This is a genomic window from Kribbella sp. CA-247076 (genome assembly GCF_050942445.1).
Taxonomy (GTDB): Bacteria; Actinomycetota; Actinomycetes; order Propionibacteriales; family Kribbellaceae; genus Kribbella.
Window position 1 is genome coordinate 3,708,521 of the sequence record NZ_CP192051.1, and the last position, 109,511, is coordinate 3,818,031.

111 protein-coding genes (1 of these 111 cut by a window edge) are annotated in these 109,511 nt (G+C 70.0%); 60 read left to right on the forward strand and 51 right to left on the reverse strand.

The annotated features are described in order from the left end of the window. Positions 1–54 precede the first annotated feature (54 nt). The gene (locus ACQPYZ_RS17600; protein ID WP_433169488.1) at positions 55–618 is read left to right on the forward strand and encodes a dihydrofolate reductase family protein; all 564 of its coding nucleotides are present in this window, start codon (positions 55–57) and stop codon (positions 616–618) included. 42 nt (positions 619–660) lie between these two features. On the opposite strand, the gene ACQPYZ_RS17605 is transcribed toward ACQPYZ_RS17600, so the two are convergent. Beyond that, positions 661–1,695 carry an RNA polymerase subunit sigma-70 gene (locus ACQPYZ_RS17605; protein WP_433169490.1) on the reverse strand — a complete coding sequence of 345 codons (1,035 nt, stop codon included), beginning with the start codon at positions 1,693–1,695 and terminating at the stop codon, positions 661–663. Positions 1,696–1,799: 104 nt separating this feature from the next. On the opposite strand from ACQPYZ_RS17605, the gene ACQPYZ_RS17610 reads away from it, so the two are divergent. Next, entirely contained in the window at positions 1,800–2,444 is a 645-nt protein-coding gene (locus tag ACQPYZ_RS17610; RefSeq protein ID WP_433169492.1) for an HAD family hydrolase, read from the forward strand. A 135-nt stretch (positions 2,445–2,579) separates the two neighbouring features. Here ACQPYZ_RS17610 and ACQPYZ_RS17615 read toward each other — a convergent pair whose 3' ends face one another. Next, positions 2,580–3,872 (reverse strand): hypothetical protein, encoded by a 1,293-nt coding sequence (locus tag ACQPYZ_RS17615; RefSeq protein WP_433169494.1) that lies wholly within the window; start codon positions 3,870–3,872, stop codon positions 2,580–2,582. A 131-nt stretch (positions 3,873–4,003) separates the two neighbouring features. On the opposite strand from ACQPYZ_RS17615, the gene ACQPYZ_RS17620 reads away from it, so the two are divergent. After that, positions 4,004–4,792 (forward strand): carbonic anhydrase, encoded by a 789-nt coding sequence (locus ACQPYZ_RS17620; RefSeq protein WP_433169496.1) that lies wholly within the window; start codon positions 4,004–4,006, stop codon positions 4,790–4,792. Between the two features lie 21 nt (positions 4,793–4,813). Here the strand turns inward: ACQPYZ_RS17620 and ACQPYZ_RS17625 are convergent, their stop codons facing one another. After that, positions 4,814–5,443 (reverse strand): TetR/AcrR family transcriptional regulator, encoded by a 630-nt coding sequence (locus ACQPYZ_RS17625; protein ID WP_433169498.1) that lies wholly within the window; start codon positions 5,441–5,443, stop codon positions 4,814–4,816. A gap of 60 nt (positions 5,444–5,503) precedes the next feature. Between ACQPYZ_RS17625 and ACQPYZ_RS17630 the strand changes: the two genes are divergently transcribed. Next, positions 5,504–5,803, forward strand: coding sequence for a hypothetical protein (locus tag ACQPYZ_RS17630; RefSeq protein WP_433169500.1), 300 nt, complete (start codon positions 5,504–5,506; stop codon positions 5,801–5,803). Between the two features lie 54 nt (positions 5,804–5,857). On the opposite strand, the gene ACQPYZ_RS17635 is transcribed toward ACQPYZ_RS17630, so the two are convergent. The 8 genes from ACQPYZ_RS17635 to ACQPYZ_RS17670 all read right to left on the reverse strand — a co-directional run bounded on the left by ACQPYZ_RS17635 (position 5,858) and on the right by ACQPYZ_RS17670 (position 16,923). Then, positions 5,858–7,723, reverse strand: coding sequence for a beta-L-arabinofuranosidase domain-containing protein (locus ACQPYZ_RS17635; protein ID WP_433169502.1), 1,866 nt, complete (start codon positions 7,721–7,723; stop codon positions 5,858–5,860). Between the two features lie 56 nt (positions 7,724–7,779). Further along, on the reverse strand, positions 7,780–8,277 hold the full coding sequence (locus ACQPYZ_RS17640) for a beta-class carbonic anhydrase (RefSeq protein WP_433169504.1): 498 nt from the start codon (positions 8,275–8,277) through the stop codon (positions 7,780–7,782). Continuing rightward, positions 8,274–9,215, reverse strand: coding sequence for a sucrase ferredoxin (locus ACQPYZ_RS17645; protein ID WP_433169506.1), 942 nt, complete (start codon positions 9,213–9,215; stop codon positions 8,274–8,276). Before ACQPYZ_RS17645 ends, ACQPYZ_RS17640 begins: the two co-directional genes overlap by 4 nt. A 46-nt stretch (positions 9,216–9,261) precedes the next feature. Beyond that, complete coding sequence (locus tag ACQPYZ_RS17650; protein ID WP_433169508.1) at positions 9,262–10,935, reverse strand: MFS transporter; 1,674 nt, start codon at positions 10,933–10,935, stop codon at positions 9,262–9,264. After that, entirely contained in the window at positions 10,932–11,642 is a 711-nt protein-coding gene (locus ACQPYZ_RS17655) for an LppX_LprAFG lipoprotein (RefSeq protein ID WP_433169510.1), read from the reverse strand. Before ACQPYZ_RS17655 ends, ACQPYZ_RS17650 begins: the two co-directional genes overlap by 4 nt. A 4-nt stretch (positions 11,643–11,646) precedes the next feature. Next, a complete protein-coding gene (locus ACQPYZ_RS17660; protein ID WP_433169512.1) occupies positions 11,647–14,097 on the reverse strand; it encodes a DNA gyrase/topoisomerase IV subunit A in 2,451 nt (816 codons plus the stop codon). Between the two features lie 133 nt (positions 14,098–14,230). Next, entirely contained in the window at positions 14,231–16,156 is a 1,926-nt protein-coding gene (locus ACQPYZ_RS17665) for an FtsX-like permease family protein (RefSeq protein WP_433169514.1), read from the reverse strand. Continuing rightward, the gene (locus ACQPYZ_RS17670) at positions 16,156–16,923 is read right to left on the reverse strand and encodes an ABC transporter ATP-binding protein (RefSeq protein WP_433169516.1); all 768 of its coding nucleotides are present in this window, start codon (positions 16,921–16,923) and stop codon (positions 16,156–16,158) included. The genes ACQPYZ_RS17665 and ACQPYZ_RS17670 overlap by 1 nt, the downstream gene beginning before the upstream one ends. Before the next feature lie 109 nt (positions 16,924–17,032). On the opposite strand from ACQPYZ_RS17670, the gene ACQPYZ_RS17675 reads away from it, so the two are divergent. The 4 genes from ACQPYZ_RS17675 to ACQPYZ_RS17690 are packed head-to-tail and all read left to right on the forward strand — an operon-like array spanning position 17,033 to position 19,803. Beyond that, positions 17,033–18,307: a sensor histidine kinase gene (locus ACQPYZ_RS17675; RefSeq protein ID WP_433169518.1), complete on the forward strand. Its 1,275-nt coding sequence runs from the start codon at positions 17,033–17,035 to the stop codon at positions 18,305–18,307. After that, on the forward strand, positions 18,289–18,942 hold the full coding sequence (locus ACQPYZ_RS17680; protein ID WP_433169520.1) for a LuxR C-terminal-related transcriptional regulator: 654 nt from the start codon (positions 18,289–18,291) through the stop codon (positions 18,940–18,942). Before ACQPYZ_RS17675 ends, ACQPYZ_RS17680 begins: the two co-directional genes overlap by 19 nt. Before the next feature lie 14 nt (positions 18,943–18,956). Beyond that, positions 18,957–19,358: a CoA-binding protein gene (locus ACQPYZ_RS17685; protein WP_433169522.1), complete on the forward strand. Its 402-nt coding sequence runs from the start codon at positions 18,957–18,959 to the stop codon at positions 19,356–19,358. Between the two features lie 22 nt (positions 19,359–19,380). Continuing rightward, complete coding sequence (locus ACQPYZ_RS17690) at positions 19,381–19,803, forward strand: TIGR03667 family PPOX class F420-dependent oxidoreductase (RefSeq protein WP_433169524.1); 423 nt, start codon at positions 19,381–19,383, stop codon at positions 19,801–19,803. A gap of 3 nt (positions 19,804–19,806) precedes the next feature. Here the strand turns inward: ACQPYZ_RS17690 and ACQPYZ_RS17695 are convergent, their stop codons facing one another. From ACQPYZ_RS17695 to ACQPYZ_RS17710, 4 genes are read right to left on the reverse strand one after another with little or no spacing between them, the layout of a single operon-like run. Next, positions 19,807–20,055 carry a DUF2630 family protein gene (locus ACQPYZ_RS17695; protein ID WP_433169526.1) on the reverse strand — a complete coding sequence of 83 codons (249 nt, stop codon included), beginning with the start codon at positions 20,053–20,055 and terminating at the stop codon, positions 19,807–19,809. Further along, entirely contained in the window at positions 20,052–20,819 is a 768-nt protein-coding gene (locus ACQPYZ_RS17700) for an ABC transporter permease (protein ID WP_433169528.1), read from the reverse strand. The genes ACQPYZ_RS17695 and ACQPYZ_RS17700 overlap by 4 nt, the downstream gene beginning before the upstream one ends. A 43-nt stretch (positions 20,820–20,862) precedes the next feature. Then, a complete protein-coding gene (locus ACQPYZ_RS17705) occupies positions 20,863–22,572 on the reverse strand; it encodes an AMP-binding protein (protein ID WP_433169530.1) in 1,710 nt (569 codons plus the stop codon). Between the two features lie 10 nt (positions 22,573–22,582). Next, positions 22,583–23,635 carry an SLC13 family permease gene (locus ACQPYZ_RS17710; protein WP_433169532.1) on the reverse strand — a complete coding sequence of 351 codons (1,053 nt, stop codon included), beginning with the start codon at positions 23,633–23,635 and terminating at the stop codon, positions 22,583–22,585. 35 nt (positions 23,636–23,670) lie between these two features. Here ACQPYZ_RS17710 and ACQPYZ_RS17715 point away from each other — a divergent pair, with 35 nt between their 5' ends. Further along, positions 23,671–26,373 (forward strand): GNAT family N-acetyltransferase, encoded by a 2,703-nt coding sequence (locus tag ACQPYZ_RS17715; RefSeq protein ID WP_433169534.1) that lies wholly within the window; start codon positions 23,671–23,673, stop codon positions 26,371–26,373. A gap of 47 nt (positions 26,374–26,420) precedes the next feature. On the opposite strand, the gene ACQPYZ_RS17720 is transcribed toward ACQPYZ_RS17715, so the two are convergent. Next, positions 26,421–26,927, reverse strand: a complete 507-nt coding sequence (locus tag ACQPYZ_RS17720; protein ID WP_433169536.1) for a DUF2087 domain-containing protein — start codon at positions 26,925–26,927, stop codon at positions 26,421–26,423. 72 nt (positions 26,928–26,999) lie between these two features. On the opposite strand from ACQPYZ_RS17720, the gene ACQPYZ_RS17725 reads away from it, so the two are divergent. From ACQPYZ_RS17725 to ACQPYZ_RS17750, 6 genes are all read left to right on the forward strand, one after another. After that, the gene (locus ACQPYZ_RS17725) at positions 27,000–27,596 is read left to right on the forward strand and encodes a hypothetical protein (protein ID WP_433169538.1); all 597 of its coding nucleotides are present in this window, start codon (positions 27,000–27,002) and stop codon (positions 27,594–27,596) included. After that, entirely contained in the window at positions 27,593–28,657 is a 1,065-nt protein-coding gene (locus tag ACQPYZ_RS17730; protein ID WP_433169540.1) for a P1 family peptidase, read from the forward strand. Before ACQPYZ_RS17725 ends, ACQPYZ_RS17730 begins: the two co-directional genes overlap by 4 nt. Positions 28,658–28,765: 108 nt before the next feature. After that, positions 28,766–29,464, forward strand: a complete 699-nt coding sequence (locus ACQPYZ_RS17735) for an ABC transporter ATP-binding protein (protein ID WP_433169541.1) — start codon at positions 28,766–28,768, stop codon at positions 29,462–29,464. A gap of 124 nt (positions 29,465–29,588) precedes the next feature. Then, entirely contained in the window at positions 29,589–31,229 is a 1,641-nt protein-coding gene (locus tag ACQPYZ_RS17740) for an FtsX-like permease family protein (protein ID WP_433169543.1), read from the forward strand. 57 nt (positions 31,230–31,286) lie between these two features. Beyond that, positions 31,287–31,898, forward strand: a complete 612-nt coding sequence (locus ACQPYZ_RS17745) for a DUF5998 family protein (RefSeq protein WP_433169545.1) — start codon at positions 31,287–31,289, stop codon at positions 31,896–31,898. Between the two features lie 5 nt (positions 31,899–31,903). Continuing rightward, the gene (locus ACQPYZ_RS17750; protein ID WP_433169547.1) at positions 31,904–33,034 is read left to right on the forward strand and encodes an alkaline phosphatase family protein; all 1,131 of its coding nucleotides are present in this window, start codon (positions 31,904–31,906) and stop codon (positions 33,032–33,034) included. On the opposite strand, the gene ACQPYZ_RS17755 is transcribed toward ACQPYZ_RS17750, so the two are convergent. After that, positions 33,031–34,674: a S8 family peptidase gene (locus tag ACQPYZ_RS17755; RefSeq protein WP_433169549.1), complete on the reverse strand. Its 1,644-nt coding sequence runs from the start codon at positions 34,672–34,674 to the stop codon at positions 33,031–33,033. The genes ACQPYZ_RS17750 and ACQPYZ_RS17755 overlap by 4 nt on opposite strands. Before the next feature lie 121 nt (positions 34,675–34,795). Here ACQPYZ_RS17755 and ACQPYZ_RS17760 point away from each other — a divergent pair, with 121 nt between their 5' ends. Then, positions 34,796–35,449 (forward strand): thymidine kinase, encoded by a 654-nt coding sequence (locus ACQPYZ_RS17760; protein ID WP_433169551.1) that lies wholly within the window; start codon positions 34,796–34,798, stop codon positions 35,447–35,449. Next, positions 35,446–36,267, forward strand: a complete 822-nt coding sequence (locus ACQPYZ_RS17765) for a sulfurtransferase (RefSeq protein ID WP_433169553.1) — start codon at positions 35,446–35,448, stop codon at positions 36,265–36,267. The genes ACQPYZ_RS17760 and ACQPYZ_RS17765 overlap by 4 nt, the downstream gene beginning before the upstream one ends. Position 36,268: 1 nt before the next feature. On the opposite strand, the gene ACQPYZ_RS17770 is transcribed toward ACQPYZ_RS17765, so the two are convergent. Further along, the gene (locus tag ACQPYZ_RS17770) at positions 36,269–37,000 is read right to left on the reverse strand and encodes an SDR family NAD(P)-dependent oxidoreductase (protein ID WP_433169555.1); all 732 of its coding nucleotides are present in this window, start codon (positions 36,998–37,000) and stop codon (positions 36,269–36,271) included. A 157-nt stretch (positions 37,001–37,157) separates the two neighbouring features. Here ACQPYZ_RS17770 and ACQPYZ_RS17775 point away from each other — a divergent pair, with 157 nt between their 5' ends. Further along, the gene (locus tag ACQPYZ_RS17775) at positions 37,158–38,213 is read left to right on the forward strand and encodes a DUF4185 domain-containing protein (protein ID WP_433169557.1); all 1,056 of its coding nucleotides are present in this window, start codon (positions 37,158–37,160) and stop codon (positions 38,211–38,213) included. Positions 38,214–38,337: 124 nt separating this feature from the next. Here the strand turns inward: ACQPYZ_RS17775 and ACQPYZ_RS17780 are convergent, their stop codons facing one another. From ACQPYZ_RS17780 to ACQPYZ_RS17790, 3 genes are all read right to left on the reverse strand, one after another. Next, positions 38,338–38,739, reverse strand: a complete 402-nt coding sequence (locus ACQPYZ_RS17780) for a VOC family protein (protein ID WP_433169559.1) — start codon at positions 38,737–38,739, stop codon at positions 38,338–38,340. Positions 38,740–38,999: 260 nt separating this feature from the next. Beyond that, entirely contained in the window at positions 39,000–39,806 is an 807-nt protein-coding gene (locus ACQPYZ_RS17785; protein ID WP_433169707.1) for an alpha/beta fold hydrolase, read from the reverse strand. Positions 39,807–40,010: 204 nt separating this feature from the next. Next, on the reverse strand, positions 40,011–40,604 hold the full coding sequence (locus ACQPYZ_RS17790; protein ID WP_433169561.1) for a PadR family transcriptional regulator: 594 nt from the start codon (positions 40,602–40,604) through the stop codon (positions 40,011–40,013). A gap of 168 nt (positions 40,605–40,772) precedes the next feature. Here ACQPYZ_RS17790 and ACQPYZ_RS17795 point away from each other — a divergent pair, with 168 nt between their 5' ends. Next, on the forward strand, positions 40,773–40,973 hold the full coding sequence (locus ACQPYZ_RS17795; protein ID WP_433169563.1) for a hypothetical protein: 201 nt from the start codon (positions 40,773–40,775) through the stop codon (positions 40,971–40,973). Here ACQPYZ_RS17795 and ACQPYZ_RS17800 read toward each other — a convergent pair. Further along, complete coding sequence (locus ACQPYZ_RS17800) at positions 40,970–41,437, reverse strand: N-acetyltransferase family protein (protein ID WP_433169564.1); 468 nt, start codon at positions 41,435–41,437, stop codon at positions 40,970–40,972. The genes ACQPYZ_RS17795 and ACQPYZ_RS17800 overlap by 4 nt on opposite strands. A 160-nt stretch (positions 41,438–41,597) precedes the next feature. On the opposite strand from ACQPYZ_RS17800, the gene ACQPYZ_RS17805 reads away from it, so the two are divergent. From ACQPYZ_RS17805 to ACQPYZ_RS17835, 7 genes are all read left to right on the forward strand, one after another. Next, complete coding sequence (locus tag ACQPYZ_RS17805; RefSeq protein WP_433169566.1) at positions 41,598–42,977, forward strand: ABC transporter substrate-binding protein; 1,380 nt, start codon at positions 41,598–41,600, stop codon at positions 42,975–42,977. 2 nt (positions 42,978–42,979) lie between these two features. Further along, the gene (locus ACQPYZ_RS17810; protein WP_433169708.1) at positions 42,980–43,906 is read left to right on the forward strand and encodes a carbohydrate ABC transporter permease; all 927 of its coding nucleotides are present in this window, start codon (positions 42,980–42,982) and stop codon (positions 43,904–43,906) included. Continuing rightward, a complete protein-coding gene (locus ACQPYZ_RS17815; protein ID WP_433169568.1) occupies positions 43,903–44,784 on the forward strand; it encodes a carbohydrate ABC transporter permease in 882 nt (293 codons plus the stop codon). Before ACQPYZ_RS17810 ends, ACQPYZ_RS17815 begins: the two co-directional genes overlap by 4 nt. After that, on the forward strand, positions 44,781–45,656 hold the full coding sequence (locus tag ACQPYZ_RS17820) for an NAD-dependent epimerase/dehydratase family protein (RefSeq protein ID WP_433169569.1): 876 nt from the start codon (positions 44,781–44,783) through the stop codon (positions 45,654–45,656). The genes ACQPYZ_RS17815 and ACQPYZ_RS17820 overlap by 4 nt, the downstream gene beginning before the upstream one ends. Then, positions 45,657–46,910: an enolase C-terminal domain-like protein gene (locus tag ACQPYZ_RS17825; RefSeq protein ID WP_433169571.1), complete on the forward strand. Its 1,254-nt coding sequence runs from the start codon at positions 45,657–45,659 to the stop codon at positions 46,908–46,910. It begins immediately after the preceding gene. Positions 46,911–46,984: 74 nt separating this feature from the next. After that, positions 46,985–48,238, forward strand: a complete 1,254-nt coding sequence (locus ACQPYZ_RS17830; RefSeq protein ID WP_433169573.1) for an ROK family transcriptional regulator — start codon at positions 46,985–46,987, stop codon at positions 48,236–48,238. Beyond that, the gene (locus tag ACQPYZ_RS17835) at positions 48,235–48,792 is read left to right on the forward strand and encodes a GNAT family N-acetyltransferase (RefSeq protein ID WP_433169575.1); all 558 of its coding nucleotides are present in this window, start codon (positions 48,235–48,237) and stop codon (positions 48,790–48,792) included. The genes ACQPYZ_RS17830 and ACQPYZ_RS17835 overlap by 4 nt, the downstream gene beginning before the upstream one ends. On the opposite strand, the gene ACQPYZ_RS17840 is transcribed toward ACQPYZ_RS17835, so the two are convergent. Further along, positions 48,789–49,481, reverse strand: coding sequence for an NAD(P)-dependent oxidoreductase (locus ACQPYZ_RS17840; RefSeq protein ID WP_433169577.1), 693 nt, complete (start codon positions 49,479–49,481; stop codon positions 48,789–48,791). The genes ACQPYZ_RS17835 and ACQPYZ_RS17840 overlap by 4 nt on opposite strands. 73 nt (positions 49,482–49,554) lie before the next feature. Between ACQPYZ_RS17840 and ACQPYZ_RS17845 the strand changes: the two genes are divergently transcribed. Beyond that, positions 49,555–50,238, forward strand: coding sequence for a TetR/AcrR family transcriptional regulator (locus tag ACQPYZ_RS17845; RefSeq protein ID WP_433169579.1), 684 nt, complete (start codon positions 49,555–49,557; stop codon positions 50,236–50,238). Here ACQPYZ_RS17845 and ACQPYZ_RS17850 read toward each other — a convergent pair. From ACQPYZ_RS17850 to ACQPYZ_RS17860, 3 genes are all read right to left on the reverse strand, one after another. After that, positions 50,235–51,326 carry a Gfo/Idh/MocA family protein gene (locus ACQPYZ_RS17850; RefSeq protein WP_433169581.1) on the reverse strand — a complete coding sequence of 364 codons (1,092 nt, stop codon included), beginning with the start codon at positions 51,324–51,326 and terminating at the stop codon, positions 50,235–50,237. The genes ACQPYZ_RS17845 and ACQPYZ_RS17850 overlap by 4 nt on opposite strands. A gap of 7 nt (positions 51,327–51,333) precedes the next feature. Further along, positions 51,334–55,149, reverse strand: a complete 3,816-nt coding sequence (locus ACQPYZ_RS17855; protein WP_433169583.1) for a discoidin domain-containing protein — start codon at positions 55,147–55,149, stop codon at positions 51,334–51,336. Positions 55,150–55,231: 82 nt separating this feature from the next. Beyond that, positions 55,232–56,068 carry an NAD(P)H-binding protein gene (locus ACQPYZ_RS17860; protein WP_433169585.1) on the reverse strand — a complete coding sequence of 279 codons (837 nt, stop codon included), beginning with the start codon at positions 56,066–56,068 and terminating at the stop codon, positions 55,232–55,234. Positions 56,069–56,156: 88 nt separating this feature from the next. Here ACQPYZ_RS17860 and ACQPYZ_RS17865 point away from each other — a divergent pair, with 88 nt between their 5' ends. Then, entirely contained in the window at positions 56,157–56,540 is a 384-nt protein-coding gene (locus ACQPYZ_RS17865; RefSeq protein ID WP_433169587.1) for a winged helix-turn-helix transcriptional regulator, read from the forward strand. A gap of 68 nt (positions 56,541–56,608) precedes the next feature. On the opposite strand, the gene ACQPYZ_RS17870 is transcribed toward ACQPYZ_RS17865, so the two are convergent. After that, positions 56,609–57,019, reverse strand: coding sequence for a hypothetical protein (locus ACQPYZ_RS17870; RefSeq protein WP_433169589.1), 411 nt, complete (start codon positions 57,017–57,019; stop codon positions 56,609–56,611). Positions 57,020–57,250: 231 nt separating this feature from the next. Here ACQPYZ_RS17870 and ACQPYZ_RS17875 point away from each other — a divergent pair, with 231 nt between their 5' ends. The 4 genes from ACQPYZ_RS17875 (at position 57,251) to ACQPYZ_RS17890 (ending at position 61,344) form a co-directional block, all read left to right on the forward strand. Next, positions 57,251–58,207: a BtrH N-terminal domain-containing protein gene (locus ACQPYZ_RS17875; protein ID WP_433169591.1), complete on the forward strand. Its 957-nt coding sequence runs from the start codon at positions 57,251–57,253 to the stop codon at positions 58,205–58,207. Positions 58,208–58,287: 80 nt separating this feature from the next. Next, positions 58,288–58,821 carry a PadR family transcriptional regulator gene (locus tag ACQPYZ_RS17880; RefSeq protein WP_433169593.1) on the forward strand — a complete coding sequence of 178 codons (534 nt, stop codon included), beginning with the start codon at positions 58,288–58,290 and terminating at the stop codon, positions 58,819–58,821. Next, the gene (locus tag ACQPYZ_RS17885) at positions 58,818–59,558 is read left to right on the forward strand and encodes an ABC transporter ATP-binding protein (RefSeq protein ID WP_433169595.1); all 741 of its coding nucleotides are present in this window, start codon (positions 58,818–58,820) and stop codon (positions 59,556–59,558) included. The genes ACQPYZ_RS17880 and ACQPYZ_RS17885 overlap by 4 nt, the downstream gene beginning before the upstream one ends. A 4-nt stretch (positions 59,559–59,562) precedes the next feature. Next, entirely contained in the window at positions 59,563–61,344 is a 1,782-nt protein-coding gene (locus ACQPYZ_RS17890) for an FtsX-like permease family protein (protein WP_433169597.1), read from the forward strand. Here ACQPYZ_RS17890 and sepH read toward each other — a convergent pair. Together sepH and pepN are read right to left on the reverse strand one after the other, a co-directional pair. Further along, positions 61,341–62,780 (reverse strand): septation protein SepH, encoded by a 1,440-nt coding sequence (sepH, locus tag ACQPYZ_RS17895; RefSeq protein ID WP_433169599.1) that lies wholly within the window; start codon positions 62,778–62,780, stop codon positions 61,341–61,343. The genes ACQPYZ_RS17890 and sepH overlap by 4 nt on opposite strands. Positions 62,781–62,969: 189 nt before the next feature. Continuing rightward, complete coding sequence (gene pepN / locus ACQPYZ_RS17900; RefSeq protein ID WP_433156922.1) at positions 62,970–65,426, reverse strand: aminopeptidase N; 2,457 nt, start codon at positions 65,424–65,426, stop codon at positions 62,970–62,972. Positions 65,427–65,460: 34 nt separating this feature from the next. Between pepN and ACQPYZ_RS17905 the strand changes: the two genes are divergently transcribed. From ACQPYZ_RS17905 to ACQPYZ_RS17915, 3 genes are all read left to right on the forward strand, one after another. Further along, positions 65,461–66,405 carry an aldo/keto reductase gene (locus ACQPYZ_RS17905; RefSeq protein WP_433156925.1) on the forward strand — a complete coding sequence of 315 codons (945 nt, stop codon included), beginning with the start codon at positions 65,461–65,463 and terminating at the stop codon, positions 66,403–66,405. Continuing rightward, entirely contained in the window at positions 66,402–67,163 is a 762-nt protein-coding gene (locus ACQPYZ_RS17910; protein ID WP_433156928.1) for a YaaA family protein, read from the forward strand. Before ACQPYZ_RS17905 ends, ACQPYZ_RS17910 begins: the two co-directional genes overlap by 4 nt. Positions 67,164–67,271: 108 nt before the next feature. Next, positions 67,272–67,901 carry an HNH endonuclease family protein gene (locus ACQPYZ_RS17915; protein ID WP_433156931.1) on the forward strand — a complete coding sequence of 210 codons (630 nt, stop codon included), beginning with the start codon at positions 67,272–67,274 and terminating at the stop codon, positions 67,899–67,901. A 1-nt stretch (position 67,902) separates the two neighbouring features. Here the strand turns inward: ACQPYZ_RS17915 and ACQPYZ_RS17920 are convergent, their stop codons facing one another. Further along, positions 67,903–68,850, reverse strand: coding sequence for a LuxR C-terminal-related transcriptional regulator (locus tag ACQPYZ_RS17920; protein ID WP_433156934.1), 948 nt, complete (start codon positions 68,848–68,850; stop codon positions 67,903–67,905). A gap of 191 nt (positions 68,851–69,041) precedes the next feature. Next, the gene (locus tag ACQPYZ_RS17925; RefSeq protein ID WP_433156937.1) at positions 69,042–69,995 is read right to left on the reverse strand and encodes a DUF389 domain-containing protein; all 954 of its coding nucleotides are present in this window, start codon (positions 69,993–69,995) and stop codon (positions 69,042–69,044) included. Between the two features lie 123 nt (positions 69,996–70,118). Between ACQPYZ_RS17925 and ACQPYZ_RS17930 the strand changes: the two genes are divergently transcribed. Then, a complete protein-coding gene (locus ACQPYZ_RS17930) occupies positions 70,119–71,537 on the forward strand; it encodes an APC family permease (protein ID WP_433156940.1) in 1,419 nt (472 codons plus the stop codon). Here ACQPYZ_RS17930 and ACQPYZ_RS17935 read toward each other — a convergent pair. Continuing rightward, positions 71,479–72,678, reverse strand: coding sequence for a Cmx/CmrA family chloramphenicol efflux MFS transporter (locus ACQPYZ_RS17935; RefSeq protein ID WP_433156943.1), 1,200 nt, complete (start codon positions 72,676–72,678; stop codon positions 71,479–71,481). The two genes, ACQPYZ_RS17930 and ACQPYZ_RS17935, sit on opposite strands and share 59 nt — an antisense overlap. Positions 72,679–72,795: 117 nt before the next feature. On the opposite strand from ACQPYZ_RS17935, the gene ACQPYZ_RS17940 reads away from it, so the two are divergent. Further along, positions 72,796–73,410 (forward strand): rhomboid family intramembrane serine protease, encoded by a 615-nt coding sequence (locus tag ACQPYZ_RS17940; RefSeq protein ID WP_433156946.1) that lies wholly within the window; start codon positions 72,796–72,798, stop codon positions 73,408–73,410. 17 nt (positions 73,411–73,427) lie between these two features. Here ACQPYZ_RS17940 and ACQPYZ_RS17945 read toward each other — a convergent pair whose 3' ends face one another. Then, positions 73,428–74,378 (reverse strand): threonine/serine dehydratase, encoded by a 951-nt coding sequence (locus ACQPYZ_RS17945; protein WP_433156949.1) that lies wholly within the window; start codon positions 74,376–74,378, stop codon positions 73,428–73,430. A 25-nt stretch (positions 74,379–74,403) separates the two neighbouring features. Here ACQPYZ_RS17945 and ACQPYZ_RS17950 point away from each other — a divergent pair, with 25 nt between their 5' ends. From ACQPYZ_RS17950 to ACQPYZ_RS17960, 3 genes are read left to right on the forward strand one after another with little or no spacing between them, the layout of a single operon-like run. Continuing rightward, entirely contained in the window at positions 74,404–76,284 is a 1,881-nt protein-coding gene (locus tag ACQPYZ_RS17950) for a propionyl-CoA synthetase (RefSeq protein WP_433156952.1), read from the forward strand. Between the two features lie 55 nt (positions 76,285–76,339). Next, the gene (locus tag ACQPYZ_RS17955) at positions 76,340–76,990 is read left to right on the forward strand and encodes an SDR family oxidoreductase (RefSeq protein WP_433156955.1); all 651 of its coding nucleotides are present in this window, start codon (positions 76,340–76,342) and stop codon (positions 76,988–76,990) included. 30 nt (positions 76,991–77,020) lie between these two features. After that, complete coding sequence (locus ACQPYZ_RS17960; protein WP_433156958.1) at positions 77,021–77,455, forward strand: OsmC family protein; 435 nt, start codon at positions 77,021–77,023, stop codon at positions 77,453–77,455. 1 nt (position 77,456) lies between these two features. On the opposite strand, the gene ACQPYZ_RS17965 is transcribed toward ACQPYZ_RS17960, so the two are convergent. Both ACQPYZ_RS17965 and ACQPYZ_RS17970 read right to left on the reverse strand, forming a co-directional pair. Further along, positions 77,457–78,233: an SDR family oxidoreductase gene (locus tag ACQPYZ_RS17965; RefSeq protein ID WP_433156961.1), complete on the reverse strand. Its 777-nt coding sequence runs from the start codon at positions 78,231–78,233 to the stop codon at positions 77,457–77,459. Positions 78,234–78,262: 29 nt separating this feature from the next. Then, a complete protein-coding gene (locus tag ACQPYZ_RS17970) occupies positions 78,263–78,727 on the reverse strand; it encodes an Lrp/AsnC family transcriptional regulator (protein WP_433156963.1) in 465 nt (154 codons plus the stop codon). 94 nt (positions 78,728–78,821) lie between these two features. Between ACQPYZ_RS17970 and ACQPYZ_RS17975 the strand changes: the two genes are divergently transcribed. Together ACQPYZ_RS17975 and ACQPYZ_RS17980 are read left to right on the forward strand one after the other, a co-directional pair. Next, complete coding sequence (locus tag ACQPYZ_RS17975) at positions 78,822–79,670, forward strand: LLM class flavin-dependent oxidoreductase (protein WP_433156966.1); 849 nt, start codon at positions 78,822–78,824, stop codon at positions 79,668–79,670. Next, entirely contained in the window at positions 79,667–80,092 is a 426-nt protein-coding gene (locus tag ACQPYZ_RS17980) for a nucleoside deaminase (RefSeq protein WP_433156969.1), read from the forward strand. Before ACQPYZ_RS17975 ends, ACQPYZ_RS17980 begins: the two co-directional genes overlap by 4 nt. 18 nt (positions 80,093–80,110) lie before the next feature. Here ACQPYZ_RS17980 and ACQPYZ_RS17985 read toward each other — a convergent pair whose 3' ends face one another. After that, complete coding sequence (locus tag ACQPYZ_RS17985) at positions 80,111–80,977, reverse strand: LppU/SCO3897 family protein (RefSeq protein ID WP_433156971.1); 867 nt, start codon at positions 80,975–80,977, stop codon at positions 80,111–80,113. A 99-nt stretch (positions 80,978–81,076) separates the two neighbouring features. Between ACQPYZ_RS17985 and ACQPYZ_RS17990 the strand changes: the two genes are divergently transcribed. After that, on the forward strand, positions 81,077–81,511 hold the full coding sequence (locus tag ACQPYZ_RS17990) for a GNAT family N-acetyltransferase (RefSeq protein ID WP_433156974.1): 435 nt from the start codon (positions 81,077–81,079) through the stop codon (positions 81,509–81,511). On the opposite strand, the gene ACQPYZ_RS17995 is transcribed toward ACQPYZ_RS17990, so the two are convergent. Continuing rightward, positions 81,493–82,440 (reverse strand): helix-turn-helix transcriptional regulator, encoded by a 948-nt coding sequence (locus tag ACQPYZ_RS17995; RefSeq protein WP_433156977.1) that lies wholly within the window; start codon positions 82,438–82,440, stop codon positions 81,493–81,495. The genes ACQPYZ_RS17990 and ACQPYZ_RS17995 overlap by 19 nt on opposite strands. 122 nt (positions 82,441–82,562) lie before the next feature. Here ACQPYZ_RS17995 and ACQPYZ_RS18000 point away from each other — a divergent pair, with 122 nt between their 5' ends. The 7 genes from ACQPYZ_RS18000 to ACQPYZ_RS18030 all read left to right on the forward strand — a co-directional run bounded on the left by ACQPYZ_RS18000 (position 82,563) and on the right by ACQPYZ_RS18030 (position 88,132). Beyond that, positions 82,563–83,120, forward strand: coding sequence for an RNA polymerase sigma factor (locus ACQPYZ_RS18000; RefSeq protein WP_433156980.1), 558 nt, complete (start codon positions 82,563–82,565; stop codon positions 83,118–83,120). Beyond that, positions 83,120–83,935: a zf-HC2 domain-containing protein gene (locus ACQPYZ_RS18005; protein ID WP_433156983.1), complete on the forward strand. Its 816-nt coding sequence runs from the start codon at positions 83,120–83,122 to the stop codon at positions 83,933–83,935. The genes ACQPYZ_RS18000 and ACQPYZ_RS18005 overlap by 1 nt, the downstream gene beginning before the upstream one ends. Next, positions 83,932–84,801, forward strand: a complete 870-nt coding sequence (locus ACQPYZ_RS18010) for an ATP-binding cassette domain-containing protein (protein ID WP_433156985.1) — start codon at positions 83,932–83,934, stop codon at positions 84,799–84,801. Before ACQPYZ_RS18005 ends, ACQPYZ_RS18010 begins: the two co-directional genes overlap by 4 nt. After that, positions 84,798–85,673 carry a hypothetical protein gene (locus tag ACQPYZ_RS18015; RefSeq protein ID WP_433156987.1) on the forward strand — a complete coding sequence of 292 codons (876 nt, stop codon included), beginning with the start codon at positions 84,798–84,800 and terminating at the stop codon, positions 85,671–85,673. The genes ACQPYZ_RS18010 and ACQPYZ_RS18015 overlap by 4 nt, the downstream gene beginning before the upstream one ends. Further along, the gene (locus ACQPYZ_RS18020; RefSeq protein ID WP_433156990.1) at positions 85,670–87,217 is read left to right on the forward strand and encodes a helix-turn-helix transcriptional regulator; all 1,548 of its coding nucleotides are present in this window, start codon (positions 85,670–85,672) and stop codon (positions 87,215–87,217) included. Before ACQPYZ_RS18015 ends, ACQPYZ_RS18020 begins: the two co-directional genes overlap by 4 nt. Then, positions 87,214–87,513, forward strand: a complete 300-nt coding sequence (locus tag ACQPYZ_RS18025; protein ID WP_433156992.1) for a DUF1905 domain-containing protein — start codon at positions 87,214–87,216, stop codon at positions 87,511–87,513. Before ACQPYZ_RS18020 ends, ACQPYZ_RS18025 begins: the two co-directional genes overlap by 4 nt. A 61-nt stretch (positions 87,514–87,574) precedes the next feature. After that, positions 87,575–88,132, forward strand: coding sequence for a cysteine hydrolase family protein (locus ACQPYZ_RS18030; RefSeq protein WP_433156994.1), 558 nt, complete (start codon positions 87,575–87,577; stop codon positions 88,130–88,132). A 16-nt stretch (positions 88,133–88,148) separates the two neighbouring features. Here ACQPYZ_RS18030 and ACQPYZ_RS18035 read toward each other — a convergent pair whose 3' ends face one another. Then, positions 88,149–89,012, reverse strand: a complete 864-nt coding sequence (locus tag ACQPYZ_RS18035; RefSeq protein WP_433156997.1) for a LysR family transcriptional regulator — start codon at positions 89,010–89,012, stop codon at positions 88,149–88,151. 75 nt (positions 89,013–89,087) lie between these two features. Here ACQPYZ_RS18035 and ACQPYZ_RS18040 point away from each other — a divergent pair, with 75 nt between their 5' ends. Next, positions 89,088–89,591, forward strand: a complete 504-nt coding sequence (locus tag ACQPYZ_RS18040) for a hypothetical protein (protein WP_433157000.1) — start codon at positions 89,088–89,090, stop codon at positions 89,589–89,591. Between the two features lie 197 nt (positions 89,592–89,788). On the opposite strand, the gene ACQPYZ_RS18045 is transcribed toward ACQPYZ_RS18040, so the two are convergent. From ACQPYZ_RS18045 to ACQPYZ_RS18060, 4 genes are all read right to left on the reverse strand, one after another. Next, entirely contained in the window at positions 89,789–90,712 is a 924-nt protein-coding gene (locus ACQPYZ_RS18045) for an aldo/keto reductase (protein ID WP_433169710.1), read from the reverse strand. Positions 90,713–90,951: 239 nt separating this feature from the next. Beyond that, positions 90,952–91,671: a VOC family protein gene (locus ACQPYZ_RS18050; RefSeq protein ID WP_433157003.1), complete on the reverse strand. Its 720-nt coding sequence runs from the start codon at positions 91,669–91,671 to the stop codon at positions 90,952–90,954. A 60-nt stretch (positions 91,672–91,731) separates the two neighbouring features. Further along, positions 91,732–92,469 (reverse strand): class I SAM-dependent methyltransferase, encoded by a 738-nt coding sequence (locus ACQPYZ_RS18055; protein ID WP_433157006.1) that lies wholly within the window; start codon positions 92,467–92,469, stop codon positions 91,732–91,734. 30 nt (positions 92,470–92,499) lie between these two features. Then, the gene (locus ACQPYZ_RS18060; protein ID WP_433157009.1) at positions 92,500–93,072 is read right to left on the reverse strand and encodes a GNAT family N-acetyltransferase; all 573 of its coding nucleotides are present in this window, start codon (positions 93,070–93,072) and stop codon (positions 92,500–92,502) included. A gap of 209 nt (positions 93,073–93,281) precedes the next feature. Here ACQPYZ_RS18060 and ACQPYZ_RS18065 point away from each other — a divergent pair, with 209 nt between their 5' ends. Both ACQPYZ_RS18065 and ACQPYZ_RS18070 read left to right on the forward strand, forming a co-directional pair. Then, a complete protein-coding gene (locus ACQPYZ_RS18065) occupies positions 93,282–94,064 on the forward strand; it encodes a class I SAM-dependent methyltransferase (RefSeq protein ID WP_433157012.1) in 783 nt (260 codons plus the stop codon). A gap of 426 nt (positions 94,065–94,490) precedes the next feature. After that, positions 94,491–95,273 carry a phosphotransferase family protein gene (locus ACQPYZ_RS18070; RefSeq protein WP_433157015.1) on the forward strand — a complete coding sequence of 261 codons (783 nt, stop codon included), beginning with the start codon at positions 94,491–94,493 and terminating at the stop codon, positions 95,271–95,273. Positions 95,274–95,457: 184 nt separating this feature from the next. On the opposite strand, the gene ACQPYZ_RS18075 is transcribed toward ACQPYZ_RS18070, so the two are convergent. Beyond that, on the reverse strand, positions 95,458–96,078 hold the full coding sequence (locus ACQPYZ_RS18075; RefSeq protein WP_433157018.1) for an SAM-dependent methyltransferase: 621 nt from the start codon (positions 96,076–96,078) through the stop codon (positions 95,458–95,460). Positions 96,079–96,119: 41 nt separating this feature from the next. Here ACQPYZ_RS18075 and ACQPYZ_RS18080 point away from each other — a divergent pair, with 41 nt between their 5' ends. From ACQPYZ_RS18080 to ACQPYZ_RS18090, 3 genes are all read left to right on the forward strand, one after another. After that, positions 96,120–96,491 (forward strand): hypothetical protein, encoded by a 372-nt coding sequence (locus tag ACQPYZ_RS18080; protein WP_433157021.1) that lies wholly within the window; start codon positions 96,120–96,122, stop codon positions 96,489–96,491. Positions 96,492–96,691: 200 nt separating this feature from the next. Beyond that, positions 96,692–97,813, forward strand: coding sequence for a phosphotransferase enzyme family protein (locus ACQPYZ_RS18085; protein WP_433157024.1), 1,122 nt, complete (start codon positions 96,692–96,694; stop codon positions 97,811–97,813). Positions 97,814–97,948: 135 nt separating this feature from the next. Next, positions 97,949–98,353 carry an NUDIX hydrolase gene (locus tag ACQPYZ_RS18090; RefSeq protein ID WP_433157027.1) on the forward strand — a complete coding sequence of 135 codons (405 nt, stop codon included), beginning with the start codon at positions 97,949–97,951 and terminating at the stop codon, positions 98,351–98,353. Positions 98,354–98,739: 386 nt separating this feature from the next. On the opposite strand, the gene ACQPYZ_RS18095 is transcribed toward ACQPYZ_RS18090, so the two are convergent. Beyond that, positions 98,740–99,714, reverse strand: a complete 975-nt coding sequence (locus ACQPYZ_RS18095; protein ID WP_433157030.1) for a hypothetical protein — start codon at positions 99,712–99,714, stop codon at positions 98,740–98,742. A 49-nt stretch (positions 99,715–99,763) separates the two neighbouring features. Then, positions 99,764–100,036: a hypothetical protein gene (locus ACQPYZ_RS18100; protein ID WP_433157032.1), complete on the reverse strand. Its 273-nt coding sequence runs from the start codon at positions 100,034–100,036 to the stop codon at positions 99,764–99,766. A gap of 145 nt (positions 100,037–100,181) precedes the next feature. On the opposite strand from ACQPYZ_RS18100, the gene ACQPYZ_RS18105 reads away from it, so the two are divergent. Together ACQPYZ_RS18105 and ACQPYZ_RS18110 are read left to right on the forward strand one after the other, a co-directional pair. Beyond that, positions 100,182–101,066: a metalloregulator ArsR/SmtB family transcription factor gene (locus ACQPYZ_RS18105; protein WP_433157035.1), complete on the forward strand. Its 885-nt coding sequence runs from the start codon at positions 100,182–100,184 to the stop codon at positions 101,064–101,066. Next, positions 101,063–101,665 carry a dihydrofolate reductase family protein gene (locus ACQPYZ_RS18110; RefSeq protein ID WP_433157038.1) on the forward strand — a complete coding sequence of 201 codons (603 nt, stop codon included), beginning with the start codon at positions 101,063–101,065 and terminating at the stop codon, positions 101,663–101,665. The genes ACQPYZ_RS18105 and ACQPYZ_RS18110 overlap by 4 nt, the downstream gene beginning before the upstream one ends. 95 nt (positions 101,666–101,760) lie before the next feature. Here the strand turns inward: ACQPYZ_RS18110 and ACQPYZ_RS18115 are convergent, their stop codons facing one another. Beyond that, positions 101,761–102,222 carry a VOC family protein gene (locus ACQPYZ_RS18115; RefSeq protein WP_433157041.1) on the reverse strand — a complete coding sequence of 154 codons (462 nt, stop codon included), beginning with the start codon at positions 102,220–102,222 and terminating at the stop codon, positions 101,761–101,763. Between the two features lie 93 nt (positions 102,223–102,315). Between ACQPYZ_RS18115 and ACQPYZ_RS18120 the strand changes: the two genes are divergently transcribed. Continuing rightward, a complete protein-coding gene (locus tag ACQPYZ_RS18120; protein ID WP_433157044.1) occupies positions 102,316–103,287 on the forward strand; it encodes a helix-turn-helix transcriptional regulator in 972 nt (323 codons plus the stop codon). Here ACQPYZ_RS18120 and ACQPYZ_RS18125 read toward each other — a convergent pair. The 5 genes from ACQPYZ_RS18125 to ACQPYZ_RS18145 all read right to left on the reverse strand — a co-directional run bounded on the left by ACQPYZ_RS18125 (position 103,284) and on the right by ACQPYZ_RS18145 (position 109,319). Next, complete coding sequence (locus tag ACQPYZ_RS18125) at positions 103,284–105,674, reverse strand: ATP-binding cassette domain-containing protein (protein WP_433157047.1); 2,391 nt, start codon at positions 105,672–105,674, stop codon at positions 103,284–103,286. The genes ACQPYZ_RS18120 and ACQPYZ_RS18125 overlap by 4 nt on opposite strands. A gap of 35 nt (positions 105,675–105,709) precedes the next feature. Next, positions 105,710–106,117 carry a VOC family protein gene (locus ACQPYZ_RS18130; RefSeq protein WP_433157049.1) on the reverse strand — a complete coding sequence of 136 codons (408 nt, stop codon included), beginning with the start codon at positions 106,115–106,117 and terminating at the stop codon, positions 105,710–105,712. 5 nt (positions 106,118–106,122) lie between these two features. Continuing rightward, a complete protein-coding gene (locus ACQPYZ_RS18135) occupies positions 106,123–106,563 on the reverse strand; it encodes a helix-turn-helix transcriptional regulator (protein ID WP_433157052.1) in 441 nt (146 codons plus the stop codon). 27 nt (positions 106,564–106,590) lie between these two features. Next, on the reverse strand, positions 106,591–108,201 hold the full coding sequence (locus ACQPYZ_RS18140) for a hypothetical protein (RefSeq protein ID WP_433157055.1): 1,611 nt from the start codon (positions 108,199–108,201) through the stop codon (positions 106,591–106,593). Positions 108,202–108,320: 119 nt separating this feature from the next. Then, entirely contained in the window at positions 108,321–109,319 is a 999-nt protein-coding gene (locus tag ACQPYZ_RS18145) for a saccharopine dehydrogenase NADP-binding domain-containing protein (protein WP_433157058.1), read from the reverse strand. A 107-nt stretch (positions 109,320–109,426) separates the two neighbouring features. On the opposite strand from ACQPYZ_RS18145, the gene ACQPYZ_RS18150 reads away from it, so the two are divergent. After that, positions 109,427–109,511, forward strand: partial view of a helix-turn-helix domain-containing protein gene (locus tag ACQPYZ_RS18150; RefSeq protein ID WP_433157061.1) — the beginning only. The gene runs 875 nt beyond the window's last position; only the first 85 of its 960 coding nucleotides appear in the window; it begins with the start codon at positions 109,427–109,429; the stop codon falls past the right edge of the window.

Consider the following 109,511-nt stretch of genomic DNA (forward strand, 5'->3'; position numbering starts at 1 on the left):
TTCGCGTGGGGGTCGTCTGTACGTGGGAGATCTACTCACGAGAGGGCTGGTGGGATGCGGAAACTGAGTTTTGGGATGAACGTGAGCTTGGACGGGTACGTCGCCGCGCCGGGTGACGACATCGGGTGGAGTGCGCCGGGCGATGAGTTGTTTCAGTGGTGGTCGGACCGGGTGGGGGCGACCGGTCTGGCGCTGTACGGGCGGAAGCTGTGGGACACGATGAATCCCCACTGGCCGACCGCTGACCAGCAGCCCGGTGTCACGCCGGCGGAGGCCGAGTTCGCGCGCCGGTGGCGGGAGATGCCGAAGGTGGTGTTCTCCTCGACGATCAGCACGGTTGAGGGAAACGCTCGCCTGGTCACCGGCGACGCGGTTGCCGAGATCACCCGGCTCAAGGCCGAGGACGGCGGCCCGATAGACATCGGCGGCGCCACGCTCGCCGCGGCCGCGATGCGGGCCGGGTTGATCGACGAGTACATCCTGGCCACCGCGCCGGTCCTGGTGGGCGGCGGTACGCCGTTCTTCACGGCCCTGGACAACTGGGTGAACCTGACCCTGGTGGAGACCCGGACGTTTCCGGACGGCGTGGTGCTGACCCGCTACGAGACGAGGCGATGAGCACGGACCTGCTGCTCGGCCGTTAAGGCCAGGTCTGGCGTCTCACCCCCGGCTCTCGGGCACTTCGTCCGATGGCAGGGCCGGGGGTATGCCCAGCCATGGTTTGCCGCCGGCGTCGAAGCCGGTGAGCTCGGCGATCTTCCCGTCGACGATGTGCAGGACCGAGATGGCGAACAGCCGGTACGTCGGGTCGTCAGGCGTGCGGAGGTACAGCGCGGCGGCAGGCATGCGGTTGACCGTCGTGGTGATGCCGCGCCAGTCGTCGTACCCGCGCTGGAAGAGCCCACCGGAGACCCAGCCGTCCACCGCGTCCTTGGCTGTGCTCACCGAGGTTCCCGCCTCGGGCAGCATCGCGAAGCGCAGGTCGTCGCGCAGCAGGGACGCCAGGCCGTCCAGGTCGTTGCGCTCATGGGCGTCGATGTACGACTTCACCACCCCGCGCTCGTCGCTCGACAGCTCGTGGGTGGCGGGACTCCGCCAATCGAGGCGGCGGTCGGGCAGTTGCTCGCGCATCGTCGTACGCGCCCGCTGCAGTGCGCTGGTCACCGATGCGACGGTCAGCTCGAGGGCGTCGGCGGCCTTCGACGCCGGCCAGCCGAGGACGTCGCGCAGGACGAACACCGCCCGCTGCCGCGGCGGCAGGTGCTGGACGGCGACGATGAACGCCAGCTCGATCGTCTCCCGGGCCACCACCGATTCCTGCGGGTCCTCGGGGAGCATCCGGTCGGGGTAGGGCTGCAGGTATAGCACCTCGTCGGAGCCGGAGTCCGGCAGCCCGGCGGGCACGGGGGTGCGGTCGTTGCGCTTCTCGAGGAAGTCGAGGCAGGCGTTCGTCGCGATCCGGTACAGCCACGTCCGCAGCGCGGCCTGGCCTTTGAACGACTCCCGCTTGTTCCACGCTCGCAGGAACGTCTCCTGCGTCAGGTCCTGGGCATCCTCGAAGTTCGCGAGCATCCGATAGCAGTGCACTTGCAACTCACGCCGGTGGCGCTCCGTGATGAGCGCGAACCGCGCCGAATCGCCTGAGCGGACCGCGGCGAGAAACGCGTCGGTGCCGTGCGGCCTGGAGTCGGTCATGGTCATCAATCCTTCCACCGGTGCGGGGGCTGAAGAACTGACGACGCGGCGGGCGATTCCTGATCGGTGCAATGCTGAACAGCTCGATCGGCGATGATGCGGGTATGACGTCTCGGCTCGCCTGCTTCGATCTGGACAATACGCTGATCGATCGGGACGGGGCGTTCGTGGCGTGGGCCCGGTGGTGGGTGGGGCGGGCTGGGTTGGGGGAGGACGCCGTCGCCTGGCTGGTTGCTCATGACAACGGCGGGTTCCGCGCGCGGGAAGCCTTGTTCGGTGGCTTTCGGGACGCGTTCGGGGTGCGGTCGTCGGTCGAGGAGTTGGTGGCCGCGTACGACGTGGAGCATCCACCGTTCACCTGGGTCGAGCAGGCGGTCCTGGACGGGATCGCCTCCCTGCGTACGGCGGGTTGGCGGGTGGCCGTGGTCACCAACGGGAACGTCGTCCAGCAGACCGCGAAGCTGGAGCACACCGGGATCGCCGGTGCGGTCGACTACTGCTGCATCTCGCAGGCGGCCGGCGTACGCAAACCCGACGCCCGGATCTTCTCCGTCGCGGCTGAGGGTGCTGGGGTAACGCTGGACGGTGGGTGGATGGTGGGCGATCACCCGTCGTACGACGTCGCGGGTGGGATCAACGCCGGGTTGCGAACGATCAGGATCGGCCGGAACCACCAGGTGGAGACGCCGCGGGCCGACCATCACTTCGACTCGGTGCTCGACGCCTTCCCGGTCATCCTCGCGAGCTGACCTGGAGCGGTCAGGATCCGGGCCGGTGTGCGCTCGTAGTGATCAGTTTGCTGATCACTACGACGCTGGGGGTGATCAGAAAACTGATCACTCCCAGCGCAATGTCGAAGTGTCGACAATGTCGACATTGCCGCGTCAGCTCAATGCGGCCCGCAACGTCGTGTGGGCACCCTGGACGATCGCTTCGCGGTTGGCCTCGTACGTCGGGTCCGTGATCGCCGTCGTGTTCGCCGGGTCGAAGGACAGCACCGGGACGTGCAGGTGGCCGGCCGGCATGGACGGGTCGAGCAGGTCGCGCTGCAGGGTGTTGCGGTACGCGACCTCGTTGGACAGGTAGCCGCCACCCGCGCCCTCGGAGGCGATCGAGCCCTCGGTCGGTCCGTCGGGTCGCCGGACCGGCGCGGTCTGGCCGGCCGGGATCTCCAGGACCGAGGTGTTCACGCGCATCCGGAACGGCGCGACGTCGGCCTGGGCCATCCGCGCGAGCGGCAGGCTCGACGTCAGCCACTCCGGACCGGGCGGCATGCTGGGGGAGACGACCGGCGCGTTCGTTGTGCCGCCGCCCCAGAGGTTGTTGTTGTCGCCGATGGAGCTGACCGACCGGCGCCGGCCGTTGAACACCTCGAGGTCGAAGATGCCCACCCTGCCTTGGCTGGCGGTCATGACCAGATCGGCCCGCTGCGGACCTCGGCGGTAGTGCGGCGCGAGGGCGTTCTCGACCATGTTCTCGTTGAAGTCGGTGTACCGGACCGGGAAGACCACTGTCTGGATCTGGTACGTCGTCCCGTTCACCACCCAGCGCCGTCCGTCCAGCGTGAGCGCGTTGGCACCGGACGGGTTGCCGATCCGGATGTCCGCGTCGAGCGTGAACGGGTCGAACCCGGTGACCAGGATCTTGCGTACGCCGGGCGCGAACCAGGTGCCGGTGATCCCGCGAGAGGTGTACTCGAGTGACCTGATCAGCCCGGCGCGTTCCGCCGTACCGAGGTCGAAGCGGGGTTGCCACTGGCGGAGGGCAAGCGCCATGGAAATGCGGGCCCAGTACAGGCCGCGGTCGTCGGTCGCCGGGAGGGCGCCGGGTGCGGTCTGCGGGTGCTGCGCACGATGGGTCGCCGTACGCCAGAGAGCTTCGCCTTGAATGCGGACGAGAACCGCCGCGGCTCGTGAGCTCGGCGCCGCGCACAGCAGCCGCTTGAAGAGCTCCACGTGCCGGTCGAAACCGGAGCGGTCGAGGATCTCGGCCGGGACCGACGGACCGCCGGCGATGCCGTTGTCGAGGCGCTGCTCCTCGACGGTGCCCTGGACGCCGCTGTCGAGGCAGCCGGTGACCGGGGCGGCGTGCACGGTGGGGGCGCCGGTCAGGGCGGTGGTCAGCGCGATCGCGCCGATGAGCAGGGAGCGTGAGAACGAGCTGGGGCGGAGTCTCATAACGGCTGTCTATCAGATCCCGGCGCCTGCGCCGAGACATTCCGAACACCCCCGGGTATTGCAGACAGTATGCAAGGGGTTACCTTCAGAAGGCGGTGATCGCCCACGCCGCCTTCTGAAGGAGCAGATCGTTGAGCATCACGTCTCGTCGCCGGCCGGTCGCCGGAACGCCCGTCACCTCGCGGCGCCGGTTCCTGACCACCGCCCTGCACACTACTCTCGTCGCCGGAGCCGGCACCGCCGCCCTGACCGCCTGCGCGGACGACGGTACGACGTCGGCCGGCCCGCCGGCGCAGCCCGCCGGCACGAACCCACCGAGTCCGCCACCTGTTGTGGACGGCAACCAAGCGCTGCAGCGGCTGCTGGACGGGAACGCCCGCTTTGTCGCCGACCGCGAGGAGAACCTGGACGAGGGCGTCGCCCGGCGCGTTGCCGTGAGCAAGGGACAGGAGCCGTTCGCGACGGTCATCGGGTGCGTGGACTCCCGGGTGCCGATCGAGCTGGTCTTCGACCAGGGGCTCGGCGACCTGGTCGTCGTACGAAGTGCCGGCGAGGCCCTCGACCACTCGGTGATCGGCAGCCTCGAGTTCGGGGTGGCCGAGTTGCACACGCCGTTGCTGATGGTGCTCGGTCACCAGCGGTGCGGGGCGCTGACCGCCACGATGAAGGCGGTGGACGCCGGTCAGCGTACGGCGGAGGCCGGCGAGATGGGGTACCTCGTGGAGTCGCTGGCTCCGGCGGTCCGGCAGGTCGCGGGCAAGCCGGGGGATCGGCTGACGAACGCGATTCACGCGAACGTCGAGCTGACCCTGGCGAAGCTCCGTCAGTCCCCGGTCATCGGTCCGCTGGAGAAGTCCGGCAAGCTCAAACTCGTCGGTGCGTACTACGAACTCGACACCGGCAAGGTCACCATCAGCTAGCCACCTCACACCGCGGACTGGCTACACGCAGAGCTGGGTCGTGAGGGTTGTGGTGGCCCAGTGGACCCACGTGTCGTGGGACCAGGAGCGGTTGCGGACCAGGAGCAGGTAGAGCTCGGGACTGAGGATCGCGTACAGGAGGTCGGCTGCCTCGTCGGCGGTCAGGTCTTCGCGGGCGCCGGGCTTGGTGACGAGGGCCTCGGCGGCCGCGCGCTGGACGACGTACCGCATGTCCTGGTCCTGCGGCCAGAGCGTGGAGACCTCGGGGTCGTTGGCGACGGCGGCCTCGAGGACGCGCATGATCGGGGAGACCCGCTCCAGGACCGCGCTCGACCCGGGTACGTAGCGGGCCAGGAGCTCCTCGGCGGTCGGGGCGGCGACGGCTTCGGTGAACCAGGGACGGTCCATGGTCGCGATCGGCTCGCTGTCGCCGGCGATGGTGACGTCGACCAGCTCCTTGAGCAGTGCGCGCTTGTTGCCGAAGACGAAGTAGATCGTCTGGACGGCGACACCGGCCTGGTCGGCGACGTCCTGGAGGTTGGTCGCGCCGTACCCGTCCCCGACGAACAGGTCGGTAGCGGCCTGGATGATCCGGCGCCGGGTCTCCTGGGCCTTCTCGGTGCGCTTGTTGAGCCGCTTGACAGGAGTCATGACTAGAGTCTATCTCTAGATTCATTCGCTATAAACAAACTCTAGTGAAAGGTTCTAGTCATGGCGCTCATCGCAGTGACACGGTTCGAGGCGGTCGACTCGGCGACGGTCGAGGAGGTGCGGAGCCGGCACACGGCTCTGGTCGGGGCGGTCCGGGCCGCGCAGGCGGGGCTGACCGAGGCGCGGCTCGGTCAGCTCGACAACGGTCAGTGGGTCGGCGTGTGGCGCTGGGACTCGGCGGACACGCTGAAGGCTGTCCGGGAGCTGGTGCCGTCGATGCCGGAGGTGAAGCAGGCGTTCGAGCTGGTCAAGCAGGACTCGGCCGTCGTCGACGAGATCGCGGTGGTCGACGAGCTCTGACGCGGTGCGTTCCGGACCGGGGTTCGACCTGGCGGCTGACGGGTCCCGGCCGAGTCAGAGGGTTGTGGGGAGCTCGGAGACGCGGAGTTTGGCGGTGCCGTAGGGGACGAAGGTCAGGTCTTCCGTGGGGCCGGTGGTGGTGACCGGGCTGGGTGGGGGTGCGGCGGCTGCGCCGTGTTCCAGCGTCCAGTCCGGCACCAGGCGGCCGGTGACCTGGAGCCGGACGGGCGAGGTTGTAAACGGGTGCCCGTCAGCAGCCGATCGGTGCAGCTCGGCGCTGGCCGGGTCGACGGCGTAGTTCCAGGCGGCGGTCGGGTGGACCTCGTAGGTGGCGTGCGGCTCCTCGCCGGTGAGCTTGATCCACTTCTCCGGCACGGCCAACGAGAACACGAGCGGCCCACGCTGGAAGGAGACCGCACCCAGCGGCCGCTCGACCGCCTGGACGTCAGCCCCGAGGTGAAGCCGCAAGGTCTGGCCACCTGATACCGCGACCTCGTGGACGGAGCCGGGCGCGAGCTCGACCGGTGGCGCGGAGTCGGTGGTCAGCGTCGCGTCCACCGCCCAGCCCGGGATGCGCAGGCGCAGCCGGCCCGATCCGCGGACGCTGATCTCCACGTCGTCCTCGAACGGGTACGACGTGGAGACGTCGACCGCCAGGCCGTCGTACTCGACTGAGCAGGGTGCGTAGGAGAGTGCCGTAAGCGCACCGTCGTCGGACCGCATCCAGAGGTGGGTGGTGAAGCGCGGCCAGCCCTGGTGCCGGTTGGCGGTGCAGCAGCCGAAGTGCGGCTCGAGGCCGAAGAGGTTCGCGTCCGGTCCGTTGTTCGTGTAAACGCGGTCCTCGGTGACGTGGCAGACGACCTGGTTCGCCTGCTGGACGTATTGGTGCGCCCATTCGTCGGCCGACGTACTCGCGGGCAGTGCGTTGAACGCGAGCCGCTCCACCAGGTCGGCGATCGGCTCGACCGCGCCCCAGGACTCGAGGGCGACTTCGAGCGAGGCGAGGTGCTCGACCACCGTGCACGTCTCGGTGCCTTGGCTCGGATGGCGGCCGGCGAGGTGCTCGTCGCAGCTGAACAGTCCGCTCGGCTGGCCGTGGTACTCGTCCAGTGCGGAGATCATCCGCAGCAGCCGGGTCTGCTGGTCGTCGCCGGAGTGCCGCCACCAGACCGGCATCGCCTTCAGGCCCATGGCGATGTTGACGCCGTGGGACGACAGGTAGACGTCGTTCATCCAGTTGCCGTCGTACTGCTCCTTGAGCTCGAGCAGCGTCGCCTCGGTCACCTTCTCGCGGTACGGCAGGTCGTCGGCGTACCCGAACCAGTCGAAGCCCTGCGCCCTGCACTTCACCGCCAGCGGCAGCAGCCAGTCCTCGCCGGTGAGGTCGTGCAGCTGGTTGATCACCCAGACGATGTCCGTCCACCGCGACCGCGCCCATTCCTGCAGCGGCCACTCGTCCAGGTGTACGTCGAGCAGCCGCAGGAACCGCAGCGCGGCCGGGATCACGCGCTCGTCGCCGGTCGCGTCCAGGTGCTGCAGCAGCGCTTTCAGCACGATTATCCTCGGCCAGACGTCATGGTCGGCGTACGTCGCCTCGCCGGACCGCGGACCGAACCAGCCGTCCGGGTGCTGGTGCTCGAGGATGTGGTCGACCCAGCGTCGGACCTTCGCCTTGAGCCGGTCGTCGTCGAGCAGGTAGGCGATCCCGGTGATGCCGTCGAGCCAGTACGGTCCGCGTTCCCAGCCTTCGGCATCACCGCCGATCCAGCCGCTGCGGGCGATGTCCGGCCAGAACTCGTCCAGGTGGCCGGCCATCCCGTCGGCCTGCAGGCGGAGACGTTCGAGCAGCCAGCCGCGCGGGCGGAGGGTCGTCAGCGGCAACGGGCGGAGGGCGGGCGGAAACAGTTCGGTACCCGGCACGGCCGGCAGCTCCTCGGGTCGGGGCGGGACGGGGCGATCCGCGCGGCGGCGGGCGGTCAGACGATCTGGGTGAGGCGGCCGGTGTCGACGTCGTACATGAAGCCGCCGACCAGGATGTCGTCGCCGATCAGCGGGTGCTCGCGCACCGCGGTCACGTCGTGGCGGAGGGCCTCGAGCTGGTCGGGGATGACGTGGATCGGCAGGTACCCGGCCGGCTTGCCGGCGGCCTTCTCCACCTTGGCGCGCAGGTCGTCCTCCGACATCGCCGCCATCGCGCAGCGGGTGTGCGGGATGACCATGATCCGGCGGACGCCGAGCAGTTGGACGCCGAGCACGAGCCCGGACAGGGTCACCTCGGTGACGCGGCCGCCGGCGCTGCGCAGCACCTTCGCGTCCCCCGGCTTCAGGCCGAGCATCTCCAGCGGCGGGATGCGCGAGTCCATGCAGGTGACGACCCCGACCCCGGCGTGCGCGATGCCGTCGAACCCGCCGTAGTGGAAGTCGGCGGCGTAGTCGGCGTTGGCGGCGAGCAGGTCTTCGAATCCGCTGGTCATCGGGCGTCACCCGGCACTGGGGTTCCGGCATGCAGGATGGACATGGCGAACGGCTCCTTTCCACAGGACTCCGGACGAGGTGGATCGGCGGGCGCGCTGGTGACCGGCACGGTCCAGGACCGGCCGTCGCGGTGCGCCACGATCACGGTTCCCAGGTCTTCGCCCACGACTCTGAGGGCGTCCAGCGCGAGCTCTCCGGTGAGCGTGCGGACGGCGATCTCCGCGACCTGGCCCGACTTGGTCCAGGTCGACCGTCCGCGCAACCCGGTCAGCACGGTCTCGCCGCGACGGCCGGCCTCGAGGACCGCGACCGCGCTCGCGGCGGTCAGGTGACCGTGCATCGTGCCCGCCGGCAGCAGCGTAGCGGTCGGGGCGAACCGGTGCCCACCGAGGTGGTTCGCCTCCCACACCTGGCCCGGCGCGACCGCGGACAGCGCCTTGACCAGCGGCCGGCCGAGCACCGCGCAGCACTCGTCCCGCTTCCCGTTCGTGCACACCAGCATCACCGGCTCGTCGATCACCGTCAGCGACGGCAGCGACGCGGTGACCGCGGCCAGGTCACCGCGGCGGACCGCGTCCAGATCGAGCCGGGAGAGCTCGCGCGCGTCGGCGACCCCGGCCCCCAGCAACCAGGTCCGGCCGGGTGTGGTCGAGGCGACGTACACCTGGTGCGGCCGGCCGTCGGGATCCGGGTGCCGGCCGGGGGAGCGGATCAGCCCGAACCGGACGTCCGCCTTCTTGCACGCGGCGTCGAACGTGCCGCCGAACTCCGGATCGAGGTGACTCTGCGTCGGCGCCTTGGCGCCCCACGGGCCCGGCTGCTCGACGACGACCCAGCCACTGGCGACGGCCGCCGTGCCGGGCAGTGGCTCACGCAACTCGCGACAGAACGTCGAGCACAGGCCCGGGCGGCCGGTCGCGTCGAGTCGTGCGGTCACCTCATCACCGTACGGCAGCCGGCACGGGTCTCCGGCACGATGACCATCATCTGTGCACAACGCCACGTTTCCCGAGCAGCAGTACGGCGAGAACGGCGGCCAGGAACGCGCAGCCGGCGGCCCCGGCGAAGATCGCGTGAACTTGTGAAACGGCCGCGTCCCGGAGCGCGTCGACGAACGGGCGGCACGACCCGGGGGACGACGGACACAGCTCGTTCGGCGACGGGACGTCCTCGACGATCGCGAAGTACCGGCGCAGGCCGATCGCGGTGAGCGCGGACACCCCGACGAGCATGCCGACCATCCGTGCGACCACGACGAGCGCGCTGACCAGGCCGTGGGTGTCCGGGGGAGTGGCGCCGAGCATCGCGGTGTTGACCGGCGACAACGCCAACCCGAAACCGAAGCCGCACAGCAGCAGTACGACGGTCGCCGGCCAGTGATCGAGTGCGTCGCGCCCCCAGAACGTCATCGCCACGAACATCGCCCCGGCCAGCGCGAGCCCACCACCCGTGATCAGCCCCAGCCCGTACCGCCGCGTCAGCCACCCGCCCACGACGGCACCGACGGGCAGGGCGATCAGGAACCGCAGCAGCACCAAGGCCGCGGCCAACTGCCCGCCACCCTGGGTCGTCCGGGCGAACACGGGTACGTCGACCAGCGCCGCGATCAACGCACAGCCGACCAGAAAACTGACCACCAGCGAACCCCAGGCCGGCCGCGGTCCGAGCAACCCGTGTGGCACGATCGCCCGTTCCGTACGCCGCTGCCAGCCGGCGAACGCCACCGCGAAGACGGCTGCCCCGACGAGCAACCACGGCCCCGCGGGTGCCATCAACTCGCGCTCGGGATCGGCGGTCGCGAACGCCAGGACGACACCGGCGAGTGCCAGCGCCAGCAGCAGCGCGCCCACGAGATCCACCTGCGCGAGCGTCTCCCGTAGCCGGGCCTTGCGGAGCAGGAGCGCGAACCACAGCAGGAAGAGGACAGCGGTGACGACGCCGATCGGAGTGAGCAGCCGGGAGTCACCGGCGAACGGAATGAACGGGATGCCGAGCGTGACGCCGGTCGCCAGCCGCTCGGGTGCCGTCAACGTCAGCCCCAGCGCGACACACGCCAGGAAGCCGACAGCCGCGGACACTGGCGGTGGCCGCCGGCCGCGGAGCAGGACGGCGAGGACCACTGCGACGACCAGGTTCAGCCAGAAGATGTACCGCCAGTCGGCCACCGCGAGCACCAACGCGCCCAGCAGCGGCCCCAGCACGGACCCGAGCTCCTGTACGGCGCCGACCACACCGAGCGGAAGGCCGCGACGATCGGCCGGCCAGAGGTCGGCGACCAGGGCCAACGTGGCCGGCACCAGCCCACCACCGCCGACACCTTGCAGGAAGCGGCCGAGGACGATCAGCGAGAGGTCGTACGCACCGGCCGTGATCAGCGACCCGACCGCGAACAGCACCAGGGCGCCGACCAGGACCGGGGTCCGGCCGACGACATCCGCGATCCGCCCGATCAGCGGCAGGACCGCGATGTACCCGAGCAGGAACCCGGAGATGATCGGCGCGGCGCGCTGCAACTCGTCCGCGGACAGCCCGGCGCCGGCCATCATGTCCGGCAGCGCCAGGACGACGACGTAGGTGTCGGCCGCTGCGAACGCGACCGCGATCGAGGCGAGCGTGAGCCGGACCCTCGGCCGGCCCACGGACGGGTCGGCGGTCACGGCTTGGTGATCTCGACCTGTTCGCCGTACCGGTCCAGGGTGACGTCGTAGCTGCTGGTGGCGCCGTCGTAGAACGGGCCGGTGATCGTTGCCGACACCAACTGCTTGGAGTCCTTGTCGATCTTGAACGTGCTCGGGAAGTCCTGGTCGGCCGGGGCCTTCGGGAAGATGCCTTGCAGCGACTTGCCCTGGACCGCGCCGGTGACCTCGGTCAGCACCTTGGCGCCGTCGCGGGTCTCACCTTTGATCTTCGGGTCCTTCAGCGTCGGCAGAACCGACGTCAGGCCCTTGTCCGGATCCAGCAGGATCGCCGGGTCCGGGGCGCCGAGGCCGACCAGTTGCTCGGGCGGCAGCTCGACGAACTTCGCCGTGAACGGCAGCTTGGCGTAGACCTTGCTGCCGACCGCGACCACCTCGGCGTCGATCGGCGAGCCGGCCGCCCGCACGGTCAGCTTGCCTTTGAACGCCGGTGCGTGCGTGGCCACGCCGTCGCCGCTGGCCAGGGTCTGCGCGTTCTCCGGCAGGTCCCGCCCGGTGAGCACGATGTGCACGCTGGCGGCCTCGTCGATGGTCTGCTTGGCCGCCGTCAGCAGCGCGACCGGATCGTCACCCGGCTGACCGTTGCCGCCGTCGGCGTCCTTCTTGTCGTCGGTGCAGCCTGCCAGCGCCAGCACCAGCACCGCGCCGAGCGCGAGCAGTCTCTTCATATGGTCAGCCTGCCAAATCAGGAGCGCATGCTGCGATGGGCTGGGCCACGGGTACGCCGGAACCGTCCCGCCGCGGGTCGATCGGAGGCAGGTCCACCGGCGCACCGCTGCTCGCGCTGGCCCGGACCGGGGCGGCGCCGACGAACCCGAGCAGCAGTCCGTCCTCGCCCTTGAGCAGCCGCTGGCAGCGCACCCCGCCGGTGCCGCGGCCCTTGCCTGGGTACTCGCTGAAGGGGGTCACCTTGACCGCGCCGACCTCGGTCCCCGGCAGTGCGGACGACGAGCCCGCGATCGTGACGACCTGCGCCTCACGGCCGGTGTCGACGGCTCCGAAGTACACGACCTTGGCGCCCTTGGCGAGCCGGACGCCGGCCATCCCGCCCGCGGTCCGGCCCTGCGGGCGGACCGCGGAGGCCGGGAAGTGCAGCAGTTGCGCGTCGGAGGTGATGAAGCAGAGCTCCTCGTCGCCGGTGGTCAGCTCGACCGCGCCGACGACCTCGTCGCCGTCGTTCAGCCGGACGATCTCCCAGGCGTCGCGGTTGCTCAGGTGGTCCGGCACGACCCGCTTCACCACGCCGCCCGTCGTCCCGAGCGCGACCCCGATCGAGTCCGGGTCCATCGTGGTCAGCGCGAGCGCCTTCTCACCCGGCTCCAGCGACACGAACTCCGCGACCGGGGCGCCGCCCTGCAGGTTCGGCGCGTTGGCGGTCGTCGGTACGGCGGGGAGGTCGAGGGACTCGAGCCGGATCAGCCGGCCGGCGCTCGTGATCAGGCCGTACTGGCCGCGGGCGGTGCTCTTCACCGCGGACACGATCGCGTCGTGCTTGGCCCGGGTGTCGCCGGTGCCGAACGGCTCGACGCCGTTGGTCCGGGCGAGCAGGCCGGTCGAGCTCATCAGCACCCAGCAGGGGTCGTCGGTGACCTCGAGCGGCACGGCCGCGGTCTTGGTGGCGCCGGACGACTCCAGCAACACGGTGCGGCGCGGGGTGCCGTAGGTCTTGGCGATCTCGGCCAGCTCGTCGGAGACCGTCTTGCGGAGCAGGTTCTCGTCCTCGAGGATCGCGGTCAGCCGCTCGATCTCGCGCTCCAGCTCGCCCTTCTCGGTCTCCAGCTCGAGCTTGGAGTACTTCGTCAGCCGGCGCAGCGGCATGTCCAGGATGTAGTTGGCCTGGATCTCGGTCAGGTCGTAGATCTCCATCAGCCGGCCGCGGGCCTGGGCCGCGTCCTCGCTGCCGCGGATGACCTGGATGACCTCGTCGATGTCGAGGATCGCGACCAGCAGGCCGTCGACGATGTGCAGCCGGTCCTGCGCCTTCTTCCGGCGGAACTCGCTGCGCCGGCGGACGACGTCGTACCGGTGGCCGAGGTAGACCTCGAGGAGCTCCTTCAGGCCGAGCGTGCGGGGCTGGCCGTCGACCAGGCAGACCGCGTTGATCGAGAACGAGTCCTCCAGCGGGGTCAGCTTGTACAGCTGCTCCAGCACGGCCTCGGGGACGAAGCCGTTCTTGACCTCGATCACCAGCTGGGTGCCGTTGGTCCGGTCGGTCAGGTCCTTGACGTCGGCGATGCCCTGCAGCTTCTTCGACTGGACCAGGGTCTTGATCTTCTCGATCACCTTCTCCGGGCCGACCGTGTACGGCAGCTCGGTGACCACGATGCCCTTGCGGCGGGCGGTGACGTTCTCGATCCGGGCGGTGGCGCGCATCTTGAAGCTGCCGCGGCCGGTGGCGTAGGCGTCCTTGATGCCCTCCAGGCCGACGATCTTGCCGCCGGTCGGCAGGTCGGGCCCGGGCACGAACCGCATCAGGTCGTCCAGGTCGGCGCCGGGCGTCTTGATCAGGTGCCGCAGCGCCTGGATCACCTCGACCAGGTTGTGCGGCGCCATGTTGGTCGCCATCCCGACCGCGATCCCGGCGGCGCCGTTGACCAGCAGGTTCGGGAACGCCGCCGGCAGCACCGACGGCTCCTCCTCCTGGCCGTCGTAGTTCGGCCGGAACTCGACCACGTTCTCGTCCAGGCCGGCGGTCATCGCCACCGCGGACGGGGCCATCCGGCACTCGGTGTACCGCATCGCGGCCGGGCCGTCGTCGAGCGAGCCGAAGTTCCCGTGGCCGTCGATCAGCGGCAGCCGCATCGACCACGGCTGCGCGGTCCGGACCAGGGCGTCGTAGATCGCGCCGTCGCCGTGCGGGTGGTACTTACCCATCACCTCACCGACGACGCGGGCCGACTTGACGTGGCCGCGGTCGGGGCGGATGTTGTTCTCCGCCATCGAGAACAGGATCCGCCGCTGGACCGGTTTCAGCCCGTCCCGCGCGTCCGGCAGCGCCCGGGAGTAGATCACCGAGTAGGCGTACTCCAGGAAGCTGGTGCGCATCTCGTCGGAGACGTCGACGTCGAGGATGCGCTCCTCGAAGTCCTCGGGCTCGGCGGTGGTGCTGGAACGGCGTGCCATGCGGGTTCTACTGCTCCTCGATCGAACCGGTACGGCGCCGCGACGGTCCGGCGCCGTGCCCATTGTCCCTGGTCGACAACGAAATGCCCGGCCACGACCCGCCCTCCTGCCGGAGAACCGCCGCCGTTGTGGTCTATTCCACCGCGGCAGACGGCTGCGACCGGCGCAGGATGTACGTCGTCGGGGCCAGGGCGGACCCTACCGCCAGGGTCAGACAGATCCCGGCGATACCCAGCAGCACACCCCACGGCACGGTCACCGGTACGTCGGTCATCCCGGCCGTCATCGCCCGCCGCAGCAGGACGCCGACGGTGACGGTGATCGCCGTACCGAGGCTGAGGGCGACCGCGCCGACCAGGGCGGACTCCCAGAGCACCATCCGGCGGATCTGGGCCGGCGTGGCCCCGAGCAGCCGGGAGGTGACGAACTCGTGCCGCCGCTGCAGACTGCCCATCAGCAGCGTGTTGGCGATCGCGATGGCGCTGTAGAGCGCGGCCGGTCCGAGCAGCAGGATCAGTCCGAACCGGTTGCCGTCGCGGACACCCTGCGCCTGCTCGGCCTCCCATTGGGCCGCTGGTACGGCGTTCTCGAGCGTCCCGAGCAGGTCGGCGCCGGGAGCGGGCTGGACGAAGATCCGCTCCGGCTCGGCGGTCGGCGCGTGCTTGCGGGCGAGGTCGAGCGGCACCAGGAACGACGGGCTCATGCCGAACGCGTCCGGGACGACGGCGACCACCCGGAGCTTGGCCGACGTCTTGTCCAGGAACGTCACCGACACCTCGTCGCCGACCCGGTAGCCCTCGAACCCGCTCATCTCCTTGCCCACAGCAACCGAGTTGCCGGTCAGCTGGGACAGGTCGCCGGCCAGCGGGGTCAGCCGACGGGTCTTGGCCGCGATCGCGGGATCGATGCCCTCGGCGTCCTCGAGCTGCGCGTAGTCCTCGCTGATCCGGACGAACTGCAGCGGCAGACCGGCGTCCGCCACGGCGACGCCGGCGGTGGAGGAAAGATGCGAATCGGTGACTACGACCGGTGCCTGGACCGCGTCGCGAATGGTCGCCTCCGCGCTGTCGGCCGCGAAGCTGAGGCTGAGGACCATCGACCCGGCGATCGCCGAGATGGCCAGGATCGGGGCCGCGAGCGAGGCGCTGCGGCGCGGAGCGGCGATCACGTTGCTGCGCCCGAGCAGCCCCGACACCCGGGTCCAGGTGGTCAGCGGCACGGCCCACAACCGGCTGATCCACGGCACGATCATCGGCGCCAGCAGCGTCAGGGCGATCACCAGCAGCATCGGCGTGAACATCGCCAGCGGGATCGCGCCCTCGCCGCTGGAGGGACGGATCAGCGTCAGCAGGGTGATCGAGCCGGCCAGGAAGATCAGTCCGAAGGCGATCCGCACCGGTCCGATCCGCGGCGGCTCCAGTGCCGCCTCGCGCAACGCGTCGATCGGGCCGACCCGTCCCGCCCGACGGGCCGCCGACCGGGCGCCGAGCATCGCCACGAGCAGCCCGGCGCCGACGGCGATCGCGAGCGGTGCCCAGGGCGAGGCCGGCTCCAGCTTCACCGGCGCGAGCTCGGAGTACGACGCCTTGCTGAGCAGGAGCGGGGTCGCCAACTGAGCGAGCACCGCACCGGTCAGCGACGCCGCCAGGGCGACGACGAACGCTTCGCCGAGGACCATCCGCCGTACCTGCCGCGGGGTCGCGCCGATCAGCCGGAGCAGGCCGAGTTCGCGGCGGCGGGAGGCGACCGCGAAGGCGAACGTGCTGGCGATGACGAAGATCGTGATGAAACCGGCGAGCGTGCCGACCATGCTGAGCACGGTCTGCAACCCGGACACGTCGGCGTCCGACAACGGCACCCGGACCTGTTGCGGCGGGGTGTCGTCGCTGCCCAGGGTCGTCACGGTCAGGCGCGCTGCGGCCGGGCCGTCGTAGGCGATCGTCGCGGCGGTCGCGGTGGCGGCCAGGCCGAGCAGGAAGACACCGACCGCGAGCGCGATGAACGAACCGGCGTACAGCGAGCGGTGCCGGCCGACGGTCTGACGGCTGAGGTGGAACATCACTTCTCCAGCGAGCTCATCGCGGCGGCGATCTGGGCCGGCGTACCGCGGTCGAGGTGGCCCGCGATCAGCCCGTCGGACAGGAACAGGACGCGTTCGGCGTACGCGGCCGCGACCGGGTCGTGGGTCACCATCACCACGGTCTGGCCGGCCCGGTCGGTTGCCTCCCGCAACAGCGTGAGCACCTGCCGGCTGGTCCCGCTGTCGAGCGCGCCGGTCGGTTCGTCGGCGAAGAAGACCGACGGCCGGGTGATCAGTGCCCGGGCGATCGCGACCCGCTGCTGCTGCCCACCGGACAGCTCCGCGGGCCGCCGCTTCGCCTTGCCTTCCAAACCGACCTGACCCAGCACCCGGTGTACGTCGTTCCGGCTCGGGCGGCGACCGGTCAGCCGCAAGGGGAGGGCGACGTTGTCGTACACCGTCAACGAGGGCAGCAGGTTGTAGGCCTGGAAGACGAACCCCATCTCCTTGCGGCGCAGCTTGGTGAGCGCGACCTCGTCGAGTCCGCGGAGGTTCACGCCGCCGAGGACGACGGTGCCCTCGCTCGGCTGGTCGAGGCCGGCCGCGCATTGCAGCAGGGTGGACTTGCCGGAGCCGGACGGACCCATCACCGCGGTGAACGACCCGCGCTCGAAGTGGTACGTCACGCCTCGCAGCGCGTCGACCGCGCCGGCCTTCGACCGGTAGGTCTTGGTGATCCCGTCCAGCAGCAGGGCGGGCGGTTCGGTGGGTACGACGCTCGGGTACGTCGGCGCGGTAGCGGTCATGTCACCAGGCAACCGCGGACCGGCCGCGGAGGCGCTGGCGTACGGAAGAGACCTGGAGTAGCGCGCACGCTACCGTCCACCGGCCGGTGACGGACCTAGGGTTGTCCAGGTGGAGAGACCGACGACGACCTGGTCCGCGATGGCGTCGCCGCGGTTCCTGGTGTCGTCCTGGCCGTGGCGCAGCTACGCGTACCTGCTCACCTCGGTCCCGGTCGGTGTCGTGAGCATCGCCGTACTGTTCGGGTTCGCGGGGGCGAGTGCGGTGCTCAGCCCGATCCTGATCGGGATCCTGTTGATCACGATGTTCCCGCTGATCGGGGTGGTGATCGGCCGGCTCGAGCGGTGGCGGGCGCGACTCGTGCTGGTCGGCGGGATCGACAGTCCGCACGCCGCCATACCCGCGTCGTTGTCGCTCCGGGAGAAGCTGAAGTTCCGGCGCCGGGAGCAGGCGTCGCTGCGGGCGCTCGGGTACGGGTTCGTGCTGGGCGTGTTCGTCTGGCCGTTCAGCGCGGCCGTGGGAGGCGTCAGCGCGGCCGTCCTGGGCATCACCCTGGCTTCTCCGGTGATCGCCGACGGCGACGAGATGGGCATGGGGCCGTGGATCCTCGACAGCGCACAGGAGGGGTTCCTCTTCCTGCTCGGCTTCGGACCGCTCTTCTTCGCCGTCAGCTCCTATCTGCTCGGGGTCCTCGCCGGCGCCGAGGCCGCGCTCGCCAAGGCGATGCTCGGGCCGCGCCAGGCCGAGCTGCAGCGGAACGTGGCCGAGCTCCGCCGGTCCCGGCTCGACCTGGTGGACGCGTTCGAGACCGAGCGCGCCCGGATCGAGCGGCATCTCCACGACGGTGTCCAGCAGCGGCTGGTCGGCCTGACCATGACGTTGGGACTGGCCGAGCTGGACCTGCCGGAGGGCGAGGGCAAGCGGCTGGTCGTGAAGGCGCATTCGGAGGCCGAGGCCGCGCTGGCGGACCTGCGGGAGGCGGTCCGGGGCATCCACCCGCGCGTGCTCGTCGACCACGGGCTCGAAGCCGCTGTACTGGAGGTCGCCGACCGGAGTCCGCTGCCGGTGACCGTGCAGCTGACGCTTCCCGCGCGACTGCCGCCGCCGATCGAGGCAGCGGCGTACTTCGTCGTCAGCGAGGCGCTCGCGAACGTCGCCAAGCACGCCCGCGCGAACACGTGCGACGTGACCGGCTGGGTCGAGCGCGATCGGCTGGTGATCAGCATCACCGACGACGGCATCGGCGGTGCCCGCGCCGGCGCCGGCACCGGACTGACCGGACTGGTGACCCGGTTGGACGCCTTGGGAGGCACACTCGACCTCGACAGCCCACCCGGTGGGCCGACTCGACTGAGGATGGAGTGCCCGTGCCGACTCGGCGACTGAGCATCGTGCTGGCCGAAGACTCGTTGCTGCTGCGCGAGGGTCTGGCCAGCATCCTGGACCGCGCCGGTCATGAGATACGGGACACCGTCGGGGACGCGGACACGCTCCTGGCCGTCGTCCGCAAGGAGCCGCCCGACGTGGTGATCACCGACGTCCGGATGCCGCCCGGTCACAGCGACGAGGGCCTGCGGGCGGCGGCCGCGATCCGCGCCGAGCTGCCGTCGATCGGGATCCTGGTGCTCTCGCAGTACGTCGCCGACGCGTACCTCTCCTCGTTGCTGGAGACAACCACCGGCGGGATCGGCTACCTGCTGAAGGACCGCGTGGGGCACGTCGCGGAGTTCCTCGAGTCGCTCGACCGGGTCGCGGACGGCGGGACCGTGGTCGACCCGGAGGTGGTCCGGCAACTGCTGGCGCGGCGCCGGAACGACGGGCCGTTGTCGGCGCTGACCCCGCGAGAGCTCGAAGTACTCGCGCTGATGGCCGAAGGCCGGGTGAACGCGTCGATCGCGGAGCAGCTGGTGGTCAGCGAGGCCGCCGTCCGCAAGCACGTCGGCAACATCTTCGCCAAGCTGCGGCTGGACGACGGGCTCGACCGCCGGGTCTCAGCGGTGCTGACGTACTTGCGCGGCTGAGAGAGGATCGAGGTATGGACGAGGACATCCGCAAGATCCTGGCCGACTGCGAGACGTGGGCCGTGGTGGGGCTGTCGAACAACACCAGCCGGGCGGCGTACGGCGTCGCGCGGTTCCTGCAGGGCCACGGCAAGCGGATCGTGCCGGTGCATCCGTCGGCCGAGACGGTGCACGGCGAGCAGGGTTACGCCACGCTGGCCGACATCCCGTTCCCGGTCGACTGCGTCGACGTGTTCGTCCGTTCGGAGCTGGCCGGCGACGTCGCGGACCAGGCGGTGGGAATCAACGCGAAGGCGGTGTGGTTCCAACTGGATGTAGTGGATCCGGACGCGTACACGCGGACGACGGCCGCCGGTCTCACCATGGCGATGGACCGCTGCCCGGCGATCGAGTGGGGGCGGCTGGGTCCGTCCTGACCGTCACCACCGAAGGGTTCTGATGCTCACCATCGACACCTCCACGGATTTCGGCACGCGGATCGAGCGTCAGCTCGGCGACGAGACGGTGATCTGGCTGACCACGGTCGGCCGGTCCGGGACGCCGGCGCCGAACCCGGTCTGGTTCCTCTGGCACGACGGCCAGGTGCTGATCGCCAGCCAGCCGGACAAGGCCAAGCTGCACAACATCACCGCGCAGCCGCGGGTCGCGCTCAACTTCAACGCCACCGACACCGGCGGCGACGTCGGGGTGATCTCCGGTACGGCGGCCGTCGACGACGCCCCGCTGAGCGGTGACGAGCTGGCGGCGTACGACGCGAAGTACGCCGAGGACATCGCCGGGCTCGGCATGACGAACGAGCAGTTCCACGCCGACTACTCGGTCGTCGTCCGCATCACCCCGGACAAACTCCGCGGCTTCTGAGCCTCAGTTGAGGTAGCCCTCGACCGTGTCGGCGGAGCGGGCCGTGGCGTCGTCGGGGTTCTCGCCGAACTCGCGCTTGGCGCGGCGCTGGCGGAGCAGGTCCCAGCACTGGTCGAGCTCGACCTCGAGGGCGCGCAGGCGGGCCCGCTCCTCCTCGCGGTCGATCTGGCCGGCGCTGTGCTTGGTGCGCAGCTCGTGCTCCTCGGCGACGAGTTCGTCGATCCGGCTGAAGATGCTGGTGTCATCGCTCATGGGGAAACCGTACGCCCGTCCGGAAGGGCCGACCGGGCCAGGAGCTCGGTGACGGTCAGGATCGCCAGCGTCTCGGCCGCGATCAGGCCGATCAGGACCACGAGCTGCAGCGCGGCGGCCTCGGTCGGTGACGCCCCGCCGAGCACCATGCCGACGAACGCGCCGGGCAGCGACACCAGCCCGACCGTCCGGGTCTGGTCGAGCGCGGGCAGCAGCGCGTCGCCCGCGACCGGACCGACCACCTGCTTGAACGCGTCCGGCGGCAGCAGCCCGATCGACAACCCGGCCTCGAACTCGCCGTACCGGGTGCCGTACTCGTTCAGCACCCGCCGGCCCGCCAGCGTGGTCGCGGTCATCGCGCCGCCGATGATGATGCCGCCCATCGGCAGGATGGTCGCCGGGTTCCGCGGCACCACGCCGGGCAGGAGGAGCAGCAGCAGTACGGCGAACGCGCCGCAGCCGATCGCGGTCGCGCAGTACATCCACTGCCGTGGGATCACCGCCGTCGAGTGGATCCGCCGGGTGCTGGTCGCGGTCGCGACGACGAACATCACCAGCACGAACGCGATCGCGCCGAGCGTGTGCTGCAGGGCGACCCCGACCACCAGGCCGACCGCGGTCAGCTGCAGGACCGCGCGCACCGCGGCGGTGACGATCCCCTTGTCGTGCCGCAGCCCGGCGTACCGGGACGCGCCGACGCCGATCGCGATCAGCAGCGGCAGGACGACGACCGCCGCGAGCCCCAGCCCGGTGTCGAACGACATCCGCCCATTTCAGCACGCACCCCGCTGATCGGAACGGCTCGACTCACCCCTGCTTGAAGTCGGCCTCGTCGTACGCGTGCTCGCCCGGCTCACCTGCCTCCACCTTGGACGCCTCGTCCGCTCGCAGCTCGACCCGGCGGATCTTGCCCGAGATGGTCTTCGGCAGCGTGGCGAACTCGATCCGCCGGATCCGCTTGTACGGCGCGAGGTGGTCCCGGCAGAACTGCAGGATCTCGCCGGCCAGCTCCCGGCTCGGCGCGTGCCCGGCGGCCAGTACGACGTACGCCTTCGGCACCGCGAGCCGGACCGGGTCGGGCGACGGTACGACGGCCGCCTCGGCGACCGCCGGATGCTCGATCAGGACCGACTCCAGCTCGAACGGCGAGATCCGGTAGTCGCTGGCCTTGAACACGTCGTCGGAGCGGCCGACGTAGGTGATGTACCCGTCCTCGTCCCGGCCGGCCACGTCACCGGTGTGGTAGTGCCCGCCGCGCATGACCTCGGCGGTCAGCTCGCGGGCGTCGCGATAGCCCCGCATCAGCGGGACCGGGGCCGGCGCGAGCTCGATGCAGATCTCGCCGTCGTCGCCGATCTCGTCGGTCGACGGGTCGATCAGGGTGATCGTGTACCCGGGCAGCGGGCGGCCCATCGAGCCGGGCTTGACCGGCTGGCCCGGCGTGTTGCCGATCTGCGCGGTCGTCTCGGTCTGCCCGTACCCGTCCCGGATGGTGATACCCCAGGCGTTGCGGACCTGCTCGATCACCTCGGGGTTGAGCGGCTCACCGGCCGAGATGCACTCCCGGATCTGGACCTCGACCGCGGACAGGTCGGCCTGGATGAGCATCCGCCAGACCGTCGGCGGCGCGCAGAACGTCGTCACGCCGTACGTCTGCAGGACCTGCAGCATCTTCTCGGCGTCGAACCGCGTGTAGTTGTAGAGGAAGACGGTCGCGCCCGCGTTCCAGGGCGCGAACACGTTGCTCCAGGAGTGCTTCGCCCAGCCGGGGGAGGAGACGTTCAGGTGGACGTCGCCGGGCTGCAGGCCGATCCAGTACATGGTCGACAGGTGGCCGACCGGGTAGCTGACCTGGGTGTGCTCGACCAGCTTCGGCTGACTCGTCGTGCCGGAGGTGAAGTAGAGCAGCAGCGAGTCGTTCGCGGCCGTGTCCACCTCGGGGACCGGTCCGTCGTACTGCGCCGAGTCGTCGTAGTGCAGCCAGCCGTCCACGGGATCGCCGACGGCGACGCGAAGACAGTGGTCGGCGATCCCGGCGTACCGGCCGGTCTCGGCGCTGCCGGTGACCACGGCCCGGACGCCGCCGCGCTCGATCCGGTCGGCCAGGTCGGCGTCGGTCAGCAGCGTGGTCGCGGGGATCATCACCGCGCCGGCCCGGATGCAGCCGAGCATGATCTCCCACAGCGGGACGGTGTTGCCGAGGACGACCAGCACGCGGTCACCCGGCTTCAGGTCCGCCTCGGTCAGCCAGCCGGCGACCCGCCGGGACCGCTCGGCCAGCTCGGCGTACGTGCGGGTGTTGACCTCGCCGTCCTCCTCGACGATCGTCAGCGCGGCCACCTCGGGCTGCTCGACCGCGAGCGCGTCGAACCAGTCCCGGGCCCAGTTGAACCGGTCGAACGCCGGCCAGCTGAAGTCCCGGTACGCCATCTCGTAGTCCTCCCGGTGAGCGACCAGGAAGTCCCGGGCCGCCCGGAACTCGCGGGTGACGTCCGAAGTGCTCTGCTCCGTCGACATGTCCCGCACATTACCCACCCAGCGCGAGCACCGACCCTGTCACGACGAGTGGCGTGAGAATCAGTCCGCGCCACAGGAACGACCACCAGGAGATGTCGACCCGGGCGGCGTCGCAGCGGTCCCGCCACAGGAGCGTCGCGAGCGACCCCCAGAGGGTGAGCAGGCAACCGCAGTTCACCCCGATCAGCAGGGCCGTCATCCGATGCGGACTGTCGGCGGCGACGGGCTCCATCGCCAGGTACGCCGGGAGGTTGTCGGCCAGATTCGCGCCGAGGGCCGCGGTCGCGCTCAACCGCAGCTCGGAGGTCGTCCCGGCGATCCGGCTGAGGATGGTCTGCAGGCCGTGGTCGGAGAGGAAGCCGACGACCAGGAAGAGTCCGGTCACGGTGACGACCAGCTTGGCCGGGATCAGCGACCACCGCAGTGCGCTCCGCCGCCGGATCGCGAACAGCACGACCAGCACGAGCGCTCCGGCCGTGGCCGGCCAGGCCACCTCGATCCCGGAGACGAACGCCGGCCCGAGCAGCAGGCACACGGCGGCCGATCCCCAGAACAGCACCTTGTCGTCCACGTGCGGTGTCGGCGGTACGTCGTACGTCCGCCGGAGATCGCGGTGGAACAGCACGGCCAGGACGGCGACCGTGATCAGGACCGCCGCGATCGCCGGCCGCCAGCTGAACGCGAGGAAGTGGGCGTCGAGCGCGCGGAACTGGTGCAGCGCGAGCAGGTTGGTCAGGTTCGAGACCGGGAGCAGGAGCGACGCCGTGCCGGCCAGCCAGACGGTGGTGAAGGCGAACAGCTTCGGCGGGATCCCGAGTTGCCGCGCCATCGACAGGACGACCGGGGTCAGCAGCACCGCGCAGGTGTCGAGCGACAGGACGATGGTGAGGCCGGTGGCGAGCACGACGACGAGCAACCAGAGCCGCCACACCCGGCCGCGGGCCAGGTGGGCGGCCTCACGAGCGGCGACGTCGAAAACTTTCGCCTGGTCGGCCAGCTCGGCGATCACGGTGACGGCGATCAGGAAGACCAGCACGGGGGCGATCCGTGCGACCAAATTCATGACCTCCGGGGGGACAGGTTGAGTAGGCTGGCCGGGTGACGCCGCCGGACCAGTATGACGCGCAGCCGCCGGCCGGTTATCCGGCGGAGTTCGAGGCGGACGTCGTCCTGCGGGACGGCGCGACCGCCCATCTGCGGCCGATCACCGCGGACGACGCCGACCTGCTGGTGGCGTTCTACGCGCGGGTGTCCGAGCAGTCGAAGTACTACCGCTTCTTCGCGCCTTATCCGCAGCTGTCCGACCGGGACGTGGCCAGGTTCACCCAGGTCGACTACCACGACCGGCTGGCGCTGATCGTCACCGTCGGCAGCGAGATGATCGGCGTCGGGCGGTACGAGCGGACCGGCCGGCGGACCGCGGAGGTCGCGTTCCTGATCGAGGACGCTCACCAGGGCCGCGGCCTCGGCCAGTTGCTGCTCGAGCACCTCGCCCAGGCGGCCCGGGAGAACGGCATCACCCGGTTCGTCGCCGAGGTGCTGCCGGACAACCGCAAGATGATCACCGTCTTCACCGAGGCCGGCTACAAGGTCATGCGGGAGTTCGAGGACGGCGTGATCATGGTCGAGTTCGACATCGCGCCGACCGACACCTCGTTCGGCGTGATGCAGGCCCGCGAGCAGCGGTCCGAGGCATTGTCGATCGCCCGGCTGCTGACCCCGTCGAGTGTCGCGGTGATCGGTGCGAGCCGGCGGGAGGGGACGATCGGCAACGCGCTGCTGCGCAACCTCCGCGACGGCGGGTTCACCGGCCGGCTGTACGCCGTGAACACCGACACCGACGCGGACGAGATCGAAGGCGTTCCGGCGTACCCGACGATCAGCGACGTGGACGACACGGTCGACCTGGCCGTGGTCGCGGTCCGGGCGGAGATGGTCGCCGACGTCGTCCTGGACTGCGCGGCCAAGGGGGTCCGCGGGCTGGTCGTGGTGTCGAGCGGGTTCGCGGAGATCGGCGACGAGGGCCGCAAGCGGCAGCGGTACCTGACCGGGCTGGCCCGGTCGTACGGGATGCGGGTGATCGGGCCGAACGCGCTCGGCGTGATCAACACCGCCGGCGGCGTGTCGCTGAACGCGACGCTGTCCCCGGTGATGCCGAGCCCGGGCCGGGTGGCGTTCTTCTGCCAGTCCGGTGCGCTCGGGGTGCCGATCCTGGCCGACATGGCCGGGCGTGGCCTGGGCCTGTCGACGTTCGTGTCCGCGGGCAACCGGGCCGATGTCTCGGGCAACGACCTGATGCAGTACTGGTACTCCGACGAGTCGACCGAGGTCGTCCTGCTCTACCTGGAGTCGCTGGGCAACCCGCGCAAGTTCAGCCGGGTGTCGCGGCGGCTGGCCGGCCGCAAGCCGGTGGTCGCGCTCAAGTCCGGCCGGGCCACCCAGGGCGTCCCGCTCGGGCAGATGGTCCGGCGCAGTCAGTTGCCAGCAGCAACGGTCGAGTCGATGTTCCGGCAGAGCGGGCTCATCGGGGTCGACACCACCGGCGAACTGTTCGACGTCGCCCAGCTGCTCGCGCACCAGCCGCTGCCGAAGGGGCGACGGGTGGCGATCGTCAGCAACTCCGACGCGCTGACGCTGCTCGCCCTCGACACGATGGCCGGCTGCGGGCTGGACACGGCGGGGGAGCCGCGCAACCTGAGCCCGGACGCGTCCGCGGAGGAGTTCGGGATTGCGCTGTCCGAGGTGTTCGCGGACGACCGGGTGCACTCGGTCGTAGTCATCTTCACGCCGCCGGTCCAGGCGAACGGCGCCGAGGTCGCGCAGGTGCTCGCCGCGGCCGCGGCCGGCTCGGACAAGCCGGTCGTCTCGACGTTCCTCGCCTCCCGGAGCGTGCCCGAGGAGCTCCGGGTGCCGGACGCCGACGGCGGCGCGGCCCGTGGTTCGATCCCGTCGTTCCTCAACCCGCAGTACGCCGTGGGTGCGCTCGCGAAGGCGACGCAGTACGCCGAGTGGCGGCGCCGGTCGGACAGCAGGATCCCGGACCTGCCGGACGTGGACACCCGCGCGGCCGAGGACTTCGTCGCCGAGTACCTGCAACGGCACCCGAACGGCGCCGACCTGGACGCCGCGGACCGGCAACTGCTGCTCAGCTTCTACGGGCTGTCGGTGCTGCCGGCGTTCCCGGTGCTGAGCGCGGACGAAGCGGTGCAGCGGGCCGCCGATCTCGGGTTCGAGGTGATCCTGAAGGCGACCGCCGAGCAGTGGCGGATGCGGCCGGACCTGGCCGACATCTGGCGGCACATCCACGACGAGGACGACATGCGCGAGGCCTGGGCCGAGATGACCCAGACCTTCGGCGTGGCGTCCGACCCGGGACGCGCGCAGTTCGTCGTCCAGAAGATGGCGCCGCCGGGCGTGCCGGTGGTGATCTCGGCCCTGGAGGACGTGTCGTTCGGGCCGGTGGTGTCGTTCGGACTGTCGGGTGTCGCCACCGACCTGCTGGGCGATCGCTCGTACCGGATGCCGCCGTTGACCACGCGGGACGCCGCGGAGATGGTCCGTGAGGTCCGGGCGGCGCCGCTGCTCTACGGCTACCGCGGGACCGACCCGGTCGACATCTCCGCGATCGAGAATCTGCTGCACCGGGTGTCCCGGCTGACCCTGGACCTCGAGGAGGTCGTCCGGCTCGATCTCCGCTCGGTCCTGGTCGGCGCCGAGGGCGCCACCGTCCTGGACACCGCGATCCGCATCGCCCCCAACGAGAAACCCCGCCAGGACACCCCGGCCCGCCGCCTCACCTGAGCCCGCCGCCTCACCGTGGCCGGCCGCGCCTCACTTTGGCTGCCGGCTCACCTGACGTAGATGCTGTCCGCGCGGGTCAGGAGGCGGGCGTCGACGAGTTCGCGGCGGAGGGCGGCGTGGTCGGGGTGCCAGCGGTTGAGGAGCTCGTTCACCTCGGACTCGGGGTAGCGGCGGCCCGGCTCGAAGCTGGTGACGATGTGCTCCAGCACCACCCGGAACTTCGCCGGCACGGTCGGGAAGTGCGTCAGCCGCCCGTCCCGGATGAACGACCTCAGCACCGCGTCCCGCTCCGGATCCGGATCCAGCGGCACCCACTCCGGCCGGCTCTCGCGCACCGCGTCCTTGAACGCCGCCTCGTCCGCCCGCAGGCCGTCGCGCCCGGCGGTGATCAGCCCGCCCTTGGCCAGTCGCTGCACGGCTTTCGCGACCGTCGGCGCCGGCAACCCGGTGCTCCCGGCAACCTGCTCGGGACTCGTGGCGCCGAGCACGACCGCGGAGTACACCCGCAACCGCGCCGGCTCAGCCAGCAGACCACACAGCAGCTCAGCGTTCATACCTCCCAAACTAAATCTCCCCGCAACCGGATTTCCGCCGCTGGTGAACCGGCGCCGACGGAGGATGTCCGGATGCACATGGGTGCCCATCGCGGCCGCCGGATCATCCTCGCCGACGACCTGGCCGAAGCCGACGTCGCCGAGTGCGCGACCTTGATGAACGCCGAGCAGGTCCGGGCCACCACGGCCTCGGTCGAGATCGGCCTGACGCGCGAGGTGACCTGGCACGTGGCCGGCGGCTACTACCTGCACTTCGGCCGGGAACACCCGATCGGGGTCGGCTTCGTCTTCACCTCCGGACCGACGCGGGACGGCGTCACCGAGCTGACCGCGATGCTCCAGGAGTACTTCGAGCCCCCGAGCGACGGCGCGTTGGTGGCTGCCGTCGACGCCGCCGTCTCGGCCGAGCACCGGCGGACGGCGCTCGTCCGGCTCGGGGTGGGGGCGCCGGAAGGAGAAGTCCCGGGCTGGGCGAGCAGGATCGTGACGGCGATGCGGGCGGACGACGCGCGGGTGCGGGAAGGTGGGCTCTGGGCGGCGGCGCACGTACTCTGGCCGGGCCTGCTTGCGGAGGTCGAGTCGATGAGTACGACGGACGCCGATCCGTTGCTCCGCGACCAGGCCGGCGCCCTTGCCGGGTTCATGCGACAGGAGGGAATCGTTCCGTGACGCCTCTCATGCCAGGCCCGCTGAACTCGATCACCGACGTGCCCGGGGTGCTGGTCGGGCAGGTGGAGCGGGTCGACGCGCCGTACCTGACCGGGACGACGGTCGTCCACGTCCCCGGTACGGCGGTGGCCGGGGTCGACGTGCGTGGGGGAGCGCCCGGGACGCGGGAGACCGATCTGCTGGATCCGGTGAACTCCAACCCGGGGGCGAACGCGGTCGTGCTGACCGGCGGCAGCGCGTACGGACTCGACACCGCGGGCAGCGTGATGCGGTGGCTCGAGGACCGCGGCGAGGGTGTGCGCGTGGGGCCGGGGGAGCGGGACGTCGTACCGATCGTGCCGACCGCGGTGCTGTTCGACCTCGGCCGCGGCGGCGACTTCAGCGCTCGGCCCGCGCCGTCCTGGGGTGCCGACGCGATCGCCGCCGCCACCGACGGTCCTGTTGCCCTCGGCAACCACGGCGCCGGCGCGGGCGCCCGGGCCCGGTCGCTCAAGGGTGGCACCGGCGCGGCCAGCGTCCGGCTGGAGGACGGTACGACGATCGGCGCGCTCGTCATCGTGAACGCGGCCGGCTCGGCCGTGGACGCCGAGGGCCGGTTGTACGGCGCCCGCTACGGCCTCGGGGACGAGTTCGCCCACCTGCGGACGCCGACCGACCGCCCGGCGCTGGTCACCCCGGGCCGCAACCTGATCCCAGGCCCGACCATGAACACCGTGATCGCGGTGGTGGCGACCGACGTACCGCTGGACAAGGCGGCGGCGAAGCGGATGGCGATGGTCGCGCACGACGGGCTGGCGCGGGCGATCGACCCGATCCACACGCTGGTCGACGGCGACAGCATCTTCGCGCTCTCGACCCGCGTCCCCGGCGACGACCGTCCCCGGCTGACCGTCACCGACCCGGCCGCCCTCGCTCAACTCGAGACGGTCTACGCGGCCGGCGCCCGGACGCTGTCCCGCGCGGTCGTGCACGCGATGCTGGCCGCCGAGACCGTCGACACCCCGGCCGGCGAGATCCTGAGCTACCGCGACGCCTACCCGTCAGCCTTCCGGAGCGACTGACGTACGACCCCAGTACTACGCCCCCGCGACGAAGGACATCGGAAGGCGACGTCAAGACCGGTCTGTGGGCCGACGCTCCGTCGAGCGACTCGCGAAAGGCTCAGCGGCATGAGCTTTCAGAGTCCCCAGCAGGTCGTTCTCAGCGGTCACGGCCTGGTCAAGTACTACGGTGACGTGGTCGGCCTGGCCGGCGTGGACGTCGCCGTCCGGTCGGGCGAAGCCCTCGCGGTGATGGGCCCGAGCGGCAACGGCAAGACCACGCTGCTCCACGTCCTGGCCGGCATCCTCACCCCGGACCAGGGCGAGGTCTGGTTGGCCGGCCAACGCGTCGACCAGCTGAACGACGCCGGCCGGACCGTGCTGCGGCGGCGCCGGCTCGGCTTCGTCTTCCAGGACAACCAACTGCTCGCCGAACTGCCGGCCGACGAGAACGTCGCCCTGCCGCTGATGGTCGACGGCGTGAGCCGGCGCGATGCCATCGGCCGCGCGCGGACGATGCTCGCGCAGGTCGGCCTGTCCGCGGAGGCCGGTCGCCGGCCGGGCGAACTGTCCGGCGGTCAGGCGCAGCGGGTCGCGATCGCCCGGGCCCTGGTCGGTGAGCCACAGGCCGTCTTCGCGGACGAACCGACCGGTGCCCTCGACGCGGCGACCGGTGCCCAGGTCATCGACCTGCTCGTCGGCGCGGCCACCCATCGCGGTGCCGCCGTGGTCGTCGTCACCCACGACAACGCCGTCGCCGCCCGGTGCCACCGGGTGCTGCGGATCGTCGACGGCCGGGTGAGCGAGTCGCTGGGAGCGGACCGATGAGCCCGATGACGGTTCTGATGCCACGCCTCCGGCGCGGCGGGTCATGGGGCTTTGACTCCCGGCCTTCCCTCGTCACTCCGGTCGCTTCGCTCCCTCCGCTCCTCAGTCCAGGCCGGGAGGCCCCATGACCGGCCTCGGCCTGCGGTTCGTCCGCCGACCCGGCCCCGGCGGTCGCGCCGCCAACTTGGCCGCGCTCGGCGCGACCGCCGTGGTCGCACTCCTGGTCACCTTTCTGATCGCCGGCTCGCTCGGCCTGTTCCACCGGTCCGACCGGATCGGCTGGCGCAGCGGTGACAAGGCGGACCCGGCCACCGCGATCGGCGCGATCGACCAGGAGGACGACCTCCGGGTCGACGGCCTCCCGATGCTGCGCGTCGACCTCGCCACCCTGCGCCCCAACGAGGTCGCGCCACCGCCCGGCCTCGACCACACCCCCAAGCCGGGTGAGGTCTTCGTCTCGCCGGCCCTCGCGAAACGCTGGGCCGACCTCAGCAAGGAGTACGGCGTCGCCCAGCCGACCGGCGTGATCAGGGACGAAGGGCTCTCGTCGCCCGAGGAACTGGTCCTCATCCGTGGCGTCGCACCCGGTGCCATCGGCGAGCACCCGCAGTACGTGAACAGCTGGCGCGAAGACGTACTGGACAGCCGCATGCTCGGCCTGATGATGGCGGTTGCCCTCGGCATCACCCTGGTCCTGTTCCCGCTCCTCAGCCTGGTCGGTCAGGCAGCCGGGGTGGCCGCCAAACGTCGTGAACACCGGCTGGCCGCGTTGCGGCTCGCGGGTGCGACCAGGAGCCAGGTGCTCGTGCTGAGCGCGGTCGAACAGGCAGTGCTCGGCGTGGCCGGTGCAGTCGTCGGGCTGGTCGGCTACACAGCGCTGACACCGTTGATCGCGCGCATCCCGCTCGGTGGTGGTCGATGGTTCCTCTCGGACATCACCGTCAACTGGTGGACCGTGCTGATCGTCCTGGCCGCCGTTCCCGTGCTGTCGGTGATCAGCGCGCTCATCGGCCTCGGACGGGTCAGCATCACCCCGCTCGGAGTCGTCCGCGGCCAGACCCGCAAGGCGACCAGTGCGTTGCGACTGGTCGTGCTGGTGGTCGGTCCGATCGTCCTCGGGTACTACGGGATGCGAACGGGACTGCTGCCGGTGCTGATCGGGGTCGCTTTCGCTGCGCTCGGCGTACGAATCATCGGGCCGTGGGCAGTCCAGGTGATCGGGCGGATCCTGGCGAACCTGGCCAACGGACCGGTGACGTTGCTGGCCGGGCGGCGGCTGGTGGACGATCCGAAGGGTGCGTTCCGGCCGGTGGCCGCGCTGGTGCTGAGTGGCTTCGTCACCGGCTTCATGTCGGTGTTCATGCCGCCGGGTGACGAGGACCCGACCTTCCAGGATTTGCGGATCGGCGTGGTGCTGCTGCTCGGGCTCGTGTTCCTGACCGTCGCTGCCTCGACCGCGGCCGGAGCGGTCGGTACGGCGCTCGACCAGGCGGCTCCGGCTCGTGCGCTCCGGAGATCCGGTGTGCCGCTGTCCGTGATCGAACGGGCTGCGCGGCTGGCGGCCGTCGTACCGGTCGTCGGTGTCGGCCTGCCTGTGGTCGGATTCGGCGCCTTCTGCGGCCTGGTGCTGAGCGGCGGCCAGGTGATCACCGAAGGCTCCTCGGGCCTGCTGGTGCTGGTCGGGCAGGTGGTCGCCGGACTCGTGCTGGTCGCGGTGGCGGGGGCCGCCGGCGCGCCGGTCCTGCGGAAGGCAAGTGCGAACTGATCGCGGTTGTCCACAAGGGGAAATCGCGCCGGGACCGGGTCGTGCAAGGATGAGGGCATGCGTGACCTGAATGTGCCGGAGCTCGCAGACGTCTCCTCCGCCCTCCGCGAGGCGATCGATCGGTGCGGCTACTACCCCGACGTCGTCACCGACTCGCTCGCGGTGGCGATCGCGGGCGAGCCGATCCGTGCCTTCGTGCTGCAGCACGAGCCGACGTTCGACCGGGACGAGGTCCGGCGGCACATCACCATCCTGGCGCTGACCCCGACCCGGCTGATCGTCGGCCACACCGACGAGCACGCGGCCGACGAGCTGATCCGGGCGCCGTACGCGTCGACCTCGACCGAGGCGATCCCGCTGCACCGGGTGAACGCGGTGGTCGTCAACCGGGTCGTGCCCAACCCGGCCGGCTACGCCTCGGGCAAGTCCGACCCGGCGGTGGCCGGCGGCGGTGAGGTCGTGCTGACGATCGGCTGGGGGATGGTGAACCGGATCGACCTCGAGCCGGCCGTCTGCGCCGACCCGAACTGCGAGGCCGACCACGGCTACACCGGCTCGGTCGCGGCCGACGACATCTCGCTGCGGATCAGCTCCGCCGCGGACGGCCCGGCGGGGATCCAACAGGTGCTCGACTTCGCGCAGGCGCTGTCGTTCGCCACCAGCCGGTAGCGGCCGTGGCCAGGTCCGCGCCGGTCAGCCCGCAGTACGGCGGTGGGGCGCTCGCCGACGTACTGCCCTCGGTGGCGGGCGCGCTCTCGGTTGCCGGGGAGCAGAACGTTCTCGGACTGCCGCCCGCGCCCCGGTACGCCGTCCTGCTGTTCGACGGACTGGGGTGGAATCTGCTCCAGCGGAACGCGGACGTCGCGCCGTACCTGTCGTCGCTGCTGCCGACCGGGCGCAGCCTGACCGCCGGCGTGCCGTCGACGACGGCCGTGAGCCTCACCAGCCTCGGCACCGGTCTGCCGCCGGGTGCGCACGGCATCGTCGGCTACACCTCGATCGTGCCCGAGTCCGGCGCGCTGCTGAACGCCTTGCAGTGGGACGCACCGGTCGATCCGCGACGCTGGCAGCCGCACGGCACGGTCTTCGACCGGATCGCCGCCGCGGGGGTCGCCACGCGCAACGTGAGCAAGGCCCGCTTCGACACCTCCGGTCTCACTGCGGCTGCATTCCGCGGGAGCGCACACCGGGGCGCGGACACGGTCGAGGACCGGCTGGACGCGACCCGGTTCGCCATCCGCGAGGGCAGTTCGTCGCTCGTGTACGTGTACGACTCTCAGCTCGACTACACCGGCCACAACGAGGGTTCGGACTCGCAGCAGTGGCGCAAGGAGCTGGCCGCGGCCGACCTGTTCGCCCAGCAGATCCGGTCCGCCTTGCCCCGCGACGCCGTACTGCTCGTCGTCGCCGACCACGGGATGATCGACGTCGCCCCCGAGGGCCGGGTCGACCTCGACGAAGAGCCCGCGCTGCTGGACGGGATCCGGCTGATAGGCGGTGAGTCCCGCTTCCGCCACCTGTACTGCGTTCCTGGCGCCGAGGCCGACGTGCTCGCGACCTACCGGGCGCGGCTGGGCGCGGACGCGCTGGTGCTGAGCCGCGAGGAGGCCGTCGGGCTGGGCTGGTTCGGTGGCGTCGAAGACCGGGTCGCGCCCCGGCTGGGGGACGTCGTGGTCGCCACGCTCGGGCCGGTGGCGCTGGTCGCGGGCCGGCGCTTCCCGAAGGAGGCCGACCTGATCGGCCTGCACGGCTCGCTCACCGACGACGAGATGGCGATCCCGCTCCTCGTCGATCCCGGGTTCTAGAAACTCCAGACGTTCCAGAAGAAGCTGGTCTGCGAGGTCTTGGCCTCGCCGTCGCGGGCGATCACGGTCACCTTGTAGCGCCCGGAGCCGGGGGTCAGCACGCCGGTGATCCAGCCGCGCTCGGTGTCGATGCTCAGCCCCGGCGGCAGGCCGGACGCCGAGTAGCTGATCTCGCCCGTCCCGCCCGTGCCCTTCATCAGCAACGGGATCGCCGGCGCGCCGCCGAAGCCGAGCTGGTCGGACGGCTTGGTGATCGAGATCGCGCCGTTCGGCTGCGCGGCGGCCACGCCGACCGCCTCGGCCGCGTCCACCATGCCCTCGCCGTAGAACGAGTTGTTCGCCTGCGTCCCGATGCACTCGCCGGAAGCGCCCGGCGGGCAGGCGAGGTCGTTCGCCTGCCGGGCGAGCTCACCCCTGACCTGGGCGGTGGTGAGCTTCGCGTTCACGCTCCGCAGCAGGGCCGCCACGCCGGCGACGTGCGGCGAGGCCATCGACGTACCGCTCATCGACTCGTAGCCGCCGCCGGGAACGGTCGAGTAGACGCCTTCGCCGGGGGCGGCGACGTTGATCTTGTTCTCACCGAAGTTGGAGAAGCGCGACTTCCCGCCGGCCGCGTCGACCGACGCGACCACGACCACGTTCGGGAGCTCGGTCGGCAGCGTCAGACAGTCGTTGGTGACCGTGCGCTGCGCGGGGGTCGAGTCGTTCGGGCTGGAGTCGTCGTCGGTCTTGTTCGCGAGGTCGTAGTCCTCGTTGCCGGCCGCGGCGACGTTCACGACCCCCTTGGAGTCCGAGTACGCGACCGAGCGCCGGATCGCCTCGGCGATGGCGTCCTGGTCCTGGTCGGAAGGGCAGAGGAACAGCCACGGGTCGGTGTAGTAGCTGTTGTTGGTGATCGAGACGCCCTTGTCGGCGGCGAACATGAACGCGCAGACGGTGTTCTCCGGGAAGAACAGCTGGCTGTCGGCCTCGGCGACGCGGATCGAGGACACCTTCACCCCGGGCGCGACCCCGACCATGCCGGTGCCGTTGCGGGCGGCCGCGATCGTGCCGGCCACGTGGGTGCCGTGCTCGCCGACCGGCCGCCACGCACCGGGCCGGGTGTCGGCCTTGCCGTACGCGCACGACGCCGACTTGGCCGCGTCGAAGTTCGGCTTGAGATCCGGGTGCTGGTCGTCGACGCCGGTGTCGAGCACACCGACCGTGATCGTCTTGGCGCCCGGGTTCTTGTCCCAGGCCCGGTTCGCGCCGATCGCGGCCATGTCCTGCCGGTCGGTCTCCGGCGTGCTGCTCGGCACCTCCGGGACCTGCGCGGGGATCGCGGGCGCGCCGACATCGGCCGGCAGGTCCGACGTCCGGGTCGCGCCGGCCTTCTGCACGCCGTCGACGCCCCGCAGCTTGCCGGCGAAGTCGGCCGCGGTCGAGTGCGCGACGATCACGCCGATCGCGTCGTACGTCGCGTAGACGCTGCCGCCGTTCGAGGTGATCGCGCCGGTGACCTTGCCGGTCTGCCGCGGCTCGGTGATCACGAAGTACGCCCGCAGTCCGGCCTCGGCCCGGACCGGAGCGGCGGCCGCCGGCGAAGTGGCGGTCGCGGTCGTCAGGCAGGCCGCGAGGAGCAGGACCAGAGCTTTGCGCACGATCCATTCAAACCGGAGGGAGGCCCAGAACCCAAGCCGACGCCCGCGTTCGGTACCGACCTGGTACGACGCGCCACCCCGGCGTGCGGGGTGGTCCGCCGACTTGGCAGGATGAACGCCCGTGGCTGAGCTGCTCTACTTCACCGGGACCATGGACTGCGGCAAGTCCACCCTCGCCCTGCAGATGGACCACAACCACAAGGCCCGGGGGCGGCGCGGACGGATCTTCACCAGCCACGACCGGGCCGGCGAGGCGGTGCTGTCGTCCCGCCTCGGGCTGGCCGCCCAGGCGATCGAGGTCCGGCCCGAGTTCGACTTCTGGGAGTACGTCGTCGGTGAGCTCACCCACGGTGGCCGGATCGACTACGTGGTCTGCGACGAGGCCCAGTTCTACAGCCCGCCGCAGATCGAGCAGTTGGCGCGACTGGTCGACGAGCTGCAGATCGACGTGTTCGCGTTCGGCATCCTGACCGACTTCCGGGCCACGCTGTTCCCGGGGTCGGCCCGCCTGGTGGAGCTCGCCGACCGGATGGAGCTGCTCCAGGTCGAGGCGTTGTGCTGGTGCGGCGAACGGGCCACGCACAACGCCCGTACGATCGGTGGGGAGATGGTCACCGAGGGCGAGCAGCTGGTCGTCGGCGACATCGTGACCCACGACCACGAGGTCGCGTACGAGGTGCTCTGCCGCCGGCACCACCGTCGCCGGCTCACCCAGGCGCGTGCCCGGGCCACCCTCTCACCCGAAGTCCTGCCGTTCGGAGGAAGCGCGTCATGAGCCCACTGATCACGGTCGCGGAGCTGCGCGGCCTGGCGGAGCGTCCGGTGCTGATCGACGTCACCTGGAGCCTCGCGGGCCCGCCCGGGCGGGAGGCATACGACGCCGGCCACCTCCCCGGCGCGTACTTCGTCGACCTGGACACCGAGCTCGCCGGACCACCGGGCCCCGGCGGCCGACACCCGTTGCCGGCAGCAACCACAGTGACCGCGGCGCTGCGGCGCGCCGGCGTCGGCCCGGGGACGCCGGTGGTCGTCTACGACGCCGCCGACTCGACGGCCGCCGCCCGGGCGTGGTGGATCTTCCGGTACTTCGGGGTCCGCGACGTCCGCGTGCTCGACGGCGGGTTCGCGGCCTGGCAGGCGGCCGGGGGAGAGGTGACGACCGACGTACCGGCGGACCGGGACGGCACGTTCATCGCGACCGCCGGCCACCTCCCGTTGCTGGACGCCCACGGCGCGGCCGAGGTGGCCGGGGCCGGGGTGCTGCTGGACGCGCGGGCCCCCGAGCGGTTCGCAGGTGCGGTCGAGCCGATGGACCCGGTCGCCGGCCACATCCCGGGTGCGGTGAACGCGCCGACCGCGGCCAACGTGGACGAGACCGGACAGTTCCTCCCGGCTGGCGAGCTGCGGGAACGCTTCGGGAAGCTCGGCGTCGACGACTCGACCCAGGTCGGCGTGTACTGCGGCTCCGGCGTCACCGCTGCCCACGAGGCCCTCGCCCTCGAGCTCAGCGGCATCCCGGCCGCCGTCTACATCGGCTCCTGGTCGGACTGGATCACCGACCCCAGCCGACCCGTGGCCACCGGCAACGACTGAGTCACCACCCGATCGGCCCCAGCCGATCCTCGAAGGTGCCGGTCGGTCCGTCCGCGCCGAGCGTCGCCATCCGGATCATCGAGTCGGTGCCCTCGGTCACCGTCAGCTGACCCTTGTGGTTGTTCATGTCGGTGGCCGCGAACGTGTGCTTCTCGGTCTCGCCGGGTGTCACGGCGTTGAACTTGATGCCCGGCAGCGCCTGCGCGTACCGGACGGTGATCATGTTGATCGCGGCCTTCGACGAGCTGTAGGCGAGTTCGTGCATCGCGGCCGCCGGCTGACCCGGGTCGAGGATCACGCTGAACGCGCCGCCGGCGCTGGTCACGTTCACCACGCGCGGGTTCTCGGCCGCCTGCAGCAGCGGCAGGAACGCCTGGGTGACCCGCACCGGCCCGTAGACGTTGACGTCGTACACCGGGTGCAACTCGCCGGCGGTCGCCTCGCCGGGGTGGACGACGTGCCCCGGCGCACCGGCGTTGTTGATCAGTACGTCGAGCCGGTCGGTGTGCCCGCGGACGAGTTCCAGTGCGCCGGCGACCGACTCGTCCGACGTGACGTCGAGTGGGACCAGGACGACGTCCACACCCTCGGCGGCCAGCTTCTCCGACGCGGCCTCGCCCCGGGCCTGGTCGCGGGCGCCGAGAAACACCTTCCAGCCCAGCTCGCCGAGCCGGCGCGCCCCTTCGTAGCCGAGGCCCTTGTTGGCTCCGGTGATCAGCACGGTGGTCTTCATCATGTCCTCCTGACAGGTGACGATTCGTCCACCAGACGCCGCCCGCTGCCCGGCCGTGACGTCGCCGGAGTGTGAAACGGCTCTCTGTCTTGACTTCCCCGCCGCCATCCGGGACCGTGGTCAGAAATCGATTTCCATCCGCCCCTGGGAGTCACTCATGAAGCGATCCACGTTCCTCCGCGCGGCCCTCGGCGCCGGCGTGGTGGCCGCCGTACCCGGTCTGCCGGCGATGGCGAAACCTCAGGCCGTGCTGACGAACAAGGTGGCCGACCTGACCGGGCCGGGGTTGACCGACCGGTTCCGGATGGCCGCGACCGACCTCGGAATCCCGGCGCGGACCCCCGACGGCCGGATGCTGTTCGTGTTCGGCGACACCTTCGAGGAGCCGCGCGTCGGTGGCGGCTGGTGGCGGTCGCCGGTGGCGTTGTGGTCGACCACGACCGACCTGAACAGCGGGGTCCGGTGGTCCGGTGCCGTCGGCGGCGCGGCCGCGCAGCAGTTGTGGGAGTACGAGCACGACAACCCGGTGTTCTCGACCGTCCTGCCGTCGGACGTGATCACCATCGGCGGGTCGATGTACCTGCACGTGATGGTGAACAAGGGTCTCGGCAACGTCGTGTGGACCGAGATCTGGCGCAGCGACAACTCGGGCGCGAGCTGGTACCACACCGGCGCGAAGTTCGACCCGAACATCGACGGCGGGATGTTCCAGTGCCTGACCTGGGGCGAGGGCAACGACGGGTACGTCTACGTCTACTCGACCGGCTTCCAGCGCAACAAGCCGATCATCCTGAAGCGGGTCCGCAGCAACCAGATCGCCAACCCGGCGGCGTACGAGCCGTGGGGCTACCGCGACGGCGTCTGGGCCTGGGGCAACCCGGCGACGCCGATCCTGCCCGGCAGCTTCGGCGAGCTCTGCCTGCGGCCGCTCGGCGGGAAGTGGGTGCTCACCTGGTTCAACGCCGGCGACTACCGGATCGACGGCATCATCATGGACACGCCGACGTCCAACCTGCACACGGCGTACCGGCAGACCCTGATCTACGGCGGCACCTGGGGCAACGAGAACGACAACCACGTGGCCCAGCTGTACGGCGGCTACATCATCCCGGGCTCGACGCTGAGCGACCTGCACCTGTCGGTCAGCCAGTGGAAGACCGACGCCGGCTGGCCCTACCGCGCCATGCAGTTCCGCATCCGCAACTTCGGCTAGCGTCCGCCGCTCGTCGTCCACCGCTCGCCGAGTGTAGGAAGATTGCACGCGGCAAACGTCTACCTCACGCATTCTCATCACACTCGATGCGTTCGCGGCAGTTGGGGTGCCGGTAGGGATTGTGTCACCAGCCGCAAACGAGGAGCTCGGGTTGCTCAGCCTTCGCTGGTGGCTTGGCGCCGGAGTGTCCGAAGACCGCGACGTAGAAGTCGCGCGCGGGCCCGGGTTCCGCGGTGACCAGGTCGTTGCGGAGCAGTGCGTTCGGCTCGTTGACGATCTCGCAGCCGATGTGGGGACCGGCCTGCCACAGTCCACACTGCGCACCGGTGGTGTCCTTGATGATCGCCGTCCGGCCCTGGTCCAGCACGTCCATCGGACCGGTGATGATCGAGCCGCCCGCGTCCCGCGCTCGGGCGGCCGCGGCGTCACAGTCATCCGTCGCGAAGAAGACGTTCCACCAGAAGTCCGTGGCGTCGGGATCGGGTTCGGCCTGATGGCCGCGACGGGTCTGCCCCGTAGCAAGCACTGGGTGTAGTGGCCGAACTCCGCCGGTCCCACATCGAACTCCCAACCGAACAGCGCGCCGTAGAAGGTCATCGCGCGGTCGAGATCCGGGATGCCCAGGTCGATCCAGGTCGGTGTGCCGGCCGGCCGCGGGGTGGTCAGCTCGCTCATCGTCTCTCCTTGTCGTGTCCGCATGTTGTCCCGCATGACCCCGGAACCTTCCCGGGGTGAGTCCGTGCGCTGGCGAAGCGACCCACGGTCACGACCTGATCAGTCGACGGGTTACTGGTTGAAGAACGTCTTCAGTACACCGGCCATGAGTTCGGGGGCGACGACGTGTCCCTGCCCGTCGAGCGTCTGTCGTTCGGTCTGGGGGATGGCAGCGGTTATCGCTTTCGCGGCGCGGTCGAAGAAGTCGGTCGGGAGGCCTGCAAACTGGGGCTCGGTGGCCGGACCCTCGGTGGTCACCAGGACCGACTGAGTGATGCGGGCAAGTCGGTTCGTGGGGATCTTGTAGCCATTGAGGACCGCGGCGTCCTTGACGAGCGTGTGGGCGAGCGCGACGGACGAGGCCCACATCGGGTGCTGTTTGCCAGCCGCGATGTCCACGTCGGGTCCGCCGGTAAGCCTCATGAACAGTTCCAGGAGCTCCTCGTCCCGGCCGGCTTTGTATGCCTCGTGGGTGTCCGCGAGGTACTGGTTGAACCTCGGCCACTGGTCGTCCCCGATCACGTACGGCGTATCCCACACCGCGATCTTGTCGATCGCCGAACCTGCCGCTGCTGCCTCCAGCACGAGGGCGCCGCCAGATGAGGCGCCGTACACGTGAGCTGAGCCGCCGGCTGTCGCAATCAGCGCGTCGAGGTCTTCCAGCTCCCGCGCCACGGCGTACGGCGGTGTATTGCCGCTGGCGCCCCGGCCGCGTCGTGCGTAGTTGTAGACCGTGAAATGGTCGGCAAGGAGCCGGGCCAGCGGCGCGTTCTCAGCGCCGTCGTCTAGGGTGCCGCCGACGAGGATCACCGCCGGGCCAGTGCCTTTCCGGTCGTAGGCGATCCTCGTACCGTCGGCGGACGTCACACGAAGTGTCATCTCGTTCACTGCTTCTCTCCATCTCGATGCGTGGTCGTCACCGGCGGAGCATGTCGACCAGGATTGAGTTACGTGGGCTGCCCCCTCCGTCACTCGCACTTCGGGCCGGTTCCTTCTCTCGGTGTTGCGAACGGATTGGTTGCGGCTAGTCAAATTTGATTACTTGGCCAAAGTACACGAGGAGGAGCGTCTAGTAAAGTTTGATTAGGAGCGCATCTTGAGGTGATCGGGGACCGTTCGCCACGAACCCGGATCATCGGCCATGGTGTAGGCGCCCTCAGACAGTCGTTTGCTCAGGAACTTCGCCCACTCCAGTTCGGTGCGTGCGTGTCCCGCCCACAGTTCGGCCTGATCGCGGACGTGCTCGGGGGTGTCCCGATTGGGGTGCTCCCGCCACTTGGCCTGCTCTACGAGCTCCGCTTCCAGGCGCGCGACCCGCTCGTTGACGTGCGCGATGGCATCCGCCCTGGTCAGCATGGGCAACATGGCGATGGCCGCGTTGAGCATGTCCGGGTCGTGGGTGCGCCGCAGACCGACGCGGACCAGTTCGACTATCTCGTCACGTCCCCGAGCTGTCGCGCGGTACAGAACGCGCTCCGGCCCGAAGTTGCCCGGCTCAGGGTGTTCGGTGAGGAGGCCATCAGCCGCCGCCTTCTTCAGCGCGTGATAAACCGAGCCGGGCTTGATCTTGGCCCAAATCTCCGCACGCCAGCTCTGCAGTTCGGACCGCACCTGGTAGCCATGCGCGCCGCCGGAGAGGTGCACGATACCGAGTACCAGGAGCTTCGTCGCCGACATGCGCCCACCTCCGCTCAATCTGCTCGGACTCGCTCCGCGCTGCTCAACAACTTCACGACCTCGGCTCGGTTCACTCACTTGTAGGCTCGAGCATATGAGCATCCCGGTACTGACCACGGTGAGCACGCCGAACCCGATGCGTGGCTGACCGCGCCGGAGGCGGCGACGTTGCGCGATCCGGTGTTCGCCGGTGCGGCACTGCACGACGCCGTCGAGCGGGCAGACACCGAGGTGGCGGGCGATAGCTGGGCCCCGTTTCACCTGGCCCGGGTCACCGAAGACCTCGCCGCAGGGCGCGATGTGGGTCCAGAACAGCGGGGTGAGGCCGCGATCGTCGACCTCGGTCGTTCGGGTGCCCAGCGCCGCTAGAGCTCGAGGAGCATGGTTTCCGAGGTCTCGACCGTGCCGACGGTCCTGAAGCCGAGTGAGCGGTAGAGCTTGGCTGCGTTGTTGGCTGGATCGACACTCAGGCTCAGGCGTCGGTACGGCGAGATCCGGATCAGCTCGGTCATCACCGCGCGGGCGATGCCCTGGCGGCGGAACGCGGGGGAGACGCCGAGCGACAGCTCCGGGACGTCGTCGGCGACGTAGCCGTACCCAGATCGCTCGGCGGTGAACAGCCGTGCCCACGCGGCGCCCGCCGGCGTTCCGTCGACCTCGGCGATCACACCGAAGTCGGTCGGTCGCGGCCAGTCGGCGACGTACCGCCAGGCCTTGTCCTCGGATCGCAGCTTGTCGAGCGTGAAGGTCGGGGTCCCGTCCCAGTTGTACGCCTCCAGCAACATCTCGGTCAGGAACGCGAAGTCGTCGGCGCCCGCAGCTCGCAGCAACATGCCCTCATCCTCGCGGACCGGAGAGCCGGCCTCCAGCGGATTTACAACCGATGATCGTCAGCCATTGAGAAAGTAACACGCTTGGTTTAACTTACTCGGGACGTGGCCGGCGAGGTGCAGCGGAGCACGCCGCCGGCCTCCGGAAACCTGAGGAGTTCCGATGACGAGAGTGAGCAGGTGGGGCGCCGGACTGGGGCTGGCAGGGCTGGTGCTCGCCGGCGCCGGCTGTGCGGACGGTACGACGCCGTCCACCGACGCCGGCGGGGCCGTCGACGAGAAGGCGCCGGTGACGATCACGATCGGGGACCGCCCGACCCCGGACAAGCCGAACGACATCGCCGCGTTCGAGCGCAACATCAAGAAGTTCATGGACGCCCACCCGAACATCACGGTGAAGTCCACCGAGACGAAGTGGGACGCGCAGACCTTCCAGGCTCAGGTGGCAGGTGGCTCGCTCCCGACCGTGATGAACATCAGCTTCACCGAGCCGGCCAACATGATCCCGAACAAGCAGCTGCCGGACATCACCGACGAGCTGAAGCTGGTCGACCTGACCAAGGACCTGAACCCGGACGTGCTGAAGATCGTCCAGGACGGCAACGGCCGGATCTACGGCGTACCGATCGACGTGTTCTCGGTCGGGCTGGCCTACAACCGGGCGCTGTTCACGCAGGCCGGTCTCGACCCGGACAAGCCGCCGACGACCTGGGACGAGGTCCGCCAGTACGCGCGGCAGATCACCGAGAAGACCGGCAAGGCCGGCTACGCGCAGCTGACCAAGGACAACACCGGCGGCTGGATGCTGACCACCATGACGTACTCGATGGGCGGGTCGGTGCAGAGCCAGGACGGCAAGAAGAGCACCTTCAACGAAGCGCCGACCAAGAAGGCGCTGCAGCTGCTGAAGGACATGCGCTGGAGCGACAACACCATGGGCAGCAACTTCCTCTACAACCAGGAGGAGATCCGGCAGGACTTCGCGGCCGGCAAGATCGGCATGGTCCTGCAGGCGCCGGACGCCTACGACATGTGCGTGAAGAACTTCGGCATGAAGCCGGCCGACTACGGCCACGGCGCGCTGCCGCAGGACGGCGGCCCGCACGGCACCCTGACCGGCGGCTCGATCAAGATGATCAACCCGAAGGCGTCGAAGAACGAGATCGTCGCCGCGCTCAAGTGGATCAAGTCGCAGGAGTTCGACAAGTACACCAACGAGCAGCTCGCGGTGCAGAACGCCAAGGACTCGATCGCCGACAAGGGCTTCGTCGGCCGGCCCGGCATCACCCCGCTGAGCCAGGAGACCTACGACCGCTACAACGCCTGGCGGGAGCCGTACAACAACGTCCCGGTCGAGCAGTTCACGGGGTACGTCGAGTCGACGAAGACGCTGAAGCTGCTGCCCGAGCCGTCCAACAAGGCTCAGGAGGTCTACGCCCTGCTCGACCCGGTCGTCCAGCAGGTGCTGACCAAGAAGGACGCGGACATCGACAAGCTGCTCACCGACGCCGCATCGAAGATCGACGCCCGCCTGGCCCGGTGAGCATGTCCCTCCTGCGTACGCAGAAGTCCGGCCGGAGCGGTACCCAGCGTGTGGTCACCTGGTACCGCTCCGGCGGACTGAGCGCCGTCGTCTTCGCCCTGCCGCTGCTGCTGACCTTCCTGTACTTCTCCTGGGGACCGATCGTCCGCGGCCTGGTGCTGAGCTTCCAGAAGAACAACCTGGTCACCACCCCGGAGTGGGTCGGGATGGCGAACTTCAGCTACGTGCTGGCCGACCCGCAGCTCCCGCAGGCGACGGTCAACACGCTGTACTTCGCCCTGCTGGCCCTGATCTTCGGGTTCCCGGTGCCCCTGTTCCTGGCCGTGTTCATCAGCGAGCTGCGCAGCACCGGCTGGCTCTACAACGTGATCTCCTACCTGCCGGCCGTGGTCCCGCCGGTGGCGGCGATCCTGCTGTGGAAGTTCTTCTACGACCCGAGCGGGGCCGGGGTGTTCAACTCGATCCTCGGCTGGTTCGGCCTCGGGCCGTTCGCCTGGCTGAACTCGCCCGACCTGGCGATGCCGGCGATCGTGCTCGAGGCGACCTGGGCCGGCGCCGGGGCGACCGCGATCATCTACCTGGCCGCGCTGACCGGGGTCCGGACCGAGCTGTACGAGGCGGCCGAGCTGGACGGCGCCGGGATCTGGCAGCGGGTCTGGCACGTCACGCTGCCGCAGATCCGCGGAATCATCCTGATCATGATGCTGCTGCAGCTGATCGGGACGTTCCAGGTGTTCACCGAGCCGTTCCTGTTCACCGGCGGCGGTCCGGACAACGCGACCACGACGATCCTGCTGCTGATCTACCGGTACGCGTTCATCAACGGCGACTTCGGCGCCGCCACCGCGCTCAGCGTCCTGCTGGCCGGTGTCCTGTGCGTGCTGTCCGTCGTGTACCACTTCCTGACCAGGCGCTGGAGCATCACATGAGTCACGAGCGCGGCATCATCTCGACCGCCGACCGGAAGCGCTCACTGGTCCGCTACGGCCTGCCGACGATCCAGGTCATGCTGTTCGTCGGTGTCGCCATCGCCGGTGTCGGTCCGCTGCTGTGGCTGCTCAAGTCCGGGCTGTCCACCAGCCAGGACATCCTCCGCGGCCCGATGCAGCTGTGGCCGTCCGGCATCCAGTGGCAGAACATCCCGGACGCGTGGACCCGGGTCCAGATCGGCTCCTACCTCGGCAACACCGCGATCATCGCGATCGGGTCGCTGCTGTCGACTCTGTTCGTGTGTACGACGGGTGCCTTCGTGCTCAGCGTGCTGCGGCCGAAGTGGGGCCCGATCGTGACCGGCGCCGTACTCGCGACGCTGTTTCTGCCGGGTGTGATCTCGCTGGTCCCGCTGTACCTGACCATCCTCAAGATGCCCGTGCTCGGGTTCAACCTGCAGAACACCTTCTGGGCGGTCTGGCTGCCGCAGGCGGCCGGTGCGTTCAACATCCTGGTGATGAAGCGGTACTTCGACTCGATCCCGCGCGAGCTGATCGAGGCGGCCCGGATCGACGGCGCGAGCAACCTGCGGCTGTTCACCTCGCTGGTGCTGCCGCTGTCGAAACCGATCGTCGGGGTGGTCGCCCTGCTGACCGTGATCGGCTCCTGGAAGGATTACCTCTGGCCGCTGCTGGTACTGCCGGATCCGCGGCTGCAGCCGATCTCGGTGGCGCTGCCGCGGGTGGCCGAGACGACCGAGATCTCACTGCAGATGAGCGCGCTCTTCCTGGCCGTGCTGATCCCGGTGGTGTTGTTCCTGGTGTTCCAGAAGCAGTTCCTGAAAGGTGTGGGGATGTCGGGAGGTATCAAGGAGTGACGGCACTGAACGGCCGGCGGGTGCTGGTGACGGGGGCGGCCGGGCGGATCGGGCTGGTGACGGTCCAGCGCCTCACCGAGCTCGGTGCGCTGGTGACCGCGCTGTCGAACGTCGAGCACCCGGACCTCAAGGCCGACCGGGTGGTGATCGGCGACACCCGGTCCGAGGCCGACGTCGCGGACGCGCTGGCCGGCGCGGAGTACGTCGTCCACCTCGCCGCGCTGGCCCATCCGTCGGCCGGTACGCCGTACGACGTCTACACGATCAACGTCGTGTCGACGTTCAACGTGCTCGCGCAGGCCGGGGCGCTCGGGATCCGGCGGGCGGTGATCGCCAGCAGCATCAACGCGACCGGGATCCCGTTCAACCCGCACCAGGTCCTGCCGGCGTACTTCCCGCTGGACGAGAAGATCCCGACCGACGTCGGCGACGCCTACTCGCTGTCCAAGCAGAACGACGAGAACGCGGCCCGGATGGTGTGGCGGACGTGGGGGACCGACGTGGTCGCGTTCCGGTTCCCGCACGTGAATGCGCCCGACGTGCTCGAGCGCCAGGCGGACGGCGCACGGCGGGAGCCGGGCCGCGGACTGCGGGAGGCCTGGAGCTATCTGGACACCCGGGACGCGGCGTACGCGATCGAGCTCGGGCTGACGGCGCCGTTGTCCGGGGCGCACACCTTCTTCGTGGCCGCGAACACCACGAACGCGCCGTACCCGACCGAGGCACTGCTGGACGCCTTCGCGCCGGACGTGCCGCGGCTGCGGCGGTTCGTCGGCCGCGAGGTGCCGATCGACCTGACCGCGGCCCGGACCGTGCTCGGCTTCCAGGCCCGGCACGAACTCGACCTGCCGACCCTTCCCCTGGAGATCTGAATGCCCTCGAACTTCGACCAGCCCTGGCCGGTGCGCGACGACGTCCGCATCCGGGACGTCAAGGCGATCGTCACCGCGCCGGAAGGCATCCCGCTGGTGGTCGTGCGGATCGACACCACCGAGCCGGGGCTGTACGGCCTCGGCTGTGCGACCTTCACCCAGCGGTGGAAGGCGGTGCAGACGTTCGTCGACGAGCACCTGGCCCGGCTGCTGATCGGGCGGTACCCGGGTGACATCGGCGACCTGACCCGGCTGGCGGGGTTCTCGGGGTACTGGCGTGGCGGACCGGTGACGAACAACGCGATCTCCGGGATCGACCAGGCGCTGTGGGACATCGCCGGCAAGCGGGCCGGGATGCCGGTGTACGAACTGCTCGGCGGCAAGGTCCGGGCGGCCGCGGACACCTACATCCACGCCAGCGGCCGGACGATCGACGAGACGCTCGAGCAGGCGCACAAGTTCGCCGCCCAGGGCTGGCGGCACATCCGGCTGCAGATGTCGACCCCGGGCGGCGGCGGGTACGGCGCCCCGCAGGTGGCGACGCTCTACCCGGACTCGCCGTACCACAACGGCTGGTCGGCGCGGGACTACCTGCGGACGACGCCGGACCTGTTCGCCGCGGCGCGCCAGGCGCTGCCGGACAACATCGAACTGCTGCACGACGTGCACTCGCGGCTGACGCCGAAGGAGGCCGTGCTGCTGGCCCGGGCGCTCGAGCCGCACGGGCTGTTCTTCCTCGAGGACGTGCTGCCGCCCGAGCACTGGGACCGGCTGCCCGAGGTCCGGGCCGCCTCCCCGGTGCCGCTGGCGGTCGGTGAGCTGACGACGTCGATGGGTGACGCGGTGCGGCTCGTCCGCGATCTCGGCGTCGACTTCATCCGCTCGCACGTCTCCGACATCGGCGGCCTGACGCCGGCCCGCAAGCTCGCCGACCTGGCCGAGCTGTGCGGCGTCCGCACGGCCTGGCACGGTCCGGGCGACACGTCGCCGATCGGTGCCGCCGCCAACGTCGCGCTCGACGTGAGTTCGGTTGCCTTCGGCATCCAGGAGGGCCACCTCTACAACGAGGCGACGCACGAGGTGTTCCCCGGCACGCTGCGGATCGAGGACGGCTGGCTGACCCCGAACGACGCCCCCGGCTGGGGGATCGACCTCGATCTCGAAGCGGCCGCTCGTTATCCCGCGCGACTGTCCGGACACGACGAGTGGGCGGCCGGCGTACGACGCATCGACGGTGCTCTGGAAGCGCCGTGACAACGGTGGCCGGGCGTTACCATCGCGGCTAGTCACGGACAGCGACAGACGACCAGGACGGGGAGGTGGCGGCGGTGCCGGACGACGAGGACATGCGGCGGGCGGGTGCGAACCAGTACGACCTGGGCTCGTTCAACGAGGCGGTGATCATCGAGACGATCCGGCTGGCCGGCATCATCAGCCGGACCGAGATCTCCCGCCGGACCGGGCTCACCCAGCAGTCGGTGTCACGCATCCTGCGGATCCTGCTGCAGCAGGGACTGCTGGTCGAGGAGGCGCAGGAACGCGCCGAGCGGCTCGGCAAGCCGCGCACGCCGGTCCGGCTGCGGTCGAACGCGGCGCACGCGGTCGGCATCCACATCGACCCCGAGCTGCTCACGGTCGCGGTCGTCGACCTCGACGGCACGATCGTGCGCCGCGAGACCGTCGACCTGGCCGACGACCTGAGCGCGGACAGGCTGGTCGACCTGACCGCCGCGACCGTGACCGCCGCCCTCAGCATCAGCCAGGTCGACCTGGACTCGATGCTCGGCGTCGGCGTCGCGGTCCCCGGGCCGATCAACGCGGACGGCACGCTGCTCGCCCTCCCGCTGCAGCCGGCCTGGCGCGGCCTGAAGATCCGCCACCTGCTGCAGGAGAAGCTGAACCACCCGGTCCTGGTCGAGAAGGACGGTACGGCGGCCGCGATCGGCGAGCGCTGGATCGGGCGGTCCGCCCGGGCCCGCGACTTCGCCTACCTCTACCTCGGCACCGGCGTCGGCAGCGGCCTGATCCTGAACGGCTCGATCTACCGCGGCGGGACCGCGAACGCCGGCGAGTTCGGCCAGGTGGCCGCGCTGCGGATGGGGGAGTGGGACCCCGAGAACGGTCCGCGGATGCTCCCGGAGTGCAACCCGACCGCCTCGCTCCCGGTGATCGCGGCAGAGTTCGGGTACGTCGAGACCGACCCGAGCGCCACCGACGAGGCCAAGCGGTACCGGGCGGTCTGCAAGGCGGCCGCGGACGGCGACGAGGCGGCCGTGCAGGCGGTCACCCAGGTCGCCCGGGTGATCGGGCAGGGGACTGTCGGCCTGGTCGACCTCCTCGACATCGACCTGGTCGTGCTCGGCGGCCCGGCGTTCGGCAAGGAGATCTCGGAGATCTTCCTGGCCGAGATCGGCCGCGCGGTGAACGCGCACCCGGTCGCCCGGGAGACCCGTCCGGTCGCGGTCGAGGAGTCGATGCTGCAGACCGATGCGGCCGCGGTCGGGGCGGCGTCGACGATCTTCCACGACGCGTTCACTCCTCGGGTCAGTGGATCCAGTCAGGCACGTAGGCTGCCGAAGTGATCGCGCCCCGCTCGCTGACCCCTGACGTCCAGCTCCGCCTCGCCACGCTCGACGACGACATCGGTCTGGCGGACGCCTATGTCCGCAGCTGGGACCATCTGAAGGAGTGGGAGCCGGACCGGGCGGACAGCTGGTTCACCCCGGCCGGTCAACGGGAGCGGCTGACCGGGACGCTCGAGCGGTACAAGGACGGCCGGACGGTGCCGTGGGTGCTGGTCGAGGGTGAGCGGATCCTCGGTGGGATCACGCTGAACGACCTCGTGCCCGGGCCGTTCCGCAGCTCGAGTCTCGGCTACTGGCTCGCGGTCGACAGGGTCGGCCGCGGCCTGATGACCCGGGCGGTCGAAACGGTGGCCGAGATCGCGGACACCGAGCTGAAGCTGCACCGGATCGAAGCCAGCACGCGCACGGACAACGTCGCCTCCCAGAAGGTCCTCCATCGGACCGGCTTCACCCAGATCGGCACGGCGCCGACGTACCTGCACATCGCCGGCGCCTGGCGCGACCACCACCTCTTCCAGCGCGTCCTCAACGACCGCGCACCCGGCGCCTAGGATCCGGCCGACTCCTTGTGGGCCAGTGCGCTGGCCGAGAGCCGGCCGACGATCGCCGGCGCCTCCTGGATCAGCGTGTCGTCGGTCAGCGCTTCGACCATGAACAATGCGAAGTCCACCCGGCGGGTCAGGTTGCTCGCAAGCACCGGGTCGCCGACGTGCCGGCTCCACACCGGCAGACCCTGGCTCTCGCCCTCCTCGAGGTCGCTCCCGCGGACCACGGTCCACCGCCGGTCGCTGGCGAAGATCCGCCGGCACGCCTCCACCTGGTCGTCGATCTCCACCGCGCGGAAGAACTTGGCCAGTGGCGTGGCGATCCGGACGGCGGCCCGCAGCTTCCACGAGTACCGGTCCTGGCCGTCCCGGGTGATGTGCCACCCGCAGGAGAAGACCAGACGCGCGTCCGGCTCGCTGTAGTCCAGGACCGCCTGCGCGGTGCCGGACGAGTACTGCCGCACACCCCACGGCACCAGCACGGTCAGTACGCCGTCGCAGCCGGCGACCGCTCGCCGGATCACCTCCCGGTCGTTCGTACGCCCCGGGATGATCGTGATCCGGTCCGCGAACTCGGCCAGCTTGCCGACGCTGCGCTCCCGGCACACCCCGACGACCTCGTAGCCCCGCTCGAGCGCGTGCCGGACCATGTACCGCCCGAGCTTCCCCGAGGCGCCGACGATGCAGATCTTCATGTCCCCTCCTGCGGCAGACTTACAGTGTAAGTAGTTTAGACTTACGCCGTAAGTCGACGCAAGGAGGAGTTGGATGAGCGAGCGCGGTACGAGCCGCCGGACGAGAGCCGAGCGGGCGCCGCTCAGCCGTGAGCGCGTCGTCGAGGCCGCTCTGGCACTGGCCGACGAGAAGGGTGTCGCCGGCGTCAGCATGCGGGCGATCGCCGGCCGGCTGGGCGTCGAGGCGATGTCGCTCTACAACCACGTGACCAACCGGGAGGACATCCTCGACCAGCTGGTCGACGCGGTCTTCGCCGAGATCGAGCTGCCGGCGCCGGGCGCGGCCTGGAAGGCTGCCATGCGAGACCGCGCCGCCTCGGCGCGGGCGGCGCTCCGGCGCCACCCCTGGGCAGTCGGCCTGATGGATTCCCGCACCCAGCCGGGGGCCGCGATCCTGCGTCACCACAACGCGGTCCTCGGCGCACTGCGCGGAGGGGGCTTCTCCGTCGCGATGGCCGCACACGCGTTCTCGCTGATCGACAGCTACGTCTACGGGTTCGTGCTGCAGGAGCTCAGTCTGCCGTTCACGAACCGCGCCGAGTTGGACGCGATCGCCGGCGACCTCCTGGACGCCCTCGGCGAGGACTATCCACACCTCGCGGAAGTCACCCGGCACGCGCTGCAGCCGGGGTACGACTACGGCGACGAGTTCGAGCTGGGCCTATCCGTGGTCCTCGACGGGCTGCACCCGGACGAGGACCACGGCGGTCCTGCCTAGTTCGGCGGCAGTCCGATGCCGCGGGAGACGTCGACGTCGTCGTACCGGCCTTCGAGCACGTCGAGGAACTTCACCGGCCGCTGCAGGGTCGAGGCGATGTACACCGCGCGCACCGTCGCGAGCGCGTCGATCGCGTCCTGGACGGTGACGCCCGGCCGGCCGGCGTCCGCGATCGCCCCGAGGATGTCGTCGTACTGCGCCTTGTGGTGGCCGGGCTCACCCGGACCGACCTCGACGTCGTCGGTCGCGCCGTCGGCGTTGAACCGGCGGAGCAGGTCGTCCTCGACCTCGGCGCCGCCCTCGGTCCCGTGGACCGACACCCGCGTGCGGCCGCCGGGGAAGGCCGCGGTGGTGGCGTGCAAGGTGGCGACCGCGCCGGACTCGAACGTCAGCGTCGCGACGACCGTGTCCTCGACCTCGATCGCGTGATGCGCGGCCCGGATCGCCTGCGCCTGGATGCTCACCGGCCGGCCCATGAACCACAGCAGCAGGTCGACGGTGTGCACGCCCTGGTTCATCAGCGCGCCGCCGCCGTCCTGTGCCCACGTCCCGCGCCAGCCGGCCGAGGCGTAGTACTCGTCGCTGCGCCACCAGGCAACCGTCGCGACCGCGGACGTCAGCTGACCGAACCGCCCGACCTGGATCGCCTCGTGCACCAGCGCGCTGCCGGGGTCGAAGCGGTGCTGGCTGATGACCGAGGAGACCAGGCCCTGGCCGGCCGCCCGGGTCGCGGCCGCGCCGAGGCGCCGCGCCCGGGTCAGGTCGACGTCGAGCGGCTTCTCGATCACGACGTGCTTCTTCTCGTTCAGCGCCTGCTCGGCCAGCGCCGCGTGGGTCCCGCTCGGGGTGCAGATCGCCACGAGAGAGATGTCCGCCGCGCCGAGCGCCGCGGCCAGGTCGTCGTACACCGCCGGCTCCGGCTGCCCGGCCTCCTTCAGCCGGGCGGCCAGCGCCTCGCGGGCGGCCGGGTCGCTGTCGACCAGCGCGGTGACGACCGCGTCCGGCCGTCCGGCGATGGTGTCCGCGTGGGTGCGGCCGATGATGCCGCAGCCCACGATCGCGACCTGGTGGTTCGTAGCGTCAGCCATCTCGCTCCTAGGTGACGGTGAAGTTCGCGGTCAGGACCTGGTCCGTGGCGACAGTGAAGGTGTACGAGGCCTCGGTCGAGACCACCGTCCCGTCGACGGTCCAGTTCCGGAAAACGCTATCCGATGTTGGTGTCGCCGTCACGGTCACCTGCGCGCCGACCTCGTAGGTCCCCGGCTCGGACTCGTTGCCGGCGATCGCCACCGTACCCGGCCCGTCGGCCGCGACCGCGATGCTGCGCTGGACGACGTTGATCACCATCACGTTCCGGAGCACGACCGGCCCGGTGCTGGTGGCGCCGTTGTAGCGGGCGAGGTTGGTCGCCTCGACGTCGCCGCCGGTCACCTTCACCGTGTAGCCGTCGGTACCGAGGTTGTCGGTGCCGAGGTTGAACGCGTCCACCTGGCCGCTGTTCACCACCAGGCCGTCGTGGAAGCCGTACGCGAACACGTTCAGCAGCGTCAGGCCGGTGGCGCCGTCGACGGTGACGATCTTCGCGGTCCTGCGCATGTACTTGTCGATGACGAGCTCGAAGATGTCGCCTTCGTTCATCCAGTACGGCTGCTGGTAGCCGACCCGGGTGACCGCGTTGCCGTTCGAGAGCACACCCTCGATCCGGCCGTTGCGGCCCGGGCCGACCTTGATCGCGTGGTCGAAGAACGCACCGGCGAGCTTCCGGACGACGATGTCGTCGCCCCGCAGGTCGAGACCGTTCCAGGTGTTCGGGAAGCCGGCGTTGATCACGTAGTTGCCGCCGGCATGACCCCGGACGGCGAACGGATACTCGACCAGACCCTCCGGGCGGCCCGGGTTGTTGTCGGGGTAGAACACCCGCAGCCCGCGTACGCCGGCCCCGCGGCCGAGCGTGACCAGCGCGGTCTCGGTCCCGCGTTCGAAGGCGTGCAGGACCGTGCCGCCGCTGGCTCCGGACTGGTCCCGGTTCGGTACGGCGGACGCCCCGCGCAGCTCGACCTTCGCCGGTACGGTCAGGTGCGTGCTGATCCGGTACCACCCGGCGGGCAGGTAGACGATGCCGCCGCCGTTCCGGCCCGCCTTGTCCAGCGCCTTCTGCACGGCGCGGGTCGCGTCGGCGGTCGGCAGATACCCGACCCCGTGCGGCGCGTCCACGACGTACAGGGTCTGCTTCGGCTTCGGCAGCGGCTTCTGCTGGTACGTCGGCGCCGTGCCGGACATCCGGTGGACGATCCCGTCGATCGCGCCGGTCAGCGTGGTGCCGGTGACCTTCACGTAGCCGCGGGAGTTGTTCAGGACGGCGTGCTCGCTGCCCTCGACCCGGCCGGCGGCCAGCGTCATGCCCCAGCGGTCGTCCATCGTGTCGACCAGGACGCCGATGTCGGTCCGGCGTACGTCGGGCTGGAGGAAGCTGCCGGTGAACTGGGCGCGCTGGCCGGCGACGACGTGGATGCCGACGCGGTAGTCGGACAGCGAGATCCGGTGGAACTGGTCCCACTCGAGGTCGCCCAGGACGAGGCCGGTCCCGTGCGCGCGGGTCCAGGCGTCGAGTGCCGGGCGGGACGGTGGCTGGTAGGCGGCCGGGGCGGACGCCCAGAACGCGTTGCTGAAGACGACGTTCTCCCAGGTGCCGACGTCGGCGCCGTTGTACGCCCGGGCGCCCTCGAGGAGCGCGGTGCCGCGGACGTTGCGGATCGTCGAGGACTCGTGCACCTGGCCGGAGCTGGGCGCGTTGCCGCGGTCGTTGGGCATCGTGCTGATGCCGATCCCGCGGTACGAGTTCAGCATCGTGACGTCGGCGACGGTCGCCATCATGTAGTTCTCGTTGCCGATCCAGGCGCCGCCCGGGATCTCGAACGTGTAGTTGTACGGGACCGGGTCGGTGGCGTTCTGCCGGGGATAGTAGGTGGTGACACCGAGGACGCCGGCGCTGCCGCCGATCCGGAACAGGCTCGGGCCGTCGTCGCCCGCCGGTAGTTCGGCGACGACGACGGTGCCGTAGTTCGGGGCCTGACCGTGGTCGCCGCGCAGCGTGCAGAAGGCGTGCACCTCGATCGTGTCGGTCACCCGGTAGCGACCGGCCGGCAGCCACACCGTCCCGCCGCCCGCGTCCTGGCAGGCGTAGACGGCCTGCTGGATCGCCTTGGTCGAGTCCCGCCGGCCGGTGCGGTCGGCGCCGTACGCGGTCGCGTCGAAGTCCGCGATCACGCCGTCCTCGGTGGGGTTGGTGGTGCTGACCAGCCGCGGCTTCGGGGTGACGACCGGCGACTCGCGGAGCTGGAACTCCTTGACGATGAAGGAGTCGGCGCCGGTCATCGCGATCCGCACGTACCGGGCCTTGGTGGTGGCGAAGCGGGTCGTGCTGAACTGGTTGGCGCCGGGTGACCCGGTGCGCCCGACGGTGGTGAACTTCATGCCGTCGTTCGAGACCTGGACGGTGTAGTCGGGGGAGTAGGCCTGCGCCCACTCGACGCGTACGTCGTTCACCCGCCGCGGCTTGCCCAGGTCGACCTGCAACCAGGCGTCGCCCTGTCCGCTGGTCCAGGCGGTGGCGTGATCACGGTCGTTGACCTGGGCGGCATCGGCTCCGCTGCTCGCGGTCGCCGTACCCTCGGGGGCGAAGTTCGTGTCCACCGGCTCGAAGGCGTCCAGCGCGGCCTGCAGCGTCCGCAGCGCTTCCTTGACCTGTACGTCGGTGACGCCGGGAGTAGCCGCGATCGCGCGGGCGTCGTCGATCGCCGTCCGCAGGGTGGCCCTGCTGCCGGCCGGGTACTGGCCGTCGCGGGTTCCTTCGCGGGCGGCCCGCTCGACCCTGGCCGCCTCGTCGATCAGGTCGACCAGACCTTCGGTGACGTCGAGCGTGCTGGCGACCTTGGCGACGCGGACGGCCGCGACCTTGAGATCGACCGAGCCGTCGCCGTTGTGGATGCGGAAGTCGGCGCCGTTGGAGCGGTTCGTCATCACCGCGTCGGGCAGCGCGAAGGTGTGCGTCTTCCACGTCCTGGTGTCGCCGTAGCTGACGAGCTCGGAGTTCTTGAACTTCTCCGGGATCGTCTCGCCGGGGGAGTCGTAGTGCAGGCCGAACTGGCCGCTGCCCTCGTCGAAGTAGTCGACGCTGATCAGCACCAACCCGGCGCGGTTGTCGTACAGGTAGGTGTCGCTGACGTTCAGGTAGAAGAAGTTCGTGCCCGGCGCCGGCGCGGTGCGGTCGGTCTGCCAGTACGGGCGGCCGTCCTGCACGCCGGTGACGAGATTCTCCGGCCGGTCGCCGGCGCGCGGGCTGATGCCGCTCTGGATCGGGGCCGCGCCGAGCTGCACCGAGGCGCCCGCCGTACTGATCCGGAGCGTGCCGACGGTGATGTCTTCGGTGCCGAACAGCCGCAGGTCGGCATCCCCGAGACGGTCGGTGAAGCCGATGTCGGTGAGCGCGAACGTGCCGGTCTTCCACTCGCCGGTGCCGGTGAGCCGGAGGTCGTCCGCGTCCGCCTGCGGGTCGGCGGCGGCGTCGTACTGGAGCTCGAGGGTGCCCGTGCCGGTGTCGAGGTAGGTCACCGTCACCAGGACGTCGTCGGTGCCGATCTCGTCGACGTAGTCGCGGTCGACGTCGAACTCGAGGTAGCTCGTGTTCGCCGCCTGGTTCGTGCGCCAGTAGCCGCGGCCCTGCTCGGTGCCGGTCCGCAGCCCGGCGGGATCGTCGCCGGCGGCCGGCTGGACGCCGAGCGTGGTCGGGGTGGGTCCGAGGTCGGCGCCGACGCCGCTCGGGTACATGGTGGCGGCCGCGGCCGGCGGTGCGGCGAGCACCCCGGCCAGCAGTAGGGCAGGGAGAACCCCCGCGAGCAGACGTCTGGTCATGCCGAAACCTCCAGGTGGCGGGCCGGAAGTACACGCTGGGGCAGCTGCTGCGCCGATAAGTTAAACCAAGCGTGTTACTTATTCAAGAGGTCAGTCCGAAGGCCACCGCGTTGGTCCTGGCCCATTCCGCGAACGTGCGGGCCGGGCGGCCGAGGAGGTGTTCGGCGTCCGGGCTCACGGCCTGCTCGGCGGCGGTCGGCGTACCAAGGATTGCGAGGGTGGAGTTGGCGACGGGCTCGGGCATGAAGGCGAGCATGCGGCGTTTCGCCTGGTCGTGGGTCAGTTCGACGAACTCGACCGGCTCGCCGATGGCCTGTCCGATCGCGGTGGCCTGACCGCGCGGTGAAATCGGCTCCGGTCCGGTCAGCGTGTACGTGGCGCCGGTATGTCCGGGCTCTCGGAGGACGATGGCGGCGACGTTCGCGATGTCGGCGGGGTCGACGGCAGGTAGAGCGACGTCGGCGAAGGGCGCCTCGATGACTCGGCGGGTCCGGACCGACTCGGCCCACTGGAAGGCGTTGGTGTCGAAGTTGCCCGGTCGCAGCATGGTCCACTCCAGGCCGGACTGCTTGACGGTGTCTTCCAGGTTCGAAGGGTGCCGTTGGGTGCCGACGCCCTGGGAGGAGAGCAGCACGGCGCGTTTGACGCCGGCTCCGCGGACGACGTCCATCACGTCCCCGAGGTCGCCGTTCGCCAGGAAGCCGGGGGAGGTGAGCAGGAAGATCGCCTCGGCTCCGTCAAGGGCGGGCTTCAGGCTCTCGGGCTCGGCCAGGTCAGCTTGGAAGGCCCGAACCGTGCCGACGCTCGTCGGGTCGGCGGAGATCCTTCGGGAGACCGCCGTCACCTGTTCGCCGGTTGCGGTGAGGGCCTGCACCAGGGGACGGCCGACGTTTCCGGTCGCACCGGTAACCACGATCATGTTCGCTCCTCGTCAGTTCTGTGTGCTTGACTGACGAGGACGCTACTTGCGTCGGCATAGTAGGTACCTAGAGGAAAGTATCCCGATTGTGAGCGAGAGCACAGCGGTTGATCCGGTGCAGGCCTGCCCGATCGCGCCGGTGGTCGACGTGGTGTTCAGCCGGTGGACGACGCCGATCCTCTGGACGCTGAACGAGTTCGGCCGGCAGCGGTTCGTGCAGCTCGAGCGGCGGATCGGGGTGATCACGCCCAAGGTGCTGACGCAGCGCCTGCGGCAGCTGGAGCGCGACGGTCTGGTGTTGCGGACGTACTACCCCGAGGTCCCGCCGCGGGTCGAGTACGAGGTCAGCGACCTCGGCCGCAGCCTGGCTCCACTCTTCCGCTCACTCGCCGAGTGGTCGCCGAACCTGGCGGAGGTCGAAGCCGCCCGCCGCCGCTTCGACGAGACCGAGCCGGCGAACCGCCGTCCCTGACCCACCTTGTGCACGACGTGAGTACGTCGCCACGCTCGGCGTACTCACGTCGTGCACAAGGTGGCGGGTCAGACGGCGACCAGGACGCGTTCCGGGGTGTGGAGCTGGTCGAGGAGGGTGAAGAAGTGGGTCGCGGCGTCGGCGAGGCGGAGCAGGCCGGCCTCGTGTGACTGCCAGCCGAACACGAGCTCGCCGTCGATCGTGCGCTCCTCGAACGGTACGGCGTACCGGCTGAGCGTCACGCGGGTCGGGCCGGTTTGCGGGTGGTGGTCACCGCAGCCGCACTCGGCGGCGATCGTGATCGCGGTCAGGGCGTCGGCGGAGAAGCGGCTCAGCCGGAGCGTGGTGCCGCGGGCGGTGAACCGGGTGATCGTTGCGTCAGGCAACTGTACGAGCAGCTCGACCGGGACGGCGTGCGAGCCGGGCAGCAGCCGGAGGCCGCGGGACGCGAGCAGGTCGGCGAAGGCCGGGAGATTCATGCGGACGATCCTGTGAGTGCTGGTGTCGGCGGGCGGGCCACGGGAAAGGGGCAAGGCCTCGTGCGCCGGAGACGGCGCGCGTCAGCGACAACAGCAACAACACAGCATCTGCATGCCGAAGATCATGACAGCTCGGCGCGCACGCGCCAAACACCGTCCGCCATCTGGGACGACTGTCCGTGGCGACGGTGCGCTGGACCCTCCGGTCACCGGAGGCACCACCATGTCAGCGTGCAGCACTGCGAAACGACAGCTCTGGGTGTCCTGCTCGAGCACCTGGGCATCGACCTGTCCGAACCCATGCTCTTCGGGCTCGGCTCCGGCCTGTCCTTCATCTACTGGGACAGCAAAGCGGTCGGGTTTCCCTTCCTGGGCGGCCGGGTCAAGCCGTTCGAGCTCACCAGGAACCTCGCCGCCGTCCTCGACCTGGACCTTGCGGTCGAGGAGACCACCTCGCCGCGGAAGGCGTGGAGCCAAGTCGCGGCCAGGCTCGATACCGATTGTCCGGTCGGGTTGCAGCTCGACAGCTACTACCTGGACTACTTCAGGTCGAAGGTGCACTTCGGCGGACATGTCGTGGCCATCCGCGGGTACGACGACCAGACTGCGTACTTGGTGGACACCGAGCAGCAGGGCGGAGCAGTCTCCACCAGCCTTCGCAGCCTCGCGGACGCGCGGGCGGCGAGCGGTCCGATGACCGCCAGGCACCGGTCCTTCACGCTTGCTGCCCCGCGGGCGTTGCCTGCACCCCGAGCCCGGATCGTCCGCGCCGTCACCGCCTGCGCCGAGGCGTTCCTCGATCCGCCGATCGCGAACCTCGGCCACCGCGGCATCGAGAAGGCCGGCAGGCTGGTCCGCACCTGGCTCCAGCGCACCGACAACCCACAGCGGGACCTGCCGCAGGCCGCGCTCCTGATGGAGCAGGCCGGTACCGGCGGCGCCCTCTTCCGGAACCTCTACCGGGACTTCCTCGGCGAATGCGTCGACGTACTCAACCGTCAGCACCTGCGCACCGGCCACGCGCTCTACACCGAAGCAGCCATCTTGTGGACCGAGGTCGCGACGCTGATCAACGAAGCAGGAGAGTCCGGTGACGCGAAGTACCTGCACCAATCAGGCGACATCCTCGCGGAGCTCTCCCGCCTGGAGCGAGAGGCCATGCAAGCGCTCAGCCGCCTCGAGGGTTGACTCCTAGATCCGTCACCGCTCCCGGTTTGACGGCAGCTTGGATAACCGTTATCTATATCTCAAGCCGTGAGGGGTGATCCATGCAGGACGCAGTACTGGCGATGCTCGCGAAGGAGCCGTCGCATGGTTACCGCCTGCGCGAGCGGCTGCGTGGATCGCTCGGGCCGTTGGGTGAGTCGATGAACGCGGGCCAGATCTACGTCACCCTGAGCCGGTTGGAGAAGGCTGGACTGGTCGTCTGCGAACGGGTGGACGAGCAGGCCGACCGGCCGGACCGGAAGGTCTACGCGTTGACGCCGGCCGGCCAGCGCCGGGTCGCCGCCTGGCTCGCCGAGGTGGACTGGCCGAAGCCGGATCTGGCGGAGTTCCACCTGAAGCTCGCCGCCGCTGCGGCAGCCCGGCTCGCGGATCCGCTGGAGTTGGTGGATGCGCAACGCCGCGAGCTCCTCAGACGGTTGCGGGAAGTGCAGCGAGCGGTGCTCGCGGAGCCGCGGGAGTCGATCGCCGGCCTGTTGCTGGAAGGGATCGCGCTGCGGCTGCAGGCCGACCTGCGCTGGTTGGAGGCCTGCGAGCGACGCTGGCCGGCCATCGCCGACGAATCAGGGGAGACATGAACAGGTACGGCGATGTGCTGCGCGTCCGAGGTGTGTCAAAACACCATGGACAGGGGGAGTACCTGGTCCGCGCGGTCGACGGAGTCGATCTCGGCCTACCCGCCGGACAGATGCTGGCGGTGACGGGGCCGAGTGGGTGCGGGAAGTCGACGCTGCTCCACCTCCTGGGTGGGCTCGAGCGTCCGACCGATGGCGAGGTGTGGCTGGCCGGCGAGCGGATCGACTCCCTGTCCGAACGGGCGTTGGCCCGGTTGCGGCGCCGGTCGGTGGGCTTCGTCTTCCAGGCCTTCCACCTGGTCGATGAACTGTCGGCGGCCGAGAACGTGGAACTGCCGGTGCTGCTGGCCGGGCGCTCGCCGCGCGTGGCGAGACGCCGGGCAGCCGCGCTGCTGGAGCAGGTAGGACTCGCCGACCGCGCCCGGCATCTGCCGTGGGAGCTGTCGGGCGGACAGCGGCAGCGGGTGGCGATCGCCCGCGCCATGGCCAACGAGCCGCTGGTCCTGCTGGCCGACGAACCTACCGGCAACCTGGACAGCGCCGCGACCAATGACGTGCTGAGGCTCTTCAGCGACCTGCGTGCCGCCGGCCAGACGCTGGTGATCGCAACGCATGACGAGCGGGTCGCGGTGACCGCGGACCGGCTGGTCTCGATGCGCGACGGGATGCTCGTCGACGACACGCCGCTGATGGCCGGCGCCGCCGGGCGACTCGGCGGCCTGATCAGGCTGGAGGACTGACCCGGTGGGTCGCACCCTGCTCGCGTTCCGCCTCGTCCTGGCCGACATCCGCCGTCACCCCGCCCAGACCGCGATGCTCCTGCTGGCGATGACCGCCGCCACCGCCACGTTGAGTCTCGGTACTTCCCTGCGCGGAGCGACCGACGAGCTCTATCAGGAGACCCGCGCGATTACGGCCGGACCGGACGTCGTGGCGCTGGCGCCCACCAGCGGTGACAGCGCGACATCCGCGTTGGCACCCTTGCCGCACGAACACGAGGTCGTCGACCACAGCGGCCCGTACCGGCAGTTCCACACGACCCTGGCGGCGAACGGGTCGACATCGCGCGCGGTGGCGCAGGAGGCCGGCGAGACGCCGGACGCGATCGGTCGTCCGCTGGTGACGGCAGGCGAGGTGGCGCGACCGGGCGGGCTCGTGATCGAACGCGGGTTCGCCAAGGCGCTGGGCGTGGGGGTCGGCGACACCGTATCGGTGGCCGGGCGCGAGTTCGGTGTGGCGGGGATCGCCGTGAGTGCGGCGAACATGGTGTACCCGTGGGCGGCGATGATCGGTCCCGGCGGTGGACCGAGCGACTACAGCGGGCTGGTCTGGCTGAGCCCGGCGGATGCCCGGACGCTCGCAGCCGCGGAACTGCCGGCCACGACCGTCCTCTACCTGAAGCTGGGAGACGCAGCGGCGACGGACGTGTTCGTGGACGCCAACAGCGGTTCGCCGAGCCGGGTCCACCTCTTCAGTTGGCAGTTCATCGCCAAGCAGGACTCGGTGATACTCAGGGACAGCCAGCCCATCCTGGTCGTCGGCAGTTGGTTGCTCAGCTTCCTGGCCATTGCCGGTGTGGCCACCTTGGCCGCGGGCCGCGCTGCCAGGCAGACTCGCCGGGTCGGTCTGCTGAAGGCGGTCGGAGCCGCACCCGGGCTAATCGCCGCCGTGCTGTTCGCCGAGTATCTCGTCGTGGCGTTGATCGCGGACGCCTTGGGACTGACGGTCGCGCGACTGGGCGAGTCCACCATCGTCAACCCGACCGCGAGCCTGATCTCCAGACCAACCGGTCCGACTGCGACCACCGTCGCGATCACCACCGCCTTCGCGGTCGCCGTCGCGATCCTGAGCACCCTGGCGCCCACCGTGCGGGCCCTGCGCACCGAGACAGTCGTCGCCTTGGCCGACAGCGCGCACCGGCCGCATCATCGGGCCGGGCTGACCCGTCTGTCGGCGTACCTGCCGACCCCGCTCCTGCTCGGCCTCCGCCTGATCGCCCGTCGCCCTGGCCGTGCAGTCCTGCACGGGTCCAGCATCGCGGTCACGCTGATCGGCGCCACGGCACTGGTCACGCTCTACGCCCAGCCCGCGATGAGCTACGGCCTCGACTCGCCCGAACTGGGGAACCTGCGAGCCGACCAAGGGCGCCACGTCCTGCTGGCCGTCACGGTCGCGCTGATCGCGCTGGCTGCCGTGAACGTCGTCGCGATCACCTGGACCACGGCGGTGGAAGCCCGGCCGGTCATGGCCATCGGGCGGACGCTCGGAGCGACGCCTGGACAGCTCACGGCCGGGCTGTCCGCCGCGCAACTCCTGCCGACGGTGCCAGGCGCCGTTGCCGGCGTCTTCCTGGGGATCGCCTTCGTCCTGCCTTTCAGCAGGGGACCCATCACCATGCCGTCATCGTGGTGGCTGGTCGCGACCGGCCTAGCCTCGCTGCTGGCGACCGCGGCGCTGACTGCCCTGCCCGCGCACCTTACCGCCCGTCGATCCGTCGCGCAGACGCTCAGCGCCGAAGGGACTTAGTCGGCCTTCTTGCCGAACATGATCTCGTCCCAGCTCGGCACGCTGGCGCGCTTGTTGTTCCGCCGGGCGGGCTTCTTCTTCGGCTCCGCCTGCTCCTCGGCCGCGGCCGGCTCGGTGCCCGGCGCTGCCTCGGATGCAGCCTGAGCCGGCTCGGGCTGAGCCTCCGCGGGCGACGGCTTCCTCTCCGCGGGCGACGGCTTCGTCTGAGTGGGACCCGGCTTCGGTTGGGCGGGACCCGGCTTCGGTTGGGTGGGGGCCGGCTTGGCCTGGATCGGCTGGGGAGCGGGCTCTTCGACCGGGGCGGCGGGCGTGGACCGGTCCTCCGGAGTACGCCGGGGAGCCGGCGCACCGCGATCGGGGGCGGGCCTCCGGTCGGGCGCGGCGGCACGCTCCTCCGGGGGAGCGAACGTCGCGGCCTCCGCCGGCAGCTCGGTCGGGCGCTCGACCGCCCGGACCGCCGGCCGCAGCGTCGGCGGCTGCTCGATCGGTACGTCGATCAGCGTCGGCTCGTCGTCCGGGTTCGGCACCGAGTGCACCCGCCGCGGGCCACGCTCCACGTCCCGCGACCCGAAACCCTCCCGGTCGCGGCCGACCGATCCCTCCCGGCCGAACGAGCCCTCGCGGCCGAACGAGCCCTCGCGGGCGGCGAACCCCTCCCGGGACGGCGAGGTCTCCCGGGGAGCCGGGTGGTTGCGGCGGGGCAGGCTGACGGTGTCCTCGAAGCCGGCCTCGTAGCTGTCGGCGCCGTGGTCCGGCGCGAGCGACAGGTCGATGTCGGCGACCGCGGACAGCCGGCGTTCGCCGGGCTGCGGCTGGACCGGCGGGGGCAGCACCTGGGCCTGCTCGCCGACCAGCCAGCGGGCCTCGTCGTCGTCGGGGACCGCGTACCGCCCGGGGGCGTCGTACGCGAACATCGCGATCTTCTCGTCCTTCTGCTCCGCCTCGTCCGCGCTCTCGACGTAGTAGGAGACGCGGACCGCCCAGCGGCCGTCGTCGCGCCGCCACGCGTCCCACTCGGCCGACGCCGGGTCGACCTGACGGGTGCGCAGCCGCTCGGTCACCCAGGCGCCGAGGTTGCGGGTCGGGGCGTCGGCACCGCCGCGACGGCGTACGGACGCGCGCTGCGCCAGGCTGGCGATGTGGTCGCGCTCGGCCAGGACCGGGCCGGCGAACGCCATCACGCGTTCCATCGGCATCTGGGCGACGGCAGCGACCGCCTCGGGACTTTCGCCGGCGCGGATACGAGCCTGGATGTCTCGTGGGCGCAGCGCGCTCTCCATTTGAATCTCCAGCTGGCCGAGTCGGGCACGGTCGCCGCGGAGGGCCGCACGCAACCGGTCGTCGACCGGAACGGCGAACTCCTCACCCGTCTCCGCCATCGCCAGGACGAGTTGCTTCCCGTCCTGGCTCAGACCGACGAGCCTCGCCTCGCGCATTGACCTTTGTTCTCCTGTGCGGTTCTCGACAGTCTCTCCCGGGACGTGCTGCCTGACCAAGACCGGCGCGCCGTGCCGCGCGGTCATTGTGGAGGTTACGTCACGAAATCACATCGTGCCTGCTCACAAGGGTCCTTGTGATCACACCAGTCACAGTAGTCACAACACGGTGTGACCGCGACCGACGGGTCAGTGCGCGAACGCGGACCGGACCGCGAGCGCCCGCTTCAGGTCGTCCACACTGTCGCCGACCGACCGCCGGATGCCGGCCGCGACGGACTCGTCCGCGACCAGGTCGGCGGCCCGGGTGACGATCGCCTGCTCGACGGCGTACCGGGGGAACGCGAGCTTGGCGCTGGAGGCGACGACCCAGCCGGACCGGAGTTTCTCGGTGCCGGCGATCTCGGCGAAGTACCGGTCGACGTACGGCGCGGTGAGCTCGAGCTGGCCGGGGTGCCAGAAGCCCTCGCAGGCGGCGTACAGCTCGTAGTTCGCGACGTCGGCGTCGGTCATGATCTGCGTCCAGGCCCGCTCCTTGGCCGCCGGCGTCGGCAGCGCCGCCCGGCAGCGGGTCGCGTGCACGACGCCCTCGGACGAGGTGTCCCGCTGGAGCTCGGCGTCGATCTCCGCGTCGCCGACCGCGCCGAGGCGGGCGAGCTGGAGCAGGACGGTCCAGCGCAGGTCCGCGTCCATCGCGAGCCCGTCCGGCACGCCCTCGCCGGCCAGCCAGCCCTTGAGTACGTCGGCTTCGTCGGCGAACCGTACGTACCCACGCGCCACCGCGAGCTGCAGACTGCTCCCGGCCGCCGTCGTCCGGAGCCGGGCAGCGAGTGTCGCGGCCAGCTGACCGCGGTACGGCTGGTACGGCAGGTAGATGCCGAGCAGGTGCGAGTTCGCCCAGCCGACCATGGTCGCGACCGCGATGTCGCTGGTCTCGTGCGGGAGCATCCCGACGAGTACGTCGAAGCCGAGCTTCGGGTCGAGCTCGGCGTCGGCCACGGCGTCGCGGATGCTGTTCAGGACGACGGCCCGGGTGACCCCGTCGGAGATCTTCGGCAGCACCGCCGGCAGGTTCGCCAGGCTGTCGGCGTCGAGCCGGATCTTCGCCCAGCTGTCGTCCCCGGCGTCCGGGATCACCACCGCCAGCGAGGGATCGAGCTCGACGGCCACCTCGTCCGCGTCCAGGAGTACGTCGACGGTCGTGGCGCGGCCGTCCGCGTCGTACCCGCCGACCGTCAGCTTGTGCGGGCGCTCGGCCGGATACTCGGCCGGCGCGACCCGGCGCAGGGTGATGCCGGCGCCCGTACGGCTCGCGCTGATCGTGTCCAGACCGGGCGTGCGCAGCCAGTTCCGCGCCCAGGTGTCGAGGTCGACCGCGCCGGCCTCGGTCCACTTGCCGACCAGGTCGGCGAAGGTCGCGTTGCCGAACTGGTTGGACTCGATGTGCGCGCGGACGCCGGCCAGGAAGACGTCGTCGCCGAGGTAGGCAGCCAGCTGCTTGAGGACGGCGGCGCCCTTGGCGTACGAGATGCCGTCGAAGTCGTCCAGCGACGCGAGCGCGTCCTTGACCGCGTCCGCCGCGACCGGGTGGGTGGACGAGCGCTGGTCGGCCTGCAGCCCCCACCACTTGCGGATGAACGCGAAGTCGATCCAGTTGTCGGTGTACCTCGTCGCGTCGGTCGACACCCGGTGGGCCATGTACTCCGCGAACGACTCGTTCAGCCAGAGGTCGTTCCACCACTCCATCGTGACGATGTCGCCGAACCACTGGTGTGCCATCTCGTGGACCACGGTCCGGGCCCGGTTGCTGCGCTCGCCGTCGGTCACCGCCGAGCGGAACACCATCGGGTCGCGGAACGTCACGCAGCCCGGGTTCTCCATCGCGCCGGCATTGAACTCCGGCACGAACGCCTGGTGGTACTCGCCGAACGGGTACCGGTAGCCGAACATCCGGTGGTACTCGTCGAAGGACTGCTTCGTGACCTCGAAGATGTCCCCGGCCTCCCGCTCCAGCGCCTCCTTCAGCGACTGCCGCGCGACCACGCTCAGTGGGATGCCGTCGTGGGAGTCGGTGAGCTGGTGGTACGGCCCGGCCACGACGGTGACGAAGTACGTCGACAGCGGCGGCGTCTCGGCCAGCTCCCAGCGACCGGGGGAGACCTGGGTGGCCGCGCCGTTGCCGAGCACGATCCACTCCGGCGGCGCGGTCACCGTCATCCGGTACGGCGCCTTGAGGTCGGGCTGGTCGAAGCACGCGAAGATCCGCGGTGCGGCGTCCAGGAACGACATCGCGTAGGTGTAGACGAGCCCGTCGGCGGCGTCGACCGCGCGGTGCAGGCCCTCACCGTCGTGCGAGTACAGCATCGACGCGACCACGACGAGCTCGTTGTCGGACCGCAGGCCGGTCAGCTCCAGCCGGCCGTCGTTCAGTCCGGCGACGTCGACCGCCGTACCGTTCAGCGTCACCGAGGTGAGCTCGTCGGGCTTGACGTCCAGCCACGTCGACGTCGCGGTGGCGGTGAACCGGATGGTGGTGGTCGACCCGAACGTGCGCTCGCCCTGGGTGAGGTCGAGGTCGACGTCGTACGACTGGACGGTGAGTGCGGCTGCCCGGGTGCGGGCGCCGTCGACGGTGAGACTCGGCATGCCGGCAACTCTATGCGGTCACTAGGCTGAGCACATGAGCGAGATGGAGTACCGGCAGCTGGGTGACTCAGGCCTCACGGTGAGCGTGGTGGGACTGGGCTGCAACAACTTCGGGCGGCGCCTGGACGCGACCCGGACGGACGCGGTGGTGAACGCCGCGGTCGACGCCGGTATCACCCTGTTCGACACCGCGGACATCTATCACGGTGAGCACGGATCCAGTGAGGAGCTGCTCGGCAAGGCGCTCGGCAGCCGTCGCGACGAGGTCGTCATCGCGACCAAGTTCGGCGGCGACATGCAGGGTGTGAACGGCCCGGACTGGGGTGTCCGCGGTTCCCGCCGGTACATCCGCCGGGCGGTCGAGTCGAGCCTGCAGCGGCTGGGCACCGACTGGATCGACCTCTACCAGCTGCACTTCCCGGACCCGGTCACCCCGATCGAGGAAACGCTCGCGGCGCTCTCCGAGCTGGTTGCCGAGGGCAAGGTCCGGTACCTCGGCAGCTCGCAGTTCGCCGGCTGGCAGGTGGTCGACGCCGACTGGGTCGCCAAGTCCGCCGGGCTGGAGCGTTTCGTCAGCGCCCAGAACCAGTACTCCCTGCTCGAGCGGGACGTCGAGGACGAGCTGATCCCGGCCTGCGAGCACCTCGGCATCGGCGTCCTGCCGTTCTTCCCGCTCGCCTCCGGTCTGCTCACCGGCAAGTACAAGCGCGGCGAGGGGGCACCCGAGGGGACCCGGCTCGCGACCCAGCCCGAGCGGCTGGCCCGGGCGGACTTCGACAAGATCGAGGCCCTGGAGACGTTCGCGGCCGAGCGTGAGCTGTCGATGATCGACGTCGCCATCGGCGGTCTCGCGGCCCAGCCGGCGGTCGCGTCAGTGATCGCGGGCGCGACCACGCCGGCGCAGATCGAGCAGAACGTCGCCGCCGGCCTGTGGGACCCGACGCCCGCCGACCTGGCCGCCCTGGACGACCTCACGTGACGCTGATCCTGCTGCCGCCGTCCGAGGGCAAGACCGGCCGGTCGCGCGGCCGCGCGGTCGACCACGCGACGCTGTCGTTCCCGGAGCTCACGCCCGTTCGCGAGCAGGTCCTCGAGGCGCTGGCCAAGGTCTCCGCATCGGCCGACGCGTACGACGTACTCGGGGTCGGCGCCTCGCTCCAGCACGAGGTGGACCGGAATACCCGGTGGCGGACCGAGCCCGCCGTACCGGTGTCGGAGCTGTACTCCGGGGTCCTGTACGACGCCCTCGGCTACGCGTCCCTGTCCGCGGGCAGCAAGCGCCGGGCCGGCAACCGCCTCCTGGTCGTGTCCGCGGCCTGGGGTGCGCTGCGGATGGCCGACCGCGTCCCGCCGTACCGGCTCTCGATGGGTACGACGCTGCCCGGCCTCGGGCCGCTCGCCTCGGTGTGGCGCGACCCGCTGGCGACCGCGCTGGCCGGCGCGGACGGCGTGATCGTCGACTGCCGCTCGTCGACGTACGTGGCCGCCTGGCGACCTACCGCGGAGCAGGCCGCCAAGTGGGTCGCGGTGAACGTCGTCCGCGAACGCGCCGGCGTCCGCTCGGTCGTCTCGCACAACGCCAAGCACACCCGCGGCCAGGTCGCCCGCTACCTGCTGGAGTCCGGCAAGGACCCGGGGACGCCGAGGTCCCTGCACAGACTGGTGAGCGAGCACTGGAACGCCGAACTCGACCGGACGGGTGCCGGCTGGACGTTGACCGTGGTCGAGCACGACTGACCGTTCACACGGCCTTCATCGGTGAGTGGTTTCTTACGGAGCGTGTCCGGGGAAGGCTGAGGGCAGCACGTCAGGGGGGATCCGCCCAACCCGTCGGAGGCCTGACCGATGCGACGTTTCACCACTCTCGTGATCACGGCTGTCGCCGCTGCGACCGCCTGGGCCCTGGGCGCCGGACCGGCGCTGGCCTACCCACCGACCCCGCCGTCCGCGAGTACGGCGGCCACCCAGCTGGCAGGTCTCACGGTGCGGACCGAGGGGTCCACCAGCGGCTACAGCCGCGACCTGTTCCCGCACTGGATCACCCAGTCCGGCACGTGTGACACCCGCGACCAGGTGCTCAAGCGCGACGGCTCCGGCGTCACCGTCGACGGCCAGTGCGAGCCGACCGCCGGCCGCTGGTACAGCGTGTACGACGCCACCTGGGTCGAGGACGACTCGTCGGTGGACATCGACCACATCGTCCCGCTCGCCGAGGCGTGGAAGTCCGGCGCCAACGCCTGGAGCACGTCCCGGCGGCAGCAGTTCGCGAACGACCTGGCGATCTCGCAGCTGATCGCGGTCTCGGCGTCGAGCAACCGCTCGAAGGGCGACAAGGACCCGTCGGCGTGGAAGCCGACCAACACCTCGGTGCACTGCATCTACGCGCGCGAGTGGATCTGGGTGAAGCACACGTACGGCCTCTCGCTGCAGTCCGCGGAGAAGACCGCGCTGCAGCAGATGCTGGGCGCCTGCTGACTCACTCCTCGAGCAGATGGCGGCGCTGGGCGTGGATCCCGGCCTGGAACCGGGTCCGCGCACCCAGCGTCTCCATCAGCTCGGCGACCCGGCGGCCGACCGTCCGGCTGCTCAGCCCGAGCTGCCGCGCGATCGCGTCGTCCTTGAACCCGGCGGCCAGCAACGTCATCAGCCGGGCGTCCTGCGGATCGGTCTTCGCCGGCGGCACGACCGGAACGGCCTGGTCCCACAGCAGGGTGAACATCGCGATCAGCGCGTCCAGCAGCGCACAGGGATGAACGACGAGGGCACTGTCGACCAGTTGGTCGACAGACAGCGGCAGCAGCGCGACCTTGCGGTCGAACACCGCGAGCTTCATCGGCACCTGCGGATGCACGCGTGACGTCTCACCGGCATCGGCCGCGCTGAACGCCTCGTCCACGCCACCCGGCACGTCGAGCGAATCGGGGGAGTAGATGCCCTGGACAACGACCCCCTCGCCGAGCAGGCCCCGCACCCGCGGGTCGGACTCACCCGGCTGGGACGCGTACGGCGGCCGGTCGAGCACCAGCAACTGCTCGCGCGTGCCGTTCAGCAACTGGGCGAACCGGGCCGCGATCGCCTCCTGCCCGACGATCACCTCGACCAGGTTCTCCGGCCGGTGCTGCTCCTGCGCCCGCAACTCGGTCAGCAGCACCCGGGCCTCCGCGCGGACCCGGTCCAACTCCGACCGCCGTACGGCGACCAGCGCGTCGACCGCGACGTCCGGGCGGGTCGGCAGCAGCCGGGGCGGGTCGTCGGCGGTGGTCGTCAGCAGCCCGAGGTCCTCGAGGCGCTCCACCGTCGCGAGCACGTCCGTCTGGTCCTGGTCGAGTCGCTTGGCGAGGTCGGTCAGCTCGCACCCCGGCGCCGCCAGGAGGGCCCGATAGGCCTCTTCGTCCGCCGGCTCCACGCCCAGCGACTCCAGCATGACAATCCTCCCGCGCGACCGGATTCCGGAAAGGCTATCTCGTCCGGTGGCCGGTGTGGATTCGTTTTCAGCTCGCTGGCGAGTTCGCGCCATGTCCGACATACGTCAGCCGGATGCATGGTGCCGACCGCCCCTGGATGGGGTACGACTAGCTGAGCAGGGCGCGCGCGGACCGGACAGGGGACGCCCGGTCAAGCCTCAACGCGCGCGCCCGCTCTTCCTTTCACCCGTAGGTACGTCCGCCAGATCCGGCGTTGCAGCAGCAGGGTGACCACGCCGGCCGCGGTCATCCCGCCGAGGTTGATCCCGAGCTGGGCGGCCGAGCCGCCGATCTGCTCCGGCGCCCAGACCGCGATCGACAAGGCCAGGTCACCCGCCGCCGGCACGGTCGTGACCGAGATGAAGACGCCGACCAGCGCGTTCGCCCGCCCCGCCGTCTGCGACAGCACCCCGGCACAGCCGGCCAGTACGGCGACCACCGCAGACCACTTGTCCGGACGCCAGATGAACCCGGTCAGCGGGCGGGCCGCGATCACGTCGCTGGTGTCGATCCAGCCGACCGCCCGCGCCACCAGCGCGGCCAAAGTGGTGACCACGATCGCCAGCAGGAAACCGAGCACGAGCAACCAGGCGGCACGCCAGGTCAGGCCGGCGTTGCCCAGGGCAAGCCCCACCGCCAGCGCCGCGACCACCCCGAACTCCGGCCCGACGACCATGGCACCGACCACCAGGATCGACGAATCGGTGATCACGGCAACGGCCGCGATCATCGTCGCCAGCGTGAGGAAGGCGTAGTACACCCAGGAACCCTTGGCCTCGTTGTAGGCCTTGTCGACGACCGCGTCCCAGATGACCGCGTCGTCGGGTGCGCCGGGCGCCGCCTTCTCCGCCTGCCGGGCGTTCCGCGAGGGGGCCGCGTCGACGAGGGCGATCGCCACCGAGCCGTCGTCGTACAGCCCCTGCTGTTTCAGCCAGCCGAGGATCTCCGAGGTGGCCTCGCGGGTGACGTCGCACTCGATCACGTCGCCCGCCGGCCGGTGGGCCGCACCGGGGAGCCGGACGATGCTGGTGACGCGGGGATCGTCGACGAGCGTGTCCAGGACGCGCTTGCTGCGATCCGGTGGGACGATGAGACGAAGGTGCATCACGGGCCACATGTTCGCAGGCCGCCGGTCACCTTCCGGTCACAGCCCGGTCGGGGTCACCGAAAGTACTGGCTGATGCACCCCGGGTGTGGTCGACTGTCGCACCGATCCAGGGAGGCGGGGATGAGCGAAAGTACGAGCGCGGCTGCTACCGCGGAGACCGGTAAGCGGCCGGAGCTGAAGCGGGTGATGGGCCCGGGGCTGTTGCTGCTGTTCGTGGTGGGGGACATTCTCGGGACCGGCGTGTACGCGCTGACCGGGAAGGTCGCCGGCGAGGTCGGCGGGGCCGTCTGGCTGCCGTTCCTGTGTGCGTTCGTGGTCGCGCTGCTGACCGCGACCGCCTACCTGGAGCTCGTCACGAAGTACCCGCGGGCCGGTGGAGCGGCGGTCTACACGCACAAGGCGTTCGGCATCCACTTCCTCACCTTCCTGCTGACCTTCGCGGTGATGTGCTCCGGCCTCACCTCGGCGTCGAGCGCGTCCAAGGCGTTCGCGGCGAACTTCTTCTCCGCCGTCGACATCGACCCCGACCGCGGGTCGCTGCTGATGATCACCTCGCTGTCCTTCATGGCGCTGATCGCGCTGGTCAACCTGCGCGGCGTCGGCGAGAGCGTCAAGGCGAACGTCGTGCTGACCTGTGTCGAGCTGTCCGGTCTGCTGATCGTGATCGCGATCGGCGTCTGGGCGATCGGCAGCGGCGACGGCGACACCTCCCGGCTGACCGAGTTCAACACCCCGTCGGGTGAGTCGGCGTTCGGCGCGGTGACCGCGGCGACCGCGCTGGCGTTCTTCGCGATGGTCGGCTTCGAGGACTCGGTGAACATGGCCGAGGAGACCAAGGACCCGGTCCGGATCTTCCCGAGGATCATGCTGATCGGCCTGTGCGTCACCGGCGTCATCTACGTCCTGGTCGCGATCTCGGCGGTCACTCTGGTATCACCGGACGACCTGAACGAGGGATCGACCCCGCTGCTGAAGGTGGTCTCGGCCGGCGCACCGGGCTTCCCACTGGAGGTCTTCGCCTGGATCACCATGTTCGCGGTCGCCAACTCGGCGCTGATCAACATGCTGATGGCCAGCCGGCTGCTGTACGGCATGGCGCACGAGCAGGTCCTGCCCGGTCCGCTCGGCCGCGTGCTGAACCGGCGGCGGACGCCGTACGTCGCGATCCTGTTCACCACGCTGCTCGCGTTCTTCCTGATCGGGTACGCCGACCTGGCCGCGCTCGGTGGTACGACGGCGTTCCTGCTGCTGTGCGTGTTCGCGATCGTGAACGTCGCCGTCCTGGTGCTGCGCCGGGACCGGGTGGAGCACAAGCACTTCCACGCACCGACCGTGCTGCCGGTGCTGGGTGCCGTGCTGTGCGTGTACCTGGCCAGCCCGTTGTCCGGCCGGGCGACCGCGGACTACAAGATCGCCGGCTGGCTGATGGTGATCGGCATCTTCTTGTGGATCATCACCTGGCTGCTCAACCGGTTCGTGTTCAACCGGCACCCCGACTTCGATCCGTCGCACATCGACCCGAGTGGTCCGGTGAACTGACCGGCAGCAGCGCGGCCACGACGACCGTGCCCAGGGCCGTGAGCCCGGTGGCGGCGGCGATCCAGCCGAGTGCGGGGTAGCCCGCACCGGCGTCGATCGCCAGCCCACCGAGCCACGGCCCGACGGTGATCCCGACGTTGAACGCGGAGAAGTTCGTCGCGGTCGCGAGGGTGGGCGCGTCGCCGGCCAGGCTGAACACGCGGGCGTTCAGGGCCGGGTTGGTCGCGAATCCGAAGCCGCCGAGCAGCGCGATCACGGAGACGGCGAGGACGGGACTGCCCGCGGTGATCGCGAGGGCCGCGGACAGCACGCTGAGGCCCGCGATCCCGGTGAACAGGGTGTGGAAGGGCAGCGCGTCCGCGGTCCGGCCGCCGAGCGTGATCCCGATGAACGAGCCGAGGCCGTAGAGCGCCAGTACGCCGGGCACAGCGCTCGGACTCAGCCCGGTGGTCTGGATGAGCAGCGGAGCGAGGTAGCTGAAGACCACGAGGATGGTCGTCGTCACCAGCGCAGTGGTCCCGAACGCGAGCCAGAGTCGCGAGTTCGCCAGGACCCGGAGCTCGTCGCGGAGGCGTGGCGTCGTCGCCGGGTCCGGGCGACCGGCCGGGATGGTGGCGAGGACGCCGGCCATCGCGACGACGCACAGTCCGGCGACGGTCCAGAACGCCGTACGCCAGCCGAGGTGCTGGCCCATCACCGTGCCCGCGGGCAGCCCGACGATGGTCGCGATGGTGAGCCCGCCGGTCACCACACTCATCGCCCGGGCGCGCGCGGTCGCCGGGACGAGCGCGACCACGGTCACGGCCGCGACCGACCAGAAGCCGGCGTAGACGAACGCGCCGACGATCCGGGTGATCAGCAGTACGGCGTAGTTCGGCGTGAGCGCACCGGCGACGTGCGTGAGCGCGAAGACCGCGAGGAAGAGCAGCAGCGCTGTACACCGGGACCAGGTGAGCGTGGCCACGGCCAGGACCGGTGCGCCGACCAGCATGCCGACGGCGAACGCGGAGATGAGCAGGCCGGTGGCCGGGATCGAGACGTGCAGATCCGCTGACAGCTCAGGGAGCAGTCCGGCGAGCATCAGCTCGGACGTGCCCTGAGCGAAGATGCTCAGGCCGAGGACGTAGACGGCCAGCGGCATCGCGATTCCCCCACACCTCATTCGACGGCAGCCACGGCGAGTATCGCGGACGTCACCCTCCGCTGTCGCCGCGCTGACCACAGACTGAGACTTGGGGCGGTACGGCATCGTTGAGGCATGAGCTTCCACACGCCGGCGCAGCGGAGCGGACGGACCGTCGACACGGCCCGGATCGGCGGCGGGCTGAAGTTGCTCGTCCTGCTGGTCGGGCTGATCTGGCTGAGCGAGATCGTCGACACGGCGCTCAACGGAGCCCTCGACCGGTACGGGATCATCTCGCGCGACCCGGAGGGCCTGCTCGGCGTCGTCACCGCGCCGTTCCTGCACCTCGGCTTCGGTCACCTGATCTCGAACACGCTGCCCTTGGTCACTCTCGGCGCGCTGATCGCGATCAGCGGTGCGGTCCGGCTGTTCGCGGTGACCGCGATCGTCACCGTGATCGGCGGCTTCGGGACCTGGCTGGTCTCGCCGCCGAACACGATCACGATCGGTGCCAGTGGGCTGGTGTTCGGCTTCGCGGCGTACCTGATCGCACGCGGGATCTTCAACCGGCGGCTGACCCAGGTGCTGGTCGGCGTCCTGGTCGTGCTGGTGTGGGGGAGTGCCCTCCTCGGCGGGCTGCTGCCGCAGGACGGCATCTCCTGGCAGGGCCACCTGTTCGGCGCGATCGCCGGCGTGATCGCCGCGTGGGTGCTCGCCGACGACCGCCCGAAGCGCCGCCCGGTCGTCTAGGCCTGCGCCCGGGTCGTCTAGTCCTGCGCCCCGGCCGGAGCCAGGGTCTGGCCCAGCGTCGCCGGGTCGGTGTTCGCGCCGCACACCACGACCACGACCTGCTCGCCGGGCGCCGGCTTGTACGCCCCGGACGTCAGCGCGGCGTACGCGACCGCGGCACCGTGCTCGACCGCCACGTGGTGGTCGCGCCACAGCTCATTGCGGGCAGCAACGATCGCGTCCTCGCCGACGAGCAGGGACGCGACGTCGTACCGCCGGACCGCCTCGAACGCCAGGTCACCCAGCCGCCGCGCACCGAGTGAGTCGGCCGCAACGCCACCGACCGGGCCGTCCGTCGGTTCGCCGGCTTCCAGAGCCCGGTGCAGGGTCGGGGCTAGTTCGGGCTCGACGCCGACGACACGCACGCTGTCACCGATCGCGGTCGCGATCCCGGCGATCAGTCCGCCACCGCCGACCGCGACCAGCACGGTGTCGAACGCCCCGACCTGGTCGACCAGCTCGAGCCCGACCGTGCCCTGGCCGGCAACGACCTCCGGCTGGTCGTACGCGTGCAGCAGGAGCGCACCGGACTCGTCCCTCGCCTGCAGGGCCGCGTTGTACGCCTCGGCGTACTCGTTCCCCGCCTGGACGACCTCGGCCTCCAGGGTGCGCAGCTTGGCGACCTTCGGCGCGGGTGCGGTGACCGGGACGAAGATCCGCGCGCGTACGCCGAGCTCGCGGGCCGCGTAGGCCGCGGCGAGACCCGCGTTGCCACCCGACGCGGTGACGATGCCTTGCCCGTCGAGCTCGCCGGTCTCCTTGGCGGCGAGCAGCCGGTTGAACGCGCCGCGCGGCTTGAACGAGCCGGTGTGCTGTAGCAGCTCGAGCTTGAACGTCAGGCCCGGAGCCACCTCGATCACCGGCGTCCGTCGTACCCGTCCGGCGATCCGCTCCGCCGCTGCCCGCACCTCACCGAGGCTTACCGTCATGCCCCAACCCTGCCACGATGACGGAATGGGTGCTTACCAGGACGACTACCGGCGGAGTCTTGACGATCCGGAAGCCTTCTGGCTCGACGCCGCGGATGCGATCTCGTGGACTCGGCCGCCGTCCCGCGCGCTGGACGACTCGGGCGCGCCGCTCTACCGGTGGTTCCCGGACGCCGAGCTGAACACGTCGTACAACGCGCTGGACCGGCACGTCGAGGCGGGCAACGGCGACCGGACCGCGCTGATCTACGACTCGCCCGTCACCGCGTCCCAGCGGACCCTGACCTATCAGGAACTGCGGGACGAAGTGGCGGTGTTCGCCGGCGCGCTGGCGTCGCTCGGGGTCGGCAAGGGCGACCGCGTCATCGTCTACATGCCGATGGTGCCGGAGGCCGTCATCACCATGCTGGCGTGCGCGCGGCTCGGCGCGATCCACTCGGTGGTGTTCGGCGGCTTCGCGCCCAAGGAACTCGCGGCCCGGATCGACGACGCCACGCCGCGGGTGATCGTGGCCGCGTCCTGCGGGATCGAGCCGACCCGCGTGGTCGAGTACAAACCGATCATCGACGCCGCCCTCGAGCTGACCCGGCATCGGCCCGAGCACACCGTCGTACTCCAACGGGAGGCGGCCGTCGCCAAGCTCGGTGAGCACGACCTCGACTGGTCCGAGCTCACCGCCGGCGCGCAGCCCGCCGACCCGGTTCCGGTGGCGGCGACGGATCCGCTCTACATCCTCTACACCTCGGGGACGACGGGGAAGCCGAAGGGCGTGGTCCGCGACAACGGCGGGCACGCGGTCGCGCTGTCCTGGTCGATGCGCGCGGTCTATGACATCGGCCCGGGCGACGTGTGGTGGACGGCGTCCGACGTCGGCTGGGTCGTCGGCCACTCCTACATCGTCTACGCGCCCCTGCTGGTCGGCGCGACCACCGTGCTGTACGAGGGGAAACCGGTCGGTACTCCGGATGCCGGTGCGTTCTGGCGGGTGATCGCCGAGCACCGGGCGAAGGCGCTCTTCACCGCACCGACCGCGTTCCGCGCGATCAAGAAGGTCGACCCCTCGGCGGCCGAGGTGCCGAAGTACGACCTCGGCGCCTTCCGCACCCTGTTCCTCGCCGGCGAGCGGCTCGATCCGGAGACGTACCACTGGGCGCACGAGCACCTCGGCGTACCGGTGGTCGACCACTGGTGGCAGACCGAGACCGGCTGGCCGATCGCCGCCAACCCCCGCGGCCTCGAGCCGCTCCCGACCAAACCCGGCTCGGCCACGGTCCCGATGCCCGGCTGGGACCTGCGGATCCTCGACGCCGCCGGCACCCGGCTGCCGGCGGGGGAGGAGGGCGCGATCGCGATCCGGCTGCCGCTGCCGCCGGGTGCGCTGCCGACGCTGTGGGGCGACGACCAGCGCTACGTCGACAACTACCTCAGCCGGTACGACGGCTACTACCTGACCGGTGACTCCGGCCACGTCGACGAGGACGGGTACGTCTTCGTGATGGGCCGGACCGACGACGTCATCAACGTGGCCGGACACCGGTTGTCGACGGGCAGCATGGAGGCGGTGCTCGCGGCCCATCCGGCGGTGGCCGAGTGCGCGGTGATCGGCGTCCACGACCCGGTGAAAGGCCAGTTGCCCCGCGGGCTCGTCGTGCTCAAGGCCGGCGCGGACATCGCGGACGACGTACTGCGGGACGAGTTGGTGGCCGCCGTACGACGCGACATCGGGCCGGTCGCCGCCTTCCGGGACGTGGCGGTGGTCGACGCCCTGCCGAAGACCCGCTCCGGGAAGATCCTCCGCAAGACCATGCGCGGCATTGCCGACGGCCGGGACGAGCCGATCCCGTCCACGATCGAGGACCCCGCCGTCCTCGACGCCCTCCGACCCGTCCTGCGCCGGCCGGACTGAGCGTCGTTGCGCACGGCACGGAATGTGCGCGGGCGCGGGCGGGTTAGGCTCAGGTATGCGAGTCGTGATTGCGGGTGGACACGGGCAGATCGCGCTGCGGCTGACGAAGCTGCTGGCCGAGGGCGGACACGAGGTGGTCGGCCTGATCCGGAACCCGGACCACGAGGCCGACGTCGCGGCCGCCGGTGGGCAGGCCGCCGTCCTGGACCTCGAGCAGGCCGACGCCGCCGCGGTGGCCGAGGTGCTGTCCGGCGCGGACGTGGCCGTCTTCGCCGCGGGCGCCGGCCCGGGCAGCGGGAAGGCGCGGAAGGACACGGTCGACCGGGGCGCGGCCGCGCTGTTCGCCGACGCGGCCGAGCAGGCCGGCGTACGACGGCATCTCCAGGTCGGATCGATGGGCGCCGACCGGGCCGACTCGCTCACCGACGACGAGGTGTTCACCGTCTACCTGAAGGCGAAGTGGGCCGCCGAGGAGGATCTGCGGCGGCGCGACCTGGACTGGACGATCCTGCGTCCGGGCGGCCTCACCGACGACCCGGGCACCGGCCAGGTCCTGCTCGCGGACAAGACCGGCAACGGCAGGATCAGCCGCGACGACGTCGCGCTCGTGCTCGCCGGCCTCTGCGAAACCCCGGCCGCGATCGGCCGGACCCTCGAACTCGTCGCCGGCCAGACCCCGGTGGCCGAGGCTCTGAAGAATCTCTGACGTTGCCACAAGCAACAGAATGTGACGGTTATGGGCGACACACTCCGGCAGGTGCAGTTCGAGCGCCTGGCCAACAGCAGCTACGAGGTCCGCAACGCACGCGGCGGCACCATCCGGGTCGGGTCCGGCGGTGACGACACCGACTTCACCCCGGTCGAGCTGCTGCTGGCCGCGATCGGCACCTGCTCCGCGATCGACGTCGACATCGTGGTCAGCCGGCGCGCCGAGCCGACCGAGTTCCGCGCGGTCGTCCGTGGCGACAAGGTCCGCGACGCCGAGGAGGGCAACCGGATGGAGAACCTCGCGGTCGAGTTCACCGTCCGCTTCCCCGACGGCGAGGACGGCGACAAGGCCCGCGAGGCCCTGCCGCGCGCGGTGAAGATGTCCCACGACCGCCTCTGCACCGTCAGCCGGACGGTCGAGCTCGGCACCCCGGTCACCACCACGGTCGACGAGACGGTCTGAGTCACCCGCCCAGGAACTCGTGGACGCCGCGGAGGCGGGTCCGCAGCCGGGTCTGGGTCCGCTTGCCGTCCAGGCGCACGTCGGACGGCGAACCGGGTGTGAACGGCAGGGCCTGTGGATCGAGGCCGTCGCGGACGGCGATCAACCGGCCGAGCTCGAGCCGGTCGACCGCGTCCGGGCCGGCCACGTGCGCCGTACCCTGCACGTCGGACTCCAGCAGCTCGAGGAGCGCCGACGCCAGGTCGGTCACGTGGACCGGGCAGCGGATGTTGCCGGTGTAGAGCGCTCCCCGCTCACCGGCGGCGAGCGCGTGCACGAATCGCTCGGTGGTCGACTCACCGGCGGACCCGATGATCAGCGACGTCCGCGCGATCACCGCCGACGGGTGGACCGCGCGGACGACCGTCTCCGCGGCCGCCTTCGCCGCGCCGTACGGCGTGACCGGGCACGGGATCGCATCCTCGTCGTACGGCTCGACGCCGCCGCCGAAGACCACGTCGGTCGAGACGAACACGAGCCGGGCGTCGTGGCCGGCGAGGGCGATGTTCGCGGCGCCAACGGCCGTCGTCGCCCAGTCGGACTGCAGGTAGGCCGCGTGCACGATGCCGTCGGGGCGCACCTTCCGGATGACGTCCTCGACGTCGCCGCGGTCCCGCACGTCCATCCGGGTCCCATCGGGAACTGGCTGTCTGTGGTACGTCGGTACCACCTCGTGCTCGGCCAGCCGCACGACCTCGCTCCCCAGTAGCCCAGCGGCTCCAGTGACGAGCACCCTCACGAACCAAGCCTACGACGATGCGGCCGGTCTCAGCGCCGGTCGGGCGTGGGGTCCTGCTGCGGGCCGCGGTACGGGAGGGTCTGGGTGTAGACGAGGTTCGTGGTGGTGCTGCCGAACTCGGTGAGCTCGTTGACCAGCTCCTCCAGGTGCGGCATCGACGCGGCCGCGACCTTGAGCGTGTAGCAGTCGTCCCCGGTGGTCCGCAGGCACTCGAGGATCTCGTGCCGGGCCTTCAGCAACTGGTGCAGCGGCTCGTGCTTGTTGCCCGGGTACTTCAGCCGGACGACAGCCAGCACCGGGTACCCCACCTTCGTCAGGTCGACCTCGGCGCGGTAGCCGCTGATGATCCCGGTCGACTCCAGCCGGCGGACCCGCTCGGTGGCAGCCGAGGCGCTCAGGTTCACCCGGCGCCCCAGCTCGGTCAGCGACATCCGGCCGTCGTTCTGCAGCTCGGCCAGGATGGCCCAGTCGGTCGGATCGAGACTCTCGGTCATAGCGCGAATATACCGGCGATTCCACGGCCGCAGGGACCCGATGCCGGGAGGATTCCCTTCAATTCCGGGTGTGCGGCTGGATAGCCTGAACGGCGTGGAAATCGGTGTGAACGTCCCCAACTTCGGCCCCGGCACGAATCCCGCCCGGCTGCGCGACTGGGCCCGCACGGTCGAGGGGCTCGGCTACGACCTGCTGATGGTGTCCGACCACGTCGCCATCACCGCGGACGTGGCCGAGCAGTACCCGGCGCCCTTCTACGAGCCGTTCACCACGCTGAGCTGGCTGGCTGGCGTCACCGAGCGGGTCCGGCTGGGCACCACCGTCCTGATTGCCCCGTACCGGCATCCGTTGCTGACGGCAAGAATGGCGGCGAACCTGCACCAGCTGAGCGGCGGCCGGCTCGTCCTCGGTCTGGGCGTCGGCTGGGCCCGGCAGGAGTTCGAGGCGCTCGGCGCCGACTTCGACCGCCGCGGCCAGGTCACCGACGAGACGCTGATCGCGATCCGGCAGGCCTGGGAGAACGACAAGGACTACGGCGACGGCCACATCCCGCTGTGGATCGGCGGCCGCAGTACGGCAGGTCTGCGCCGGGCGGTCCGCCTCGGCGACGCCTGGCATCCGCTCCGGGAGCGGGTCGACTGGATGAGTACGGCGCTGGACCGGCTGCGGACGATCGCGGCCGACGAGGGCCGGCCGGTGCCGGCGTTCGCGCCCCGGATCCTGCTCCGGCTGACCCCGGACCCGCTGCCCGACGACGAGCGGGTCGCGGGGGAGGGCTCGCTCGACCAGGTGCTGGCCGACCTCGACGTACTCCGTGACCTCGGAGCGCGGAGCGTCGTACTGGACCCCTTCGTGGGTGATCCGGCCGAGACCGAACGGCCCGAGGTGGCCTGGCAGGCGCTGGCGACGATCGCCGCGCACCGACGATGGGAGAACGCATGACCCCCGAGGCCGAAGGCTTCCTCCGCCGCGCGATCGAGCTGGCCGCGGCCGCCCGGCAGGCCGGCAACCCGCCGTTCGGCTCGCTGCTGGTCGGCCCGGACGGGACGGTGCTCGCCGAGGAGCAGAACTCGACGATCACCGACCGGGACGTCAGCTTCCACCCGGAGCTCAAGCTCGCGGTGTGGGCGGCGCGCGAGCTCGACCCGGAGACAGCCGCGGGAACGACGATGTACACGAGTTGCCAGCCATGCGAGATGTGCTCGGGCGCGCTGGCCCGCTCCGGACTCGGACGGGTGGTGTACGCGCTGTCCGGCGAGCAGCTCAACGGACTCAGGTCGGCCGGCGGCTTCCCCGCCGTACCGCAGGAAGGTCCGGCGCTGTACGACGAGGCGAAGGTGCCGGTCGCCGGGTACTACCCGTAGACCGGCACCACTCGCGGCTCAGATCGGGCCGAGACAGAGCGTGTACTTCTGCGACCCGACCTCCGAGGTGTACGCCGCCTCGTAGCCGGGGAACTGGTCGCACCGGGAGTCGTCGACGGTGCCGTCGAGCTTGCCGACGACCTTGTACTCCGCCTCGGACGACGCGCAGTCCACGACCTCGACGTTCGGGCTGACCGCGGTGCCCTTGTTCACCACGCAGGCACCGACCTCGGCCTCGGACGCGGTCGTGGTGCTCAGATTGATCACCACGATCGCGGTGATGAGCGCGATCGGGAGCAGCAGCATCAGGACCGCCGGCCGCCGGAACAGCGGCTTGCCCGGATCCATCGGCCGGCCGGGCGCACCCGGCGCCGGGTCGGGGAGCTTGCGGAACTTCGCCCAGGGCTCGAGGTTCATCAGCATCGTGATCGGGTTGACGATCATCGAGCCGATACCCCACCAGCCCTGCAGCATGCTCTTGGCCGTCATCTCGCGGACGGTCGCGATGCCACAGGTCTTGCAGAACGGGCCCTGCAGCTTGAGGAACCGCATCACCACGATCATGCCCTGGTGACCGCGCACGGTCGCCTGCTCCGCCGGAAACGCCCCACAGAACCGGCACTGCAAAACATTCTGCGGCATCGGCTGCTGATGCTGCCCCGGCTGCTGGTAGGGGCTGCCGGGCTGCGGGAAGGGCTGGGTGGGCTGGTGCGGCTGGTTCGGTGCCTGCTGGAACGGCTGCGGCGGCTGCTCGTAGGACTGCGGCGGGCCGGCCGGTTGAGCCTGCGGCTGGGCGTACTGGGGGAACTGCTCCGGCGGAGGTCCGTAACCGCCCGGGTGGCCGGGGTACGGGTTCTGCGGGGGCTGAGGAGGGGATGTGGTCACGGACGCCTTCTGGAAGATGATGACGGAACAGGTCGAACCACCGCACCCTACTCACCCCAGTGGTCCATCCGACCGGGTTCGTATGGCACGGTGACGCCCATGCTCACCACCGGCCCGCTGGAACCGTCCGACAGCACCGCCTGGCAGCAACTGTTTGCCGGCTACAACGAGTTCTACGGCCGCACGATGACGAACGACTTCTACGATCAGGCCTGGACCAGATTCCAGCGGGGGCAGGAGATCCACGCCCTCGGCGCCCGCCTCGACGATCGGCTGGTCGGCATCGCGCACTTCCTCACGCACGCGAGTACGACGTCACCCGACTCCTGCTATCTGCAAGACCTGTTCACCGCCGCCGAGGCGCGCGGCCAGGGTGCCGCCCGCGCGTTGCTCACCGCGGTCACCGACTGGGCGAAGGAGCGCGGCTGCGGTCGCGTCTACTGGTCCACGCACGAGTCCAACGCGACCGCCCGCCACCTGTACGACCAGGTCGCCGAGAACCGCGGTTTCATCCTTTACACGATCCCGCTGTAGCGAGACGCGAGTTCGCTGCCGAGGCGGGCCAGTTCGGCTTGCACCGATGGTGGGTCGATCACCTCGATGGACCCACCCCAGCCGGCCAAGTGCTGGGCGATCATCAGCGGGGTCGGCGCGGTCACCTTGATCCGCACCCGGTCGCCCTCCGTCCCGTCCACCTCGCAGTGGCGCCCGAGCCGGTCCTGCATCACCCACAGGTGCCGCCGGTCCATCAGCACGGTCGCGGTCAGTCCGGACCGTCGTTCCTCCATCTGCTCGACGATCTCGTTCCACGCCGCGGTCAGGTCGAAGTCGGCCGGCCGCTCGAACGTCTCGCCGGTCACCTGCGCCGACACCACCCGCTCCACCCGGAACGTGCGTTGCCCCTTCGGCGTCCGGGCGATCAGGTACCAGATGTCGTCCTTGTCCACGAGTCCGAGCGGATCGACCACGCGTTCCGACTGCTCCCGCCCGCGTCCCGCGTAGACCAGTCGCACCTTCAGCCGCCGTACGACGGCGTCCTGCAACCGCCGTACCAGCTCGGGACGTTCCTTGGTGTGCTCGCCCCAGCGGGCCGGGTCGATGACGACCGCCTCGGCCGCGGCCTCCGCCTCCTCACGGAACGTCTGGGGGAGTGCGCGCACGAGCTTCCGCAACGCCGCCTTCGCGTCCGGGGCGATCGACGCCGCCGGCCCGACGAGCAGAAACAAGGCCTGCGCCTCGGGCGCGGTCAGTCCACTGAGGTCGGTCCGCGCTCCGCCGATCAGCTGCCAACCGCCGTTGCGTCCCGGCTGTGGATAGACCGGGATGCCGGCCGTCGACAACGCCTCGAGATCTCGGCGCGCCGTCGCCACCGAGATCTCCAGCTCCGCGGCCACCTCGGCCGCGGTCACCCGGCCGCGCGCCTGCATCAGCAGCAGCACCGCCACCAGTCGATCCGCCCGCACCCACCCATGCTCCCAGACAAACCGCTCACCCGCTGAGCACTTATCCAGTACACGCACAGTTGCCGGTAAGGCACGCAAAATCAGGTCGATCCGCCGGCGGCCTCCGCTGCGACAGTAAGGACATGAGCACGTTGTCCGACGCCGAGCTCCTGCGGAACATCGCCGCGGGTGACGAGGGCGCGCTGCGACTGCTCTACGAACGGCACGCCGGCTGGCTGCTGCTCCGGCTCAACCGGCGGTGCGGCAGCCAGGATCTCGTCGCCGGCGTACTGCAGGACACGTTCGTCGCCGTCTGGCAGTCGGCCGGCCGGTTCCGCGGCGAGGGCGAGGTGGCGGCCTGGCTCTGGGGCATCTCGATCCGCCGACTGGTTTCCGCGCTGCGCGGTCACCCGGCCGCCGACCCGCTCGGCGACGACGTCGTCGGCTCCGCCGTACCGCTGGTGAACAGCGCGGAGGACGAGTTGCTCCGCGGCGTCGAGTACGGCGACGTCGGCCGGGCACTGCGGACCCTGCCACCCGAACTGCGCGCGATCCTGCAGGCGACCGTGATCGACGGACTCACCACCAAGGAGGCGGCCGTGCTGCTCGGCATTCCGCAAGGCACCGTGAAGAGCCGTCTCCGGGTGGCCAAGAGCCGGCTGCGCGACCAGTTGATGCCGAGCCGGGACGGGAGGATCTGATGGACTGGCATCTCGGTCCCGAACTGCTGGACCGCTACACCGACGGCGACCTCGACCTGTCCCGGCAGTCCGCGGTCGAGACTCATCTGCTCACCTGCGCCGACTGCCGTCGGCTGACCTCGACCAAAGCCCCCCAAGACCTGCTGACCGACGTCTGGCAGGGCGTCCGGATCGCGACCGCCCGGCCGCGGCTGCCCTGGCCGCTCCGACTGCTCCGCAAGCTCGGGCTCGCCGAGACCGACGCCGTCATCCTCCGCGCGTCCAGCTCGCTCTACCGGCCGTGGCTGCTCGCACTCGTCGGCGCGTTCGTGATCGGTGTCGGCGGCGGCATGCTGCCGGCCACCGAGCAGCGCGCGCTCTACCTGCTGTTCGCGCCGTTGCTCCCGGCAATCACCGTCGCGTCCGCATACGACGCCACCGACCCGGTCCGTGAGCTGGTGTCCGCCACCCCGTTCAGCAAGCTCCGGATCGCCCTGTTGCGGACCGCGCTGGCGGTCACGGTCGCCCTGCCGGTCGTCGTACTCGCCGGACTCGTCCTTCCGTTCGTCGGCGCGGACGCCTTCGCGTGGCTGCTGCCGTCGCTGACCCTCACCCTGCTCGCCCTCACGCTGCTGACCTGGTGGTCCGCTCCGTTGACTGCGTGGACCGTCGCCGCCCTCTGGCTGACTGTGGTCGGGACCCTGCGGTCCACGGATCAGCTCGGTGCGGTCGACACTCCGTTCGCCCAGTTGGCCTTCGCCGCCACAGCCCTCCTGGCCCTGGCCGCTCTCGTCATCCGGCTCACGTCACACCATGCACCAGGAGGCTACGCATGAGTGCTCAGCTCGCCGTCCTCGACGGCGTCACCAAGTCGTACGGCGGAACCGAGGTGCTGCACCGCACCGACCTCGGCTTCGACCGCGGCGTGATCGGCCTGCTCGGCCCGAACGGCGCCGGCAAGTCGACCATGCTCCGGCTGCTCGCCACCGCGATGCCGCCGACCGCCGGCCGGATCGTGGTCAGCGGGCACGTCGTCACCGGCGGGGTCGCCGACCGGACGGCCGCCCGTCGCCGGCTCAGCTACCTCCCGCAGGAGGCCGGCATCCCCCGCCGGATGACAAGCTTCGGGTTCCTCGACTACATCGCCGTCCTCAAGGAGTGGAAGGACACCGGCGCCCGGCACCGGGAGGTCGACCGCGTGCTCGGCCTGGTCGGGCTGGCCGACCGCCGGACCAAACGGGTGTCGGCGCTGTCCGGTGGCCAACGTCGCCGGCTCGCGCTGGCCCAGGCGCTGATGGGCGACCCGGACCTCGTCGTCCTGGACGAGCCGACGACCGGCCTCGACCCGGAGCAACGGGCATCGCTGCGCGGCATCCTGTCGTCGTACGCCGATCGCGGCGCCGTCCTGCTCGCCACCCACCAGACCGAGGACGTGTCCGCGTTGTGTGACCGGGTGATCATCCTGGACGAGGGCCGGATCCGCTTCGACGGCTCGGTCGCATCGCTGATCGAGCTGGCCCAGGGCCAGGTGTGGATCGGTCCGGAGGTCAACTCCGGCGCGCTGTCGTCCTGGCGGACCGGGACCGGTGAGGTGCGCTCGCTCGGCGGGATCCCGGCAGCCGGCAGCCGACCGGCCGAGCCCGCGGTCGAGGACGCGTACCTGCTGGTCCGCAGCGACACCATGATCGGAGAACCGCGATGACTACCGCAGCGGTCGCCGCCCGGCCCGCGTCGATGCTGGGCCAGTTGGCGCGTAAGGAGATCGCCCGCTACGCGTCACACCCGCTCTTCCTCGTCGGCGCCGCGCTGGTCGCCCTCAGCTCGATCGGCAAGCCGGACGGGAACATGTCGGTGCTCGGCAACGTGATCGCCCCGGCGGCGGGGGTCGGGGTGATCGGGTTGCTCGTGATGGCGTCGCTGACCCGGACATCGGACCAGATCGCGTCGGCGGCCGGCACGGTCGTGGTGAGCGAACGGACCCGGACACTCGGACTGGTCTGCGCGCTGATCGTGCCGTTCGCCGCGGGAGTCTGCTGGCTCGGGTGGGCGATCTGGGCGTACGGGCACTGGCCGCCACCGCCGTACGGATCGCCGTTCGGGGGGATCGGTGACGGCTGGGTCTCCGCGAACCTGGTCGCGCTCGGACTGATGCCGGCGCTCGGCGGTCCGATCCTCGGGCTGGTGCTCGGCCGGTGGCTGCCACGTCGCGGGGTCGCGCCGCTGTTCGCCGTGCTGCTCGTCGCCGAGACGATCGTCATGCAGGGGCTGTTCGAGCCGTTGCGCTACCTCCGGCTGGTCGCACCATGGACGTACTTCACCGGTCCCTACGGCATCGAGGGCGACGGCGACCGGATGATGATCCTGACCGGATCGCCGTACTGGTACTGCGTCTACCTGCTCGTGCTGTGTGCGCTCGGCGTCGTCCTCGCGCTGCTGCACGATCGTGAGCGGCCGCGGCGGCCGTTGCTGATCGCTCTCGGTGTGATCGTGGTCGTCGCGGCGGTGACCGCCGTCCTCGCCATCACGACCGGGGTGCAGGAGGTCATGATCAACCCGCTGCCGTCGCAGCCGTGATCCGTTACACCGCCCGCGCCGTTCCCTGGGGCGTCCTCGGGGCCGGCGCGGGCGTCATGATCGGACTGCTCCTGCTGGTGGAGCGCTGGCCGTACACGTTGTGGCCGCTGCAGGGGACCGCCGTCGGGTTGCTCGCGGCAACGGTTGTCTGGTGCTACCCGGAGCCGGCCGCCGCGGTCGTGGACACGTTGCCGCGAGGGCTCGGCTGGCGTACGGCGGCTCGGTCCGGCGCCGCCCTCGCGGTCGTGCTGGTCTGGTTGGTCGCCGTCCGGCAGACGCGGACCGGGTACTTCGGGCACGCGGTGGACGTCGCCTGGCAGGGGGTCGCGCTCGTGGTCGCCGCGGCCGGTCTCGTCACCTGGCAACGCTCCCGCGGATCCACCGGGCCGGCGCGCTCGGTGTCGGCCGGGGTCGTCGGAGTCGCGGTGTTCGTCTCGCTGGCGCGACCGTTCGCGGACGCCGTCCCGGTGTTTCCCTATCTGGCCGACGACAACTGGTCACGCAGTCGGCTGCTCTGGACGGCCCTACCCGTGAGCGTGCTGCTGATCGCGGGTTACAGTCGGTTCCGGACGGTTGACTTCCGGAATGGGGGCCTCGTGGCGTACGACGTGAGTCCGACGGCGCGGACGTTGATGGTGCTCGAGCTGATCCAGAACGCTCCCGGGATCACCGCCGAGCAGCTGGGGGACAAGCTCGGCGTCTCCGAGCGGGCGGCCCGGCGGTACGTGGCGATCCTGCGCGAGGCCGACGTACCGATCGAGTCCGTCCGCGGCCCGTACGGCGGTTACCGGGTCGGCCGCGGGCTGCGGCTGCCACCGCTGATGTTCAGTAACACCGAGGCGCTCGGCCTGGTGATGGCGGTCCTCGAGGGACCGCGTGGTGCCGACGATCCGGTCGACGACGCGCTCGGCAAGATCATCCGCGTCCTCCCGCAGCCGATCGCCCGCGCGACGGACGCCGTACGCCGGGTCAGCGCGCGCGGACCCGATCCGGGCGCGCGGACGCCCGACCCGTCGGTGACGGCCCAGTTGGTGTCGTACAGCACCGAGCAGCAGCGGGTGCTGCTGGAGTATGAGCGGTGCCCGGGGGAGAGCTGGACGATGGACGTCGACCCGTGGGCGGTCGTCGTACGGCGAGGCCGGTGGTACCTGCTGTGCTGGTCGCACTCGAGGTCGGCCAAGCGGGTGCTGCGAGTCGACAAGGTTCGCCGGGTGGAGGGTCAGGGTGCGACCTTCACGCCGCCCGCGGACCTCGACCCGCTGGCGGCTGTGGAGGAGCACCTCGCGCTCGGGTGGAAGTACACGATCGAGGTCGTCATCGACGCTCCGCTGGAGGACGCAGCCTGCTGGATCCCGCGGAGCATGGGCCGGCTGGAGCCGATCGACGCGGACCACACGCGGTTGCTCGCCAGCACCAACGAGCCCCACTGGTACGCCGGCCAGCTGACCGCGATCCGATCGCCGTACCGGATCGTCGGATCGCCTGAGCTGCGGGACGCGAGCCGCGACCTCGCCCAACGATTGCTGGAGGCAAGTGGATCGTGACCGAGATCGAGTTCGCGGGGGAGATCTGGTTCTGGCGCGGGCCGGCCCCGTGGTACTTCATCACCGTGCCCGAGGACGAGAGCGCGTACTTCGAGGCGCAGGCGAACCACGTCACCTACGGCTGGGGGATGATCCCGGTCCAGGCGGAGATCGGCGACAGCGTGTGGGACACGTCGATGTTCCCGAAGGACGGGCGGTACATCCTGCCGGTGAAGGCGGCGGTCCGGCGGGCGGAGGAGCTGGACGACGGCGACGTACCGACGGTCCGGCTGCGGCTGCGGAGCTGGAGCTCCTGAAACTGTCGGTGGCTGCCTCTAGCGTTCGTCCTGCAAACCCCGGCAAAGGGAGGGAACGCCAGTGTCCACGTTGTCAGATCGGCCGAACACGGCCCTCGTGGTGATCGACGTCCAGACGGGCGTGGTGTCGGAAGGGTACGAGCGCGACCAGGTCGTCGCGAACATCAGCAACCTCGTCGGCAAGGCCCGCGCCGGCGGCGTGCCGGTCGTCTGGGTGCAGCACAACAGCGAGCACCTGCCTAAGGAGAGCGACAACTGGCAGCTCGTGCCCGAGCTGAAACGCGACGACTCCGAGGCGCTCGTCCACAAGACGTTCGCCGACAGCTTCGAGGACACCGACCTCGAGGACGTGCTCGCCCAAGCCGGGATCGGGCGGATCTACGTCAGCGGCGCGCAGACCGACGAGTGCATCCGCTCGACGATCCACGGCGCCATCGTCCGCGGGTACGACGTGACGCTGGTCGGCGACGCGCACACCACCGAAGACCTGACCGAGTACGGCGCACCGCCGCCGGACAAGGTGATCGCACACACCAACATGTACTGGCAGTACCACCGAGCCCCCGGCCGGACGGCTGCCGTCGAGAACACCGCGGAGGTGACTTTCGCCCCGGCCTGATCGAGCATCACCGGCGTCAGCGGGCGGCCTCGGCGAGGGCCGCCAGCAACGCCACGGTCGCGGGCGGATCGGGCGGTTCGCCGTACGTCGCCGCGTAGACGTGCCGCCACGACCCGGGCAGCTCGGTCGCGACGATCCCGTCGGCGCGATGCGCACGCAGCGCGAGGCCGGGCATCGTGGTCACGCCGAGCCCGGCAGCGACCAGCGTCTGCATGACGACCATGTCGTCGGACGTGTAGCCGATCTGCGGCTCGAAGCCCTCCTCGGCGCAGAGCGAGAGCAGGTGGCTGCGGCACCGCGCGCAGCCCGCGATCCAGGTGGCGTCGCGCAGGTCTTGCAGACGTTCGCCCTGGCCGGACGACAGCAGGTAGAGCGGGTCGTCGAGCAGGTGATGCAGGCGTACGCCGGGTGGCTCGGGCTCGGTCTCGTCGTACCGGAAGATCACCGCGACGTCGATCTTGCCGGTCCGCAGGAGGTCCAGCGCCTCGGCCGGATGCGTGTCGGTGAGGTGGATCTGGAGTCCGGGGTGCGTGCCGGCCAGCGCGGCCACCGCGCTGGGGATGAGCGAGCCGATCGCGGACGAGAAGCCGGCCAGGCGTACCCGCCCCGCGGTCAGCCCGACGTGCGCGGCGAGCTCGGCGTCGACCGCGTCGATCCGGCCGAGGATCTCGGCGGCCCGGTCGGCCAGCAACTGACCGGCCTGGGTGAGGCGGATACCGCGGCCGACCCGCTGCAGGAGTTGCGCACCGGTCTCAGCCTCGAGCCGGGCGAGGTGATGGGTCACGGACGGCTGCGAGTAGTGCAGCTCGCGCGCCGCCGCGGTGACCGAGCCGTGCCGCGCGACGGCCTCGATCACGCGTAACCGGGTGACGTCCAGCATGCATCAACTCTATCTATCGATGACCATGAAGATTGGCATTGGACCTTATGGGTCGACCGCGCGCACGCTCGTTGCATGACAACCACACTGATCCAGCCCCTGACCGAACTGATCGCCGGCGTCCGCACCGCCGTCGGCCACCACGCGAACTGGTCGGACACCGCCGACCTGGTCGCCGACCAGCTCCGCCTGCACCTGCCGGGTCCCGACGTACTCACCCCGGAGCAGCGCGACGGATCCCCGGACAGCTACCGCAGCCACACCCTGCATGTCGAGCCCGACGGCTCGTTCTCGATCATCGCGCTGGTCTGGCGGCCCGGCCAGATCACCCGCATTCACGACCACGTGACGTGGTGCGTGTTCGGCGTACTCCAGGGCGTCGAGCACGAGGACCTGTACGACGCCGACCTCCGGCTGCTCGGCTCGAACGACAACCACGTCGGCGACGTCAGCGGCTTCGCCCCACCCGGCGACATCCACCGCGTCCACAACACCACCGACACCACCGCCATCTCCCTCCACATCTACGGCACCGACGTCACCCGCATCGGCTCCAGCGTCCGCCGCTACTACGACTGAGCCGTCGATTCGTGCGAGGCGCGTTCGACGGAGGGGTGAACGGCCGGATCGGCCGGCCGCGGAACGACCTGGAGTCCGCCGTACATCAGGTCAAGCAAGCCGCCGGCGACAGGAACCTGCTCGTGCACCTCGACGCGAAACAGATCGAGCTCGAGGACGTCCTGCGCGGCCGCGACGGCCCCACCTGCGTTACCGCGTCATCGGTCGTCCCTGAGGTCGTCGAGTACGGCGACCTGCTCGGGGGAGAGGTGGATGTCGCCGGCCGCGACGTTCTCTGCCAGATGGTCGAGGCTGCCCGTACCCGGAATGGCGAGCACGTGCTCGCCACGACTCAACGTCCACGCGATGCGCACCTGCGCCGGCGTCGCGCCGACGTCCCGCGCGATGGTGACGACGGCGTCGTTCGCGGCGACACCGCCCACCTCCCGGCCGGTCCCGGTCACCGCGAAGAACGGGACGAACGCCATGCCCTGCTCACCACAGAGCTCCAGGATCTCGTCGTTCACCCGCCCGAAGCCGACGCCGTACCTGTTCTGTACGGCGACCACCGGCGCGATCGCCTGCGCCTCGGCGATGTGATGCTTCCGCACGTTCGACAACGCCAGGTGCCGGATGAGCCCCTTGTCCCGCAGCTCGGCCAGCACACCGAAGTGCTCGGCGACGGACTCGAGACCCTGCTGACGGAGGTACACGACGTCCAGCACCTCCCGTCCGAGGCTGCGCAGATCCTTCTCGACCAGCCCCGGCAACTGTTCCGGCGACGCCAGCCCCGCCTTGGTCGGCCCGACCTTCGTGGCGATCACCAACTCGTCCGAGTACGGCGCCAACGCCCGATGGATCACCTCATTCGCCCAGTCCAGACTGACGAACTCGCTCGACGTCGCGGAACCCCCGTACGACGGGTAGAACCCCGCCGTGTCGAGGTGATCAACCCCAAGCTCAACCGCACGCCGCACCAACGCGACCGCATCCTCCTGCGTCCCACCCCCGGCGCCCCCGGCCAGCCGCTTAGTCCCGAACCCGACCCGCCCCACCTTTCGACCACCAAGAAATGACTTGCGCCCCCCAATTTCCGGTGATAGATTACTCGATAAGAATGCATTCTCCCGTTTATTCTGCATCCGGCCAGAATAAACCCAGCTGTGAATCCCGTCCAGCCCCCACGGAAAATCTTCCGCACAATGCTCGCTGAATTCCACGGTCAGTCGTCGGCCGAGGATCCCGCATTCGAGGCCTGCGATCAAAGCCTCACCGCACAGAAGCGCTAGCCGACCAACGCCACCCGACACAGCACCGAGTTGCTCGGGAGTAGACCGTCGCCTGGGCCGGATCGCTCATGGTCCCAGCAGATCGAGACCCGTCAGCGAGGAGTCAGCACGCAAAATTCATTACCGTCGGGGTCTGCCAGGACGACCCAATCGACATCGCCTTGGCCGATGTCCACATGCTTGGCGCCCAGCGAGACGAGCCGTTCGACCTCGGTCTGCAGGTCACCGTCAGCCGGCGGGGCGAGATCGAAGTGTAGGCGGTTCTTGCCGAGCTTGGGTGCCACCGGCGGACCGCCCCAGGTGATCTTCGGACCACCGTGCGGCGAACGGATCGCCGTCTCCTCGTCCTGATCCCAGACCAACGGCCAGTCCAACGCCTTGGCCCAGAAGTACCCGACCTCCTGCGACCCGTCGCTTGCCAGCGCCCCGATCAACCCACAGTCGGCCAGGAAGTTGTTCCCCGGCTCGATGACGCAGAACTCGTTCCCCTCCGGATCAGCGAGCACCACATGCTCTTCCTCCGGCAACTGCCCGATGTCAATGTGCCGACCACCGAGCTCGAGCGCCCGCGCCACCGTCCGCTCCTGGTCTTCCAGAGACTGACTCGTCAGATCGAAGTGCATTTGATTAGGCCCAGCCTTCACCCGATCACTTTGCACAAACCGCAGCCGAAACCCGGTGTCATCGTTCGGCAGTACGGCGACGCCGTACGCATCGGCCGCCACCTCGAAGCCGAGCACACCACCCCAGAACTCCGCGAGCCTCCGCGGATCATGAGCATCGAAGCTGAGCGCAAACAGCCGAGTCGTCATAAACCCGCAACCTAAGCGCACCGTTCCGACCACGCAACGCAATAACCCGGGGGAGAGGCCTCACCGGGCAGAGCGCCGGGAAGCAACGATGTGCAGGAACAGCGGGATTCGGGACCACTTGCTGGCGGGATCATCGGTGGCGTGTTCTCGAAGTCGCTCGATGACCAGGCCCGCGTCGGCGAGGGCTTCGGTGTAGGCACTCAGTGGTCGATGAACGCCGTGGTACGTCATCGAAAGTCCGTCTCTGGTACGCGTGGTGGTGTAATGCCTGGCCTCGGTGTACGCGTCCCGAATGATGAAGGGAAATGCCGGACCGACCGCATCTCGATCGAAAGAACCTGCCGAGCTCAGCGGATGCACGATCGCCATCACCAATGTGCCGTCGACCGCAAGTATCCGGCCGATCTCCGCGATCGCAGGAACGACATCGTCGATGTCGTGCAAGCTCATGAACGCCACCACGCAGTCAGCAACCTCGTCAGGCAACGGCAGGTTCACTGCGTCAGCGACCACCGCCGGCACTGGTTCCTCCGGGTGCGTCGCTGCGGAACGGCTCATCGTCAACGACCGATCAACTGCCAGGACTCGATGTCCCCGCGCTTGCAGCTCGCGGCCGACACGACCTTCACCCGCGCCCACATCCACCGTGAGCCGACCAGGAGGCGGTATCAACGGCAGAAAGGCCAACTTGTGATCGCGATAGCTGTCGAGTCCACCTCTCGTCCACTCGATCCACGCCTCGGCGTTGGCATCCCAACCCTCAGCCAGAAGCGACGAAACCGGCCGCTCAGCTCCCATCACCGCAGCCTACGGTTCATCGCCCCACCGTCAGCGGGTGGGAACCGGGTCGGACGCCGGTCGCCACTCCCGCCTGAGCAGGCCGTAGACCCACGAGTCGGACACCTCGCCGTTCACGACGCAGTCTTCCCGCAACGTTCCTTCACGCACGAACCCGAGCTTCTCCAGCACGCGGGCAGACGCCACGTTGCGTGTGTCGGCCTCAGCCTGAACGCGATTCAGGTCCAGCGTGTCGAAGGCCCACCCCAGCAACGCACGCGCGGCCTCTGTCGCGTAGCCGTGGCCCCACGCCGCCTCGTTGAAGCAGTAGCCCAGCGATGCGCTGCGGTAGTCCGGATTCCACCCGCTCAGGCTGCACCAGCCGATGAACGCTCCGTCGGAGACGCGATCAACGGCAAGCCTCGCTCCGGTGCCTTCCTCTGCCATCTGCCGGCACGCCACGATGAACCGGCCTGCGCGCTCGCGTTCGCTCCACGGTGGCGAATCCCAGTAGCGCAGTACATGCGCGCCGCTGTGCATCGCGAAGAGGTCGTTCGCATCCGCGTCATCGAACGGACGCAGCCGAAGGCGAGCCGTGAGCAGCGTGGGGGTGCGCAGTGTCATCGTCCGTCCCGTGGTTGGTTGCCGATCAACCAACCACCTGACCCAAGCTGTCCGCAACGCATTTGCACCTCCATCGGTGACAAATCACAGCAGTCCGTGTCGACTGCACTGTCGGCGGCCCGCGGGCATGCGCGGACGTTGTCCTTGCGAAAACCATTGGTGCCCGGCCCGCTGCGCTGATGGACTGACGTCCCACGTGAGTCTGCCGCGTGACGGAGGTAGTGGTTGTGACGGATTATGACGTGCTTGCCGAGGTGTATGAATGGCTCATCTCAGACGCGAAGTTGCCTCCAGCCGAGTTCGCTGCGTCGTTCGATGACGTCCTCAGTCTCCTGCCGTCGAACGCTCACGTCCTCGACTGTTCGTGCGGAACCGGACAGTTGGCAGTTGGCCTCGCCGCTCGTGGCATGCAGGTTGTCGCAACGGACGCCAGCGAAGCGATGGTTCGTCGGACTGCAGAGTTGTCTGAGGAGTTCGGAGCATCCGTCCGGGCCGTGCGGGCGAACTGGGAAGAGTTGCCCGACCATTTCGAGGACGACACGTTCGACATGGTGTTCTGCGTTGGCAACTCGCTTCACCATGCCGCTGGCGCGTCAGGCAGGGGTGCTGCTCTGGAGACGATGTCACGCGTTCTGCGCCCTGGCGGGCGCTTGGTACTCACATCCCGCACTTGGGAGCTCGTGAGGGCCAGAGGTTCGCGGCTCGACATCAGGGACCGACTCGTCCGCCGGAACGGTCGCGATGCCGTCGTGGTCTACCGCTGGGAGATCGCGCCGCATTGGGAGGAGGAGCACCACATCGAGATCGCGATCGCGAAATTTGATGCGACTGGATTGGTTCACGTCCACTCAGAACTGCTGTCCTGCTGGCCCTACCGGTACGAGGAACTCGAAGCCGAGCTGCACCGGGTCGGACTCCGGACGGAAGTGAGCACGTTCGATCTCGAGGCCGAGAACTACACGGTGGTCGCAAGCAAGGTACAGGCGGGATAGTGGATAAGCCGTAGCCGCCGTGGGCCTATCTCGTGCGATGCGCAGTACTACCGGACACTCTGCGTATCGAAATCGTGCGTATTCGTCCGACCTGAGTGTCCCGTAGGTCGCCCTTGACCGGGCGGGGGAGTCGGGCGGCCGGCATCGACTACGAGCTACCGCGCTTGGCCTAAGGGGGGAGGTGTGAAAATGTAGTGGTGGGCGGGAGAGCTCCATCTTCTCTTAGTCCCCTTCACACACATTCACTGTTGAAGGGAACCTTCGAAGATGACTCATTCGCCACGTGAAGCTACGCTCACTTGGGCGTGTGGTGCCCTGGGTGCCGGCCGGAGCCAACTCTCCGTTGAAAGCCTAGGTCGCGGCAGCCACCGCTCTTCTGGCACGTTCCGCCTGAGAATCGAAGGACCGGCGGCCCAGGCCACGGACGTGATCTTGAAGGTACCCGTCCGGGGCTGGATCGCCGCCGCGTGGCTGATCACGAACGCCCGAGCCCTTCAGCTAGCCGAGGCACATGGCCTGGCCGCACCGCGGCTGATCGCCGCCGATTTCGGCGGGAGGGGGAGCGGAACCGTCACCACCCTGGAGACCTTCCTGTCCGGCAGCGCCGATTTCCCGCCGACGGCCTCGGTCGCCCGGCTCCGGGAAGGAGGAGCCGCCCTTGCCAGGGTCCACGCCTTCACCATGGAGGCTCAGGCCCACCTGCCGTACCGCCCTCGGCCGTGCGCCGTTGACGACCGCGCCGGCGAACGCCGGCGAGGCTCGATGCCGACCACCCCTCTTCTGCGGCAGGCCGACGAGCGGGTCAGATCGCACGGTGTGCCCGCGGCCGCGTCGGTGTTCGTGCATGGCGACGTCTGGGCCGGCAACATGCTGTGGGAGGGAGATCGTTGCGTCGCGCTGATCGACTGGAAGACGGCCGGCGTCGGTGATCCGGGGGTTGATCTCGGCAGCCTGCGGATGCAGATGGCCCTTCAGTACGGCCAGGACGCGCCGGGCCATGTGTTGGAGGGCTGGCAGCGACAGGCCAGTCGGGCGGCAACGTCCGTGCCCTACTGGGATGCGGTGGCCGCGCTCAACACGCCGACCGTGATGCACGGCTTCCCGGGGTTCGCTGGCGACGGTAGCCCGCTGGACGCAGCGGCCGTCACCGAACGCCGCGACGCGTTCCTCCGCGCCGCACTCGATCAGTTTCCCGTGCGAAGCAACTGACCGCGTCGTGGAGCGCTCTACCGGGGCGAAGGGTCGAGGTCGATCCACCAGACGACTTCTTGGAGTTCGCGCTGGCTTCATCCGATGCGATACGCAAACCATTAGTTGACATAATGTCGCTTATCGGCGCATTCGGAATGTCCACGACGAGCGTTGTTCCTCGTACTGGTTGCGCTCGGGTTGGTCACACTCCCCCCGGTACGAAGGTGAACAGGCTTTGGCCTTTCACCAGGGGTTCAGGTTCGCCGGCGAAGCGGTGGACGCCGACACCGAAGCCGGCGTCCTTGTCGGACAGCCACACGTGCTCGAAGCCGCGCTGCTCGAACCAGTCACAGATCACCGGCGCCAGGTCCGGATCCTCGCGATGCCTGGTCCAGATCACTGTCGCGCCGGTCCGGCAGAGCTGTGGGCAGGCCGCGATCGTCCTCTCGATGTCGTCGTTCGTGATGTTGCCGAAGATCCCACACAGCAATACGAGTTCGGCCGGCACCATCCCGTCGTACAGATCCGTCAGCGACGCGTCGCCCGTGATCACCTCCACCTGCTCTGGAGCCCGCGCCCGCGCGGCGGCTGCCAGGTCAGGATCCAGTTCGACGAGCCGGGCCCGGATGTCGGCCCGACGCGGGTGATCCTCCAGGACGCCGAGGAGATCCCGGCCCTGCCCCGCGCACAGCTTGATCACCGGTACAGGTCCGGCGGGCGCTCGGTCGAGGGCGTCCCTTATCTGGGCCTGCACCGCCTCTAGGCGCCGCGACAGTGTCGATCCAGGATCGTCGTACTGCTGGTGCCATGCCCGCCAGTCCATCAGCAGACTCTACGGTCGAGCCGATTCAAGCACCGGGGTGGGTGGAGAACGCCTGGTGCTTCAAACAGGCTGGCTGGGGCATTATGTCGGGCGTGTCGGTTGGTCGTCCGAAGGTTGTTTGTTTGTGTGGGTCGCTGCGCTTCGGCAGGGAGATTGCTACTGAGCGGACGCGCTTGACGCTGGAGTTGGCGATCGTTCTGGCTCCGGAAGCCACCGAGGCTGCTGTGCTGGACCCTTCGCTCGTGCAAGCGTTGGGAGAGCTGCACCTCCGGCGGATCGATCTTGCAGATGAGGTGCGGATCGTGAACCCCGGTGGCTACATCGGTGAGGCGACCCGGCGCGAGATCGCGTACGCCAACGCCGTGGGCAAGCGCGTCACGTACCTTCACGAACTGGCCCCGACGGACAGCTAGGTGTTCGTGGTGGTGGTTGACAGGTGTCGTGGGGTTCGTGATTATCGGGGGTGGCGTTGACCCGACGCCGAGCCTGCGAGGACCTGCCCCAGCCGGGGTCTCGGGATGGCGAAGGGGAATCTGCCCTCACGGTCGCGATCGTCCAGGCCTGTTCGAGTGTCACGTTGCTGGGGAACGACGACACCACGAGGAGGCTTGTCATGACGAAACAGAGCAGTTTCAAGCGCGCCGTACGTGAGCGGGCGCGCGCCACGGGACAGCGGTACACCCAGGCCCGGGCCGATCTGGAAGTGGCGAACCGCCAGGAGTTCGTGCATTCCCGGCCGTTCGAGCAGGTGGCGCTGACGGCTCATCTCGAAGAGCACTACGGGATCGGGATCCACTCGATCCTGCCGATCGACGACGATCCCGCGACGCGTCCACGCGACTCCTGGCCGGGTCACTATCCGTCGACCCTGGTCGTCAAGCACGTCGACGGTCAGCAGTGGATCGCGCGGATCTTCTCCTCGTCAGCTGACCGGGTCAGCCGCGTACAAGGTGATGCCGAGATCCTGCAGTTCCTGGCCGCTCACGACTTCCCCGCCGAACGGATCGCCCACGATGATCCCGTCACGGTTCTCGACGGCAAGGGCATCATCGTCACCGAGTTCCTCGACGGCGGACGTCCGAGCGCCGACTCCCCCGCCGTCTGGCACGAGCTCGCCGATCTCCTGGGTCGGCTGCATACGCTTCCCGCGGCTGGTGGTGCTGTCGCGCGGGACGGCGGCGCCGAAGAGACCGACGGCGGCTTTCATGTCGGCCGGCCGAAAGAGGATCTGGCGGCGGCGATGGGCTTCCTGGTCAGCGTCGAGGACGACGTGAACGCCGCCGCTCGCGAAAAGTTCGAGTGGTTGCGCGATCAGGTCGAGACCGCTGACGACGCCGAAGGGTTGCCCGAGGCACTGACCCACGGCAACTACCATCCTTGGGCCGCCGTCGGCGCACCCGGCAACCTCGCGATCGTCGGCTGGGCAGGATCGGGTCGCGGGCCTCGGCTGCCCGCGTTGGCCTGGCTCCTGCGCACCGCGGCCGAGACCAAGTCCACCGAGAACATTGCCGCGGTGATGCACGGGTACTCCGAGCACGTCCAACTCACCGACGACGAACTCGACCGGCTGCCGTCAATCCTCAACTTGCGGCCCTTGTGGCTGGAGTGCCTCATCTTCCGGATGACCGTCAACGACGGTGGCACTCCCGCGATGGACGAGGGCTGGATGCAGCCCGCCAGTCACGAGTTCGCTGAACGCGTGGCGGCGCAGGCGATCGCGGCCCTGCGGAACTAGGCCCAGTACTGCAAACCAGCAATCGGCAAAGTGATGTGCCCGGTTGTTGGAGCAGAGGACCTGGACGCTGGACGTGTCGTCGTACGGCGTCGTCGTACGCCGGGTCCCCCGGTGAGCCGACGATAGAGTGCCGCCATGGTTGCCCGGGTTGCGATCGCGGTCGCTGCACTTGTACGCAACGGTCGCGTGCTCCTCGGGCACCGTCACCCGGCGCGTCTGCGATATCCCGACTGCTGGGATCTCGTCGGCGGGCACGTCGAGTCGGGCGAGTTGCCTCACCAGGCCGTACGCCGCGAATGCCTCGAGGAACTCGGGGTCCACGTCCACGACCCGGCACCCTTCCCGATGACCATCAGCGACCCGAACCTCGACCTGCACGCGTTCGTGGTCACGCGCTGGGACGGGGAACCGGTCAACGCCGCACCCGACGAGAACGACGATCTCCGCTGGTTCCGCCCCAGCGATCTCACGAACGTGAAGCTGGCCCACCCCACCGCCCTACCAAGCATCCTGAACGCCGTCCAGCTCACAAACGACTAGCCCGCCCCAACTAGACCAATGCCTTGCGCATCAGCGTGATGCGCGTTTCGTAGCGGCTGACGGAGCCGTCGGCGGACTGCTGATCCCACGAGCCGCTCATACAGAGCTCGCGGGCGGGCATGGTTGTCGTCCACACCCAACTCGGCCCAGTAGTCGGCTCCCCCAAGGGCCACTGGCAGGCCGGACGGCGGGCAGACCGCGAGGTAGTCGACCTCACCGCGATCGGCGCGTTCGATCGCTTCGGCGACGTACGCAAGAGCCGTCGCCGGCCCGTACCACCCGCACGCAGGCAAGTCGTCCCGTGTCAGAGCCCGGACCGTCAGCGGCACCACGATTTCGGCCATAGGTGGCACGCTGACAGGTGGACGGCCGCGAGCGCCAGCGGATTACCGCAGTGCGGCGTACTTCTGGGCGAGGGCGTGGAAAGCCTGTTTTGGTTGCCAGTTGGAGGGGTCGTCGGGTGGGACGGCGACCAGGCCGAAGCCGGCCAGGTCGAGGTCGTGGGTCGGGTCGTCCGGGCGGTGTGGGAAGTCGGGCATGCAGAAGGTGAAGGCGAAACAGCCGTCGACGCCCTCGGCGGCGTACAGGTCGATCAGGTCGGTCAGGTACGACGCTTGGACCGCCTCGTCACGGACATGTCCGTCCTTGATCCTGGGCGGGTCGGCGAACCAGTTGACGACCAGGAACGACCCTGGGCCGCGGAGGTCCCCGCCGACCTGGGCTCCGCAGCCGAACTCGGTGATGACGACCGGTTTGCCGGCCGACGTGACCAGCTCGCGGACTCGCCGGCGATAGCCCTCGGTGTCTGTGCCGGCGCGGTAGAGGTTCACTCCGACGAAGTCGAACGGGGTGTGGTCCACGTCCTCCCACATCGCCGCGCCGTAGCCCACGGGACCGTGGAAGTGTTCGCGGGCTACTGCTGCCGCGGCAGTCAGGAGTCGATTGACCCTCCGCGTGATGCGGCGGCGCAGCAGCGGTCTGGCGCGCAGGATCAAGGGCAGACGCACCATCTGATGCGGTCCAGGAACGATGCCACGAGCCGTCAGCGAGAACTCCGTACCGACCAGCAGAGTCACCCTGCTCGGGTACGACGCCCGCAGCTTCTCGGCGGCGAGAGCCATCGCTCGCAGGTGCTCGAGCACCGCGCCCGCCCGCGCGTCCGGCAGATGGGGACGGACCACCACGTCGAGGCCTTCGTCGAGCGCGATCCGGGCGACTTCCATCAGGCTGTCGACCTCGGTGTCGATGAGCATCACGCTCGTACACGACAGGTCGTGGTGGATCACGCGCATGATCCGCCGTACTTCATCGACCGGGTGAATGCCCGAGGTGTACGACACCCCACGAGTACGCAGTCCCACTCGGTCACTCTAGAGGCCGCCTCGTGGCGAGTCCTCTCCCCCGGCATGATCAGGCGTCGAGCTCGGTCGCAGCGACGGCGTGCACGGGCGGCGCCACGATGCCGAGTTCGCGGGCGATAGCCGGGATCTCGGGGTCGGCGAGGAACTTCTCGTAGTCCTCCGGATCCCAGTCGAAAACGGACCATGCCCGGTGCGGGTCGTCGGGGTCGAAGTAGACCCGGGCGCTCCGGCAGCCGTGCTCCCGCCGCTTCTGCGTTCCGATGGTCTCGAACACCTCCAGGAAGCGATCCGGGTCGGCAACTCTGGCGATGGTGACGATCATGGCAGCTCCTCGTACGTCGCAGTCGGCTGTCGGTCCACGACCCTAGAACCTCAACGTTTGTTGAAGTCAACGCTGAGCCCGACCGCGATGGATCGCTCAAGCTATTCCTTGACACGAATATTCGTGGCCGTGAATAATCGAGGTTATGGACGGACTGTTGAGTGCGTTGGCTGACTCGGCTCGGTGGCGGTTGGTGGGGTTGCTGGCCGAGCGGCCTCGGTCGGTGGGCGTGCTGGCGCAGTTGGCCGGTGCGCGGCAGCCGCAGACGACGAAGCATCTGCAGACGCTGGAGCGGGCCGGTGTGGTGGTGTCGCAGCGGACCGGGCAGCGGCGGATCTACGCGTTGCAGTCCGCCCCCCTGCGCGAGTTGGCCGACGCGCTGACCCAGCTCGCCGACGCGGTGGACAGCGGTTCGCGCGAGACGTTCGACCGGCACGCGATGAGTCTTGACGCGGAGCGGCTGGCTGCGGAGAAGGCGGGGTGGGCCGACGGACGCTTGTTCAGATTTCATCGGTCGCTACCGGCCGCTCCGGAAGCGGTCTGGCGGCACCTGACCGAGCCCGAGCTGCTGGCCGGCTGGTGGACGCCGAACGATCTCCGCGTGTCCGAGCTCGTCTTCGAGGCGCACCCGGGTGGGCGGATCGTGCTGGAGTACCGCGACGCCGAGGACGCCGACAACTCGGACCAGGTTGCCGGGCGTGGAGAAGGCGCCGTGGACGACGTACGCGCGGGAGAGCGCCTCTCCTACCACCTCTCCCCCACGCTTCCCGACGGCAGCGTCGCCTTCACTTCGCACGTGGAGCTCGACCTGCGCCCGTCCGGCCCGCAGTCCCACGCGGGCACGGAGCTCGACGTCGTCTACCGGATCACGGACAGCACGGTCGACTCCGCGGACTTCATCGCCGGCATAGAGACCGGCTTCGGCCAGACGCTCGACAACCTGGCGGCGATCCTCGCCGCCGGAGCCCAGAACACCGAAGACCAGACCACCGACGAGCAGAACACATCTGATGTGAGGAGCACGAAATGACTGACCAGACCAACGGCCGCCGCGTCGTCGCCGCGATGAACTTCTCGATCGACGGCCACTACGCCAAGCCCGAGGCCAACGACATGGGCTGGGTCCTCCCGTACGCCGTCACCGACGTCGCCCGGGATCACATGACCAGCCTCTGGACACCGTCCACGACCGCACTGCTCGGCCGGCTGAACGCGGAAGGCTTCATGGGCTACTGGCCCACCATCATCGGCACCGACGGCGTCGACTCGCGCGACGAGGCGTTCGCGAAGTGGCTGGTCGCCACCGAGAAAGTCGTGCTGTCGTCCACGCTGACGGACGCGCCCTGGGAGCGTACGTCGATTGTCAACAAACCTACTGCCGACGCGGTGGACGAGCTCAAGGCGACCGACGGCGGCGACATCGTGGTGTTCAACAGCGCCAGCGTGATCAAGGCGTTGCTGGCGGCCGACAAGGTCGACCGCCTCGCGCTGATGATCTTCCCGATCTTCCTCGGCGCCGGGCCGCGCCTGTTCGAGGACGGCCTGCCCGAGAGCCAGTGGAAGCTGGCCACCCAGTCGAGCGGCGAGGAAGGCGCCCTCGCCCTGGTCTACGACCGCGTCCGCGACTGACCTCAGGTCCAGCCGCCCCCTCTTGGCCGCCGGCCTCAGCTCGAGGCGACTGACCTCAGCTCCCGGCGGCCGGCGTCGGCTCGAGGCGGCCGAGCTCAGTCCAGGCAGAACTCGTTGCCTTCGGGGTCGTTCATCACGATCGTCCCCAGGCTCAGCGGTGGCGCTGGCTCGAAGCGCTGGATGCGCTTCGCGCCCAGTGCGACCAGCCGGTCGCACTCGGCCTCGAGCGCGGCCATCCGGTCGTCGCCCTCGAGGCCGGGGGCCGCGCGGACGTCGAGGTGGACGCGGTTCTTGGCGACCTTGTCCTCCGGCACCTGCTGGAAGAAGATCCGCGGCCCGTCGCCGTCGGGGTCCTCGAGCGCGGACGCGGTGTTCCGCTGGTCCACCGGTACGCCGGACTTCTCGAGGAACTCGTCCCACGCGTCCAGCGGGTCGACGCCGGCCGGCACCTCGACCCCGGGCGGACCGGGGTGGACGTAACCCAGCACGTCGCGCCAGAACGTCGACAGCGCCTTCGGGTCGTGGGCGTCGAAGGTGACCTGGATGGTGCGGCTCATCGGAGTACTCCGTTTCGTGTGGTTTCGACCTGCTGTCACTGTTCCACGGCTAGCGGACAGGATCGGTCCGCAATCTCTGTCACAGTGGACGCCATGGTGAACGGTACGGACGACGAACGCGGTACGACGGAACGTGTTCTCACCCTGCTCGGGCTCCTGCAGCAGCGCCAGGTCTGGACCGGCACCGAGCTCGCCGATCGGCTCGGCGTCACCCCGCGGACCGTACGGCGTGATGTCGAGCGACTGCGGACGCTCGGCTACCAGGTGCACGCGAGCCAGGGTGTCGGCGGCGGTTACCAACTGGGACCCGGTCAGGATCTGCCGCCCTTGCTGCTCGACGACGAGGAAGCGATCGCGACGGCCGTCTCCCTGCTCGCGGGTGCGGGTGGCGCGGTCGAGGGCGCCGGCGACGCCGCGGTCCGGGCGCTGACCAAGCTCGACCGGGTGCTGCCGACCCGGCTCCGGCACGAGGTACGGGCGCTGTCCGGCTCGGTGGAGACCTTCGGCGGCGGCCGTACGTCGGTCGACGCCGACGTACTGATGACCCTGGCCCGTGCCTGCCGCGACGCGGTCGAGCTCACCTTCGACTACCCAACCGGGGACGACGTACGGCGCCGCCGGGTCGAGCCGTACCGACTGGTCGCCTCGGACCGGCGGTGGTACCTGTTTGCCTACGACCTCGACCGCGAGGACTGGCGCACCTTCCGCCTCGACCGGGTCACCGACGCGTCCATGCGGACCTGGCATTTCCGCCCACGCGAGGCGCCCGACGCGGCCACGTACGTCCAGGAAAGCGTGTCCACCCGCGTCTACTCCCGACAGGCCCGCTTCCGCATCCACGCCCCGGCCGACACCGTCCGCGCCCAGGTCCCGGCCTCAGCAGCCGTCGTCCAACCACAAGGCCCCGACCACTGCGAACTCCTCAGCGGCGCCGCCAACCTCGACTTCGTCCTGATGCACGTAACCCTCCTGGGCCACCCCTTCGAGATCCTCGACCCACCCGACCTCCGAACCCGCTGCCAGGCCCTCGCGGACCGGCTGCTCGCCGCGGCCGGGACGGCTTAGGCGACGTACGCCGCGAGGTGTTGGGCGGTGAGGGTTGATTTCTTGGCTACGAGGTCGGTGGGGGTGCCTTCGAAGACGATCTTGCCGCCGTCGTGGCCGGCGCCGGGGCCGAGGTCGATGATCCAGTCGGCGTGGGCCATGACGGCCTGGTGGTGCTCGATGACGATGACCGACTTGCCGGACTCGACGAGGCGGTCGAGCAGGCCGAGGAGTTGCTCGACGTCGGCCAGGTGCAGACCGGTGGTCGGCTCGTCGAGAATGTAGACGTCACCCTTCTCGGCCATCTGGGTCGCCAGCTTCAGCCGCTGCCGCTCACCGCCGGATAGCGTCGTCAGCGGCTGGCCGAGGGTGAGGTACCCGAGCCCGACGTCGGCCATCCGGTCCAGGATCTTGTGCGCGGCCGGCGTCCGTGCGTCGCCGTCCTCGAAGAACTCCTCCGCCTCGCCGACCGACATCGCGAGTACTTCGGCGATGTTGCGGCCGCCGAACGTGTACTCGAGCACGGACGCCTGGAAGCGCCGGCCCTCGCACTCCTCGCAGGTCGCCTCGACCGTGGCCATCACGCCCAGATCGGTGTAGATGATGCCGGCGCCGTTGCAGGTCGGGCAGGCACCTTCGGAGTTCGAGCTGAACAGCGCCGGCTTGACCCCGTTGGCCTTCGCGAACGCCTTGCGGATCGGGTCCAGGAGGCCGGTGTACGTCGCCGGGTTGCTGCGGCGCGAACCGCGGATCGCGCCTTGGTCGATCACCACGACGCCCTCGCGACCGGCGACCGAGCCGTGGATCAGCGAGCTCTTACCGGACCCGGCGACCCCGGTGACGACGCACAGCATCCCGAGCGGGATGTCGACGTTCACCTTGCGGAGGTTGTTCGTGGACGCGCCGCGGACCTCGAGCTTACCGGTCGACTCGCGCACCGACTCCTTCAGCTTGGCGCGGTCGTCGAGGTGGCGGCCGGTGGTCGTGTCGCTCTTCCGCAACCCGGCCAGGTCGCCCTCGTAGCAGACCGTGCCGCCCGCGGAGCCGGCGCCCGGGCCGAGGTCGACGACGTGGTCGGCGATCGCGATCGTCTCCGGCTTGTGCTCGACGACGAGCACGGTGTTGCCCTTGTCGCGCAACTGCAGCAGCAGGTTGTTCATCCGCTCGATGTCGTGCGGGTGCAGGCCGATCGTCGGCTCGTCGAACACGTAGGTGACGTCGGTCAGCGACGACCCGAGGTGCCGGATCATCTTGGTCCGCTGCGCCTCACCGCCGGACAGCGTGCCGGCCGGACGGTCGAGGGAGAGGTAGCCGAGCCCGATCTCCGCGAACGAGTCGAGCAGGTGCTGCAGCCCGGCCAGCAGCGGTGCGACCGACGGCTCGTCGAGCTTGCGGATCCAGTCGGCCAGGTCGCTGATCTGCATCTGGCACAGGTCGGCGATGTTCTTGCCCTGGATCTTCGACGACAGCGCCTCCTGGCTGAGCCGGGTGCCGCCGCAGTCCGGGCAGGTGGTGAACGTGACCGCCCGCTCGACGAACGCGCGGATGTGCGGCTGCATCGCCTCGACGTCCTTGGACAGGAACGACTTCTGGATCGCCGGGATGATGCCGCTGTAGGTCAGGTTGATGCCCTCGACCTTGATCTTGGTCGGCTCCCGGTGCAGCAGGTCGTGCAGTTCCTTCTTGGTGTACTTCTTGATCGGCTTGTCCGGGTTGAAGTAGCCGGAGCCGCGGAAGATCCGGCCGTACCAGCCGTCCATGCTGTAGCCGGGGATGGTCAGCGCGCCCTCGTTGAGCGACTTGTTCTCGTCGTACAGCGCGGTCAGGTCGAAGTCGTTGACCGACCCCATGCCCTCGCACTTCGGGCACATGCCGCCGTGGTAGACGGCGTTGCGGACCACGGTCTTCTCGCCGGCGCCCTTGTCGGCGACCATCGAGCCGGTCGCGGTCCGCTTCGGGACGTTGAACGAGTACGCCGTCGGCGGCCCGACGTGCGGCTTCCCGAGCCGGCTGAACAGGATCCGCAGCATGGCGTTCGCGTCGGTCGCCGTACCGACGGTCGAGCGGGGGTTCGCGCCCATCCGCTCCTGGTCCACGATGATCGCCGTCGTCAGGCCCTCGAGGACGTCGACCTCGGGGCGGTTCAGGTTCGGCATGAAGCCCTGCAGGAACGCGCTGTAGGTCTCGTTGATCATCCGCTGCGACTCCGCGGCGATCGTGCCGAACACCAGCGAGCTCTTGCCCGAGCCGGAGACCCCGGTGAAGACCGTCAGCCGGCGCTTCGGCAGCTCGACGCTGACGTCCTTCAGGTTGTTCTCGCGAGCACCCTGGACGCGGATCAGGTCGTGGCTGTCGGCGGCATGCACGGCGGACGACGACGGGGTCTTCCGGGTCGTGGCCTTGGTCATCGTGGTCTCCCTCTGGGGTGTACGGGGATCCGGCGTCAGCCGGCCTGGGCGATCCGGATCATGTTGCCGGCGGGGTCGCGGAAGGCGCAGTCGCGGACGCCGTACGGCTGGTCGGTCGGCTCCTGGACGACCTCGGCGTTGGTGGCCTCGATCTTGGCGAAGGCGGCGTCCAGGTCGGGGGTGCCGAGGTTGATGCTGGCATAGGTGCCCTTGGCCATCATCTCGACGACCGCTCGGCGCTCGTCGTCGGTCAGGCCCGGGGTCGCCTCCGGCGGGTAGAGCACGATCGCCACGTCCTGGCCGGGCGGGCCGACGGTGATCCAGCGCATGCCCTCGTACCCGACGTCCATGCGGATCTCGAAGCCGAGGACGTCGCGGTAGAAGGCGACGGCGGCGTCCGGGTCGTTGTGCGGCAGGTAGGTCTGCTGAATTCTGAGGTCCATGGCGCTCACGCTAGTTGGCGGGCGCCGGGCGGCGCTTCTCGATTCCTGATCGGTCTGGTCACCTGTTTGGCCATGCAGGCGGGGATGCCGTTGGTCGACCGAGCCTCCTCCTGCTCCCGGTACACACTCGGCGGTACGCCGACCAGCTCGGTGAACCGGGTGCTGAACGTCCCGAGCGACGAGCACCCGACCGCGAAGCAGACCTCGGTCACGCTCAGCTCGTTCATCCGCAGCAGCGCCATCGCCCGTTCGATCCGCCGCGTCATCAGGTAGCTGTACGGCGCCTCGCCGTACGCGAGCTTGAACTGCCGGCTGAGATGACCCGCCGACATGTTCACCCCACGGGCCAGCGCCTCGACGTCGAGCGGCTGCGCGTACTCCCGGTCGATCCGGTCCTTCACCCGCCGCAGCAGCGCCAAGTCGCGCAGATCCTTCACCCCAGCCACCCCCAGATCATGCCATGCCCGCGGCCGTCACCGGCGGTAGCGCGCTCCCCAGTTCAGGTACGCCGTGTTGGCCAGTAACCAGCCGAAGCCGATGGCTTGCTGACCGTCGCGTTCGGGCGTGGGTTGGTAGCGGTCGTAGAGCGCGAGGCAGTGCTCGTGAACGGCCGGGTCCCACGGGGTCGCCTGCATCCAGCGTGGGGCCTGGTGGGCGACCGACGGCCCGCCGAGGGTCGTGCCGGCGACCGTCGTGTGGATGACCGGGAGGCCGTCGGGATCGGTCGAGGCGACGTTCTGGGTGTACGTCCGGGCGAGCCGAGCCATGTCCAGGCCGGTGAACCCCAGGCGCGCGCGGAACGCCCGTACGGCGAACTCGACGTCGATCGCGCCGTGGCTGATGTCCTCGAACTGCCGGGCCGGTCCGCCGGACGGCGTGAACACCGAGACGTCGGTCTCCGGCGACCCGGTCTTGGTGAACCCGTCGTACAGACGCCCACCCATCGGCCAGTACCGCCACTGGTACGCGTCGCCGGCGTCCACCGCCAGTTGCCCGGAGAACATCCTCGCCATCGACGCGACCTTCCGCCGATAGCCGCGGTCTCCGGTGGCGAGCGCGAGCTCGACCAGGGTCTGTCCGAGTCCGAGCGTCTGGTTGATCGGTTGCTCACACCCGTCGTACGCGAGCGGCTGTTCCTTCGGCCAGATCAGGTGACCGGTAGCTGCCTGGTACTCCCAGTCGTGTACGGCGACCGCCTCGCGGCACGCGGTCAGGTACTCGGCCGCCTTCGACCGGTACCGTCGCCGGAGCACCGGTGAGCCGTATACCAGCCGGACGAAGCTCGCGATCGGGTACGTGATCATGCCGGTGTGGACGGCGAAGATCACCGCCTTGGTCCGCATCGGGAACTCGCCTGCTACCGGCACACCGCCGCCGGCGACGGCACGCGCCGTCAGCTGCAGCGGACCGGGTGCGGCCGCGTAGATCCGGCTGACCGCGTAGTCGGGGCTGGCTGGATCCATGGTGAGGTCGGTGTGCGTCGCTGTCCGGTTGACCTGGGTGTTGACGAGCGTCACCGTGAACGCCTCGGGGGTTGATCCGGCGGTCAGGGTCACCGTGGTGTCCTCGGCGTACGGGAGCGCCTGGCGAAGCTCGAGTAGCGGGTTGCCGTTGCTGTCGGCAAGGGTCGTGTAACCGGTGGTGTACGGGTGGTCGGCGCGCCAGGCCGGCAGCGACAGGCCGCGGTAGTCGGTCACGCCGCGCTCGCGGTCGCGGACCGCCAGGACCTGGTCGACGTTGTCGATCAACCGGTCGAGGTAGTAGGTGTCCCGGTAGGTCTCGTACATGCGGACCAGGCCGAGCAGGACGTACGACTGGCTCCAGGCGAGCATGCCGGACCGGCCGTCGGCGTTGGTGTTGTCGTTCGGCTGGTCCGGCTGACCGGGTCCACCTTGCTGGAACAGCCGGTCCCAGTCGTCGAACGTTCTGCGCGCGGTGTAGTCGATTCCCGAGGTGCGAGCGGGGAATCTGGTGTTCTGTGCGGAGGCTGCTGGCATGGCGTGGGCGGTGAGGGCGGTGAGGGCGGTGCCGGCGAGTGCGGCGGCGCCGCTCACCCGGAGAAAGTCGCGACGGTCGAGCTGCATGGGGGCGGCCTCCAGCTGACGTGGGCGGAACGTGCTGCACGGAGACTCACATCGTCTCGCAGCCGGGCCGCCCCGGCACCTCGATCACGGCGCCGTCACCGGGCCCCTCCCGGTCTGGGTCAGGGAAGCTCGACGGTGATGTGCGGTGCCAACGCATGCAGGAAGTCCGCCGCGTCGAACATCGCCCCGGCCGACGCCACCCCTGTCGCCCGGGTCTCGCCGGCGACCAACCGCCGTACGGCCTCGACCGCGAGCGGCGCCGTGACTGCGTAGATGTCCCGGCCCCGCGCGATCGCCCGCCGCTCCACACCGTCAACGCGCACCCGCACGTCAACGACGAACGCCTGGTCCGCATCCCCGCCCGGCTCCGGCGCCGGCGTGTCCGGATCCGCCAGGTCACCGGCAGCAACCGCGGTCATGTAGCTGCGCACGTCCGGTACGTCGACATGGCTGGGCACCGTGACCACGTCGGCCATGCTGAACTCGGCGATCACCGGCTGCTCCCCCAACGGCTCCGGGAACTTCCAGTCCAGCTGCGTCGGCTGGTCGTCGTGATACTCCAGCGCTCCGTTGCGGAAGCGCACCCGACGGCCGCCCCGCCGAGCGTGCGACACCTGCCCCGCCACGCGCGTGCCCGCCGTCGGGTGCCAACTGCTCAAGCCATAGGCGACCTGTACGGCGTCGGCCCGCCTCCCTTCCCCCAGCGCCGCCGTCACGAGCAGATCGCCCAACCCGCCGTAGAACGCCATCGCCGGCACGATCGGCGTCGCGGCCTGCGCGTAGTCGGCGAACGTCGACGCGTTCGCCTCGATCTCGGCGGCGACGTCGACGTACGGGATCCCGGCGCGCAGGGCCGCCTCGATGACCGGGCCCGCCGTCAAGGCGAACGGGCCAGCGGTGTTGACGACGGCGGCCGCACCGTCGAGCGCCCGGTCCAGGGCTGTCGGGTCGTCCACCGAGGCCGTCCGCATCCCGTCGCGAACCGACCGGCGCCCGGCCGAGCTGCGCCCGGCTGACCGGCGCCCGGCCGGGATCGGGGTGAAGCCGCGCTCGGCCAGCTCGGCGACCACGAACCGTCCGGTGTGCCCGGTCGCTCCGTAGACCACAACCGCAGTCATTTCGTCCGTTCCTCCACCTCGTCGTCCAACTCTCGGTAGGAAAGTCTGCTCGTCCGATTGCCGACAATGTGAGCGGCCGGAACGACACCATGCGTACACTTTCGGACATGCACACCGTCGCGTTGGCCACCGCCGGCCACCTGCTCCACTTCGAGCTCGGCGTGGCGTACGAGATCTTCGGCAATCCCCCGG

Bases quoted from the DNA above. Each gene is read 5' to 3' on its own strand.
- ACQPYZ_RS18110 (WP_433157038.1), top strand. From the start codon at position 101,063: ATGACTGACCAGACCAACGGCCGCCGCGTCGTCGCCGCGATGAACTTC.
- ACQPYZ_RS18120 (WP_433157044.1), top strand. From the start codon at position 102,316: ATGGTGAACGGTACGGACGACGAACGCGGTACGACGGAACGTGTTCTC.
- ACQPYZ_RS18115 (WP_433157041.1), bottom strand. From the start codon at position 102,222: ATGAGCCGCACCATCCAGGTCACCTTCGACGCCCACGACCCGAAGGCG.
- ACQPYZ_RS17925 (WP_433156937.1), bottom strand. From the start codon at position 69,995: ATGCACCTTCGTCTCATCGTCCCACCGGATCGCAGCAAGCGCGTCCTG.
- ACQPYZ_RS17670 (WP_433169516.1), bottom strand. From the start codon at position 16,923: ATGACCGCTACCGCGCCGACGTACCCGAGCGTCGTACCCACCGAACCG.
- ACQPYZ_RS17840 (WP_433169577.1), bottom strand. From the start codon at position 49,481: ATGAAGATCTGCATCGTCGGCGCCTCGGGGAAGCTCGGGCGGTACATG.
- pepN (WP_433156922.1), bottom strand. From the start codon at position 65,426: ATGCCGAGTCTCACCGTCGACGGCGCCCGCACCCGGGCAGCCGCACTC.
- ACQPYZ_RS18045 (WP_433169710.1), bottom strand. From the start codon at position 90,712: ATGCAGAATAAACGGGAGAATGCATTCTTATCGAGTAATCTATCACCG.
- ACQPYZ_RS17805 (WP_433169566.1), top strand. From the start codon at position 41,598: ATGACGAGAGTGAGCAGGTGGGGCGCCGGACTGGGGCTGGCAGGGCTG.
- ACQPYZ_RS18010 (WP_433156985.1), top strand. From the start codon at position 83,932: ATGAGTGCTCAGCTCGCCGTCCTCGACGGCGTCACCAAGTCGTACGGC.
- ACQPYZ_RS17825 (WP_433169571.1), top strand. From the start codon at position 45,657: ATGCCCTCGAACTTCGACCAGCCCTGGCCGGTGCGCGACGACGTCCGC.
- ACQPYZ_RS17770 (WP_433169555.1), bottom strand. From the start codon at position 37,000: ATGAAGACCACCGTGCTGATCACCGGAGCCAACAAGGGCCTCGGCTAC.
- ACQPYZ_RS17735 (WP_433169541.1), top strand. From the start codon at position 28,766: ATGAGCTTTCAGAGTCCCCAGCAGGTCGTTCTCAGCGGTCACGGCCTG.
- ACQPYZ_RS18075 (WP_433157018.1), bottom strand. From the start codon at position 96,078: ATGGACTGGCGGGCATGGCACCAGCAGTACGACGATCCTGGATCGACA.
- ACQPYZ_RS17880 (WP_433169593.1), top strand. From the start codon at position 58,288: ATGCAGGACGCAGTACTGGCGATGCTCGCGAAGGAGCCGTCGCATGGT.
- ACQPYZ_RS17800 (WP_433169564.1), bottom strand. From the start codon at position 41,437: ATGTTGCTGCGAGCTGCGGGCGCCGACGACTTCGCGTTCCTGACCGAG.
- ACQPYZ_RS17990 (WP_433156974.1), top strand. From the start codon at position 81,077: ATGCTCACCACCGGCCCGCTGGAACCGTCCGACAGCACCGCCTGGCAG.
- ACQPYZ_RS17615 (WP_433169494.1), bottom strand. From the start codon at position 3,872: ATGAGACTCCGCCCCAGCTCGTTCTCACGCTCCCTGCTCATCGGCGCG.
- ACQPYZ_RS17740 (WP_433169543.1), top strand. From the start codon at position 29,589: ATGACCGGCCTCGGCCTGCGGTTCGTCCGCCGACCCGGCCCCGGCGGT.
- ACQPYZ_RS17705 (WP_433169530.1), bottom strand. From the start codon at position 22,572: ATGTCGACGGAGCAGAGCACTTCGGACGTCACCCGCGAGTTCCGGGCG.
- ACQPYZ_RS18130 (WP_433157049.1), bottom strand. From the start codon at position 106,117: ATGGACCTCAGAATTCAGCAGACCTACCTGCCGCACAACGACCCGGAC.
- ACQPYZ_RS17970 (WP_433156963.1), bottom strand. From the start codon at position 78,727: ATGACCGAGAGTCTCGATCCGACCGACTGGGCCATCCTGGCCGAGCTG.
- ACQPYZ_RS17905 (WP_433156925.1), top strand. From the start codon at position 65,461: ATGAGCGAGATGGAGTACCGGCAGCTGGGTGACTCAGGCCTCACGGTG.
- ACQPYZ_RS17935 (WP_433156943.1), bottom strand. From the start codon at position 72,678: ATGCCGCTGGCCGTCTACGTCCTCGGCCTGAGCATCTTCGCTCAGGGC.
- ACQPYZ_RS17665 (WP_433169514.1), bottom strand. From the start codon at position 16,156: ATGTTCCACCTCAGCCGTCAGACCGTCGGCCGGCACCGCTCGCTGTAC.
- ACQPYZ_RS17775 (WP_433169557.1), top strand. From the start codon at position 37,158: ATGAAGCGATCCACGTTCCTCCGCGCGGCCCTCGGCGCCGGCGTGGTG.
- ACQPYZ_RS17690 (WP_433169524.1), top strand. From the start codon at position 19,381: ATGCTCACCATCGACACCTCCACGGATTTCGGCACGCGGATCGAGCGT.
- ACQPYZ_RS17860 (WP_433169585.1), bottom strand. From the start codon at position 56,068: ATGATCGTGGTTACCGGTGCGACCGGAAACGTCGGCCGTCCCCTGGTG.
- ACQPYZ_RS17855 (WP_433169583.1), bottom strand. From the start codon at position 55,149: ATGACCAGACGTCTGCTCGCGGGGGTTCTCCCTGCCCTACTGCTGGCC.
- ACQPYZ_RS17810 (WP_433169708.1), top strand. From the start codon at position 42,980: ATGTCCCTCCTGCGTACGCAGAAGTCCGGCCGGAGCGGTACCCAGCGT.
- ACQPYZ_RS17765 (WP_433169553.1), top strand. From the start codon at position 35,446: ATGAGCCCACTGATCACGGTCGCGGAGCTGCGCGGCCTGGCGGAGCGT.
- ACQPYZ_RS17660 (WP_433169512.1), bottom strand. From the start codon at position 14,097: ATGGCACGCCGTTCCAGCACCACCGCCGAGCCCGAGGACTTCGAGGAG.
- ACQPYZ_RS17695 (WP_433169526.1), bottom strand. From the start codon at position 20,055: ATGAGCGATGACACCAGCATCTTCAGCCGGATCGACGAACTCGTCGCC.
- ACQPYZ_RS17785 (WP_433169707.1), bottom strand. From the start codon at position 39,806: ATGACACTTCGTGTGACGTCCGCCGACGGTACGAGGATCGCCTACGAC.
- ACQPYZ_RS17960 (WP_433156958.1), top strand. From the start codon at position 77,021: ATGGGCGACACACTCCGGCAGGTGCAGTTCGAGCGCCTGGCCAACAGC.
- ACQPYZ_RS17710 (WP_433169532.1), bottom strand. From the start codon at position 23,635: ATGAATTTGGTCGCACGGATCGCCCCCGTGCTGGTCTTCCTGATCGCC.
- ACQPYZ_RS17815 (WP_433169568.1), top strand. From the start codon at position 43,903: ATGAGTCACGAGCGCGGCATCATCTCGACCGCCGACCGGAAGCGCTCA.
- ACQPYZ_RS18125 (WP_433157047.1), bottom strand. From the start codon at position 105,674: ATGACCAAGGCCACGACCCGGAAGACCCCGTCGTCGTCCGCCGTGCAT.
- ACQPYZ_RS17945 (WP_433156949.1), bottom strand. From the start codon at position 74,378: ATGACGGTAAGCCTCGGTGAGGTGCGGGCAGCGGCGGAGCGGATCGCC.
- ACQPYZ_RS17920 (WP_433156934.1), bottom strand. From the start codon at position 68,850: ATGCTGGAGTCGCTGGGCGTGGAGCCGGCGGACGAAGAGGCCTATCGG.
- ACQPYZ_RS18035 (WP_433156997.1), bottom strand. From the start codon at position 89,012: ATGCTGGACGTCACCCGGTTACGCGTGATCGAGGCCGTCGCGCGGCAC.
- ACQPYZ_RS17980 (WP_433156969.1), top strand. From the start codon at position 79,667: ATGACCCCCGAGGCCGAAGGCTTCCTCCGCCGCGCGATCGAGCTGGCC.
- ACQPYZ_RS17885 (WP_433169595.1), top strand. From the start codon at position 58,818: ATGAACAGGTACGGCGATGTGCTGCGCGTCCGAGGTGTGTCAAAACAC.
- ACQPYZ_RS18055 (WP_433157006.1), bottom strand. From the start codon at position 92,469: ATGGGAGCTGAGCGGCCGGTTTCGTCGCTTCTGGCTGAGGGTTGGGAT.
- ACQPYZ_RS18040 (WP_433157000.1), top strand. From the start codon at position 89,088: ATGACAACCACACTGATCCAGCCCCTGACCGAACTGATCGCCGGCGTC.
- ACQPYZ_RS18140 (WP_433157055.1), bottom strand. From the start codon at position 108,201: ATGCAGCTCGACCGTCGCGACTTTCTCCGGGTGAGCGGCGCCGCCGCA.
- ACQPYZ_RS17790 (WP_433169561.1), bottom strand. From the start codon at position 40,604: ATGTCGGCGACGAAGCTCCTGGTACTCGGTATCGTGCACCTCTCCGGC.
- ACQPYZ_RS17870 (WP_433169589.1), bottom strand. From the start codon at position 57,019: ATGAATCTCCCGGCCTTCGCCGACCTGCTCGCGTCCCGCGGCCTCCGG.
- ACQPYZ_RS18060 (WP_433157009.1), bottom strand. From the start codon at position 93,072: ATGACACTGCGCACCCCCACGCTGCTCACGGCTCGCCTTCGGCTGCGT.
- ACQPYZ_RS18000 (WP_433156980.1), top strand. From the start codon at position 82,563: ATGAGCACGTTGTCCGACGCCGAGCTCCTGCGGAACATCGCCGCGGGT.
- ACQPYZ_RS18015 (WP_433156987.1), top strand. From the start codon at position 84,798: ATGACTACCGCAGCGGTCGCCGCCCGGCCCGCGTCGATGCTGGGCCAG.
- ACQPYZ_RS17850 (WP_433169581.1), bottom strand. From the start codon at position 51,326: ATGGCTGACGCTACGAACCACCAGGTCGCGATCGTGGGCTGCGGCATC.
- ACQPYZ_RS17915 (WP_433156931.1), top strand. From the start codon at position 67,272: ATGCGACGTTTCACCACTCTCGTGATCACGGCTGTCGCCGCTGCGACC.
- ACQPYZ_RS18145 (WP_433157058.1), bottom strand. From the start codon at position 109,319: ATGACTGCGGTTGTGGTCTACGGAGCGACCGGGCACACCGGACGGTTC.
- ACQPYZ_RS17845 (WP_433169579.1), top strand. From the start codon at position 49,555: ATGAGCGAGCGCGGTACGAGCCGCCGGACGAGAGCCGAGCGGGCGCCG.
- ACQPYZ_RS17725 (WP_433169538.1), top strand. From the start codon at position 27,000: ATGCACATGGGTGCCCATCGCGGCCGCCGGATCATCCTCGCCGACGAC.
- ACQPYZ_RS18105 (WP_433157035.1), top strand. From the start codon at position 100,182: ATGGACGGACTGTTGAGTGCGTTGGCTGACTCGGCTCGGTGGCGGTTG.
- ACQPYZ_RS17600 (WP_433169488.1), top strand. From the start codon at position 55: ATGCGGAAACTGAGTTTTGGGATGAACGTGAGCTTGGACGGGTACGTC.
- ACQPYZ_RS18085 (WP_433157024.1), top strand. From the start codon at position 96,692: ATGACGAAACAGAGCAGTTTCAAGCGCGCCGTACGTGAGCGGGCGCGC.
- ACQPYZ_RS17640 (WP_433169504.1), bottom strand. From the start codon at position 8,277: ATGACCAGCGGATTCGAAGACCTGCTCGCCGCCAACGCCGACTACGCC.
- ACQPYZ_RS17610 (WP_433169492.1), top strand. From the start codon at position 1,800: ATGACGTCTCGGCTCGCCTGCTTCGATCTGGACAATACGCTGATCGAT.
- ACQPYZ_RS17655 (WP_433169510.1), bottom strand. From the start codon at position 11,642: ATGAAGAGACTGCTCGCGCTCGGCGCGGTGCTGGTGCTGGCGCTGGCA.
- ACQPYZ_RS17720 (WP_433169536.1), bottom strand. From the start codon at position 26,927: ATGAACGCTGAGCTGCTGTGTGGTCTGCTGGCTGAGCCGGCGCGGTTG.
- ACQPYZ_RS18050 (WP_433157003.1), bottom strand. From the start codon at position 91,671: ATGACGACTCGGCTGTTTGCGCTCAGCTTCGATGCTCATGATCCGCGG.
- ACQPYZ_RS17745 (WP_433169545.1), top strand. From the start codon at position 31,287: ATGCGTGACCTGAATGTGCCGGAGCTCGCAGACGTCTCCTCCGCCCTC.
- ACQPYZ_RS17630 (WP_433169500.1), top strand. From the start codon at position 5,504: ATGGCGCTCATCGCAGTGACACGGTTCGAGGCGGTCGACTCGGCGACG.
- ACQPYZ_RS17940 (WP_433156946.1), top strand. From the start codon at position 72,796: ATGAGCTTCCACACGCCGGCGCAGCGGAGCGGACGGACCGTCGACACG.
- ACQPYZ_RS17685 (WP_433169522.1), top strand. From the start codon at position 18,957: ATGGACGAGGACATCCGCAAGATCCTGGCCGACTGCGAGACGTGGGCC.
- ACQPYZ_RS17930 (WP_433156940.1), top strand. From the start codon at position 70,119: ATGAGCGAAAGTACGAGCGCGGCTGCTACCGCGGAGACCGGTAAGCGG.
- ACQPYZ_RS17955 (WP_433156955.1), top strand. From the start codon at position 76,340: ATGCGAGTCGTGATTGCGGGTGGACACGGGCAGATCGCGCTGCGGCTG.
- ACQPYZ_RS18005 (WP_433156983.1), top strand. From the start codon at position 83,120: ATGGACTGGCATCTCGGTCCCGAACTGCTGGACCGCTACACCGACGGC.
- ACQPYZ_RS18100 (WP_433157032.1), bottom strand. From the start codon at position 100,036: ATGATCGTCACCATCGCCAGAGTTGCCGACCCGGATCGCTTCCTGGAG.
- ACQPYZ_RS17700 (WP_433169528.1), bottom strand. From the start codon at position 20,819: ATGTCGTTCGACACCGGGCTGGGGCTCGCGGCGGTCGTCGTCCTGCCG.
- ACQPYZ_RS18090 (WP_433157027.1), top strand. From the start codon at position 97,949: ATGGTTGCCCGGGTTGCGATCGCGGTCGCTGCACTTGTACGCAACGGT.
- ACQPYZ_RS17605 (WP_433169490.1), bottom strand. From the start codon at position 1,695: ATGACCGACTCCAGGCCGCACGGCACCGACGCGTTTCTCGCCGCGGTC.
- ACQPYZ_RS17625 (WP_433169498.1), bottom strand. From the start codon at position 5,443: ATGACTCCTGTCAAGCGGCTCAACAAGCGCACCGAGAAGGCCCAGGAG.
- sepH (WP_433169599.1), bottom strand. From the start codon at position 62,780: ATGCGCGAGGCGAGGCTCGTCGGTCTGAGCCAGGACGGGAAGCAACTC.
- ACQPYZ_RS17950 (WP_433156952.1), top strand. From the start codon at position 74,404: ATGGGTGCTTACCAGGACGACTACCGGCGGAGTCTTGACGATCCGGAA.